The following is a 111,631-nucleotide window of genomic DNA, read 5'->3' on the forward strand; positions in this document are numbered from 1 at the left end:
GGATGCTGCTCTGGGCGCAGTTCACCGTGCTGTCGTTCCTCACGGGGCTCGTCGTGGCGATCTTCGTGACCCGCGTGTTCCGTCTGCCGACGGTCGCCCTCTCCGGCCGGATCAACATCTGGTACGCGGCGCTCTTCGTCGTGCAGTTCCTGTTCGCGGTGCTGCAGGGTGCGCTGTACGTGACCGTGCAGGTGTTCGACTTCCGCCGCCAGCCCGGCGCCGCGATCATCGCCGTGCCCCTGCGCTACGCCGATGACCTCGTCATGACGCACGTGGCCGTCACCTCGTCGCTGATCCCCGGGTCGCTCGTGGTCGAGGCCGACCGCGACCGTCGCATCCTGTACCTGCATGTGATCGGCGTGCGCACCACCGCCGACGTCGAGAAGCAACGCGAAGGCGTGCTGGTCTGGGAGCGTCGGATCGTGCGCGCACTCGGAAGTCCCGCGCAGTACCGTGCTCTCAGGGCCGGATCGACGAAGGGCGGTGTCCGATGAACGTGCTGCTGATCCTGATCATGATCGTGTTCGGTGTCGCCGCGATCCTCACACTCATCCGCATCGTGCGCGGTCCGTCGATCCTCGACCGTGCCGTCGCCTCAGACGTGCTGCTGACCGAGGTCATGTGCGTGATCGGCGCCGAGATGGCCATCAACGGACACACCCGCAGCATCCCGGTGCTGCTGATCATCGCCGCGATCGGGGTGTTCGGCTCGATCGCCGTCGCGCGCTTCGTCGCGAGAAGGGACAACACGACACCATGAACGTGCTCGGTCTGTTGATCCCCGACGCCGTGATCGACGTCGCGGTTCTCGTGCTCATCCTCCTCGGAGCCGTGTTGTGTTTGTCGGCCGCGGTCGGACTGCTCCACTTCCGCGACGTGCCCTCGCGCCTGCACGCGGCCACGAAGCCTCAGGTGCTCGGCCTCGTGTTGATCTGCCTCGCGGTCGCGCTGTCGCAGCGCAGCATCGGTGGCATCCTGCTCGGAATCGTGCTGGTCGCCCCTATCGTGCTGATGCAGTTCGCCACCGCGCCGCTCTCGGCACACATGGTCGGACGTCAGGCCTACCGCAACGGCACCATGGAGCAGCGCACCCTGGTCGTCGACGAGCTCGCGGACTCGAAGCAGACCCCTCCCGGCGCCGGGTAGGTCGGACGGCCGGTGGTCCGGCGCGGGCTTGGCTGGCGCGTTCATAACTCAGGATGAGCAGGGCCGTAGCGCACGCTGCATCCGCCGTGCTGCTGTCTCCTGACAGTGGTCGGCTTGAAGTCCTGAGTTGCGGATGGCGGGCCGAGGCGCATCTACTCCTGCACAAAGCGCGGATCGGCGCAGCCGTCCACAATCGCTGCGCCGCGTCTCCCGCCTACCGCCACGGACAATCATCCTGGCTCACATGGATTCTCCACCGCGCGACCGGGCGGGTCAGGTGTTCAAGCCTGTGCTCATCACCCGGAACGACCTGATTAGTCACGGCTTCACCGTCCAGCGCATCAGGAGGAGTCTGAGATCCGGAGCGCTCGTACGACTGCGCCGAGATCGCTACATGCGCCAGGGCGCCCCGGATGCTGTCGCGGCTGCGGGCAGCATCGGGGCGAGAGTTACGTGCCTGACGCTGCTGCAGATGCTGGGAATCTTCGTCCTGTCGGCGAAGGAATGGCACTTCGAGGTGACGCGGAACAGCTCGCGCTTCGCTCTGCCCCCGAAGGAGAAGGTGCACCTGCACTGGGCGGCCTCGTCGGAGCAGAGGTTCCTTCATGTCACAGGACTCCACGCGGCGATACGGCATGCTGTCCGGTGCCAGCAGCCTCGTGCTGCGCTGGCGACGCTCGACAGCCTGCTCCACCACGGGCTGGTCACCCGGGAACAGCTCGCGGCACTCTTCGCAGAGCTGCCGCGAAGGTTTCAGGCTCTACTCATGCTTGCGGACGGTTCCGCTGCGTCCGGGCCGGAGACCTTCGTCCGGCTCATGCTGCGTGCGCTCGGGGTGAGCTATGAGACTCAGGTGCACCTGGCGGGAGTCGGGTACGTCGACTTCGTCGTGGAAGGCTGGCTGATCATCGAGTGCGACAGCAAGGAGTTCCACGAAGGGTGGGAGAAGCAGATGGAGGATCGGCGGCGGGATCTGGCTGCCGCGCGCCTCGGATATGTGACGGTACGCCCCCTTGCCACGGACATCCTTCATGACTTCACGGCCGTGCAGCGGGAGCTGGCGGCGATCATCGCGGCCCTCGGGACCCGGTACGCGCCTCGACCGCGTCGATAGCTCAGGCGGAACCGGCGGCGCGCGACCCCGGTCGGCGCGCGGAGCGAGATTCAGCGCTGTCTTCCTGAGTTGGAGACGGGGACGGTCCGCGGGCAGGATGTGGTTCCGACCGCGGTCTGAGGCGAGAGCCACGGGGGACGCCCTCCGCAACTCAGGACGAATGGCGCGGTGGGATGCCGAAGCCGCAGGACCTAGGGGTGGAGCGGCCAGGATTCAGGCGCTGGTCCTGAGTTGTGAACGACGGTCACGTCAGAGGGCGTCGGCGAAGCGCTGGATCAGACGTGCGGCGGGCTCGGAGTCGCTGATCAGCGTGCCGTGACCGTGGTCGGGGATGACCTGGAGGTCGGCGCCGGGGATCGCGTCGATGATCTCCTGGCACCAGCTCATCGGCGCGAGCGGGTCGCTCTCACCGCGCAGCACGAGCACCGGCACGTCGATGCGCGCGAACGCCTTCTCGGGTTCGTGCACGATGGTCGCCTTCATCTTGCGCACCAGATGGGGGCCTCCGCGAAGGTATTCCCGCGCGCCGCGCCACAGCACCTCGGGTCGCTCGCCCATCAGGTCGCGCAGCAGGTAGGTCGCCTGGGCGCGGATGTTCCGGGCCGCCTTGTTCACCGTGGGGCCGGCGAGGATGACACCCTCGACGAGAGACGGATGCCGTGCCGCGAGCTCAGCCGCGATCTGGCTGCCCATCGAGTGGCCGATCACGATGACCTTTCCCGCGTCGAACTCACGAAGGTACGCGGCGACGAGGTCGGCATGACGCTCCATCGTGAACGTGCGGGAGGGTTCAGGCGCCTCCCCGAAGCCGGGCAGGTCGAACGCGATCATGCGACCCTTCAGCTTCTGCACGACGTCGAGATACACGCTGCGACCCATGCCGATTCCGTGCAGCAGGATGAACGTGTGCGCGCCCTCGCCGAAGGTCTCGGCGATGAGGCTCGCCCCGCTGCGCTCGAACTCGACCAGGGTCACGGGGACGCCCTTCGGGGCGAGCAGACTTTTCGGCACCCGTCAACGGTAGTCGACGCAGCAGGGAGGACCCTTCGACAGGCTCAGGGACCCAGGGCGGTGCGACGCAGGGACCCTTCGACAGGCTCAGGGACCCAGGGCGGCACGACGCAGGGACCCTTCGACAGGCGCAGGGACCCAGGGCGGTGCGACGCAGGCACGCAGGGAGCTCAGCCCTTCGGCGCCAGCACCAGGGTGTCGACGGCAGCCGCAGTCACCGCCTTCGCCGAGAACGCCCACGGCTTCTGCACGCCGACAGCCCAGTCGGCCGTCTGGTCGATGTAGTGCTCGTGATAGGCGTGGCCGGAGGCGCCGGTGAGGTGGTTCCAGCTCGAGGCGTCGAAGTCGGCGAGGTCGATGACCATCCGCATCGAGGGGACGGTCGTGGTCGCGTAGCTCTCGCCGAGTTCCCACCCGGTCGCGTTCACGACCGATGCGCCGCCGCTCACGGGGAACGGGCCCCGGTTGAAGAGTGCCTCGATCGGCGCGATGCCCGAGGACCCGAGGGTGTCGCTGGTGAGCGTGATCGCGTGCAGCGACCCCCAGTTCCAGCGCGCGACCACATCACCCTGCAGCCCGGCGAGCTCGTCGTAGGCCTGCTCGGCCGAGAGCGCGAGCATCTCCTCCATCCCGGCGACGTCGATCTCCTCGTTGACCCAGAGCGGATCGGCGGGGTTCTCGAGCATCTCCGAGACGACGGTGAACAGGCGGCTCTGGTGGCTGATCGGCAGCGGCTGGTCGCGCTTCTCGAAGATGTTCTGCACGAGATTCGACCACAGCACGTTCGCGTAGGCGGCACCGGCGGAGGATGCCGTGTTCTGGGCATCCCAGGCGCGCAACAGCTCGATCGCCTCCTTCGGCCCCTTCCCCGAGACGTCCACGTCGCCGAGTGCGGAAGCCAGCTGCTTGCCGATCCACATCTCGTTGTCCATCTGGATATCGCGCATGTCCTGCGCCGTGAGCGGGGCCACCGCCGCACGCCGCTCGATCAGGTGGGCGATGCGCGCCGCGCGGTAGCCGTAGTCCCAATCCTTCGAGAGGAAGTAGTCGAAGTCGTCTGTGACGATCGCGTTGTTCGCCGTGACGATGTAGCCCGAGCTCGGGTTGTACGAGACCGGCAGCTCCTCGAACGGGATGTAGCCGGTCCAGTCGTAGCTGCTGTCCCATCCCGGCTGGGGGAGCCAGCCGTCACCGGCGCCGCGGATCGGCAGGCGACCGGGCGTCTGGTAGCCGATGTTGCCTTCGGTGTCTGCGTAGATGAGGTTCTGTGCCGGCACGTCGAAGAGGGATGCCGCGTAGCGGAAGTCCTCGAAGTCCTGCGCGGTCGACAGCGCGAAGATGGCGGTCGCGGCGGTACCGGGATCGAGCGCGGTCCAGCGCAGGCTCACGGCGTACTCGGCGTCGGATGCTTCCGTCGCTGGAGTCGTCGGCGATGCGCCCCCGGCTGCGAGACCGGCGGACGGGTCTTCGGCGATCGCGGTGAAGTCGTCGGTCAGGCCCGAGATGATCGGGCCGTGCACGGTCGAGCGGATGGTCAACTCGATGTCGTCCCCACCGGCCACCTTGATGGTCTCGGTGCTCTCCTCGAGCGGCACGAGTACGCCGTCGCGCCAGTACTGGTCACCCTCGATCCGTTCGACGTAGAGATCCGTGACGTCGGTGGTGAGGTTCGTGAATCCCCAGGCGACGGTCTGGTTGTGGCCGATCACGATGCCGGGGAGTCCGGAGAACGAGAAGCCGCCGACGTCGAACGGGCACGCCTCGTTCACGGTCGAGCACTTCAGCTGCACCTGGTACCAGACCGAGGGGAGAGACGCGCCGAGGTGCGGGTCGTTGGCCAGCAACGGCAGTCCGGACTCGGTGAGCGCCCCTGACACGACCCACGAGTTCGACCCGATGCCCTCGCCGACATCGCCGACCAGGATGCTCGCCGCTTCGACCACGCTCGAGGTCTCTTCCCAGTCCAGGGTGGTGGCCGCCTGCTGCATCTCACCGTCGCCTGCGGGCTCGGTCGCGAACGCCGCCTCGGCGTCGGTGTCGAGCACGGGAACGGTCGAGATCTTGGGAACGATGACCGGGTTCTCGTCGAACGGGTAGGCGGGATACAGCTTCTCGAGCATCGCGGAGGTCTCGTCGGCGGCATCAGGATCCGCGGATCCGTCGGCGTTCAGCTGTGCGGCCAGCAGTGCGCGCTCGGACTCGTCCTCGACATTGCCGCGGAGGTCCCACGCCATCGCCTTCAACCACGCCACCGAGTCCGCAGGCTCCCAGGGCTCGGGGGTGTAGTCGGGGTTCTGCATGCCGATCACGGCATATTCGAGTGAGAGCTCGGCGCCGGACCGCGACGCGAGGTAGGCGTTGACACCGTCGGCGTAGGCCTCGTAGTAGCCGAGGGTCTTCTCGTCCATCGCTGCGACTTCGGCCTCGGCGACCTTGCGCCATCCGAGCGTGCGCAGGAACGCATCCGTCCCCGCCTGGGACTCGCCGAACATCTCGGCGACGCGGCCGGAGGTGACGTGGCGTCGGAAATCCATCTCGAAGAAGCGGTCCTGCGCATGCACGAAGCCCTCGGCGAAGAACAGGTCGTCCGTGGAATCGGCGGTGATGGTCGGGATGCCGCGATCGTCGCGCTGCACGGTGACCTCAGCGGCGAGCCCGTCGAGTGTGACGGTGCCCGCGGTCTGCGGGAACGAACGCTGGATGGTCCAGGTCACGAAGAACGCGGCGGCCACGGCGACCACGACGATGCCGGCGAGCACCAGGAACGCGATCCGTCCGATGCGCGGACCCCACGGGCGGCGCGCGGGTACGTCGATGGGCTGCGAGTCTGTCGTCATCGTCGAGAGCTCTTTCGGGTAGTACGAGGAGGAACTCAGTTCCACCGAGTCCGGGTACGCGTTTCGGGGACGCGCTCTCGCATCTTATACACACCGGTCCGCGTGCGGGGGGCGCGCCCCCGGCACGCGGCGGCTCACCCGATCAGACTCGGCTGCAGATCGCGCAGAGTACGGCGGTGCGTCATGCGGGTGACTCCGAGCATCGCGAACAGCAGCGCCCCGACGAGCCACATGCCCAGCACCGCGAGGTCCCAGCCCGCGCGGCCGAGGTTGCCGCCGTACATGAGTTGACGCATCGCATCGACCACGTACCCCAGCGGCAGCACGTGATGCAGCGCCGCGAGAGGTGCAGGCAGCGTCTGCCAGGGGAACGTCCCTCCCGCTGTCACGAGCTGCAGCACCATCAGCACGAGCCCGAGGAACTGCCCGACCGACCCGAGCCAGACGTTGAGCGCGAGGATGATCGCCGCGAATGTCGCGGAGGCGAAGATCATCACCCCGAGAGTGCCCAACGGATGGTTGAAGGTGAATCCGAGCGTGATCGCGAGGATGCCCATCAGCCCGACCATCTGCACTGCGCCGAGCATGGCGGGGGTCAGCCAGCCCGCCAGCGTGATCCGGATCGGCGAATGCAGTGCCGTGACGGCGCGGCGCGATACCGGCTTGACGATCAGGAACAGCGCGTAGATCCCGATCCAGGCCGAGAGGGCGGCGAAGAACGGCGCGAGCCCTGCGCCGTAATCCTCAGCCGAGGCGACCTTGTCGCTCGACACCGTGACCGGGTCGGCGATCGTGTCAGCCTGCAGGGTGCGCAGCTCGGGAGTGGATGCCGGGATCGCGTCGACCCCGTCGGAGAGCCCGTCGCGCAACTCGGCGGTGCCGGATGCGAGTGTGCTCAGACCGTCGCGCAGCTGCGCCGCGCCCTCGTTCGCGGCGGCGGCTCCGGTGGCGACGGTGTCCGCTCCCGCGGCGAGGTCTGAGGCGCCTGAGGCGAGGGATGCGGCACCGGCGGCGAGCTGGTCGACCTTGCCGACGGCAGCCTGCACCTTGCTGTTGCCGTCCTGTAGACGCGTGGCCAGCGGATCGAGCCGCGCGAGCACCTGGTCGATCTCTTCCTGGCTGAGGCCTTGCGCGGCCAGGGCATCGGCGATGTCGGTGCGCACCTGGGGCAGTGCATCAGCGGCCTGCTGCACGGCTGATCCTGCGCGATCGGCGACGTCGGCGAGTTGCCGGTTGCCCGCACTCACCTGCTGTGCGCCGGAGGCCAGGGTCTGCGCCCCTGAGGCGAGCTGAGCGGTGCCGGTGGCGAGCTGCGCCGTGCCGTCGGCGAGGGTGGAGCTTCCGGATGCGGCGGTGTTCGCGCCGTCCGTGAGCTTCGTGGCGCCGTCGGTGGCGGTGATCAGGCTGTCGCGCACGTCGCTCAGGCCGGTCAGCAGACGTTCAGCGGCCTCGCTGCCGACCATCTGGGCGACCGAGCTGCGGATCTTCTCGACGGCCTGGGTGCCCATGGAGGATGCCAGGTAGTTGTTCGCGTCGTTCGTCTCCAGGTCGATGCGTGCCTGGTGCGGGTCGTCGCCCGCGGCGGAGGTGAGCGCCGCGGAGAAGTCCGCCGGGATCGTCACGGTGAAGTCGACCGTGCCGTCGCGCAATGCCGTCGCGGCCTCGTCGGCCGACATCCGCTGCCAGTCGAAGGCGTTGCCCTCGATCAGGTTCTCGGCGACGTCTTCACCGTAGTTCACGGTGTCGCCGGTCGGAGCTTCGGTACCGGTCGTCGGTGAGGGGGCGCCGTCATCGGCGACCACGAGAGCGACCGGCACCTCGGGGAACTTCGCGTAAGGGTCCTGGTTCGCCCAGAGGTACAGGCCGCCGTAGAGGATCGGCACGCACACGAGTGCGATGAGCGCGATGATGCCCATCCTGCTCGCGGTGAGTCGCCGCAGCTCGGCGGCGATCATGGAGGGAACCTTCATCGTGCGGCTCCGTTCTCTGTCGGGTCTGTGCCGGTGTCGGATGCTTCGCCGCTGGAGGTGGGTCCCTGAGCTTGTCGAAGGGGCTCGGGCTCGTCGTCGAGAGGGGCGGGTTCGGATGCTTCGACAGGCTCAGCAACCCAGGGCTCGGGCTCAGCAACCCAGGGGTCGGGCTCAGCAACCCAGGGGTCGGGCTCAGCAACCCAGGGGTCGGGCTCAGCAACCCAGTCAGTGGGTCTCTGAGCCTGTCGAAGGGCCTCAGCATCCGCGGGGGCCTCGAGCGTCAGCGGCTGTACGGGTCCGGAGGCGTTGATGGCCTCGAGCTCCTGCATCCGTTCGAGGGCGACGGCGGCCGAGCCTCCGACGATCACGAGCATCGCGTACCCGCGATCGGCGAACTCGCCGGCGATGCGCCACCAGCCGTCGGGCCGTCCTCCGTGGCGGTCGGGGGCGACCAGCACGATGCCGTCGACCCCGTCCCGCAGCACGGCGAGCTCGCACAGGATGCGCACGCGCGCGGCGGGATCGACGTTGCCGATCGGAGTCGAGGACAGCTCGTTGTAGCCCAGCTGCGTGAGCCAGCGCCGCGCGTGCAGGGGTGATGCGCCGACACCGGCGAACATGAGCTCCTCGCCGACGACGCCCGCGAGGGTGATGTCGGGGTGCGGATCGCTCACGTCGGGGGCATCGACCAGTGCGATGCGGCGACGGAGCTCCTTCGTGTTCTCGGTGTCGTCGATTGTGACGCGGCCGGTGTCCGGGCGCATGCGTCCGCTCGCGATGAGGCCCAGTACTGTGGGGCGCTGTTCGGTCTCGGCGAGGGCGAAGCGCACGGCGCCGCTGTGGAACTCCAGGCTCATCGTGGGGAGCGCTTGTCCGGCGCGGCCTTTGCTCACCTCATGCAGTGCGATCTTCATGCGTGTGCCTCCGTGTTCGATGGTGCACCGATCTCGGGGTGGGTGGCGAGCAGTTCGTCTGCTTCGCGCCACGAGAGCCCGGCGATGCTCAGCACCGTGCGCACGGCGATGCTCGCGGCCTCGGCGTTGGCCGAGTCCGTGCGGGAGACGACCGTGCGGGCCATCTCCTCGATCAGGCGCGCGAGTGTGGGGGCGGTGAGGTCGGTGCGGAAACTGCCGTCGTCCTGGCCGCGGCGTACCAGGGCGGCCAGTGTGCGACGCAGCGGTGCGAGCGCGGCACCGGTGTGTTCGACGTGCGCCTCGTCGAGTGCGAGCGCGGCGGCGACCTGCACGTGCGCCGCCTCCTGCCAGAGCACGGCAGCGAGGCGAGCGAGGGCGAGGCGGGCATCGCCGTCGGTCACGGTCTCAGCGATCGCGTTGAAGCGTTGCGCTCCGTTCGCGATGAGCTCGCGGATCAGGGCGTCACGATCGTCGAAGTGGCCGTAGAGCGTGCGGCGCGAGAGGCCGGCGCTGCGGGCGATCACATCGATCGATGCGTGGGGGTCGACGGCGAGAGCGGTGCGGGCGGCGGACAGGATGCCGGCGCGGTTCTCGACGGCGTCGCGGCGGGGTGCGCGGGTGGTCATGACTTCATGCTACTTATGCTGCACAGCGGTGTGCAAGATAATACTGTGACTCACAGCATCCTCGTTGTTTCGGCGACATCTGCACGACGCGGTCACAGATGCACGACGGAACTGGCGGTTCGGGCGCGCGAATGTTGCCGCGTCGTGCAGATGGCAGATGGCAGATGGCAGATAACGAGACGCGGACGACAGAGGGGGCGGATGCCGCAGCATCCGCCCCCTCAGGACGTCGGTCCCTGCCCCTGTCGAAGGGTCAGTCGGTGCCGGAATCGAAGGCCGCGCCCTCGGATGCCGTGTCGACGGCATCCGCCAGGGTCTCGTCGATCTCCTCGACCGATCCGGTGATCTCGCCGGACTCGCCGGCGGTCACGCGTCCGACGAGCTCGCCGGTCGCGCCGCCCACGAGGCCGAGGCCCGCGTACTGCTCGAGGCGGGCACGCGAGTCCGCGATGTCGAGGTTGCGCATCGTGAGCTGGCCGATGCGGTCGACCGGGCCGAAGGCGGCATCGCCGACGCGCTCCATCGAGAGCTTGTCCGGACTGTACGACAGGTTCGGCGAGACGGTATCGAGGATCGTCCAGTCGTCACCGCGGCGCAGGCGGATGGTGACCGTGCCCGAGATCGTGAGGCCGACCCAGCGCTGGATCGACTCGCGCAGCATGAGCGACTGCGGCTCGAGCCAGCGGCCCTCGTACATCAGGCGGCCGAGGCGGCGACCCTGCTCGTGGTAGGTCGCGAGGGTGTCCTCGTTCAGGATGCCGTTCACGAGACGCTCGTAGGCGATGAACAGCAGCGCCATGGCCGGCGCCTCGTAGATGCCGCGCGACTTCGCCTCGATGATGCGGTTCTCGATCTGGTCGCTCATGCCGAGGCCGTGGCGTCCGCCGATCGTGTTGGCCTCCTGCACCAGCGCCACCGGGTCGGTGTACTCGACACCGTTGATCGCGACGGGACGCCCGGCCTCGAAGGTGACCGTGACGTCTTCGGTCTCGATCGCGACGGAGGGGTCCCAGAATTTCACGCCCATGATCGGGTCGACGGTCTCGAGTGAGACGTTCAGGTGCTCGAGGGTCTTGGCCTCGTGCGTCGCGCCCCAGATGTTGGCGTCGGTCGAGTACGCCTTCTCGGCGGAGTCGCGGTAGGGGAAGTCGCGTTCGACGAGCCAGTCGCTCATCTCCTTGCGGCCGCCGAGCTCGGTGACGAAGTCGGCGTCGAGCCACGGCTTGTAGATGCGCAGGCGCGGGTTGGCGAGCAGGCCGTAGCGGTAGAACCGCTCGATGTCGTTGCCCTTGTAGGTGGAACCGTCTCCCCAGATGTCGACGCCGTCTTCCTTCATGGCGCGCACCAGCAGGGTGCCGGTCACCGCGCGGCCGAGCGGCGTGGTGTTGAAGTACGTCTTGCCACCGGAGCGGATGTGGAAGGCGCCGCAGGAGAGGGCGACGAGGCCCTCTTCGACCAGGGCGGTCTTGCAGTCGACCAGGCGCGATGCCTCGGCGCCGTACTCCAGCGCGCGGCCGGGGATCGACTCGATGTCGTCCTCGTCGTACTGGCCGAGGTCGCCGGTGTAGGTGAAGGGCACGGCGCCCTTCTCGCGCATCCACGCGACGGCGACGGAGGTGTCGAGTCCTCCGGAGAAGGCGATGCCGACGCGCTCGCCGACGGGAAGGGACTGGAGGACCTTGGACATGCTTCCCAGTCTATCCGCGGCGTGTCGGGTGTTTCGGACGGTCGGGCGCGGTCAGTGTGCGACCGCGGTGTCGAGGTTCTCGGCCGCGGCGGTCGGTCGTGCAAGCTCGCGCCGCTGGTGCGCGGCATATCGACCGCCCCAGCTGGTCAGCGCCTCGACCAGCGGAATGGATCCTCGGCCGAGGTCGCTCAGGCGGTACTCGACCTTGGGGGGGACCTGCCGGTAGACCATCCGGATGACGAGCCCATCGTCTTCCAGCTCACGCAGCTGGCGGGTGAGCACGCGGGCGGTCGGCTCGCCGAGCAGTCTGCCGAGCTCACCGAACCGGAGCACCTCGTGCTCGTCGAGAAGGCTGAGGATGCTGGGCTTCCAGGCCCCACCGAGCACGGCGACCGAGATCTCCGCGTCACAGGCGTCGCCCCAGCTCCGGACGATGCGCTCCGTCTTCTCCCTCATCGGCTCCGCCTTCCGTCGCGCTCCATGGTATCCGAAGTGTCAGTATGTACCTCAAATGACCGTACTTGTCGGAAGCGTACCTCCCCCCGAGACTGAGTGGGTGACCTTCTCGACCTCCACGACAACCGCTCGACCTCGCACGACCCGCCACCCGTGGCTCGCCATGATTCCGCTGCTCCTCGGCATCCTGATCGGCGCGCTCGCGATCAGCAGCGTGTCCACCGCGCTGCCGGCCATCCGCGGAGACCTCCTCCTCAGCGACAGCGGCGCCCTCTGGCTCGTCGACGTCTACGCGCTGTCGCTCGCTGCGACCCTCATCGTCGCCGCCAGGATCGGCGACGCGTTCGGGCGCAAGCGGATCGTGATCCTCGGACTGGCAGGCTTCGCCGTGCTCAACGTCGTGGGCGGATTCGCGCAGGACGGGATGCTGCTGATCGTCGTGCGCGCGCTCCTCGGCGTCGCCGAGGCCTTCGTCGTGGCCGGGGTGGTCGCCACGATCGGCGCCCACTATCAAGCGCGGCAGCGCGTTCTGGCCTACGGCCTGTGGACCGCGACATTCGGTGCGGGCAGCGCCCTGGGACCCGTGCTCGGCGGGGTCGTCACCGAAGGCCCCGGATGGCGGTGGCTGCTCCTCGGGAGCGTGCCGCTCGCGGTGCTCGCCGGTGCGCTCGCGATCTGGCTCGTGCCAGACTCCCGCAGCTCTCGTCCGCCGTCGTGGGACGTGCTGAGCATCGTGTCGTCGATCGTGGCGCTCGGTGCCCTGGTCTTCGCGCTGCACGAGGTGCTCGCCGCTCCCCTCCCTGCCGCCGTCGCCGGAGCCGTCGCGGTCGCGACGCTCGTCTACTTCATCCGCCGCCAGCGCATCCTGCGTGAGCCCCTCATCGACATGCGGCTCTTCCAGGTGCCGGGGTTCAGTCCCGCCATCGTGCGCATCGTGGCGAGCGGCGGCGTCTCATCGGCGACCGTGCTCCTGGTGAGTCTGCACCTGCAAGACGCCAGGGGGCACAGCGCGGCGGAGGCGGGGCTGGCGATCCTTCCGCAGGCGGTCGCGATCGCGCTGGGCGGTGTGCTCGCTCCGCTGTTCCTGAGATGGCTGAGCTCGCCCACGCTGACGGTGCTCGCCCTCATCGTGCAGGGCGCGGGACTCGTCTGGCTGTCGACCGGCGTCGACCTCGTCGTGATGCCGCTGGTGCTGGTCGGCCTCGGGTTCGGCATCACGGCGACGCTCGCAGCGACGACACTCTTCGACGTCACGACCGAGGATGACGCCGGTCAGGTCGGGGCGATCCAGGAGGTCGGATTCGCGCTCGGCGGCGGCCTCGGCATCGCGGTGCTCGGAACGATCGCCTCGATCGTCGGGTCGGGCGGCTTCACCGTCGCTCTTCTCGTCGCGGCGGTCGCGGTCGTGGCCGCGGCCCTCGTGCCGCTGTGGCGACGCACATCGACGGATGTCATCCTCGACCCTCGCTGACGCCGCCTCGCTGACGCCGCCCCACTGATGTCGCCCCACCGATGAAAGGCCCACCCTTGTCGCACCCACGCGCCACCGTCCACTGGATCTACGCCCACCCTCAGAAGAGCTCGTTCAACGCGCGGCTGTTCCGTGACGGCGTCGAGGCGCTCTCGCGCGACCACGACGTCGAGACCACCGATCTCTACCGACAGCGGTTCGACCCCGTGCTCGCAGCCCCTGACCTGGGCGACCCGCAGGGGCGGGACGGGAATGTGGTCGAGCTGATGGGGGAGGTCTACGCGGGCGGACAGGTGCCGGCCGACGTGGTCGAGGAGCAGCGCAAGCTCCAGGCCGCCGACCTCGTCGTGATCCAGTTCCCGCTGTGGTGGTACGGACCTCCGGCGATCCTCAAGGGGTGGTTCGATCGCGTGCTCACCAACGGGTTCGCCTACGGCCAGGTCGACCCGGACACCGGTCTCCCCCTCCGGTACGGCGATGGCCCTCTGGCCGGGCGCCGCGCCCTCGTGATCGTGACGGCCGGTGAGGACGAGCGCTCCATCGGCAGGCGGGGTGTCAGCGGAGACCTCGACTCGCTGCTGTTCCCCCTCACCCACGGAACCCTCTGGTACACGGGGATCGAACCACTCGACCTGCACGTCGTCCACGACGCAGACGGCCTGGAGCGCACCGAGATCGAACGCGAGAGCGCACGCCTGGTCGAGCGGCTCTCGGGGATCGGCGACGAATCGCCGAGCAGCCCGTATCGCCGACTCCGAGACGGCGACTACCACGGCACCCGGGCGCTCCGAACGGATCTGCTCCCCGGTCGCACCGATCTCGCGATCCATCGAGTGCACAGCGACTGAGCAGCGCGGGGCCCGGCGGAGGGCGACGCGCAGGGGCGAGCCGGATGCATCTGCAGTTTCCGCCGGAGCGGTGGCAGAGTGGCCGTGAAGGAGGCGGCACATGGGTGGAGCGATTCTCTGGGGTGTGGTCGCGGCGGCGCCGCTGTTCATCGGCGCGGTGCTCGCGTTGCTCCGGAAATGGCCACCACGTTGGCTCGGCATCGTCCTCGGCTTCGGCGCCGGCGCCCTGATGGCATCCATCGCGTTCGAGCTCTGGCAAGAGGGGCTCGACCTCGCCGGTCCCATCCCCCTCGTGATCGGCGTCGCTGCCGGTGCGGTCAGCTACTACATCGCCGACCGCATCCTCGATGCACGAGCCGCGAAGACCAAGGCGAAGGCGGGCGGCGGCCAGCTCGCTGTCGGTGCCCTGCTCGACGGCATTCCCGAGCAGCTCGTGCTCGGCATCGGTCTCGCCTCCGGGGAGCCGGTCAGCATCGCGCTCGTGGTCGCCATCCTGGTCTCGAACCTGCCCGAGTCGATCGGGTCGGCGGCGGACCTCCTCGAGGGCGGGATGGCGAGATCGCGGGTGCTGCTGCTGTGGGCCGGCGTCGCCGTGATCTGCGCACTCGCGACCATCGCCGGGTTCGGACTGGCGAGCATCACCGGCGACGACTTCCGCTCGGCGGCGAGCGGTTTCGCGGCCGGTGCCCTGCTCGTGATGCTGGTCGACTCCATGATCCCCGAGGCGCAGTCCAAGGCGAAGGAGTCCACCGGACTCGCGACCGTGCTGGGCTTCGCGCTCGCCGCGGGTCTCGCCCTCGCGTCCTGACGAACCCGGGGATCACGGCGTCGGTCAGCGACCAGGCATCGCCGGGGGGAGGGTCAGTTCTTCCCGTGCGTCTGGTCGCGGCGCACGAGGCGACCAGTGATCTTCTCGACGCGGAAGGTCAGCGGAAGGTCGCGATCACTGTCGGCCCACGGACTCACGCGAGCCCTGGCGCCGGGGACCTTCTCCTCGGGCACCCGCGAGAGGGAGCCGTGCATCAGCACGCTCCAGGCGCTGCTGCCGAGGGGGTCGTGGTAGTCCACCTCGAAGGACACATCCGCCGGCTCTCGCGTCAGCTCACCCAGCAGGCCATCGGGAGCGGTGCGAAGCAGCAGGTCGTGACCGGAGACGACGAAGTTCACGGGGAAGATCTGCACCCGCCCCTCGTGGACGAAACCGACTCGGCCGATCGTGGTCGTGGTCAGCAACTCGTAGGACTGCTGCTCGTCGAGTGCTCGGATCATGGGCGTTCGCCTCCCTCGGCGCCAGTGTATCCAGCCGGGGACGGGACTTCGAGGGGTTCCTGCGAGATCGGAGCGAGGCGCCCCGCCACCCGGCGGCCTCCGACGCGCGGAACGGCCCCGCCTGGCGGGTTACGCTCGGGTGCGACCTCCGGGAGGCTGGCGGGACGCCGCCATGACCGCGGCCGAGAACAAAGGAGTTCTGATGACCGAAACGACCCTCCGCCCTCCGTTCGACCCTGAGCTGGAAGCGGCGCTGGCCCTGGTCGGCGACCAGCTGCCGTCGACTCTGACGGCCGAGATGATCCCGTTGCTCCGGCAGAATCCGGTGAGCGGCGAGGACGAGATCTTCACCGTGCTCGACGAGCGTGGCTTCACCCGACGCGACGTCACCATCGCCGGTCATGAGGGTGACGAGATCGTGGTCACCGTGATCGAGAAGGCCGGTCGCACCGGCACCGGTCCCGGCTTCTTCCACACGCACGGCGGCGGCATGATCATCGGCAACCGCTGGCTCGGGGTCGTCGGGTTCCTGGACTGGGCCGAGCGTTTCAACGGTGTCATCGTGACGGTGGAGTACCGGTTGGCGCCGGAGTTCCCCGACCCGTATCCGGTCGAGGACTGCTACGCCGGTCTGGTGTGGACGGCAGACAACGCGGCCGAGCTCGGCATCGATCCGAACCGCATCCTGATCGGCGGTGGCAGTGCTGGAGGAGGCCTCGCCGCCGGCACCACCCTGCTCGCCCGCGACCGGCGTGGTCCCGCACTGATCGGCCAGCTCCTCATCTACCCCATGCTCGACGACCGCGACGAGAGCGTGTCGACGCAGCAGATCGACGGCATCGGCGTGTGGGATCGCGGCTCCAACATCACCGGATGGACTGCCCTGCTCGGCGACCGCAAGGGTACGGACGACGTGTCGATCTACGCTGCTCCGGCCCGTGCGACCGACCTCGCGGGGCTCCCGCCGGCTTTCATCGACTGCGGCAGCGCTGAGGTGTTCCGCGATGAGGACGTCGCCTATGCCACCAGGCTCTGGGAGGCCGGAGTCCAGGCCGAGCTGCATGTCTGGGCCGGCGGCTTCCACGGCTTCGACATGTTCGCCCCGCATGCCGCCGTCGCGCAGGCCATGCTCGCCGCCCGCAACGACTGGGTGAACCGCCTGCTCGGCTGACTCCCGCGCCCTACGGGGTCGCCCGTCGACCCCGTAGGGTGGAATCCCCCGCGCGATGGAGCCCGACATGCAAGATCTGCTGGGGCGGCTCACCGCCCTCGACCCGGATGCGAGCGAGACCCTCAAGGTCGTCTCCTACTTCGACACCCTCGTCGCGCGTGCGGTCGGCGTCGAGAGCATGCTGCGGGGCGCAGCCGTGCTGAGCGGGGCGACCGTGGGGCAGCGTGATGCGCGTCAGATCATCCGGGTGCGGGCCGACGGCGTGCGTATCGACCCGGTCGATCCGGGGGACAGGTGGATGCTGCGCGACAGCGGTCCGGATGCCGTCGCCTGGATCGAACGCGAAGGCGAGCCGCACACGAATGACGCCATGATCCTGGAGCGGCTCACCCTCGCCCTCGGCATCCTCCGCGCCCGCCGAGCCGGGGATGCGGAGAGCGCGGTCGAGCTGGTGATCAGCTCGTTCGCGGGCGAGGGCGAGCGGGCGTCCGCGCTGTCACGGCTGCGTCTGGTCGCCGAGCCGATGCGGGTGATCGCCTCTCCGCCCGACCCCGCGCCGCTGCCCCGGCATCCGTCAGCGGTCGTGGCGACACGTCATGGGCTGACCAGGGCCACGATCGTTCCGTCGGGGGCTGCAGCGGATGACGTCTGGCCCGGGTCGAGCGAGCGACGCGTCGGCATCGGAACCGCGGGCCTCGGTGACCACCTTCCGAGCTCCTGGGCGGAGGCCCTGATCGCCGTGCGCCTGACGACCGCGACCGAGCCGATGGTCGCAGCCGACGACCTCGGTGCCTTCCTGCTGATCGCCGGAGCCGCGGATTCCGGCGAGCTGCATCCGGACGCCGCGTCACTCGGGCGCCTGGATGCGCGCAGCCGCGAACTCCTCGATGCGGTGGTCGACGAGCAGAGCGTGCGGGCCGCCGCCGTGCGTCTGGGACGGCACCACTCCAGCGTGCAGGACCGCCTGACCGCGCTGATCGAGCAGCTCGGCTACGACCCGCGCACGCCGCGGGGGCAGATGCGCTTCGTCACCGCCCGCATGCTGCTGCAGCTCGCCAGCTGACGGCGCGGCATCCGCCGAGCATCCGCCCGGCATCCGCCACAGCATCCGCCCGGCATCCGCCACCTGCAGGAGGATTCGCCGGATGCAGGACGGTTGTGCGGCGTTTCGTCCTGCACGTCGCGGATGGTCCTGCAGGTGGCGCGGACAAGGCAGGCCAGGAAAGGACGGACAGGCAGCCGCCGCGGATCCTCACTCGAACCCGGGGTACTCCTGGAGCTTCTGCTCGAACTCGGCGCGGTCGGCCTCGCTGAGCACGGCGCTCGCGATCACCATCAGGTGCAGGCCCTCGAGCGGCTCGCCCGTTCGGGCGTTCTGCGCTTCCCTGGCGATGCGGAAGTCACCGGTGGGATCGTTCGACAGGTCGTAGATGTTCGCGTAGAACCGCAGCGGATCCGGGTAGTTCTCGGTGTAGTACTCCCAGGTGTGCTGCGTGCGGGGGTCATCGCTCCCGTAGAGCTTCGTGATCATCGTCGGGTCGATGCCGGAGCCTGTCGGGTCGTTGAAGCTGTACAGGTTCCACAGGCCGTGATCGACCACGACCTGGTCGATGATCCGCATGACCTCGGCCTTGCGCTCCGGGTCCTGGATCGACTCGTTCGTCGACCATCCGACCGAGGTGTACTCGATGAGCATCGACTCCCCGCCGTAGCCGTTGCGTTCGGGGCGAAGATCTTCGTCGCCCACCTCGGTCCACGTGTAGCCGAAACGGTCGCTCAGGCGGGAGCGGATGTCGGCGAAGAGGCTGTCCGCGTCGGCGCGCACCTCTTCCAGCGACTGCTGGGCGAGCACGCCCTGCGAATCTGTGCCCTTGATTCCCGGGTACGCCTCCTCGTGCTTCTGCTCCTCGGACTTCACACCTTCGTAGTTGCCCGATGCGGATGTCTGGAGTGCGCTCATGCCGCCGACGGTCGCGACGTTGAAGATGATCGTGATGACCAGCGCGATGGCCCCCAGCATCCGTCCTCTGCGCGACACCAGCGCGGCCACGACCACCGCGACGATGATGAGTTGCAGGGTGAGCATCGTGACGCCGTAGAGGATATCGGTGCCTCCGGCGAACAGCGTGCCGAACAGGATCAGCACGAACAGGATGGCGGACAGCAGGGCGATCCAGCCGATCGCGTTCGCGGGTTGCTTCGCCTCGGCAGCGTCCGGGTCGGCGACGGGAACCGGCGGAACCCACGCGGCCGGTGCCTGCGGGCGACGGGCGTTCTTGTAGCCGCCGGGCGGCGGCACGGGAGGGGCACCCTCGGTGCCGGCGACGTAGCGTGCCCGCTGCTTCTCGTGATCCATCACCATGGCTTGTCCGTTCCCGAGCCGCCGGGGTCGTCACCGTTCTGCTGCTGGTCGCGTTCCTGGGTGCCCTGCTCCAGCTTGTCCTGCAGGTCCTGCAACTGGTCCTCTGACGGCTGCGGCTCCTGCTCCTGCGGCTGCTCCTCCTCCTCGGGGGGTGGGGGCTGCTGCTGTTCCTGCTGCTTCTGCTTCAGACGGTCTCTCGTGTCCTCGAGCGACTTCTCCATGTCGCGCTGCGGATCCGAGGACTGCTGCTGCGCTTCTTCGCTGTTGCACTCGTCCGGCGTCTCCACCGTGATGGTCAGCGCCTCGCCGTAGAGCTCGGCCGCGCCCGCGCCGTCGCCGTCCGCGCGGGCGGCATCGCCCTGCCGTTCGATCACCAGAGCGAGGTTGATGCGCACGCCGCAGACCTCGAGGCCGTGCGCGAGCTCGAGGGCCTCTTCGAGCTTCGCGCGGGCTTCGGGGAGCTGTTCGGCCGCACCCAGGGCGGTCCCGATGTTGAAGGGCGCCTTGTACGGCTCGAACCAGTTGAGGAACTCCTGGCCGCGCGCCGCGGACTCCGACCCGGAGTAGTCGTCGACCACATACGCCGTGATCGCCTGATGCGCGAAGGCGTACATGCTCAGCAGCTTGCCCACGAAGAGCAGCGCGGCGAGGGTGAGCGGAAGCGTGCCGATTGCGATCCACCGGCGGATGCGGCGGCGCCGGCGATTCGCCGCCAGCAGCGCGGCCGCGGGGCTCGAGGACTCGGCGGTCATCGTGCACCTCCCTCGGGGCGGGGCTCTGCAGGTCGCGGGGCGCGGAGCTGACGCAGTCGTGCGATCAACATCGTGGCCCTGGTCAGCTCGAAGCCGAGGAGCGCGAGGATCACGAGTGCGGCGACCCAGTAGAGCTCCGTGACGTTCCCGGTCGAGCCGGACTCCGCATAGCTGGTCGTCGTGGAGGGAGGCGCGGGCAACGTCGGCGCTGCATCCGCTGTGCGGTGCTGGTACTCGACGCCGAGCTGGTCGGCGACCGCCGTCAGATTGGCCTCGTCGATGGTGGACAGCGCGTCGGCGCCCTCGTACTCGATGTAGCCGGGGTCGTCGCCGGAGAGCCCGCCGCTGGTGATGCGCATGGGCCCGCCCTCGGCGGTGCCGTAGCCGAACACGGCGCCCGCATCGGTGTACTTGGCGCTCGCGCTGAACGACTCCGGCGGCGTGTCCACCGTCTGCTCTCCGTCGCCGAAGTAGAACACCATGCGCGAACGGTCGGGCGAGGACTCGGCGGCCCCCTTCAAGGTCTCGGCGAGCAGCGGGGCGGCGATCCCGATCGAGCTGCCGCGCGACAGGCTCGTCACCTCGGGCCGCAGTACATCGAGAGATCCCACGAGCGCCGTGGTGTCGGTGGTCAACGGCATGCGCAGTTCCGCTGCGGCGTCGAAGGTGAGCAGGGCGAAGCGCGCACCCGGGTACTCCTGGATGATCGCCCTCACGTCTTCCCGCACGCCGTCGAGGCGCGGCTGGTCGCCCTCCCAGTCCTCGGCGACGATGCTCGCGGTGGTGTCGACGACCAGCACGATGTCGGTGTCGGTCGCGAGGGTCTGCGTCGCGCCACCGGGGATGCCGGGCCGCAGCACCAGGAAGAAGCACGCCAGCACCAGCACGAGTCGCAGTGCCCACAGGGCGCGGTGTGAAGCGGCGGCACCGGCGTTCTCAGCCTTCGACCCTGCTGCCTTCCCCTGGGTCTCTGCTGCCTTCCCCTGGGTCCCTGCTGCCTTCCCCTGGGTCTCTGCTGCCTTCCCCTGGGTCCCTGAGCCTGTCGAAGGGCGAGGCGCACGGATCAGCACCCACACGACGAGGGCCGTCAGCGGGAGGAACAGCAGCACCAGCAGCAGTGGGTGCAGGACGGGCTGGAAGATCACAGTCGCACCCTCCACACCACGATGATGAACGACAGCACCGCGACCATCAGCACCGCGATCCAGAGGTTCGGGCTGTCGGTCCACACGATCTGCGCCTCTCCGCGCAGCGCCGTGGCCTCCTGCTCCTGCACCTGGGTGACGATGTCGGAGACGGTGGTCGTGTCACGCAGGCCGAAGGCGGCTCCGCCGGTCGCCTCGGCGGCGGCGGCCAGCTCGGCGCTGACGTCGGCATCCTTGCCCTGCACCGGGTTCAGTGCGAACACCCGCACGTCCTTCGACGCGGCATACGCGGCTGCCTCTTGCAGGGTCACGATCGAGGCGCCGTTCACCTCGTTGTCGGTGGCGAAGATCACCGAACGGGAGCGCTCGTCGTCCGGCCGGTCGAAGCCCATCGTGCACGCGGCGAGCCCGTCGCCGATCAGCGATGCGCCGTTGCCGTTGAGGGTTCCGACCCAGTGCTCCGGAATCTCGTCGACATAGTCGAAGCTGCTCTTGATGCTCTCCAGGTGGCGGCGGATGAACTCGTAGTCGTCGGTCAACGGGAAGATCTGCACCGGGGAGCTGTTGAAGATCGTCAGTCCGATGCGCTCGCCCTCGAAGTCGTCGAGCAGTTCCTCGAACACGCTGAGCACTTCGACGTCGACCTCGGTCATCGACCCCGACACGTCGAGGCACAGCATGATGTCGCGGCTCGTGTTGACGGGCTGGATGGTCTGCGATGACATCGGGCGTGCGGCCACGACGCCGGCGGTGATCACCGCGACGGCCCCGAGCGCGAGGATGCCGGTGAGCGCGAGCACTCGGCGCAGCAACGCCTCACGGAAGCTCGGCAGCTGACGGAGCCGTTCGGCGCGCGAGATGCGTGCCGTCTCGGCGGCGTGGGAGTGGCCGCGGCGGCGCAGGCCCAGGAAGAGACCGATACCGACCGCCGCGACCACCACCGCGATCGCGACGATGATCATCCAGAAGTTCGCTAGTGCCATGTGCGCACCACCGTCCGCGCCGCCTCGGCGCCGGCGACCGGATCGATCGCGGGGCCCTGGCGGAAGATGCTCGGGTAGTAGTGCCGACCCAGGGCGTCGATCAGCGCGGGGTGCACGCCGCGGGCCTTCAGATCATCGAGAGCGAGCACCGGGGCCTCCAGCCCGCTGTACTCGTTGACGAACGTGCGCACGACACGGCTGAGCTCGAGGTTGGCGTTGCGCGGGGTCAGTCGGCGCTCGCGGTAGTCGGTCTCGATCTGCTGGATGCGGTCGAGATACTCCGTGCGCAGCTGTGAGAGCACGTCGGCGGTCGCCGGCAGCGGACCCTGCGGCTCCGTGACGGCGGCAGCGCGGCGCGGACGCGTCAGGAGGATCACCAGCCAGGCCGCGGCGACCAGCAGCAGCAGGATGCCGATGGCGAGCAGCATCCACCCCCAGCCGTACTGGGCGGGAGGGTAGAGCTCATCAGAACCGGGCATTCGACCTCCGGTTCAGCAGATGCAGCAGCTGAGCGACGGCGTCGTCCTGTCCGTCGAGCACGGCGTGACTGATCTCCATGCGCGTGAGCGTCTCGGCCAGTCGGGCGGCATCCGCCTGGGTCTGCGCAGTCAGCTCCTGCACGATGCCGAGGTCGCCCTGCACGAAGTCGGGTACCTCCCAGAGGCTGTCGACGTCGCTGCGGGTGCGTCCGGTGGCATGATCGAGCACCGGTTCGGCGTCGCGCACCGTGAGCCAGAGCACATCGTGCTGCACGCGGAGTCGGCGCAGCATCCGCTCGGTCTCGTCGGTGATGGGCGCCTCGTCTGTGACGATCGCGACGATCATGCGGCGGGAGATCGTGCGGGTGACGAACGACAGCAGGGCGTCGCGATCGCTTGGCGCCGAGCTCGTGCTGATCGCCCGGTCGATCGTGCGCAGGGTGTGCTCGAGTGCCCCCTCGCTGCGACCGGGAGCGACGCGGCGCACCTTCGCGGCATCGCCGTAGACGGCCGTGAAGTCGTCGCCGTGGCGGAGCGTGAGCACCCCGAGCGCTCCGGTCGCGAGGATCGCCAGGTCGCGCTTGGGCTGCTCGTCGGCGGCGAGGGCAGCCATCGACCGGCCGGTGTCGACCACGAACAGCACGGTGTGCATGCGCGTCGCCCGGGAGCGCTTGACCAGCGGTGTTCCCAGACGTGCGGTCGCCCGCCAGTCGATGTCGCGCACCTGATCGCCGTACTCGTACTTGCGCAGGTCCTCGAAGTCCAGACTGCGCCCGTGCAGCAGCGAGGCGTACGCGCCGTCGAGGGCGTGCATCGACTTGCGCGACGAGTGGATGAAGAGCTTGCTCTTCACCTGGGCGATCAGACTGGCCATGGGGAGATTCCTGGGTCCCTGCGTCGGTTCCCTGAGAGTGTCGGGGGTCAGGGGGTGGGCACGGAGGCGAAGATCTGGTCGATGATCTCCTCGCTGCGAATGCCCTCGGCGTCGGCCTCGAACGTCAGCAGCACCCGGTGGCGGAGGACGAGGTGGCGCAGCGCGCGGATGTCCTCGGGGAGAACGTGCGAGCGGCCGCTCAGCAGCGCGAGCGCACGCGAGGCCTGCAGGAACGCGATGCTCGCACGCGGGCTCGCGCCGTACTTGATGAAGCGCGCGCGGTCCTCGCCGATGTACGGCGCCGGGTTCCGCGTGACGTAGGCGATCGAGACGATGTAGTTGCGAATGGCGGGGTCGACGTAGATGCGGCTCGCCACATCCTGCAGCAGGCGCACGTCGTCGAGCGAGATGGAACTGCTCACGTGCCGGTCGGGATCGAGCACGCCGGAGTCGATGCGGCTGAGGATCTCGAACTCCTCGGCAGGGCTCGGGTACTCGACGATCTCCTTGAGCAGGAAGCGGTCCATCTGCGCCTCGGGCAGCTCGTATGTGCCCTCCTGCTCGATCGGGTTCTGCGTGGCGATCACCAGGAACGGCTTGGGCAGATGGTGCACCTCTCCGCCGATCGTGGTCTGGTGCTCCTGCATCGCCTCGAGCATCGCGCTCTGGGTCTTGGCGCTCGAGCGGTTGATCTCGTCGAGCAGCACGAAGTTCGCATGCACGGGGCCGAGCACGGTGCGGAAGGTTCCGGTGGCGGCGTCGTAGATCTGGTTGCCGGTGATGTCGCTGGGCAGCAGGTCGGGCGTGCACTGGATGCGCTTGAACTGTGCCTTCACGGTGTCGGCGAGAGTGCTCGCGGCCGTCGTCTTCGCGAGTCCGGGCACGCTCTCGAGCAGGATGTGGCCGCCGGCGACCAGCGACACGAGCAGGCTCGTGCGCAGCCGCTCCTGGCCGACCATCTTCGCCGAGTACGACGCGGAGACGATCGACAGCACCTCGGCGGCACGGGCCATCTCGGCTTCGGTCGGGGCGCCGGTGTTCGGTGTGGCCGCTGCCGGGGCGGTGACGGTCGGGCGCGAGGCTGCCGCGGGGGCGGGCGGAGGCGGCGGGGCCTGCGAGGACTGCGGGTCCGGCGCGTAGGGCTCGGTCATCTGGTGGCTCCCTCGATCTTCGGGGGCGCACGTCACGTCCGACCCCCGGAAACAGCGTAACCGCATCGCCCGAGGGCGGCGGCCGCCCGCATCCGCTCGCTGGCGCCGCGACGTGGCATCCGCTCACTGGCATCCGCTCGCTGGCGCCGCGACGTGGCATCCGCTCGCTGGCATCCGCTCGCTGGGGCCGCGACATGCAGGACCGATGGCCGGATGCAGGATGAATCACCGGCATCCGATCCTGCACGTCGCGGATGCTCCTGCAGATGGCACGGCAGGAGGGATGCAGTCGGGCGCCGGAGAGCCCGAGGTGTCGGCCACCGGCAAGGTCGACCAGGCCACCCCGGCGCCACCGGTCGACCCTGCTAACGTCGAAGAGCAGCCGCTTTCCGGGCAGGTCGAGCTATTTCGCTCCCACCAGGACAGAACTGTTCCTCGCTCGGATGCGGCCGTGCCGATACATGACTGAAGAGTATGAGGACAATACGTGACGAGTAGAGAACGAGTAGCGATCATCGGCGCCGGCCCCTCGGGCATGGCGCAGTTGCGGGCCTTCGAGTCCGCAGCCCGCGCGGGGGCGGAGATCCCCGACCTGGTCTGTTTCGAGAAGCAGGCCGACTGGGGCGGACAGTGGAACTTCACCTGGCGCACCGGATTGGACGAGTTCGGAGAGCCGGTGCACTCCAGCATGTACCGCAACCTGTGGTCGAACGGCCCGAAGGAGGCTCTGGAGTTCGCGGACTACAGCTTCGACGAGCACTTCGGCCGTCCCATCTCCTCGTACCCGCCGCGCCCGGTGCTGTGGGATTACATCGCCGGTCGGCTGGAGAAGAGCGACGTGCGCGATCTGATCCGCTTCCAGACCGTGGTGCGTTGGATCGAGTTCGACAGCGAACGCGAGGTCTTCACCCTCACCAGCGAGCATCTCCCCACCGGTCGGTCGATCGTGGAGGAGTTCGACCGCGTGATCGTCGCCAGCGGACACTTCTCCTTCCCGAACGTGCCGGACTTCCCCGGCATCGAGACATTCCCCGGCTACCTCAGCCACGCCCACGACTTCCGCGGCGCCGAGGCGTTCGCCGACAAGGACGTGCTCGTGATCGGGGCGAGCTACTCGGCCGAGGACATCGGCAGCCAGGCGTTCAAGATGGGCGCCCGCTCGGTGACGGCGAGCTTCCGTTCGGCGCCGATGGGCTATGACTGGCCGGAGGGCATCACGGAGCGGCCGGTCGTCGAGCGCTTCGAGGGCAGCATCGCCCACTTCGCGGACGGCACGTCGAAGCACGTCGATGCGGTCATCCTGTGCACCGGGTATCTGCACAAGTACCCGTTCCTCCCCCAGGACCTCGCCCTCTCGTCGCCGAACAACGTCTACCCCGACGGCCTGTACCGAGGGGTCGTCTGGCAGGACAACCCGCGTCTGACGTACCTCGGCGCGCAGGACCAGTGGTTCACGTTCAACATGTTCGACGCGCAGGCCTGGTACGTGCGCGACCTCATCCTCGGGCGCCTGGCTCTGCCGGACGAGCAGGAGCGCGCGGCATCCATCGCCGAATGGCGCACCCGGTTCGGGCAGATCGATTCGGCCGCCGCGGAGATCCGCTTCCAGGCCGACTACATCCGCGATCTGCTCCGGCTCACCGACTACCCGGAGTTCGACATTGACAAGGTTGTCGAGATCTTCCTCGCGTGGAAGCGCGACAAGAAGGACGACATCATGGGCTACCGTGATCGCATCTACGAGTCGGTCATGACCGGCACCCTCGCGATCGTGCACCATACGCCGTGGCTCGAGGAGCTCGACGATTCGCTCGAGCGCTACCTCGATGTGGATCCGGATGCCGTCGAACCGGCGCGCAGCATCGGCGACCTGCCGCGCGACGACGACCGTGAGGTCCTCGCCACTGCCTGACATCCGCCACTCCGCCCTCCGCCCCTCCGCCCCTCCGCCCCTCCGCCCGTTCCGGGGGCGAGGGGCGGGGTCCGCGCCACGTGCAGGACCGATGGCGGGATGCAGGACGACTCGCCGGCATCCGGTCCTGCAGGTCGCGGATGCTCCTGCACGTCGCGGGTGCGGAGCGCGGGTCCGGGTGCGGGCGCGGATGCGGGCGCGGATGCGGATGCGGATCGCGTCAGACCGGGGGAGTCCCGCGGCGTCGGCCGACCCAGACCACGCCGGCGGCGACCCCGATCACCGCCGCCGCGATGCCGAGGATGTAGGCCGAGACGCCGAGGTAACCGCCCGGCACGAGGTGCGGATCGAGGAACGGATACGGGTACCACCAGGGCTTGCCGGTCGCCGGGGCGATGATGAGGTTCGCACGGACGAGCGTGTAGACGGCCCAGACGATCGGGAAGATCGCCGTGATGAAGATCGCGTTCCAGCCGAGCGCCCGGCGTCGCGGAGCGACGAGCACGTCGGCGAGCAGGAACAGCGGGATCACCACGTGAAGCACCTCGTTGGACCAGGGGACCGTGACCCCCTGCGGCAGTTCGACGCCGCGCAGCAGTGTGTTGTAGACGATGCCGGTGACGATCATGTAGGTGCTCACGCACACCAGCAGTACGGCGAGCCAGCGCGGCTCGGCATCCGTCGTCGAGCGGTGGCGCAGCGCCCAGATCGCACCGATCAGCAGCACGACCGCGGAGAGGAAGTTGGACTCGATCGTGAAGAAGCTCAGGAAGTTCGCGGCGACCGTCGGCAGGTGCGCGCCCCACTCTGTGGTCGCGTCGAGAGCGTTCTGCACTGACCGCGTCAGCTGCGCGGCGATCGCCGCCAGGGCGAGCAGGGATGCCGCGATGCGGGCGTAAGGCCACCAGGTTGTCATTTCGCCTCCGTGCGTCACTGTAGTGGCCGTGGCTCGCGGTCTTCCACGACGCGCAATATATCGGTATACCTGAGGCGGGACTCGGGGCGATGACGGTCATCAGGGTCGTCATCGCGAGGGTCGATATCATCGGAGGCTGCGCGCTCTGGGGGCGCCGGAGGAGGTGGGGATCATGGTCGATGCGTCGTTCCAGGAGAGCCTCGGTCCGTTGGCCGAGGGCGCCGTGCTCAGTGATCGTGTGTTCGAGACCGTCAGTGACGCGATCGTCTCCGGTCGGATCGCCGGAGGGCAGCACGTCAGCGACAAGAGCATCGCCGAGGCGCTCGGTATCTCACGCACGCCGGTCCGTGAGGCACTGCAGCGGCTCACCTGGCTCGGGCTGGTCGAGGTCTCGCCGAACCGCTACACGCGCGTCACCGAGGTCACCGAGGAGATGATCGCCAGCACCCTCGAGTACACCGGGATGCAGGCGGGCATGGCACTGCAGCTGGCCATGCGGCGGATGGACGACAGCGCGATGCAGGAGGCCGTCGCGCTGCTGGACCGCATGATCGAGGCATCCGATGCGGACGCCGCCGATGACCTCATGCTCGCCTCGCGGATGTTCGTCGGCTTCCTGACGAGGGAGTCCGGCAACCGTCTCTTCGCGACGGTCATGCACGAGGCCAGCCTGCTGGTGGCGCGCAACCTCCGACAGTCGGAGACACTGATCGGTACTGCGGAGTTCCGTGGCGAGTGCTACCGGCGCATGCGCGTGGCGATGATCGCGGGAGACGCGGATGCCGCCGAGCTGTGGTTCCGCCGTCAGCACGGGGTCGGGGTGGGCTCGCTCCCCGTGTGACGACGAGGCCTGCTCGCAGCGGTCAGGCCCGGCGCCCCCAGCGCAGCCGCGTGACGAGCACCCCGAGCAGGCACAGTGCGCCCCCGAGGAACATCAACGGCGTCGGCACCTCGCCGAGGATCGCCCACGACATCAGGATCGCGACGGCGGGGACCACGTAGGTCGTGGCTGACGTCTGCCCGGCCGAGCTGCGCTGCAGCACATACGCCCAGGTCGTGAAGGCGATCGCCGTGGGGAAGATCCCGAGGTAGATGACCCAGAGCGTCGCATCCAGCGGCGCGGTCTGCAGGGCGCCGATGAGGCTCCCCGTCCACGGCAGCAGAGCGAGGGTCCCGGCCAGCGCCCCGAACCAGGTGAGCGTCGTGGCGTCGGTTCCGGCGCTCAGCAGATGCTTCTGCACGAGCGTGCATCCGGCGTACATCACCGCGGCGAGCAGAGCGAGCAGCAGGCCCGTGATGTCGGGGCCCGCGCTGGTGGACGAGTTCATGCCGATGAGCACGACACCGAGGAAGGCGATCGGCGCCCCGATCACCAGCGGCTTCGGGAAACCCTCGCGCAGGAACAGTCCGCTGAAGATCACGACCATGAGCGGCGCGAGGTTCACGACCATCGCGGCCGTGCCCGCGTCGAGCGTGCGCTCTGCGGCGTTGAGCGCCAGGTTGTAGACGCAGAACCAGCCGACGCCCCAGACGATGATGAGCCACCAGTGCCGCTTCGCCGGAAGACGGATGCCGTGGCGCAGCGCGATGATCGCGAGGGCCACGCTGCCGACCGCCATACGCAGCAGCGCCAGGGCGCCGGGGTCGAAATGCGGACCCGCCCCGCGGATGCCGATGAACGCCGATGCCCACAGCACGACCGTCACCAGGGCGGCGATGAGGACGAGTGGTCCCTGCGTCTTCGGTGCACCCGTGTCGGTGCGCACGCCGGGTTCGTCGGAGGTGGCTTCTGGCATCCATCGATCCTGGCAGGCACCTCCGACATCGGTCGACCCGTCGAAGCGACATCCCTCGTCGTATTTCGGACGACCCCCCCGGTCGCGATGTGTCACCGCAAAACGTCGTCGGAGCTGGCATATCGCGACCGGAGGGGCCTCGGGGAACGCTTCGATAGGATGGGACCGCCCGAAGAGGGCCAGCTCATCGGCCGGTGCAAACCCGGCGAAAGCAGGGGGGACACCCATGCCAGGAATCGTAATCGTCGGCGTGCAATGGGGCGACGAAGGAAAAGGCAAGGCCACCGATCTGCTCGGTGAGCGCACTGACTGGGTGGTGAAGTTCAACGGCGGTAACAACGCCGGGCACACCGTCGTCGTCGGCGACGAGAAGTACGCCCTGCACCTGCTGCCCTCCGGCATCCTCTCTCCCGGTGTGACGCCGGTCATCGGCAACGGTGTGGTCGTCGACCTCGAAGTGCTGTTCTTCGAGCTCGAGGCCCTCGCCGCCCGCGGCATCGACGTCTCGCGCCTGAAGGTCAGCGCCAACGCGCACATCATCACGCAGTACCACCGCACGCTCGACAAGGTCACAGAGCGCTTCCTCGGCAAGCGCATGATCGGCACGACCGGTCGGGGCATCGGCCCGGCCTACGCCGACAAGATCAACCGTGTCGGCATCCGCGTGCAGGACATCTTCGACGAGAACATCCTGCGCCAGAAGGTCGAGGGTGCCCTCGACCAGAAGAACCACCTGCTGGTGAAGATCTTCAACCGTCGCGCCATCACCGCCGACGAGATCGTCGAAGACCTGCTGTCATACGCCGACCGGCTGCGGCCGATGGTCGCCGACACCGGCTACCTGATCGCACAGGCCCTGGACCGTGGCGAGGTCGTGGTGTTCGAGGGGGGCCAGGCGACGATGCTCGACATCGACCACGGCACCTACCCGTTCGTTACCTCGTCGTCGGCGACCGCCGGAGGCGCCGCGACCGGTGCCGGTGTCGGTCCCGGAGCGCTCGACCGCATCGTCGGCATCGTCAAGGCGTACACGACCCGCGTGGGCTCCGGTCCGTTCCCGACCGAGCTCTTCGACGAGCAGGGCGAGTGGCTGCGCAAGCAGGGCTTCGAGTTCGGCACCACGACCGGCCGGCCGCGCCGCGTCGGCTGGTACGACGCCCCCATCACGCGCTACGCGACGCGCATCAACGGCATCACCGACCTGGTGCTCACCAAGCTCGACATCCTCACCGGGCTCGAGCAGATCCCGGTGTGCGTGGCCTACGACGTCGACGGCGAACGCTTCGACGAGGTTCCCGTCAACCAGACCGACTTCCACCACGCGAAGCCCATCCTGGAGTACTTCCCCGGGTGGAACGAGGACATCTCGGTCGCGCGCACCTTCGACGACCTGCCGAAGAACGCGCAGGACTACGTGCTGGCACTCGAGAAGATGAGCAACACGCGCATCTCGGTGATCGGCGTCGGCCCCGAGCGCGACCAGGTCATCGTGCGCCACGACCTGCTCGACTGACACGCAACTCGATCGACGTATCGACCAGTCGGCACCGGTGCCGGTGAGAGGGAGAACATGACGCGGTTCTGGCTCGGCGGCTACGGCTCCGGCATGGATGGTTCGGCAGACGGCATCGGGCTGCTCGCCGGCGACTCGGGGCGGGAGGCCACCACCCTCGCGTACCGCGGTGCGGTGACCGACACACCGTCGTCTCCCACCTGGCTCGCGCGCCACCCCTCGCTCGACGTCGTGTACGCCGCGCTGGAAGGTGCCGCCGTCGTGCAGGCGTTCGTCCGCACGGGTGACGCGTCTCTCACGCCGCTCGGCGAACCGGTCGAAGCCGGAGAGTCGGTGTGCCACGTCGCGGTCGCGCCGAACGGCACCTCCCTGATCGCGAGCTGCTACGGCGACGGCCGGGTCGTGCGCATCGGCCTCGACGCCGCGGGACGCCCCGTCGCCGACCGCGACAACGACGCCGCCGCGCTCCGGGCCGCCCTGCTCGGCGAGGAGCAGCCGGAGACGGTGCCGGCGGGTGTCGGTGCCGCGGCATCCGACCCGCACGCCGCAGGAGGAGACCGCGTCTCGCGGGCTCACGCCGCGGTGTTCCTGCCCGACGGCCGCATCGCCACCACCGACCTCGGCTTCGACATGGTGCGCTTCTGGCGGCCGACCGCCACCGGGCTCGCGCTCGATCACGAGGTCACCTTGCCGCTGGGCACGGGCCCGCGCCACATGGTCGTGCACCCCAGCGGGCACCTGCACGTCGTGACCGAGTACTCGTGCGAGGTCTTCACGCTCGCGGCAGGCCCCGACGGCACCTGGGGCATCGTCTCGTCGGTGCTCTCGAGCCCGATCGCCCAGGTCGGCACCGACTTCCCGGCCGAGCTCGCCCGCACGCGCGACGGGGCGTTCCTGTACACCGCTCTGCGCGGCAGCAACACGATCGCGGCGCTGCGGGTGCGCGGCGGCGGAGAGTCGCTGGAATCGGTCGCGCTCGCCGACTCGGGAGTGAACTGGCCGCGCCATCACCTCGTCTACGAGGGCAAGCTCCTCGTCGCCGGGCAGCTGTCCGACACGATCACGCTGCTCGACCTCGATGAGCGCACGGGCGCACCGCTCGGCATCCGGCACGAGGCGGCGGCCCCTTCACCGACCTGCTTCCTGCCGGTCGACTGAGGCATCCCGGGCCCCGGCTCGCCCGGCTCGCGTTCACAACTCCTCAAAGAACCGCGCCAGCGGTCGACCACCCGGCTGAGTCGGCGAAAACGCGGGGCTGCCGCCGAGGTGCAGCACAGTTCTTGAGGAGTTGTGAACACCGCCGCTTGACCTCAACCTTTGTTGAGGTTCTACGTTCGAACTTATGACGACAGAAACGGGCGAGATGCGCGCCACGACGGTGAAAGAACCGGGCATCCTGAGTGGCGCGTACCTCTGGATCACGATCGGCGCCTGTGCGCTGGTGTTCCTCGGGGCGTTCGAGTCGCTGGCCGTGACCACGGTGATGCCCGCGGTGAGCGCCGACCTCGACGGCGAGCGGCTGTACGCGCTCGCGTTCGCCGGTCCGCTCGCCACCGGCGTGATCGGTATGGTCGCTGCGGGCAACTGGGCGGACCGCCGGGGTCCCGTGGAGCCGCTGTACACCTCGGTCGGCATCTTCGTGATCGGCCTGCTCGTCGCCGGCTTCGCCCCCACCATGGAGGTGCTGGTGGCGGGCCGCTTCGCCCAGGGCCTCGGCAGCGGAGCGCTCACCGTCGCCCTCTATGTCGTGGTCGCCCGGGTGTATCCGCGCGAACTCCACCCCGCGATCTTCGCCGGGTTCGCAGCCGCGTGGGTGGTGCCTTCGCTGATCGGCCCCACCGTGGCCGGGGCCGTGACCGAGCTCTGGAGCTGGCACTGGGTGTTCCTCGGCGTCGTCGTGCTCGTGCTGGTGGCGCTGCTCATGGTCGTGCCGGCGCTGCGCGGACTGTCGCACGACGATGGCGACGCCTCGACCCCGTGGGCGTTCGGGCGCCTCGGGTGGTCGGTGCTGGCCGCGGTCGCCGTGCTCGGACTCAATCTTCTCGGCGATGTGCCGGGTGTCGGGCCGGTGCTCGCGGTCGTCGCGGTGATCGTGGCCCTGGTCGCGGTGCGTCCGCTGCTGCCGCGAGGCACCCTGCGTGCGGCACGTGGTCTGCCCTCCGTCATCCTCGTGCGCGGTCTTGCGGCAGCGGCGTTCTTCGGGGCGCAGGTGTACATCCCTTACCTGCTCACCGATCGCTACGCGGTCTCGCCGACCCTCGCCGGGCTCTCTCTCACCGGCGGTGCGCTGGCGTGGTCGGTCGCCGCGACGGTGCAGGGGCGCATGGGTGCCCGACTGTCGAGTGTCGTCGCCGTGCGGATCGGTACGGCGCTGGTGCTCATCGGGATCGTTCTCGCCCTGGCGACGGCGGCCCTCCGTGCGGATGCCGCCCTCATCATCGCGGCCTGGATCGTCGCTGGCACGGGCATGGGGCTCATGAGCCCCCGCACCAGTGCGCTCACCCTCGCCCTGTCGACGCCCGAGACGCAGGGCTTCAACAGCTCCGCCATGACGGTCGCGGATTCGTTCGGAAGCGCGCTGGCCCTCGCCATCACCGGCGTGCTGTTCGCGAGTCTGGCGTCGGTCGCCGACCCGTTCACGGCCGTGTTCACGCTCGCCGCGGTCATCGGCGTCGCCGCGGTGGTGCTCGCGCCCCGGCTCGGGATGCGGCAGCCTCAGCCCGTCGAGGGGTGACCCCGGAAGCGCGGAATTCGGCGCGCCGGGGAACATCCGCCCCCGGATCCGACGTTGGTCTTGAACATGACGACCGGCGACGAGAGGCTTGGGTCATGAGCGCTGACAACACACGGACCGACGAATACGACCTGATCGTGCTGGGCGGAGGGCCGGTCGGCGAGAACGTCGCCGACCGCGCCGTGCAGGGAGGGCTCACCGCGATCATCGTCGAGAGCGAACTCGTCGGAGGCGAGTGCTCGTACTGGGCGTGCATGCCGTCGAAGGCGCTGCTCCGCTCGGCACAGGCGCTCAGGGCCGCGCAGCACGTGGCCGGTGCTGCCGAGGCGGTGACCGGAAAGCTCGACGTGCGCGCCGTGTTCGACCGCCGCGACTCGTTCACCAGCAACTGGTCGGATGACGGCCAGGTGAAGTGGCTCGACTCGGCCGGCATCGACCTGGCCCGCGGGCACGGACGGCTCACGGGCGAGCGCGAGGTGACCGTGACGGATGCCGACGGCGGCACGCGCGTGCTCCACGCCCGTCACGCGGTCGCGATCAGCACGGGGTCGGATGCCGTCATCCCACCGATCGACGGACTCCGAGAGGCGTCGCCGTGGACGAGCCGTGAGGCGACCAGCGCCGAGGAGCTGCCGGAGTCGCTCGCCGTGATCGGCGGCGGTGTGGTCGCGGTGGAGATGGCGACCGCGTATGCGGCGCTCGGGTCGACCGTGACGCTCATCGCACGGGGAGAGCTGCTGGCGTCGATGGAGCCGTTCGCCGGCGAGCGGGTGGCCGCGGGACTGCGCGAGCTCGGGGTCGATGTGCGCACCGGCACGGGCACCACCTCGGTGCACCGCGCCGACGACGGCGTGACCGTGACGCTCAACGACGGCTCCACCGTCGTGGCGACCGAGGTGCTGGCGGCGACGGGACGCTCACCGCGCAGCGGAGACATCGGCCTCGAGGCCGCCGGCCTCGAGCCCGGTCGCTGGATCGACACGGATGACACGCTGCGGGTTCCCGGATCCGACTGGTTGTACGCGGTCGGCGACGTCAACGGACGCGTGCTGCTGACCCACCAGGGCAAGTACCAGGCGCGCGCGGCCGGAGACGTGATCGTCGCCAGGGCGAAGGGCGAGACCGTGGACGACGGACCGTGGGGCCGTCACGTCGCGACGGCCGACCACGGCGCCGTGCCGCAGGTGACGTTCTCGTTCCCGGAGGTGGCGTCGGTCGGACTCACGGAGAAGGGGGCGCGCGATGCCGGTCGCGCGGTGCAGGTGGTCGACTACGACCTGGGCCGGGTCGCCGGCGCGAGCCTGTACGAGGACGGCTTCGAGGGGCAGGCGCGCCTCGTGATCGACACGGACCGCGACGTCGTGATCGGTGCGACGTTCGTGGGACCCGAGGTGGCCGAGCTCGTACAGGCCGCGACGGTCGCGATCGTGGGAGAGGTGCCGATCGCCCGCCTCTGGCACGCGGTGCCGTCGTACCCGACCGTGAGCGAGGTGTGGCTGCGGCTGCTCGAGGGCTACGGGCGGCAGTCGGCGTGATCCTCGCGGACGCCGCGGGAAGTCGGATGCCGCGCTGCGCCATCCGTTCCAGCGTGCGCTCCGAACAGTCCGTGAGGCATCTCGACGCTCGTGCGCGCCCGCGCGCAGAGGGGGTTTGTGTCTCACATTGACGGCGTCGCGCGCAACCCTGGCGCGGATGTCGCAGACCTCTTATACGCTCGAACCCGAATCCGAGGAGGCAGGACCATGAAGGCTGTACTCGCAGGAACCGTCATCGCCGAAGCAGATGAGGGAGACCTCGTCCGCATCGAAGGGAACTGGTACTTCCCGCCCGCATCGATCACATCCGGTGCGCTCGTCGAGAGCCCGACCGCGTACACGTGTCCGTGGAAGGGTGCGGCCCAGTACTTCTCGATCCAGGTCGACGACACGCTCCACAAGGATCTCGCCTGGTCGTACCCGACCCCGTACCCCTCTGCGTTCGACCGCGTCGGCACGGACTTCTCCGGCTACGTCGCCTTCGACCCGAGTGTCGAGATCTCGCAATGACATCCGTCTGCCGGCGTCGTGGCGCCGACGCACGCCTCGTCGATCGAACCACTGGAGACCAGCCGTGATCGAATTCCGCAACGTCACAAAGCAGTTCCCCGACGGCACCGTCGCCGTGAACGACTTCAGCCTGGTACTGCCGTCGCGCAAGACCACGGTGTTCGTCGGCTCATCCGGCTGCGGCAAGACCACTCTGCTGCGCATGATCAACCGCATGGTCGAGCCCACCTCCGGTGACATCGAGATCGACGGCGAGAACGTGCTGGTGGGCGACCCGGTGCAGCTGCGACGCCGCATCGGGTACGTGATGCAGAACTCCGGCCTCATGCCCCACTTCACGGTGATCGACAACGTGGCCACCGTGCTGCGGCTGACCGGGGTGAAGAAGGCGGCAGCCCACGAGCGCGCGCGAACGCTGCTCGACACCGTGGGGCTCGACCAGGCGCTCGCCGACCGCTACCCCAGTCAGCTCTCGGGCGGCCAGCAGCAGCGCGTCGGTGTGGCCCGTGGTCTCGCCGCCGATCCCAACATCCTGCTGATGGACGAGCCGTTCGGTGCGGTGGACCCGATCGTGCGCGCCGACCTGCAGCAGGAGACGCTGCGTCTGCAGCACGAGCTCGACAAGACGGTCGTGTTCGTCACGCACGACATCGACGAGGCGTTCCTGCTCGGCGACCAGGTCGTCATCCTCGACAAGGGCGCGCGCATCGTGCAGGTGGGCAGCCCGAGCGAGATCATCGAGAACCCGGCAGACGACTTCGTCTCCGCGTTCATCGGCGCCGACCGCGGACGCCGCGCGCTGCACCTGAAGCAGACGCCGCATGGCACCGTCGTCGTCGACTCCGAGGGACGCACGCAGGGTGCGATCGTGGCCGCACCGGAAGGTCAGACCGCGGGGATGAACGAGGCGGCCACGTGAACTGGGTCGTCGACAACCTCGGGTTGATCTTCGATCTGACTCTGGTGCATCTGCGCCAGAGCATCATTCCGATCGTGCTCGGGTTCGTGCTCTCGTTGCCCCTGGGGTGGGTGGCGTGGCGCTACCGCCTCGTGCGCGGACCGATCATCGTGCTCACCGGGCTGCTCTACACGATCCCCTCGCTCGCGCTGTTGATCCTGCTGCCGGCCACACTCGGATACTCCGCGATCAGCGAGGCCAACCTCGTGATCGCACTGACGATCTACGCCGTCGCGATCCTGGTGCGGGCGGTCGCCGACGGCCTCGACTCTGTCGACGATGGCGTCCGTCAGGCCGCGACCGCCACCGGCTTCGCGCCGTTTCGACGCTTCTGGGCGGTCGAGTTCCCGCTCGCCGGCCCCGTGATCCTCGCCGGCCTCCGCGTCGCGGCAGTCAGCACGATCTCCCTCGCCACCGTCGGCATTCTGATCGGCGTCACCAACCTCGGCTACCTGTTCACGAACGGGCTCGAGCGCCGTATCATCGCCGAAGTGTTCGCCGGCGTCGTCGCTGTGGTGATCATCGCGCTCGTGATCGACCTGATCCTGCTGCTGATCGGACGAGCGCTGATGCCATGGACGACAGCAGCCAGTCGGGTCGCCGCGAGCCGTGCCGTTCCGGTGAGGGCAGCCGCATGAACCTCTTCACCGATGCCATCGCCTGGATCCTCGCCCCCGAACAGTGGGCCGGGAACTATGCGTTGCCCAAACTCCTCGGTGAGCATCTCGCCCTCACCGCGATCTCGGTGCTGATCGCCGCGGCCATCGCACTGCCGCTCGGTTGGCTGATCGGACACACCGGCCGTGGGCGTGAGATCGCCGTCGCCGTGTCGGGTGCTGCCAGGGCGATCCCCGCCTTCGGCCTCATGATTCTGCTGGTGCTGCTGCTCGGGGTGCTCCGGGTCCCTGAGGCCGCCATCATCACATTCGTGCTCCTCGCGATCCCCTCGCTCCTCGCCGGGGCGTATACGGGGCTGGAGGCGATCGACCGTCGAGTGCTCGACGCGGCGCGCGCCATGGGGATGACCGAGTGGCAGGTGTTCTGGAAGGTCGAGGTGCGCCTCGGTCTGCCGTTGCTGGTCGGAGGCATCCGCTCCGCGCTGCTGCAGGTCATCGCGACGGTGACGATCGCCGCCTACGTCAATCTCGGCGGACTCGGATGGCCGATCATCCAGGGCATCCCCCTGCGTCGCTTCGACCAGGTGCTCGGTGGCGCGCTCATCGTCGCCGTCCTGGCGCTGCTCGTCGACCTGCTGCTTGCCATCGCGCAGCACGCGGCCGTCCCGCGCGGCCTGCGCACCGGTCGTCCGGCACGTCGCCGTGCGCGTCCGCTCACCCCTGCGCCCACAGCCGCGGCATCCCCCGCCTGATCTTTCCATTCCCGTACTCACAGCATCTGAAGAAGTCCCAGAGAAGAGGAAGTCCATGTTCACAGCACGAGGCAAGCGCTCCATCCTCGCCGTCGGCCTGGTGGCCGCGGCGACACTCGCCCTGTCCGCCTGCGGCGGCAACCCGCTAGAGGAACCATCCAGCGATGCCGGATCGGGGTCGGGCAGCTCCGACACGATCGTCGTCGGTTCGCAGGGGTACTACTCCAACGAGATCATCGCCGAGATCTACGCCCAGGCGCTCGAGGGCGCAGGGTTCACGGTCGAGAAGAAGCTCAACATCGGTCAGCGCGACGCGTACATGCCCGAGGTCGAGTCCGGTGAGATCAACGTCTTCCCCGAGTACACGGGCAGCCTGCTCGAGTACCTTTCGACGGACGGCGTCGACGTCACCAGCCCCGACGACGTCTACAAGGCATTGCAGGAGACTCTGCCCGACGGGCTCACCGCGCTCGACTATGCCGAGGCCTCCGACCAGGACACCTACACGGTGCTCAAGAGCTTCGCCGAGGAGAACGACCTCAAGACGATCGGCGACCTCGCCAAGGTGACCACACCGCTCACCATCGGCGCGGCCCCCGAGTTCGAACAGCGTCCGTACAGCCCGGCCAAGGCCAAGGAGGTCTACGGCGTCGACCTGGCGTTCTCGGCGACAGGCCAGACCACGCTCGAGTCGCTGCTGGCCGGCCAGATCCAGGTGGCCGACATCTACACGGCAGACCCTGCTTTCGAAACCGAAGACATCGTCGCTCTGGAAGACCCGGAGAACCTGATCATCTCGTCGAACGTCGTGCCGATCGTCTCGAGCGACATCGCCGATGACGTGTCCGATGTGCTCAACGCGATCAGCGCCAAGCTGACGGCTGAGGAGCTCGTCTCCCTCAACGTCCTGAGCACGGTCGACCAGAAGTCCTCGGCCGACATCGCGAAGCAGTGGCTGACCGATAACGACCTGCTCTGAGTCGTCATCACACGAAGTGCCCGGGCCCGTGGGTCCGGGCACTTCTGTGTGTGGGCCCCTCTGTGCGTCGAGACCCACCGGGGGCGTCGAGACCCACCGGGGGCGTCGAGACCCACCGGTAGATCTGTTGCGCGGGGTGGGCCTCGGCGCGCGCGATGGGTCTCGAGGGAAGGGAGGGGGAAGCGGCGGCGCGGGCTAGACCCGGGAGTCCTGCCGCGGCACCCAGACCTGCTTGATGATGATGAGGATGGATGCCGCCACCGGCACGGCCACGAGGGCGCCGAGCAGACCGAGCAGCGTGCCGCCGGCGAGGGCACCGATCACGACGAGTGAACCGGGGATCGAGATCGCCTTGTTCATGACACGCGGCGTGATGACGTACGCCTCGACCTGCATGTACACGAGGTACACGAGCGCGAAGATCAGTGCTCCGAGCGGGTTGGTGAACAGGGCGAGCGTCGTGCCGATGATCCAGAACATCACCGACCCGACGAGCGGGATCAGAGTGATGCAGAACGCCACCGTCGCCATCAGCGGCGGGAACGGAAGGCCGAGGAAGAAATAGAGCAGGAACGCGAGCACCGCGTTGAAGAACGCCAGCACCACCATGCCCATCACGTAGCCGCCCACCGAGTCGGTGATCTGGTCGGTGATGTCGCTGGTGCGGGCGCGGTCACGGGCGGGAATCAGGCGCAGCATGCTGTGCTTCATACCGGGCAGCGACGCGACGAAGTAGAGGGTGAGCACCAGCACCACGATCGCGCCCGAGATGCCGGTCGCGATCGAGGCGCCGACCTTCAAAGCGCCCCCACCGATGGTGGCGATGTTGCCCGGGTTGGTGAGGAACTTCTGCACGTCGGCGACGAGGTCTTCGAACTGATCGCCGAATTGCTTCTCAAGGGTCGCGTAGACGTCGCTGCGCTGGAAGTCCGCGATCATTCCCGGCACCGACCGTACGAAGCTGGCGATCTGCTCGATCACGATCGGCAGGATCATCCAGAGGATCAGTGCGACCACGACGATCAGACTCAGGATGACGATGAGTACCGAGATCGTGCGCTTGAGCCCCCGACGTTCGAGGAAGCGTACGGCCGGATCGAGTCCGAGCGCGGCGAACAGCGCGAGGGCGATGTAGATGAGGACGGTCGCAAGGTTGCTGAGCGCGAGGCCGAGCAGGATCGCGCCGAGTGCCCCGAGGGTCACCAGGAAGCCGAACACGAAGGGGCGGTCGATCCGTGTCCAGAACGAGCGGCTCGGTGTCATCGGTTCCACGGCGATCCGGTGCACCGGTGATGCGGCAGCGGTGTCGGGAACGGATGCCGCCGTTGTCTGGGCACTGAGGTCGGAGGCGCCGTCCGCGACCTTCTCGCTGGGGGCGGATGCGGGCGACTCGTCGTTGCTCATGTGCATCACGATAGCGGTGCCGACGAACGGATCCCGGCTGCGCGCGGCCCTAGAGTAGGGGCATGACCGCTGCCCCGGACCCGAAGGCCGAACTGCTCCGACTTCGCGCCAGCATCGACAACATCGACGCCGCGCTCATCTTCATGCTCGCAGAGCGGTTCCGCGCCACGCAGCAGGTCGGGCATCTGAAGGCCGAGTATGAGATGCCGGCGTCCGACCCCGGCCGTGAGGAGCAGCAGGTCGCGCGTCTGCGCGCGCTCGCTGAGGACGCGCACCTCGACCCCGAGTTCGCCGAGAAGTGGTTCAACTTCGTGGTCGCCGAGGTCATCCGTCACCACACCGAGGCTGCCGAAGGGCGCTGAGCCGCGGCGCGGGGTCTGCCGCCGACGGATCACGGAGGCCGTGACGGATCGCGGAGGGGCTCGTGCAGGTTTCTCCGGGATCTGTCATCCGCTCCGTGATCCGTCGTTCGGGATGACGGGATGTCGGGATGTCGGGATGTCGGGGACGACGGGAATGACGGAGGGCACGGAACGGATGATGTGCAGGGGTGGCCGTTCTGTTCACGACCTCGCCGCCACGGTCGCCGTACGGTGAGACCATGACACTGAAACTGGGCTTCATCGGCATCGTGACCGGCGACATGGCAGCATCGCTGGCGTTCTATCGGGCACTGGGAGTGCCCATCGACGCGGGCCAGGACGACGCACCTCATGTCGATGCGAAGCTCGACGACGGCGTGAACCTCGCGTGGGACACCATCGAGACGATCAGGGGGTTCGACCCGAGCTACGTCCCCGCAAGCGGCGGGCACCGCATCGCGCTGGCGTTCGACAAGGGCACTCCGGCCGAGGTCGACTCCGCATTCGCCGCGCTGGTCGCGGCGGGCTACCCCGCGCACGTCGAGCCGTGGGATGCGCACTGGGGCCAGCGCTACGCGACGCTGCTCGACCCCGATGGCAACTCCGTCGACCTCTACGCGGAGCTGGACGCGAACTGACCAGGGGTCGCGCCGACCAGCCGCCGGAACTCTCGCGAGAGATGCGGCTGGTCAGCGAAGCCGGCATGGGCGGCCGCCTCGCTGAGAGGCACGCCGCGTCGGAGCAGGTTCTGTGCACGGCGCGCTCGCTCGATGCGCACGAGCGTCGCGTAGCCGTAGCCGAAAGTCGCGAGCATCGTTCGGCGGAACGTGCGCTCGGAATCGCCGAACTCCGATGCGACCAACGTCGCGGGCGCTGCGGCGATGGCGCGGGAATGCACCGCGGTCGCCCACTCGCTCGAGCCCGACGCCGGCGCCACGGTCGACGTGATCTCGCCGATCCCCGACGCCCCTTCCCGGTATCGCATCATCGCCTGGCGCAGATGCCTCCAGGGCTCGCCATGCACGATCGCGTCGAGCGGAAGCAACTGATCGGCGATCTCGGAGAGCTCAGTGCGCAGCATCCGTCCGGCCCGTCCAGGAGCGAGCCGCAGCCCCACGCTGCCGCTCTCGCCGTCGCTCTCGGTGGCGATCCATCGGGTCGACGGCCCTGCCACGAACACCCGGTCGTCTCGGAGGATCAGGTCGACACACCCGTCGGCGGGGATCACCGCGCCGTCACTGCCGAGCGACCGCCACAGGGCAGCCCCGTCGGGAAGCGGCGTCTCGGAGTACATCCCACCATCCTCTCGCGCCCGATGCGTCTCGACGCCGACGCCGATGCCGACGGATCGCGGAGATCATGACGGATCACGGACAGATTCGTGCGGCTTCTTCCGCGATCCGTCATTCTCTCCGTGATCCGTCGCCCGGATGACGGCCGGGATGACGGCCGGGATGACGGGCCGGATGACGGCCGGGATGACGGCCCGGGATGACGGCCGGGATGACGGAGAGTGCCGGTCAGACCGGCAGGATGCGCCCGGTGATGACGCCCTCGACGGCGCGCACGTAGGCCGTGCCGACCTCTTCGTCGGTGACCGGGCGGTGTCCGGGGAATGAGGCGTGGTAGCCGGGGGAGTTCTCGAGCACGTCGGGCGAGACCGCATTGATGCGGATGCTGCGCGGCGCCTCGGCGGCGGCCGTGATCACGAACGACTCCAGCGCACCGTTCGCCATCGCGGCGGCGGCTCCGGTGGCGATGGGCTCGCGGGCCAGCACTCCGCTGGTCACCGTGATCGATCCGCCGTCGTTGAGGTGCGTGAGCGCCTGCCGCACGACCTCGATCTGCGCGAGCGTCTTTCCGGTGAACCCGGCGAGGTAGTCGTCGCGGTCGAGCTCGGCGAGCGGCTTGAAGGGCACGGAACCCACGGCCACCACGACGGCATCCACATCCGTCACGCGCGTGAACAGCTCCGTGATCGACGCCGGATCGGTGACGTCGACGGAGGTCTCTCCGCTGCGTGATGCCCACACGACCTCGTGGCCTCGGGATTCGAGCGTTGTCGCCACGACGTTGCCGATGCTGCCGGTCGCTCCGATGACGAGTGCCTTCATGGGGTGTCCTCTCCGTCTGCCGCGGCATCCGCTTCGGACGCCCCTTCGAGTCTTTCACCCCGGGCGACGGGTCGGGTCGGCGGGGTGTCAGCGGGCGCTGAACTCCTGCGCCACGACCCGCGCGGCAGCGCCCTGCAGCACCGCGTCGTCGAGTGCGCTGCGGCGCACCGCGGGACCGAGCGACGGATGCGAGGCCGCCTGCACGGCGGCGGCGGTCGCAGCGATGAGGTCGTCTCCCACGATCGAGGCGGGTCCGCTCAGCACGATGGTCGGCAGGTCGACGGCGGCTGCGATGACCGACAGTGAGGTCCCCAGGCGGGAACCGGCGGCTGCGAGCACCGCAGCCTGATCGGCGGTCACCGCTGCACCGAGTCGCCGTGACAGGGCGGGAACGGATGCCCAGGCGTGCACGCAGCCGATGCGTCCGCAGGGGCAGGTGTCTCCGGGGTCACCGCCGGCGACGACGTGCGCGAGTTCTCTGGCCCCGGTCGATCGCTCGACGGGGGCGCCGTCGTCGTCGAAGGCGCGGATGGCTGTGCCGATGCGCGCGCCCAGGCGCACCAGGAGGAAGTCGGAGTCGCCGTCGCCGAAGCGCAGCTCGGCATCCGCTGCGAGGTCGGCGTCGTCGAACAGGTGCACGGGGGCGTCGATCGTCTGGGCGAGGAGTGCGCTCAGGCCCAGGAGCGCGGAGGAGCCGCTCGGCGCGCCGATCCCGACTCCGAGCGGGGGGTGGGAGGCGAGTCGGGAGAGCTCGCCGATCAGCGCTGCCGCCGCCGCGACCTGGTAGCCATCGTTCGGGCGCACGAGGCGGTGCGCGAGGCGTCCGTCCGGAGTGGCGAGGGCGCCGGCGATATGGTCCGGCGCGCTCAGGTCGAGCGCGATCACCTGAACGGCGCGCTGGTCGAACTCGAGCATCACCGCGGGCTTGCCCGGCCGCGCATCCTGGCTCTGGCCGCTCTCGCGCAGTACGCCGTCGTCGAGCAGATCTTTGACGAGCTCGGAGATCGTCGGCCGTGCCAGTCCTGTCAGCCGTGCGAGGTCGGCGCGGCTGACGACCGAGTGCTGCATGAGGGTGCGCAGCACCAGACCGCGATTGCGATGGCGGATGCCCTGGGCGTGGGTGTTCACGCTCGGGGTGCGCGGCGTCGTGCCCGGTGTCTTCAGGGGTGTCGCAGGAGGAAGGAGGGTGCTCATGCGGGAGTGTCCGTTCGTGCATGACTGCGCGCGGTAGCGACCAGGACCGTGGCGGCCGGGCGTCCTAAGATCTGGGAGTAGTGCACGATGCTCCTTCGCAGGCGGCGGACACTGTGGCAGAGTCAGCCTCCGTCACTAAGTTTAGTAAATAAACTAACTGTGCCGAGCGTACGGAGTGGCGTGTGATCTGTCAATCGTGCTCCCCGGCGCGCAGACGAACGGAAAACCCATGCTGAACAGCGACGATGCTCTCGACACGCAGGCATCCGTCCGGCGTGCGAACCTCCGCCGCGCGCTGCAGCTGGTGTTCCGCAGTTCGGGCACGCAGACGCGTGCCGGCATCGCGCGAGCGACGGGACTGACCGCGGCCACCGCATCCTCCCTGGTCGCCGAGCTCATCGAGAGCAGCCTCATCGTCGACGGCGAGCAGGCCGCGAGCACGGGGGGCAAGCGCGCGACCACCCTGAGCATCGACGCCAGCCACCACCTGATCCTCGTCCTCGTGATCCAGCCAACGAGCGCCCGCATCGCCCTCGTCGCACTCGACGGCACCGAGATCGACACGCGTCGGCTCGCGTACACCGCCGACACGCGCGACGCCGCACTGGACGAGGCGATCGTCGCGATCGCGGCGGAGTACGGGTCTCGGGTGATCGCCGCCGGCGTGCAGCTGCCGGGCACGACCGACGGCCGCTCGGTGCTCGAGAGCGTGCAGCTCGCCTGGCAGGACGTGCCTCTGGCCGAGCGCTTCGAGGCGCTCCTCGGAGCACCGGTGCTGCTGGTCAACGACGTCGATGCGGAAGCGATCGCAGAGGCCGGGATGGAGGAGTCACCCTCCGGATACCGGCTCTTCATCCACCTCGGCGGTGGCGTGGGCGCGGCGATCACCCTCGACGGCGACCTCGCTCCCGGCCCGCGCGTTCGTGCGGGCGAGATCGGTCACGTGCAGGTCGAGTTCGGCGACGCGGCGCGCGAGTGCCGGTGCGGTCGGTACGGCTGCCTCGAGTCGTCGGCGTCCCTGTCGGCGCTGCTCGGCGAGGAGTTCACCGATGCGATGGAGGCGGATGCCGTCGCGGCGCTCGCCGCCACGGCGGACGATGCCGCCCTCGGGGCCGGGGCGCGAGCGCTCGCCAGGGCGATCAAGCTCATCAGTGCGCTGCTCGATCCGACAGAGGTCGTGATCGGCGGACCCGCGACCCTGCTCGGAGACCGGTTCCTCGCGCTGCTGCAGCAGGAGACGGACTATCACGCCCGCGGCACGGCCACGGTGCCGGTGCGCTACGCCGACACGCGCGCGACGGAGTGGGCCGGAGCAGCGCAGGCCGCGCTGACCGCGGTACTCGGTGTGCGCTGGAGTCCTGCGCAGCTGATCGCTGCGTCGCGCCCTTCGCGCTGACATCCGTCACCGGTTCGGGAGGAGAACTCCCCTGGGGGAGGAGCCGTTGCCGGCATCCGCTCCTCCCGAAGACGAGTTCTCCTCCCGAAACCCGTCCTACTTGACGCTGCCCGCCGTCAGGCCGCCGACCAGGCGCTTCTCGATGAGCATGAACAGGATGACGACGGGCAGGATCGCGACGATCGATACGCCGAACACGTACTGCCAGCTCGTCTCATACTGACCCACGAACTTGGTCAGGGCGACCGAGAGCGGCTGGTTCTTGTCGGTGGAGAGGATGACGAGCGACGCCGCGAACTCGTTCCAGCAGGCCACGAACGTGAACACGATCGCGGTCACGATGCCGGGCCACACGAGCGGCAGGTTGATCTTGAACAGCACCGTGAAGCGACCGGCGCCGTCGATCTGCGCCGCTTCGTCGATCTCCTTGGGGATGCCGGCGAAGAAGGAGTGCATGATCCACACCGCGAACGACAGGTTGAACGCCGCGTTGATGAAGATCATCGCCGCCCAGGTGTCTCCGAGGCCCAGAGTCGTGAACTGGCGGAACAGGCCGGACGTGAGCACGGCCGGCTGCAGCATCTGCGTCACGATCACCAGGAACAGGAAGACCATGCGTCCGGGGAACTTGAAGCGGGCCGTGTAGTACGCCGCGGGGAGTGAGACCGCGAGCACGAGCAGTGTCGCGAAGACCGCGATGATAATGGTCGAGATCAGGTTGTACGGCAGCGGCGTCTCGGGGGTCGACCACATCGTGAAGTAGTTCTCCCAGTGCCACTCGGTCGGGAGATAGGTCGGGTCGACCGAGCGGATCTGCGCCTTCGTCTTCACGGAGCCGAAGAACATGATCACGTAGGGCAGCACGAAGATCGCGAGTACGAGGAATCCGGCGGCGGTACGCAGGATGACCCGCGGCAGCGAAACCTGATCGGCGGTGTAGCGCCTTTTGCGTCCGGGCAGGGGTGGGATGCTGCGGCCGCCGCGGCCTGCGGTGGTGACGAGCTCTGTCTCGGTGACGGTCACGATCAGACCTCCTTCATGGGCTTGACGATCTTCACGTAGGCCGCGACGATCACGATCACGATCAGGAAGGCGATCACCGACAGGGCGCTCGCGACATCGACCTTCTTCTGCAGCTCGATGTACTTGAAGATCATCGTCATGATCGTGTCGGCGCCGTATCCGGGGATCGACCCGGTCATCACCTTCAGGATCGGCAGCGAGTTGAAGACGTTGATGATGTTGATGAGGATCGCGACGGCCAGCGCGCTGCGCAGCTGGGGCAGCACGATCGACCAGTAGGTGCGGGTGGCTCCGGCGCCGTCCATCTTCGCGGCCTCGAGCGCGTCGGCGGGCACCGCCTGGAGTCCGGCCAGGATCGTGTAGGTCGTGAAGGGCAGCGACACGAAGATCGCGATCACGATCGACCAGATGAACGCGGTCGTCGGGTTCTTGGTCCAGCCGTAGCCGACCGAGTCGGACGAGAGTCCGATGTCGTACAGGAACTTGTTGAAGACCCCGAAGTACGGCTCGAGGCTGTAGTAGAAGACCATGGTCGTCATCACGACGGATGCCGCCCAGGGCACGATCACGGCCATGCGCACGATCTGTCGCCCGGGGAAGGCCTTGTTCAGGATCTGTGCGAGTCCGAGTGAGATCACGACCGTGAACAGCACGACCGAGACGACCCACACGATGGTGCGGAAGAAGATCGGCCAGAACTCGGCGAAAGCGAAGACCGTGGCGAAGTTGTCGAAGCCCACGGAACCTTTGTCGAGCCCCGAGAGGGAGATGTCCCGCGTGGAGTTGTAGAACATGACGCCGGCGGGGAACAGCACGACGCCGATGATGAGCACCAGCGCCGGTGCGATCCAGGGCAGCGCCTGGAGGAGGTCCTTCCCTCGCGACCTCCCCCGCGGGGTGTCGGGGGTGCGGGGGCGACCAGTGGTCGCCCCCGCCAGGTTCGAGGACTGTGTCGTCTGGCTCATTCGTGTACCCGAACCTTCCCGATCGGCAGGCCTCAGCCTGCGTCGACCTGCGCCTGGATCTGCTTCAGCACGTCAGCAGCAGGCTGATCCTGCAGCTGGCCGAACAGGGACTTGAACGCACCGTCTGCGGCGGACCACTTGGCGTTCGTCGACGGGTAGAACTGCGCGTCGGGCAGCACGTCGAGGAAGGGCTTGAGGGCCTCCTCGCCGGAGAGCTGCTCGGCACCGGACTTGGTGACGGGGAGGAAGCCTTCGGCCTGCACCCACGGCACGTACACGTCGGCCGAGTAGTAGTAGTCGAAGAAGGCGGTGATGGCTTCCTTCTTGTCGTCATCGTTCTGGAACGCCATCAGCTGATCCATGACGCCGAGCGTGAACGGCGAGCCGTCCTTGGTCGGGATCGGCACGATGGAGTAGTCCAGGTCGGGGTTGCCCTCGGCGATCTGTCCGACCGTCGGCGGCAGACCCACCTGCATGCCGATCTTGCCCTGGATGAAGATGTCCATCAGCGGCGACCGCTGCGTCGATCCGGGGTCGGCCTGCGTCGCGCCGGCGTCGATCATCTTCTTGATCTGCTCGGCGCCCACGAGGTTCTCGGGGGTGTCGATCGTGATCTCGGATGCGTCGCCGAACGATCCGCCGCCGCCCCACAGCCACACGGCAGCCTCGGCCTGGGCCTCTTCGGAGCCGAGCGGCATGCCGTATCCGGCGACTCCGCCGCCGAGCGCCGACACCTTGGTGGCGGCATCCAGCAGCTCGTCCCAGTTGGTCGGGGCTTCGACGCCGGCCTGGTCGAGCAGCGCGTTGTTGACGAACAGTGCACGAGCCGACGCGATCAGCGGCAGCGCGTAGGCCGTGCCGTCGACCTCGGCGTTCTTGAGGAACGACTCCTGGAAGTCGGAGTAGACGTCATCCGAGACGACGTCCTTCACCGGGTACAGGAGCTCGTCGCCGACGAATCCGGCGAACGGTCCGCCGTTGTAGATGTCGGGCGCCTCGCCGGCCTGGATCTTGGTGGAGACGACCTTCTCGAGGTTGTCCCAGGACTGCACCTCGAGCTTGACCTTGATGTCGGGGTTGGCCTTCTCGAACCCCTTGATGACGGTCTCCCAGTTCGCCTTGGTGCCGTCGGAGTAGCTGGGGACCAGCAGGTCGAGTGTGGTCGACCCTCCGGCGTCGCCGCTGTCGCCGGTCGAACCGCCGAAGCCGCACGAAGCGAGCGTGAGTGTGGCGGTTGCCGCAAGAGCGACAGCGCCGAATCGCAGTGACTTCTTCATGTGTGTTGCATTCCTCACTGTGTGTGTGGGTTGCCGCTCCGTCGGACGGGTGCCGCTCGGGTGAGGAGTGACTCCGCCGTTCGGTGGAGGGGGCGCGGTGCACAGTCGCAGAGCACTTCACGCGACGGTGCGTGGTGATCGGTTCCGCCGGGTGGCGGTCGTGATCGTTCAAGTCGGTTCGACTCGAGTCCTCGACGTCGATGGGGCGTGGCGTCGAGGCGGTGGAACTTGTTCGATTATTTGTCAGGCGAATAAACAAATCAAGAAAATCCTCTAGCGGATCTCCATGAGCGCCATACTATGATCGACTGAAGGCTTAAACAATCACAATCACGCAAAGATTCTTGAGAAAGGCACTCCGATGACTGGATCGTCGCCCGGCGCACACATGCATGAAGAGCTCACCTCGCAGCCCGAGACCTGGGCCGCGGCCGCGGATCTCCGCGACGCTCAGGCCCTCCTCCCGGCTTCCGGAGCCCGCATCGCGGTCGTCGGATGCGGCACCTCCTGGTTCATGGCGCAGTCCTACGCAGCGCTGCGTGAGACCGCCGGCCTGGGCGAGACCGATGCGTTCGCGGCATCCGAAGCGTTCGTCGACCGCGGATACGACGCCGTCGTCGCGCTCACCCGCTCGGGCACCACCACCGAGGTTCTCGAACTGGTCGAGCGCGTCAAGGGACGCATCCCCACCATCGGCGTGATCGGCGACCCGGAGTCGCCCCTCGTCTCACTGGTGGACGAGGCCGTGCTGCTGCCGTTCGCCGACGAGAAGTCGGTCGTGCAGACACGCTTCGCCACCACCGCGCTCGCGCTGTTCCGCGCCTCGCTCGGAGAGGACCTCACCGCCGCGATCGCCGATGCTTCGGCCGTGCTCGCCGCTCCGGCGGACGACGAGCTGCGCGACGCCGACCAGTACACGTTCCTCGGCCGCGGGTGGACCACCGGTCTCGCCCATGAGGCGGCGCTGAAGATGCGCGAGTCCTCGCAGTCGTGGACCGAGTCGTACTCCTCGATGGAGTACCGTCACGGTCCCATCGCGATCGCGGCGCCCGGTCGTGTGACCTGGCAGTTCGGCGCGGCTCCCGAGGGACTCCGGGCGCAGGTCGAGGCGACGGGGGCGCGATTCGTCGAGCACCCCATCGACCCGCTGGCCGAACTCGTGCGCGTGCACCGGGTCGCCCTCGACCGCGCTCTCGCGCGCGGACTGGACCCGGATCAGCCCCGCAACCTCACGCGATCCGTCATCCTGGACGCATGACGCCGACGCACGACCGGAGCCGATGATGACCAGGTCTGACCCCGCCGCCTCCGTGCCCGACGCCGTGCGCGACGCCTCGGGCGAGGTGCTTGCGGCGGTTCGCGGGTTGGGTGCCGGCGTGCCGGTGCTGGCGTTCGATGTGGGAGGTACCGACATCAAGTCGGCGCTGTTCGATGCCGACGGCACCGCGCTCGGCCTCCGCCGCACTCCGACGCCGGTCGTCGACGGGGATCGCACCGAGGTGATCATCGAACGTCTCGGCGTGCTCGCGGCGGAACTGCGTGCGGCGCATCCCGACGTCGTGCCTCAGGCCGTCGGTCTCGTCGTGCCCGGCATCGTCGACGCGGAGGCCGGTCTCGGGGTGTTCGCCAGCAACCTCGGCTGGCACGATTCGCCGCTGCGCGAACTCGCGAGCGCGCGACTGGGTCTGCCGGTGGCTTTCGATCACGACGTGCGCGCGGCGAGCTGGGCCGAGCGCCTGCTCGGAGGGGCACGCGACTATGAGAATGCGGTGGTGCTTGTGATCGGCACCGGCATCGCAGGAGCGCTGCTCGTGGGCGGCGTGCCGTATACCGCGGGTGGATATGCGGGCGAGATCGGGCACTCGCCCGTCGCCGAAGGACCGATCTGCCCGTGCGGTGCGCGGGGCTGTCTGGAGGCCGTCGCCTCGGCCGGCGCCATCGCGCGCCGCTACCACGAGGCCACCGGGGTCGCCCCGAACGGCGCGAAAGACGTGATCGCCCGTGCGGCGGCCGGTGACCAGCCGGCGGCGGACATCTGGAACTCGGCGCTCGACGCGCTGGCGCTCTCGCTCGCGCAGCTGACGGCCGTGATCGCCCCCGAGGCCGTGGTGATCGGCGGAGGTCTGTCGCGCGCCGGTGGCGCGTTGTTCGACGAACTCCGCGAGCGCCTCGCCGCGCGACTGAGCTTCCACCGCCTGCCGGTGCTCGTCCCGGCGGAGCTCTCCGGCAACGCGGGTCTGCTCGGGGCGGCGCTGCGGGCGCGGGAGGTCGCATGATCCTCACCGTCACCCCGAACCCGGCCCTCGATCTCACCTGGCACGTCTCGCGTCTCACGATCGGCGAGACGCATCGCGCCGACGCCGGTGCCGTGCGGGCCGGGGGTAAGGGGCTCAACGTGGCACGGGTCGCGCATGCCGAGGGGGCGGCGGTGCGGGCGATCACGACCGCCGGCGGGCGCAGCGGCGCGGAGTTCGCGGAGGAGCTCGTGCGCAGCGGGGTGCCACACGCGCTGGTGCCGGTCGCGCAGGACACCCGTCGCAGCATCGCGATCGTCGACGAAGCCCTCGGCGACACCACGATCATCAACGAGCGCGGCCTCAACCCGAGCGACCAGGAGTGGGCCGACCTGCTCGCCGCCGTGGTCGACGCCCTCCCGAGCGCGCGCGTGCTCGTGATCTCTGGCAGCCTCCCACCCGGCGCTCCGGACGGCTTCCTGCCGCTGCTGATCGCGGTGGCGAAGGATGCCGGAGTGCCGGTGATCGTCGACACCTCCGGGCCCGCCCTGCTGCAGGCGGCGGACGCCGGGGCATCCGTCCTGAAGCCGAATCGCGCCGAGCTCGCGGAGGCCACCGGGATCACCGACCCCATCGACGGTGCACACGCGTTGCTCGCCCGAGGCGCAGAGCTCGTGCTGCTCTCGCTCGGTGCCTCCGGGATGCTGGCGGTCACGGCATCCGACCTCGTGCGCGCCCGCCTCGACGAGCCTCTCGCCGGCAACCCGACCGGTGCCGGCGATGCCGCGGTGGCCGCCTGTGCGGTGCTGTACGCCGAGGGTGAGCGCGACCCCGAACTGATCCTGCGCCGTGCGGCCGCCTGGTCGGCGGCGGCCGTGCTGATGCCCCTCGCCGGCGACATCTCTCCGCAGTGGCCGGCGCTCGCCGCGCAGCTGCGCGTCTCGCATCCCGACCCCGACGCCGTCCGGAAGGACCTCTCGTGACCCTCGTCTCCGCCCGTGAACTCGTCGCCGCCGCATCCGCGGCCGGCCGGGGGATCGGGGCCTTCAACGTGATCCACCTCGAGACCGCCGAGGGACTCGTGCGGGCTGCCGAGCTCGCGCAGCTGCCGGTGATCCTGCAGATCTCCCAGAACTGCGCCGACTACCACGGCGGCCTGGAGCCGATCGCGCTCGCGACGCTCGCCGTGGCCCGCCGCGCGCAGATGCCGGTCGCAGTGCACCTCGACCACGCCGAGCGGCCGGAGCTGGTCGATGAGGCGATCGCCCTCGGGTTCGGATCTGTGATGTTCGACGGTGGCGCGTTGCCCTATGACGACAACGTCGCGCTCACCGCCGCGGTGGCGGCGCGTGCCCACGCTGCGGGCGTCTACATCGAGGGTGAACTCGGCGAGGTCGGCGGCAAGGACGGTGCGCACGCGCCAGGAGTGCGCACGGATCCGGACGAGGCGCGGGCTTTCGTCGCCGCGACCGGTGTCGACGCGCTCGCCGTGGCCGTCGGCTCTTCGCACGCCATGATCGACCGCACCGCCTCCCTCGACCTCGACCTGATCGCCCGACTCCGCGCGGCGCTGCCGGTGCCACTCGTGCTGCACGGCTCGTCTGGTGTGGCCGACGATGTGATCGGCCAGGCCGTGCGCGCCGGCATGGCCAAGATCAACGTGTCGACGCATCTGAACGGACACTTCACGCGCGCCGTCCGTGCAGTGCTCGCCGAGGACGAGCGACTGGTCGACTCCCGCAAGTACCTCGCCCCGGCGCGTGAGGCTCTGGCGCTGGAGGCCGCACGGCTGTTGCGGCTGTTCGCCGGCGCCGAGGGCGATACGGTGGCGGGATGACACCCCTCGCGCACACGGCACCCGCCAGGGGGCGGCGATGAAGCGCGCCGCACGCCTGAACGCGATCCTCGATCTGCTGGCCGACGCCGGCGAGGTGACGGTCGAGGATCTGGTCGAGCAGTTCGGCGCCTCGGCCGCGACGACGCGTCGTGACCTCGACTCGCTCGCGGAGCAGCGGCTGCTCACCCGCACGCACGGGGGCGCGGTCGCGCAGGCGGTCGCCTACGAGCTGCCCATCCGCTACAAGAGCCATCTGCGCACGCACGAGAAGGCGGGCATCGCCCAGGCCGCAGCCGACCTGGTTGCCCCGGGCATGGTCGTCGGACTCTCCGGAGGCACCACGACCACCGCGATCGCCGCGGCCCTCGCCGCTCGCGACGACCTCGCCTCCGGCGCCGGGATCACGGTGGTCACGAACGCCGTGAACATCGCCGCCCAGCTGGCGACCCGCCCCGACATCAAGGTCGTCGTCACCGGCGGCGTCATCCACTCCCGCAGCTACGAGCTCGTCGGCCCCTTCGTCGAGCAGCTGCTGCGCGGCGTGCGCCTCGACATCGCCTTCATCGGTGTCAACGGTATGGATGCCGAGTCCGGCGCGACCACGCACGACGAGCGCGAGGCGGCCGTGAACCGCATGATGGCCGAGCGCGCCCGCCGCGCCGTGGTGGTCACCGACAGCAGCAAGCTCGGTGTCGTGGCTTTCGCCGCGGTCGGCGGCGTCGACCTGTTCCCGACCGTGCTGACGGATGCCGGAGCGGATCCCGATGCGGTGGCCGCGCTGCGGGACGCCGGGCACGAGGTACTGCTCGCCGGGTGAGGTGCTGAGGGCGGTCTCGAGTTCGGGGTGCCTGCCGGGTGGTCGCTCGCTCGGTATGAAGGAGATCTCGCGCTATGCAGGAGCGGATGCCGTGTCGGCACCTTCATTTCGCGCGATCTCCTTCTGGTCGTGCGCGCGTCCATCGGAATCGGTCGATGGGCGGTCCGCCTCAGAGCTGAGTTGCCCTGGAGTGCGCACCAGGCCGCAGAATCGGAAGCGGGAACTGATCCTGCAACAGAACGGGCTCCTCATGTCAGGCACACTCACTCCGCAGGCGACCGCCGAACGCGCAGGCGTCACGCTCGACACGCTCCGCTACTACGAGAGAGAGGGATTGATCGGGCCGATCGCACGCACGGCCGGCGGGCATCGGGCGTACGACGACGACGATCTGTTCTGGATCGGACTGGTGACGTGCCTGCGGGACGCCGGACTGGGGATCTCCGAGTTGCGGGAGTTCACCTCCCTCCTCCGCAGTGAGGGGAGCGCCAGGGATCGCGTCGCGTTCCTCCAGGAGCATCGGCGGGAGCTGCAGGAGCGGAAGAGGCGCATCGACCTCGCGCTCGGCGTGCTGGACGACAAGATCGCGCACTACCGGGAGCAGTCGACCAACGCGAACCCCGGATGAGCGCGGGCTTGACCTGGAGCGCGCTCCAGCATCCAGCATCGAAGCATGAAAGCACAGATGAACGCCCCCCAGATCATTCTCGGGACCATGGACCACGGCACTCGCGTGGACGAATCCACTGCATTCCGGCTTCTCGACCGCTTCGTCGAAGCCGGAGGGCACTGGCTCGACACCGCCAACTGCTACTCGTTCTGGAGTGACCCGAGCGGTCTGGGCGGTGCCAGCGAGCGGGTGCTCGGCGCCTGGATGCGGGCGAACCCCGGTGTGCGTTCTGCCATCGGCCTCGCCACCAAGGTCCGGCAGGACCCGCTGGTCGCTCACTCCTGGCCGGAGAGCGCGGAGGGACTCTCGGCGGACGCCATCAGGGCGGGACTCGACGGCAGCCTCGAGCGTCTCGGCGTCGATCATGTCGACCTGTTGTGGGCGCACGCGGAGGACCGGTCCGTCGATCTCGCCGAGACCGTCGCCGGCTTCGGAGAGGCAGTGGCCGAGGGCCGCGCCACCCGTATCGGCGCGGCCAACCACGCGTCCTGGCGGGTGCAGCAGGCGCGGGAACTCGCTCGCCGGCAGGGAATGGCCGAGTGGTCGGCGCTGCAGCTCCGGCACTCCCTCGTGCAGCCCCGTCCGGGCGCGACGGTCCCCGAAGCGGGCCACAAGCTCCTCCAGCCGGATGACCTCGACTTCGCGCGCGCAGAGGGGCTCCCGCTGTGGTGCTACACGCCCTTGCTGATGGGCGGATACACCCGAGCGGATCGCCCGTTCTCCGACGGCTACGCCCATCCGGGAACCGAGCGGGTGCTCCTGGTCCTCGACGAGGTCGCGCGCGAGACCGGAGCGACGCCGAACCAGGTCGTGCTCGCCTGGCTGATGAGTCAGGGGATCTCCCCGCTCGTCGGGGCGAGCAGGGTGGAGCAGATCGACGAGGCGATGGGAGCGCGAGAGGTCACACTGTCCGCGCACCAGCTGCGGCGATTCGCGGATGCCCGTTGAGCAAGGACCTGGTCGGGGCGGCGCGGTAGGCGAATGGTGTCCACACACAACGAAGGCCTCGGCGTCCCCACAACGCCGAGGCCTCGCGAGCGCGTCACGGCTGCATACCGCTGCACACTCTGAGTAGTTGGTGTCCGCGTCGTCTCGCACTCCCCAGTGCGCGAGACTCCGCGTTGACTGCGCCTCCCTTGCGCCTCGACCCTCCGAGGCCCTCCGCATGACACCTTCCGAAGAACAGGAGCGCTTCCCCTCTCCGGTGATACACCGAATGGAGAAAAAGTTCAGAATCCACTGCCGTGGCACTGGAACGGCGCGCGATGGCCGGTCGAGACGGATGCCGCAGCCAGCGCTGCCGCGGGGGTCGCACCGCCGGCGAGCTCGACATGCACCGCGCCGAGCAGTTCGCACGCCACGTCATCCGGCACCACCACCGGCGCCGCGATCACGCACCGCGTTCCTGCGTGCAGCCACACCCGCGTCATGCCGAGTGCCTCCTCGCCCCAGCGCACCGAGGAGCGCCCGAGCTCGCACGCCGAGAGGATCACGGTGTCTGGCACGGTCGGGATCAGATCGACGTCGTACCCGAACAGGGTGCCGTCGGCGAGCTCGAATCCCGAGAACAGCGGATTGTCGACCGCATGACGCCCGTGGGCGGCGATGTGCAGCAGGTCGGTCGTGCCGGCGAGGGTCGTGACGGCCGAGACGGTCGCCTCCGGTCCGTGCAGCTGCACTGCGGGTACGCCCCACGCCGCGGCCGCCTGCCGGATCTCCTCACCGGCGCGCGGAACACGAGGGCCCGCGGCGAACCCGATGCGGGCACCCCTCTCGCCGGGATGCCGACGATCGGCACTCCACCGAGAGACCGAGGTCGCGAGCGTGAACGGGGTGCCGTGCATGCCGGGCAGCATCGCCCACGGCACCCCGGCGAGGATGCCGGGCGAGGTCACCACCAGTTGCCGCGCCGATCCGCGCACGGGGGAGAGCAGCTCGGCGTCGAGCAGGGCCAGGCGCGCGTCGAGCGAGCGGGCGATCACCTCGGCCATGGGTCCACCGCGTGTGAGGGCGGCGACGTCGAGATCAGCGCGCAGTCCGTCGAGCGCCGACTGCACGCGCGACAACGACAGATCGACGATGCGCGCAGCGGATGCCGTCACCACGACGCAGTGCAGCGCAACGCCCGTGAACACGTAGGCGAGCACGGCGGTGTCGGCATCGAGCAGCGCCGTGGTCTCTGCGAGGTCCACGCGTTCGCGGGTGCCCCCGGAGCCGGTCGAGGACCATTGCCGTTCCCGCACCCGATCGCGCAGCACGCGCACGCGGTCATAGGTCGTCCAGTCCTGACCGGCGAGGTCGGCGCGCAGCATCCGCAGTTCGGCGAGATCCGTCGCGAGCGCCTCGTCGTGCGGAGGGCGCAGCGGCGCGACCTGCTGGCTGAGATGCCGGGCTCGCTCGGACCAGGCGAACAGCGTCTCCGGATCGCGGGTGCGCGCGGCGGCGGTCAGCCCGGCGAAGACGAGTTCGCTCCCCTGCATCGCGACCGACGCCTGCAGGTCGAGGGCGCCGAACGACTGCTGCCATCCCGCGAGCAGGTCGAGGCCGTCGGCCGCGGCGCGCAGGGCATCGCGGGGGCGTCCGGCTGCGGCGGCCCGCGCTGCCTGCACTTCGTGCACGCGCAGCCGCAACGGCGCGGGGGCATCGTCGGCGACCATCGGCAGACGTCCACCACCGTCGCGTCGGGCGCTGAGCCGCAGGGCCGTCGCCTCGGTGCGAAGACCGGTGCGATCGAGCGCGGTCGCCGTGCGCCTCAGCTCGTCTTCGCCGGGGCGCCGCCGTGAGCCGCCGCTCAGCCCGGCCTCGAGTCGCACGGCGTCGGCGCGCGCCTCCCAACCGGCACTGCCCAGGGCCGCGAACCGGCGGGCCGCGGTGCGTGCTGTGCGTTCGGCGGCGGTCGCGTCGTGGCGCAGCAGCGAACGAGCGAGGTGCAGCTCGGCCTCGCCTCTGGCCTGCCGCATCCGCTGCGCCCCGAACTGCACAGCCACCTGGCCGAGCAGGGTCTCGGCCTCGGTCGTGAGCCCGGCGTCGCGCAACACCTCGGCGCGGTCGAGGTCGCTGATCGCCGCGGCCAGATCGCTGGTCGCCGCGAGGGTCGGCCGCGAACGGGTCATGAGGGCGAGCGCGGTGACCAGGTCGCCCCCGAGCAGTGCCGCATAGCCGAGGTTGTGACGTGCCTCCGCGAGAGGTTCCTCGTCGCCGTTCGCCTCGTACACGGCCACCGCGCGCTGCAGGTCGGCGGTGCAGGCCTCGAGCTGGTGCTGCTGCATCCGCAGCATCGACCGGTTCATGAGGCAGTTCGCGAGCTCGGTCGTCTCGGCGCTCATCGCCTCGATGGAACGCGTGAGCATCCGCTCTGCTTCGTCGAGCCGTCCGGAGTGCATCAGCAGTGTGCCGAGCTGCCCGCTGAGCACCGCGACCGTCTCGTCGCGCAGCCCGTCACGGTCGAGGGCACCCCGGCACAGGCGCTCGGCCTCCGCCGGCTCTCCGGTCTGCGCGAGCACGTAGGCCCTGGTGCCGTCGATGCGGGCGCGCAGGTCCGGGTCGTCCGTACGAGCGGATGCCGTCGTCAGCGCACGCCGGGCCGCCGCGAACCGTCGGGAGTTGGCCGCTTCGACCCCGCGCCGGTGCAGCTCTTGTGCAGACAGGGGCATCGTCCCAGAATGCCGTGCCCCGCCCCCGGGCGGAAGAGCCGGTGGTGTCGACATCCGCCCCCGCCTCCCGGCCCTGCCTCCGTGTCGGGCTACGTGGCGGCATCCGCGCCTGCCTCCCGCCCCTGTATCCCGCCCCTGTATCCCGCCCCTGTATCCCGGCTCCTGCCCACCGCCCCTTGCCCACCGCTCCTTGCCCACCGCTCCTTGCCCACGGCCCCCTGCCCACCTGCAGGAGGAATGGCGGGATGCAGGAGGACTTGCCGTGGATTCCTCCTGCATCCCGCGGAATCTCCTGCAGGTCGCGGGAGGGTGGTGCGGGTGGCGCGCCCGGTGCAGGCCGCGCGGGTGAGCGAGTGGTGCGGCAGGGGCGCCGGGTTCAGTCCACCGGGGAGGGCAGCGTCGCCACGACGGCCTTGACGGCGGATGCCGCGTCCACGCGCCCGACCCCGATCATGCCGAGGTGCGCGGCGATGAGCCCTGCGACGTAGGGGGCGGCGAACGAGGTGCCGCTCCACACGGCGAAGCCGCCGCGGTAGTCGTCCGGGTCGATCGTCTCGCGGTGCAGTCCTTGGATGTCGGCCCTGGTCGTCGCCTGGGCTCCGCCGACGAATGCCGGTGAGGTGCTGACTACGGCCGCGCCGGGCGCGTACACCCGCACCCAGGGGCCGACGTTCGAGAACAGGGCGACCGATCGCGCCGACGGGTTCAGTGCGCCGACCGACACGTGCGGGGCGCCGCGGTCCGGTCCGATGCCATTGTCTGCGCCGGGCCAGGGCCACAGCGATGCCGGGAACGAGGGGCGGTCGATCGCGTCGTTACCCGCCGAGCACACCACCACGCATCCCAGTTCGCGCGCCTTGGCGAGCAGTGCGTAGAGGGTGCGGCTGAACTGACCGTCGACCGGGGTCTCGTGGTAGTAGCCGAGCGACAGGTTGAGCACGTCGATCGGATGCCCGGTCTTCGGATCCTCCCGGTACCGGCGCAGCAGCTCGATGACCTGCGCCAGGCTCTCGAGCAGGGCGCTCTCGTCCACGACCCCGAGCGCTCCTGCCACCCGGACCGACACGATGTCGGCATCCGGCGCGGTCTGTCGGATGATGCCCGCGATGAACGTGCCGTGCCCGGCGACGGCATCGATCTCGCCGTCGAGTTGCCCGTACAGGTCGGGGTAGCGCTCCGGATCGGCGTCATCCGTGAGGCCGATGGGTACGCCGTCGATCTCCAGGTGTCGGGTCACGATGTCATCCGGCAGCCAGTCGTGCACCCCGCAGCCGGTGTCGAGCACTGCGACGACCGGTCGACGACCGCGCTTCGGGGCAGGTCCGCGCAGCGGTGCGGGTCCGAGCCAGGTCACCGGCTGGCGCGCTCCTCTGCCCGGCTCGAGGTAGTCGTCGCTGCCGGCGCCTCGTCCTTCCACCGGGTTGGTGCGACTGAACGGGTTCGTGCGGCTGAACGGGTTCGTGCGGCTGAACGGATTGAGCCCGACCGGGTCGATCGACAGCACGTGCTCGAGGCCGGTGCGCGGCATCACCGAGCGCGACATGCGGCGTGCCCGCTGCAGCACCCGCCACGCATCAGGCGCGACCGGGGACTCCCCTCGGCCGGGTTCGTCTGGCGTGGTCAGGTGTGCGCGCAGGAACCCGGGAACCCCGGGGACGAGCTCGCGCGAGACCCCGGTGCCCTGCTCGATCTCGAGCAGCCATCCGAAACTGTCCGCGGCGTCGCGCAGCGTGCGGATCTCGCGGTCGTACGCCTCGTTGTCCTCGAGATCCTGGGTGATCAGCAGCCGATCGGGCAGATACGCGGTGGGGAAGGCGCGGATGCCGTCCACGGGCTCCAGGCTCGGATCGAGCGCCGTGCCCCGCCGGATCGATCCTTCCGCGCGGTCCTGCCAGGTCCACCCTCTGGGCTGCTCCATCGGTCATCCTCTCCGTGCGGGTGGTCCCGCCCCTGCGCCCGAAGGCGGTCTACAACTCGAACTGCGGCGTCGACAGCGTGCGGGGTTCCCCGTCCACGCCGGTCGTCGTCAGATGCACCCGCGTGAGTCCGGGTGGTACCTCGTCGAAGGAGAAGCGTCCGGTCTCGGCCGGTTCCGTCGTCCGCGGCTTCTCGCCCTGGACGAGCGTGATCTCGGCGGCCGCGGTGTCGACCCACCCGTCGACGCGTCGGCGCTGCGATGCCGTGTTCGTCACATGCAGCAGGATGCTGGTGACCCCGTCGCTGAACTGGAGGGTCAGTGCATCGGCGTCTCCCCGCACCGCACCCAGCTCGTTGTCGACCAGCGTCAACAGGGCGTACTCCTGGCTCAGTCCGTCGGAGGCGACCGCGGCGATCATGCGGTCGATCAGCGTCGCAGGCACAGGGTCGACCTCGCGCCAGAGCGCGCGCAGCTGGGCGAAGAGCTCGGCATCCTCCTGATCGCTCATGCGAAACCTCCTGCGCTCGGTGCGGTCGGAGCGTCCAACAGGGCGCGGAGTTTGGCGAGGCAGCGCTGGCGGGTCGGACCGATGCTCCCGATCGGCATCGCGAGGTCGGCGGCGAGCCGGGTGTAGTCGGGGCGGTCGTCGAAGGCGATGACGCGCAGCAGCCGCTGGCAGCGCTCGGCCAGGCACTTCACCGCCGACCAGAGCCGCCGCTTCTCGTCGCTGAGCGTCGCGTGCTCCTCGGCCGATTGCTGCTCAGGGAGCAGGATGTCGAGGTCATCCGTGTCGGTGGTGTCCACGCGACCCTGCGCCTTGCCCACCCGCCAGGCCTCCCGGCGAGCCGTCGTGGTCAACCAAGCGGCGACGGCGCGGGAGTCGGCGATCGACGCCTGGCCGCGGACCAGCTGCAACCACGTGGTCTGCACGACGTCCTCCGCGAGGGTGCGCTCGAGCCCGTACGCGCGCACCACGTGCCAGAGCACGGGCGTCATCAGACGCACCAACTCGTCCATCGCGCGACCATCGCCCTCGCGCCATACGTCGAAGAGATCTGCCGCCCGCTGCCACCGCGCGGGCCCGTTTTCCGATGCAGGATCGAGAGCGGCGCCGGGTGCACCGTCGATCATGAAGCCCATTGTGATCACACCTACCAGGAGCACGGCAAGGGTTTTCTGATACATCGGGGGTCTCGGCGGTCGCCTGGGCAACCTTCCGCAGGGCGTGCCGTGCCGTTTGCAGGAGAGAGCGCGGAATGCAGGACCGTTTCGCGGCGAGTCATCCTGCAGGCGGAACATCCTCCTGCAGACCGCGCGGATGACGGCGCATGAGCGCGGATGACGGCGCAGAACCCGCGGATGGCCGAGCCGATAGCGTGGAGGGGTGATCCCCCTCGCCATCGTGCTCTTGCTCAACGCCGCCTTCAACGCCGTGGTCTGGCCGCAGTTCTACAAGCGGGTCGCGAAGGATCCGCGGGCGCGCGACGAGAACGGCAAGGCGACCCCGTTCCTCACCGTGCACGTGGTGTTGATCTCGATCGCTCTCGTGCTCGCGCTGGTCTCTGCGCTCCTCGGCATCGCCGCGTTCACCGGCGCGTTGTAACCGGCGTCGGGGCGCTCAGCCCTGAGGGGCGGCGGATGCTCGGAGCGCTCCCGCTGACGGGTCCGGTCAGTGCTGTTGCGTCTCGCGCTCTGCCAGCGTGCGGCGCAGCGCGGGCCCGAACAGATGGATGAGTGCAGCCACGAGCGCCCAGAGCACGAGCGCCGTCAGCACGACATCCCCGACGAGCGCGAGCCAGTCCACGCTCGTCGCCACCGGATCGACCCGGTCGCCCACGACCTCGACCGTGGTGGGATAGTCGGCGGGCTGGTAGCGGCTGAGGTCTTGGTGGTACCAGGGGATCGGCCATCCGAAGGCCACGTCGCGCAACTGCGAGGGCGAGTGCACCGACACGGGGATCAGGTGCGCGATCGTCCAGGTGGTGGCGAGGGCGGCGACGAGGAGTCCGGCCGTCTGCACGACGATCGCCGGCCATCGTCGTCCCTGCATCGCTCCTCCTCGGGGCCTGGTCGTCCACACGCCACCCTAGGGGAGCGGTGAGGGGACGCGGGAGGCGACGCCTCACCGCACCTCGAACTGCTGCGCATGCTCGGCCCACTTCGACTCGACCGGCAGCGCGCGCAGGGCCCGATTGCCGACGGCCAGCGCGACGGCGATCAGGCACAGCGCCGCGCACACGAGGATGGTCCACTGCCGCCCGAGCATCGTCAGACCGAAGCCCGCGATCAGCGGCGCGATCGGCATCGCTCCCATGCCCAGCACACCGGCCGCGCTGTTGGCGCGTCCGAGCAGCTGCGTCGGAGTCGCGACCATGAAGTAGCCCATCATGCTGGCGTTGAGCGACGGCAGCAGCAGCACGGCAGTGCCGAGTACCGCGATGATCGCCCACGGCGTGGTCACCGTCGAGAGCACGATCACGGCGATGCTGGCGACTGTGAGTCCGGCGATCGTCAGGACGCCGGCACCGATGCGCGGCACGAGCAGCGGCGCCACGATCGCGCCGGCGAGCATCGCGATCCCGATCCCGGCCGAGATCGTGCCGATCAGGAGCTCCGGATAGCCGTCCTGCTGCAGCGCGTAGATCATGGTCGTGATGGCGGCGTTGAAGCCCAGGTTGATGATCGTGATGATGAGCAGCACGCCACCCAGGTCGGGGCGCGAGAACAGCCAGGTGAAGCCCTCGCGCATCTCCCGCCAGGCGTTCGGCTTCGCGGCGGGGGTGGTGTCGAAACCGGGATCATCCGGCGCGCCGGTGGCGGGTCGCGGCCGGACGCGCCGGGGCTCGTCGGCATCGTCTCCGTTTTTGCTCGAGCGTCCCCGCCCCAGCATCCAGGCCGTCAGTGCGGCGACCAGGTGGCAGAGCGTCATGACGACGCCGACGAGCCATCCGCCCACACCGAGCAGCAGGCCGCCGAGCGGTCCTCCGGCGAGCTGCAGCGCGGCATCGCGTCCCTGGTTCGCTGCCTGCGCGCGCCCCATGCTGTCATCGGGCACGATCTCCTTGATCGCGCTCTCGCCTGCGACGTCGAACAGTCCGCTGCGGGCGGCGAGCAGCACGTCGATCACGAGCAGCGTGGTGAAGGTGAGCGAGCCGCTGAGGGCGAGGGCCGTGAATGCCCCCGCCAGCACGATGCCGATCAGCGATCCCCACAGCATGAGTCCGATGCGCGGATGACGGTCGGCGAGGATGCCGCCGGCCAGGGTGGTGAGCAGGCGGGCGATCATCGCCGCGGCACCGATGATGCCGGCCTGGGCGGGGTCGTTCGTGATGATCAGGGCGAGCAGGGGGATCGCGAATCCGAACAGCGCTGCCGCGAGTCCCTTGCTCGTGTCGCTCACGAGCCAGGTCAGATAGCGGGTGTTGCGCCACAGGCGGTGGGGTGCGGTCACGGTGGTCATGGGTCGAGAGTAAATGCGCAAGAAGAATTGCGCAAGTCTTATTGCGCAATTTCGGGTGCGGATAGACTCTCGACATGAGCGAGGAGCAGAAGCGACCCGATCCGGTGTGGATGACGTCGGCGATGCTCAAGGCCTACACCCATCCGCTCCGCCGGCAGATGCTGCACCTGTTCCGACAGCGCGAGTACCTCCGGGCCGCCGACATCGCCGAGGCGCTGGATGTCGCGGCCAACAGCGCGAGCTTCCACCTGCGCGTGCTCGCCGACGCGGGGCTGATCGAGGAGGCCCCAGAGCGTGCCCGCGACCGCCGTGACCGTGTGTGGGTCGCGCGCAGACAGTCGCTGAGCGTCGGAGGCCCCGAGAACCCGGTCGCCGACGAGGTGCTCGGCGGAGTCATGATCAACGCGGTCGCCGAGGAGCACAGCGAGATGTTGCGCCGCGTGCTCGCCTGGACACCCGAATACATCAGCGGACGCACGACAGAGACGCACGCGGCGCTCTCGCAGCGCGCGGTGCGGTTGACCGGCGCCGAGTTCGACGCGTTGATGGAGCGTATCGAAGACGTGATGTCGGAGGCTGTCGAGGCGCATGACCCCGCCGACCCGGACAGCCGTCCGTGGCAGATCGACCTGCTGGCCGCCGACGACCAGATCTGACCCGACCTCTCCCGGAGGGATGACGCGCCTGGAACGACGGATGCCGCGCCGCACGGGTGAGTGCGGGCGCGGCATCCGGCATCCGATACGGGTGAGCGGAGCTCAGGGGATCGCCCTTCGGAAGGCCAGGAACGAGACTCCACTGAGCACGGCGACCGCGAGCAGTCCCCACAGCGCGAGGCCGAGGATGCCGAGAGTGCCGATCGTGCGCCAGACATCGACCCACAGCTCGAGCCGCGTCGCGAGGAACACCAGTCCGACCACCACCAGCGCCAAGGCGACGCCGACGATCGTGAGCACCGTCGGGCCCCAGCTCTTGTAGATCGTGGCGCCGGTGAATCCGAGCACGAACAGCAGCAGGGCGAGCGTGAAGTAGGCCATGAAGGCACCGAAGGTGCCGGCCTCCCACAGCCACGGCAGGTAGAACATGTAGCCGTTCAGGCCGTAACCGTTCGTGGCCATCTCGATGCCGGCGCCGATCAGGAAGATCATGCCGAGGAACACGCTGCCGAGGACGGCGGTGAGCAGGGTGCCGGTGAAGAACTCCCGCCGGGTGATGCTCATGGCCTGCGAGAACGGGAAGGTGAGCGTCATCGCCGAGATGCCGATCGCGAAGAAGTACCAGAGCGGTGCCTGGCCTGCCCCGATGTACTTCGGCCCGTCGCCCGGGATCATCGCGTAGATCAGCACCCCCAGGACGGTGACGCTGCCGAGGATGAGCAGCGGCACCCAGATGAAGGTCTGCCGGTTGATCAACTGCAGGCGGATGACATTGAGCGTGCGTCGCATCAGCGGACCTCCTCTTTCGCGGCGGACTGTGCGTCCGCCTTCTGGGTGAGACGAACGATGAGCTGCTGCAGCGAGACCGGAGCCAGGTCGAGTCCGAGTGCGGTGACCTCGGCGCGTTCCGCGGGCGACAGTGCGCCCAGGACGGTGACCGAGGCGACGCGTCCGAGCGACTCCCGGTGGAGCACTTCGCGGGCGCCGACCCACGCGTCGACCGTGGCGGCGTCGCCGACGACCGTGACAGCGCGGTCGCGCACGGCATCCGTGTCTTCGTTGAGCAGGATCGTGCCGTTGTCGATCACGATGACCTTCTCGATGAGATTGGAGACCTCGTCGATCAGGTGCGACGAGAGGATGACGGTGCGCGGATGCTCGGCATAGTCCTCGAGGAGCCGGTCGTAGAAGATCTGTCGCGCGACGGCGTCGAGTCCGAGGTAGGGCTCGTCGAAGAAGGTGAGGTCGGCACGGGACGCGAGTCCGATGATCACGCCGACCGCCGACAGCTGACCGCGCGAGAGCTTCTTGATGGTCTGCTTCATCGGGAGCTGGAACGCGTCGATCAGTTCGTCGGCGAGACCCTGGTTCCAGTTCGGGAAGAACAGGCTCGCGGCCTTGAACGCATGCTTCGGATAGGCGTCGTCCGGGTACTTCTGGCTCTCGCGCACGAAGCAGATCCGGCTGAGGACACGGGTGTTCTCGTAGGGGTGCTCGCCGAAGACGCGCACCGTGCCGGAGGTCTCGAAGTTCTGCGCCGTGAGGATCGACATCAGCGTCGTCTTGCCGGCGCCGTTGCGACCGAGCAGGCCGTAGATCGCGCCCGCTTCGAGCGAGAGCGAGACGTTGTCGAGCGCGCGGGTGTCCTTGTAGGTCTTGGTGAGGTTCTGCACCTCGATGACGGCGGTCATGCGGGGTTCTTCCCTTCTGTGGTGGTGGGGTGCGCGGCGCGCTGCCGGAGCAGGTCCGCGAGGTCGTCGGCGCCGAGCCCGAGCGTGCGGGCCTCGGCGAGGAGCGGGTCGATGAAACGGTCGGCGAAGGCTGCGCGCCGTTCGCCCAGAAGCAGCTCCTTGGCGCCGTCGGCGACGAACATGCCGATGCCGCGGCGCTTGTACAGCACTCCCTTGTCGGTGAGCATGGCGACTCCCTTCGCTGCGGTGGCCGGGTTGATGCGGTAGAACGCCGCGAGCTCGTTCGTGGAAGGAGCCTGTGACTCTTCGGCGAGAGAGCCGCCCAGGATCGAGTCCTCGATCTGCTCGGCGATCTGGAGGAAGAGCGGCTTGCCTTCTTCGATCACGAGTCCTCCGGTCGGTTAGTGGGTTAGTTACTCGACTAAGTAACCATGTAACCGGTGTTCTGTCAAGAGGGCGCGGGGCAGGTGGAGCGACCGGCGCCGAGGGGCTGTGCGGGCGCCGCGTACAGTGGGCTGGTGCCGGACTTCCCTTACAGCCGCCTGCGTCGGTGGCCCGACGTCGAGGCGGATAACCTCCAGGCCCATGACGCGACCGATCAGCTGCTCGTCGAGAGGGCGCTCGAGGCCATCGCCGTCCGGGGCCTGGACGGCTCGGAAGTCGCCGTGATCGGTGATGAGTACGGGGCGATCACCCTGGCCCTGACGGATGCCGGAGTGCGCGGCATCCGCGTGCATCAGGACCTTGCGACCGGACGCCGTGCCCTCGCCCGCAACGCGCAGGAGCTCGGACTCGACGGCTTCCGCTCGCACGAGCTCGACGCGGAACTGCTCGACGGCGCGCGGCTCGTGCTGCTGCAGTTGCCGAAGGCGCTGGCCGAGCTCGAGCAGATCGCGGATGCCGTCGCCCGGTGGGCCGCGTCTGACGCCGTGCTCATCGCCGGAGGTCGCGTCAAGCACATGACCCTCACGCAGAACGAGGTGCTGGGGCGGAGCTTCGCTCAGGTGCATGCCGAGCGCGCGGCGCGCAAGTCGCGGCTGCTGGTCGCGGAGGGGCCGCGTGAGGTGCCCGAGACGCCGCCGTTCCCTGTCACCGCGGCGCATGACGGCTTCAGCCTCGTGGCCTTCGGGGGTGCGTTCGCCGGCGCCCGGATCGACATCGGCACGCGGGTGCTGCTCGACGTGCTCGGGTCTGGTCGTTCACAACTCCTCAAAACCGGGGCCGATCACGCCGATTCGGGGTCGATTCGGCCCGAAACCGCCCGTTCTTCCGGAGTTATGAACGACCAGGCCGTCGCACCGACCGTGGTTGACCTCGGCTGCGGCACCGGTGCCCTCGCGATCGCCTACGCCCTCGCGCACCCCGACGCGCGGGTCATCGCCACCGATCGCTCGGCTGCGGCCGTCGCCTCCGCCCGTGCGAGTGTCGCGGCGAACGGGCTCGCCGACCGGATCACCGTGACGCACGACGATGCGGCGTCCGAGCTCCCGGACGCCGGCGCTGACGTCGTGCTGCTGAATCCGCCGTTCCACCTCGGCAACAGCATCCACGTGGGTGCGGCCACGCGATTGTTCGAGGCCGCCGCGCGTGTGCTGAAGCCGGGTGGACACCTGCTCACGGTCTTCAACTCCTCGCTCTCGTATCGACCGGAATTGACCCGTTTGATCGGCCCGACCGAGCAGCTGCAGCGCACCGCCAAGTTCACGGTCACGCGCAGCATCCGACGCAGCTGATCGCACGCGTGAGGGGTCAAGACACGCCCCGTCCGGACCTCGGGTCGCGGCGTGTTCTGACCCCTCACCGGGTGCGCGAACCCGCTGCGCGGGAAACTGACAGAACCCTATGCAATCCCCGGTCAGGCGGTGAAACGCGGGCACCCTGCGCGGGCGGGATTTGCCCCTGACCGGCCATTTCGTTACGTTGGAATGCGGGCCTGACGGTCCGAAGACCAGTCCGCGGTCACGTCCTTCTTTCGATGAGCTGTGCTGCGAAGAGGCGTGGGCGTACGGTCGATGCTCTATCGCGGTGGATCCGAAATCCGCCGTCCGCGCCGCCACAGCACCTTTCTCGAAACGGCCGGGAGGATCACCCGGGCGTAACCGAAGCAGGCTCAGCCACCCGAAGGCGAGCCGCAGGGGAAACGTGTCCGAAATCGCTCTTGAAGCGCGCAATCTGTACAAGGTGTTCGGGAAGAATCCGAGTGCCGCCGTCCGTCGACTGAAGGCCGGTGAGAGCAGAGCAGAAGTCACCGATTCCGGAACCGCCGCCGTCATCGATGCCAGCTTCACCGTGAACCGTGGAGAGATCTTCGTGATCATGGGGCTCTCCGGCTCCGGCAAGTCGACCATCATCCGCATGCTCAACGGCCTGCACGAGACCACCGACGGCTCCGTCATCGTGAACGGCGACGCCATCACCGGCATCCCGAGCTCGCGGCTGCGCGAGATCCGCCGCGACCGCATCTCGATGGTGTTCCAGCACTTCGCCCTGCTGCCGCACCGCACCGTGGCCGCGAACGTGGCCTACCCGCTTGAGCTCAAGGGTGTCGGCAAGGCCGAGCGCCTCGCGAAGGCCGAGGAGATCCTCGGACTCGTGGGCCTCGACGGGCAGGCCGAGAAGCTGCCGTCCGAACTCTCCGGAGGTATGCAGCAGCGTGTGGGTATCGCCCGGGCGCTCGCTGCCGACAGCGACATCCTGCTCATGGACGAGGCGTTCAGCGCGCTCGACCCGCTCATCCGCCGTGAGATGCAGGAGCAGCTGCTCGAACTGCAGGAGAAGCTGCAGAAGACGATCGTCTTCATCACGCACGACCTCAACGAGGCGATGTTCCTCGGAGACCGGATCGCCGTGATGCGCGACGGTCGCATCGTGCAGATCGGCACGCCGGAGGACATCCTCACCGACCCCGCGAACGACTACGTCGAGCAGTTCGTGCAGGACGTCGACCGCGCCCGCGTGCTCACCGCCGCGAACGTCATGGAGCGGGCGCGCCCCGTCGTCCCCGACACCGCCGGTCCGCGCACGGCCCTGCGCCAGATGCGCGACGCCTACATGTCGGCCACCTACGTCACCGGCCGCGACCGCAAGCTGCTGGGCATCGTGACCGACCGCGACGCCGTGAAGCTCGTGCGCAACGGCACGTCGACGCTGCGCGATGTCATCAAGCCCGTGCCGCAGAGCGTGAGCGAGGACGAGGTGCTGATGAACCTGTTCGTGCCCTCGGTCGAGTCCCCGCTCCCGCTCGCGGTGACGGATGCCGAAGGCCGACTGGTCGGCGTCATCCCGCGCGTGACTCTGCTCGCCGCATTGGGCCCCGGCCCTGGGGCGACCGGCGAGCTGACGCTCCCGCTGCTGCCGATGCCCCAGGCCGAGATCGACGCCGTGCTGGATGACGGCTGGACGGCGGATCCGCCCCCTTCGACAAGCTCAGGGGCCCAGGGCGGCTCAGGGGTCCAGGGCGGCTCAGGGGCCAAGGGCAGTACCGACAACATGATCGGGGAGGTGCGCTGATGGATGGTTTCCGCATTCCCATCGGAACCTGGGTCGCGACCGGTGTCGACTGGATCAAGGCCAACCTCGACGGTCTGCTCGACGTCGTCTCGTTCGTCGTGAACTTCCTCGTCGACTCGCTCACCCGCGCGCTGCTGAGCCCGCACTTCGTGGTCATCATCGTGGTCGCCGCCCTCATCGCCTGGGTCGTGCGGTCGTGGCAGCTCGCGATCGGCACGGTCGTGTCGTTCGGACTGATCGTCGCCATGAACCTCTGGGTTCCGGCGATGCAGACGCTCGCCCTGGTGCTGGTCGCCGCCGTGGTCGCCGTGCTGATCGCCGTGCCCCTGGGCATCTGGTCGGCGCGCAACTCCTCGGTGCGCGCGGTGCTCAAGCCCGTGCTCGACTTCATGCAGACCATGCCGGCGTTCGTGTACCTGATCCCCGCGATCGTGTTCTTCGGCATCGGCGTGGTCCCCGGACTCGTCGCGACGGTCATCTTCGCGCTGCCCCCGGGCGTGCGACTGACCGAGCTCGGCATCCGCGGTGTCGATTCCGAGACCGTCGAGGCCGGACAGGCCTTCGGCGCGAAGCCGGGGCAGATCCTGCGCGGCATCCAGCTTCCGCTCGCGATGCCGACCATCATGGCTGGCGTCAACCAGGTCATCATGCTCGCCCTGTCGATGGCGGTCATCGCCGGAATGGCGGGCGCCGACGGTCTGGGGAAGATGGTCGTCGAGGCGATCTCGACCATCAACATCCCCAAGGGTGTCGAAGCCGGTCTCGGTGTCGTACTGATCGCGGTCTTCCTCGACCGCGTCACGGCCGCCCTGGGATCCGCCGGGCAGAACCCGTCGTCCCTGCTCGGGGTGCTCGCACGCCGCCGCACGAAGCAGCGCGCGGATGCGGCATCCGCTGCGTCGCACGAGGAGCAGCCGGCCGACGAACGCACCCCCGCGCTCACGCACTGACCCCCGATGCGGGGTCGATCTCGCATCCCCGGCGCGCCCGGCAGATGCGGAATCGACCCCGCAGAGCACCACCCTGCAACACCGCACACACAGACGTACGAATATCCATACGGAACCAGGAGACAGATCAGCATGAAGAAGAAGATCCTCAGCATCGCGGCGCTCGGCGTCGCGACATCCCTCACCCTCGCCGGTTGCAGTGGCGACGGCATGGGCGGCACCGGCGGCGGCTCCGGCAGCAGCGACAGCGGCTCCGGTGACAAGGGCACGATCACGCTGGGCTTCCTGCCCTCGTGGACCGACGGACTCAGCACGGCGTACCTGCTGCAGAACCAGCTCGAGAAGATCGGCTACACGGTCGAGATGAAGACGCTCACCGAAGCGGGCCCGCTCTACACCGGCCTCGCGCAGGGCGACGTCGACATGTACCCGTCGGCATGGCCCGAGCTGACGCATGCGTCTTACATGGAGCAGTACGGCGACGACATCGAGGATCTCGGCACGTACTACGACAATGCCAAGCTCACCATCGCGGTGCCGGAGTACTCCGAGCTCACCTCGATCGAGGACCTCAAGGGCAAGGGTGCCGACTTCGACGGCAAGATCATTGGCATCGAGCCGGGTGCGGGTCTGACCGCCCAGACCGAGAAGATGATCCCGGCGTATGGCCTCGAGGGCGAGTACCAGCTGGTCACCTCGTCGACGGCGGCGATGCTCACCGAGCTGAAGACCGCGACCGACAAGCAGGAGGACCTCGTCGTCACGCTGTGGCGTCCGTTCTGGGCCAACGACTCCTTCGGCATGAAGGACCTCGAAGACCCCATGGGCGCCATGGGCGAGGCTGAGGGTCTGCACTTCCTCGGCACGAAGGGCTTCGCGGACGAGTTCCCCGAGGCAGCAGAGCTGATCGAGAAGATCAAGCTCGACGACGCGCAGTACGGTTCGCTCGAGGACCTGGTCGTCAACGAGTACGGCGAGGGCAAGGAAGCGGATGCCGTGGACGAGTGGCTGAAGCAGTACGGCGACCAGTTCGACTGGGTCGTCACCAGCTGATCTGAGCACTCCGTCCGCACGGACGTAGGAGAAAACCCCGAGGTAGGGCGGATGCTGTCATCCGCTCCTACCCCGGGGTTTTCTCCTACGCTGCAGGGCAGGGCAGGGCCGCTGCGGTGTGCTCAGAGCGGCAGGACGATCGCGGCGATCAGGCCGCCGCCCTTCCGGGCACGAAGGCGCACCTCGCCGCCGTGCGTCTTGGCGATGCTCTGCACGATGGCGAGCCCCAGTCCGGTGCCATCGGGGCCGGCAGAGGTGCGACTCGCGTCTCCGCGGTAGAACGGCTCGGTGAGCAGCTCCACGGTGGCCGGCGTGAGCGGGGCGCCGGTGTTCTCGACCTCGATGAGGGCGCGTCCGCGTTCACGACGGCAGCGCACCCACAGTTCGCCGTCCGGCACATTGTGACGGATGCCGTTCTCGAGCAGGTTGCGCACTGCTCTGGCCAGCAGCACCGTGTCGCCTTCGACCGTGAGGTCGCGGAGGTCGGTGTGCACCTCGATCTCCTGGGCGTCGAGGTCTTCCACCTGGCCCTCGACGAGCTCACGGAGCTCGACCGGCTCGACCTCGTCCAGCCCGGTGCGCGCGCGGGCGAGGGAGAGCAGCGCGGTGATGAGGCGCTCACTCTGCTCGGTGGCCCGCAGGGCGCGTTGCATGTTGGCCTGCAGATCCGCCGGCACGGCACCCTGTTCGAGGGGGATCTCCAGGGCCGTCCTGGTCGTGGTCAGCGGGGTGCGCAGCTCGTGCGAGGCGTTCGCCACGAAGCGGTCCTGAGCGGTGAAGGCGGACTGCAGGCGGTCGAGCATTCCGTCGATCGTGTCGCCCAGCTCCTTGATCTCGTCGTCGGGGCCCGGCAGGTCGAGCCGACGTCCGAGGTCGCGCTCCGAGATGTCGCGCGCGGCGGCGGTGACCTCCCCGATGCGGTCGAGGGAGCGTCGCGCGAGCCAGAACGCGATCGCGGCGGCGACTCCGGTGAAGGCCACGAGCACCACGATCGACCAGAGCAGCAGGCCGCCGCCGACCTCATCCGCGAGGAACGTCGACTGTTGCAGCACCGCTCCTTCGACAGCGTCCAGTGACAGGGTCTGCATCTGCGTGGTGATCTGGAGATCGGCGACGTCGGCGGTCTCGGCGAAATAGGCGCATCCGGTGGTGGCTCCGTAGAGAAAGCCGCTGCTGTCGGTGAGGGGTGAGACACCCGTCATGTCGGTCCCCTCGGTGGGGCTCGTCACCGGTGAGGGCTGCGCGACCGACATCGACGGCACACAGCTCGCAGCCGTCGTGTCGATCGCCGTGGCGAACAACTGCTGCACCACCAGGTACTGCACCGTGAGCAGTGCGGCACCCGCGGCGATGAACACTCCGGCGATGATCAGCACCAACCGGGTGCGGAAGCTCATGCGTCTCATGTCGTCCCCACTCGATAGCCGTGACCAGCCGCCGACTGGACGACCTCGGGTGACCCGAGCTTGCGCCGCAGCGTGTGGACCACGATCTTGACCACGCCGCGGGTGCGTTCCTGCGGTTCGTCCCACACCTCGTCGAGCAGATCGTCGGCGCTGACGTATCCGCCCTCGGCAGCGAGCAGTGTCTCGAGAACGCCGAACTCCTTGAGCGTGAGCCGGATCGGCGTGCCGTCGCGTTCCACGATGCGCCGGCCGACGTCGAGGCGCACTCCGGCGAACTCCAGGACGGCACTCGCCCGTGCGGATTGCCCGCGGCGACCGAGTGCGCGCAGGCGGGCGAGCAGCTCGACGTACGCGAACGGCTTGGCGAGGTAGTCGTCGGCACCGAGGTCGAGACCTTCGACGCGGTCGTTGAGGGTGCCGGCCGCCGTGAGCATCAGGATGCGGGCCGGATACTCCTGCGCCACGAGAGTGCGGCACACGGCGTCGCCGCTCAGCACGGGCAGGTCGCGGTCGAGCACGATCACGTCGACATCGGCGGATGCGGCCGCGGTCAGGGCGCTGGCACCGTCGCGCGCGACATCCACGAGGTAGCCCTCCCGGCGCAGACCGTCGGCCAGGGTGTCGGCCAGGTCGGCCTCGTCTTCCACCAGCAGCAGTCGCATGGCACCTCCCGTCTCCGAGAGTGCGCTCTGCGCGGTTAGTTTCCGGTTAGGCGGCGTCATACCCCCAGCAAACCAGCGCATCCGTAGAACTGACTGCACGTCGTGGATGAGCTGCGACCGCGAGAAAGGGAAAGTCATGTTCGACTCGAAAGCACGCCGTTCACTGGTGGTGATGCCTGCTGTCTTCGCGCTCTTCGCGCTCTCCGCGTGCAGCGCCCCGGCCGGGGACGACAAAGCGGACGATGCCGCGAACGATGCCGCCGCCGCTCGGTTCGTGACCTGTCTCACCGAAGAGGGTCAGACGGCGAAGATCGTCGAGGGCGGGCAGGTGGGCCTGCTGATGCCGGAAGTCGGGGGCGACGGGGGCATGGGCACGCTCAGCGACAGCAGCGTCTCGGTCAGTGTCGGCGAGGGTGAGGGCGAGGAGATGGCGATGTCGATGATCTTCTCGGACGACGACGGCACGTGGCTCGCATCGACGGCCGCGTCCGGTTATCCCGAAGACGGCGGCCAGCGAGCCGCCTGGGAGAAGTGCGAGGAGGAGGTTCCCGAGTTCACGCAACCCGAGCCCGACATCTCGATGCAGGAGGGCACGCAGATGTTCTCGCCGGAGGAGTTCATGCAGTCGGGACTCGACTTCGCCGCGTGCGCCAGGGAGAACGGCTTCACGGACTTCGCCGATCCCGACGCCGACGCCATGCTGGAGCTGCCGGCGGGCATCACCGAGGATGAGGCGCGCACTCTCCTCGACGCGTGCGCGGACACCGCAGGCGACATGCCGCCCATGTTCACGCAGGCGAGCATCGAGGCGGTCGACTTCGACTGGTTCGCGGTGATGGCCGAGTACTTCGACGGCGCCTTCTCCGCGGCTACCGTGCTGCCATCCGGAGGCGACGAATGAGCCGTCGATTGACGAAGGTGCTGCTGCCGGTCGGGGTGCTGCTCGTGGCTGCGGCGGTGGCCCTCGCGGTGCTGCAGCCGTGGAGCTCGGTCGCCGAGACTCCCGATGACGGCAAGGAGCCGGTCACCGCGAATGCCGAGCTCACCACTCTCACGTCGGATCTGCGGCTGAACGGCACGCTGAGCTACGGCGCATCGATCGCTCTGCCGGGTCGTGGCGGCACCATCACCCGCCTGCCGACCGCGGGTGACGTGATCGGCGTCGGGCAGGCGATCTACGAGGTCGACGGCAAGCCGGTGATCGCGATGCGCGGTGACCGCCCGTTCTGGCGCGATCTCGGTATCGGCGTCGAGAACGGACCGGACGTGCGTCAACTGGAACAGGCTCTCGCCGACCTCGGCTTCGGCAAGGACATGACGGTGGACGACGAGTTCACGGCGGTCACGGAAGCCAACGTCAAGGCCTGGCAGAAGTCGCTCGGTGTGACGAAGGACGGCGTCGTGAAGCTGGGCGATGTCGTGGCGATCACCGCGGCATCCGTGCGTGTCGAGTCGGTCACGGCGAAGCTGGGCGATCCGGCGGGGACGAGCCCGCTGAAGTACACCAGTACCGCTCTGCGTGTGGTGGCCAAGCTCACCGACGCGCAGGCGCGGGAGATCCTGCCGGGAACGCCCGTGACGGTCGTGCTGCCGGACGGTGCAGAGGTGCCGGCGACCGTGACGGCCGTCGACCCCGGCGGACAGCCGACCGAGAAGGAGGGCGAGACCACGCCTCCAACCGGGAACGTGGAGTTCGATGACCCCGCTGTCGCGGAGGGCATCGGGCTGCGCGCCGTGAAGGTCGTGTTCGCGGCGTCCGAGGTGAAGGACGCGCTGGTCGTGCCGGTGACGGCGCTCGTGGCGACCACCGATGGCGGCTACGCGGTCGATGTGCTCCGCAAGAAGGGCACGGTCGAGCGCGTGGCGGTCGAGGTCGGCCTGATCGCTGACACGCGCGTGCAGATCGTCGGCGGCGACCTCGCCGAGGGCGATGCCGTGGTGGTGGCACGATGACGTCGGACACGGTGGTCGAGCTGGTCGACGTGGTCAAGGAGTACCCGGGCAGTCCGCCGCTGCGGGTGCTGCACGGCATGAGCCTCGCGATCGGGAGCGGCGAGCTGGTGGCGGTCGTCGGAGCATCCGGATCGGGCAAGAGCACGATGCTCTCGATCATGGGCACCCTCGACGACCCCACCAGCGGCACGGTGCTGATCGACGGGACGGATGCCGCGGCGCTCGCCGAACGCGAGCGCGCCGTGTTGCGCGCTCGCCGCATCGGGTTCGTGTTCCAGCAGTTCTTCCTGCTGCCGGCGCTCAGCGCGGTCGACAACGTCGCGCTCGGGCTCCTCTATTCGGGGGTGCCGGCGGCGGAGCGGTCGGCGCGGGCGGCGGCTGCCCTGGAACGGGTCGGTCTCGCCGCTCGGATGAAGCACCGACCGGGTCAGCTCTCCGGTGGCGAGCAGCAGCGGGTGGCGATCGCGCGGGCGATCGTCGGTGCCCCGTCGGTGCTGTTCGCCGATGAACCGACGGGGGCGCTCGACTCGACGACGGGCGAGCGCATCCTCGAACTGCTCACCTCGATCGCCGATGCGGGCACCGCGGTCGTGATCATCACGCATGACCCGCACATCGCGGAGCGCACGCAGCGGCAGGTCAGCATCCATGACGGACGCATCGTGAGCGACACCGGTTCGTGCGAGAGGGAAGAGGTCGCGGCATGAGACGCAGAGGAGAGCGGCTGCCGCGGCTCACGGTCGCTGACAGCATCCGCACCGCGCTGATCGGACCGCGCAGTCGCAAGATGCGCACGGCGCTGTCGGCACTCGGTGTCGCGGTGGGCATCGCTGCGCTCACGGCCATCACCGGTATCGCCGCCTCCAACCAGGCGGAGCTGCTGGCGAAGCTCGACGCGCTCGGAGCGAACATGATCGTCGTGCAACCCGGATACGGGCCCGACAACAAACCGGTCGCCCTGCCAGAGACGGCCGCGGGGATGATCGAGCGCGTGGCGGGAGTGGAACAGGTCGGCGTGCTCGAGAAGGTGCCGGACGGCATCGGCGTGTACCGCAACGACCTCATGCCGAAGAGCCAGGGCAACGGGCTGACCGCGTATGCGGCGAGTCCCGACTTCCTGTCGTCGGTCGAAGGGTCGGTCGCGCAGGGTTCCTGGTTCGACGAGACCGACCGCTCGCTGCCGGTGACCGTGCTCGGTTCCGCCGCCGCCGCGCGGATGGGCATCACGGAACCGGGCGTGCGGGTGTGGATCGGCGAGCAGTGGTACACGGTGATCGGCATCCTCGATTCGGCCGGCCTCGCCGAGTCGATCGACGCGAGTGCGTTCCTCGGCGACCGCTGGGCGGCGGAGCACGTGTCGGCGCAGGACGATGACACGATCGCCTCGATCTACGTGCGAATGTCCGACGGCGGCACGGGCGAGAAGGTGCGCGACGCGATCGCCCGTGCGGCGAACCCGTCGTCGCCGTACGTGCAGGTGACCGGACTCGGCGACCTCGCCGGTGCGCGGGACACCGCGGACGACTCACTGTCCGGCCTCGCGGTCGGTCTCGCGGCGATCGCTCTGCTGGTCGGAGGGATCGGCATCGCGAACACCATGGTGGTGGCGGTGCTGGAGCGGCGCGGTGAGATCGGACTCCGGAGGGCGCTCGGTGCGCGTTCGGGACAGATCGCCGGTCAGTTCGTGGCGGAGGCGATCGTGCTCGGTGGGCTGGGGGGCATCGCCGGGGTGATCTGCGGGGCGCTCGGCGTCGTCGCCTACGCCTCGATCCAGGGGCAGGCGGTGACGATCCCGGTGGTGGTGCTCGTCGGCGGCCCGGTCGTGGCACTGGTCGTCGGTGTGATCGCCGGGCTGTATCCCGCGATCAGTGCGGCGCGGCTCTCTCCGACGGCGGCACTGCGGACGGTCTGACCCGTTTGGTGCGCGGAGAATCCGATATGACGGATGCCGCGGCATCCGTCATGAAGGAGATCTCGCGGAATGACGGAGCCTCTCGCGCGGAACGTCCTTCATTCCGCGAGATCTCCGCCGTTCCGTGCGACGCATCCGTTCCGTGCGACGCGCCCGTTCCGTGCGACGCACCCGTTCCGTGCGACGCGCCGCCGCAAGGGTCAGTGGCCGAGCGCGGCGAAACGCCCTGGCCGGGGAGAGCATCCCCGGTCAGAGCGTTCCGTCTCGCTGGGCGCGGTCATCTGACCTTCTTCCGGTAGGCGATGATCGCGAACACGTAGGCGACCATGAGGATGCCGACACACCAGGCCAGTGCGACCCAGATCTCGGTGCCGACCGGCTTGCCGGCGAAGAGCGCCTGGATCGTGTCGACGATCGATGTCACCGGCTGGTTCTCCGCGAACCAGCGCACCGGACCGGGCATCGTGTCGGTGGGCACGAACGCCGAGCTGATGAACGGCAGGAAGATGAGCGGGTAGGAGAACGCGGTCGCGCCGTCGATCGTCTTCGCGCTGAGACCGGCGATGATCGCCAGCCAGGTGAGGGCGAGGGTGAACAGCAGCAGGATGCCGATCACACCGAGCCAGGCCAGGGGGCTCGCGCCGGTGCGGAATCCCATCAGGAACCCGACGCCGAAGATGATCGCGAGCGTGATGCCGTTCGCCGTCAACGACGTGAGCACGTGAGCCCACAGCACGCTCGATCGCGCGATCGGCATGGAGTGGAAGCGCTCGAACAGGCCGCTCTGCAGATCGTTGAACAACCGGAACGCCGTGTAGGCGATGCCGGATGCCACAGCGATCAGCAGGATGCCCGGCAGCAGGTAGTTCACGTAGTTCTCGGTGCCGGCGCTCTGCTGGAGGGCACCGCCGAAGACGTACACGAACAGCAGCATCAGCGCGATCGGGGTGACCGCCGTGGTGATGATGGTGTCGGGGCTGCGGAAGATGTGCCGCATGGAGCGGCCGGTGAGCGTCGCGGTATCGGCGACGAAGTGCGTGCTCATGCTGCTGTTCCTTTCTGGTTCTGGGCCTGGGGCGCTTCGACAGGCTCAGCGACCCAGCCCTGGTTCCCTGAGCCTGCCGAAGGGCCTGCGGCCTTGGTACCGACGAGGGTGAGGAAGATCTCCTCGAGTGTCGGCTGCTTCTCGACGTACTCGACCTTGGCGGCGGGCAGCAGCTTCTTGAGCTCGGCGAGCGTGCCGTTGGCGATGATGCGTCCCTCGTGCAGGATCGCGATGCGGTCGGCCAGGTGCTCCGCCTCGTCGAGATACTGCGTGGTGAGGAGCACCGTGGTGCCGGTGTTCGCGAGCTCCTTCACGACCTGCCACACCTCGAGGCGGGCCTCGGGGTCGAGGCCCGTGGTCGGCTCGTCGAGGTAGATGACCTCGGGGTGTCCGACCAGGCTCATCGCGATGTCGAGCCGACGCCGCATGCCTCCGGAGTAGGTGCCGACCTTGCGTGATCCGGCATCCGTGAGGCGGAACGTCGCCAGCAGGTCGTCGGCGATCGCGCCGGGGTCGGCGAGGTGGCGGAGCCGGGCGACCAGCACCAGGTTCTCGCGTCCGGTGAGGATCTCGTCGACCGCGGCGAACTGCCCGGTGAGGCTGATCCGCTCCCGCACCCCGAGGGGGTCGGCGGCCACATCGACGCCCTGCACGGTCGCCGTGCCGGCATCCGCTTTCAGGAGCGTCGACAGGATGCGCACGACCGTGGTCTTGCCGGCGCCGTTGGAGCCGAGCAGGGCGAAGATGCTGCCCGGCGCGACCTCGAAGTCGACGCCGCGGAGCACGTGCAGATCCTTGTAGGACTTCTCGACGCCCCGCACGGTGATGGCTGCGGTCATGATTCCTTCTCCGTCTTCGTGGCCTCGTCGACAGCCTTGATGAGGCGTGCGCGCTCCTTGTCGATCCACTGCTTTCCGCTGTACGCCCTGGCGAAGTTCTCGGCGAACTCGACGGGGTCGTCTCCGACGATCGCGCTGATCGGGGTGCCGTCGATCGCGGCGCGCTCCCACAGGTCGGCGTAGTCGACGATCATCTGCACAAGGGTGTCGCCCTCGGTGATGCCTCCGTAGTACATGAAGTACCGGTGGAAGGCATCCGCCGTCGCGCGGTACGGCTCGGGCAGAGCGTCGAGGCGGGCCTTGGCCTGCTTGTACTGCTTCTTCTGCTCGAGTGATCCGGTGACGGCTTCGATCCATTTCGCGGCCATGGTCAGTTCTCCTTCTGGGCGGTGTGTGTGGTGTTCAGTTCTTCGATGCGCTGCGCGAGGACGTTCCAGGTCTTCCAGAACTCCGCGAGCTCGTGGGTGCCCTGCGCGTTGAGGGTGTACACCTTGCGGGGCGGGCCCTTCTCGCTCGGCACCTTCTCGACGTCGACGAGACCGCGCTGCTCGATCCGCACCAGCAGGGCGTAGACCGTGCCTTCGGCGGTGTCGGTGAAGCCGTGGTCGCGCAGGCGTGCGGTGATGTCGTATCCGTAGGCCGGCTGCTCGGCGAGGAGGGCGAGGACGATGCCCTCCAGCGTGCCTTTGAGCATCTCGGTCATCTGCTTGCCCATGGATGCTCCTCTCATTCGATATTCGGTACTCAGTGATGCTGGGTACCGGTACAAAGTAACACTAGGTACCGGTACTTAGCAACACCGAATACTGAAGTCTCTCGAGGGTGCCTGCGGGCACGGGAACGGGAGGGGCGGATGTCGGATGCGGAGGGCATGAGTGGTGGCGCGCGGCCGCCGGACGAGCCAGAGTGATGGCATGGCGTCTGCAGTCGCGTGGTCATGGAGGAACGCCCTGCACGGGGTGGCCCTCGCCGCCCCCGCGGGCATCGCCTCGTTCAGCGACCCGTCGGCCGGACTGGCTCTCGCCGTCGGCGTGCTCCCCGCCGCCGCGCTCGGTCTGGCGAGCAGCCGTCGGCAGCGGGCGATGGCGCTGGTGGTCGGTGCCATCGCGGCCGCGGCCGTGCTGCTCGGCGCCGTGGTCTCCGGCATCCCCGTGCTCGCCGTGGCGGTGATCTTCGTGCTGTGCATCGGGGTCGCCGCGCTCGCCGCCGATCACTCCCGACGTCTCGCCGCACCGGTGATGCTGCTCGGGCTCCCGCTCATCGGAGTGGGCCTCTCGTTCCCCTCGGTGTCGGCGGCGCTCGCCGCAGCGGCACTGCTCCTGGCCGGTTCGCTCTACGGCTTCGTGGTCTCATTGCTCTGGCCGGACGGGGTCGCGCTCGCGCGTCCGGCCCGCCCCGACACCACACGCTCGGCGATGCTTGTCTACGGCATCCAGATCGGACTGGCCGGTGCGGTCGCGGCCGCCGTCGGCTTCGCGCTCGGCGTGGATCACCCCGGCTGGGCGTGCGCTGCCGCACTCCTTGTCAGCCGTCCGCAGCACCTCGCGCTCGTCAGCCGTGGGTGGGGGCGCGCGCTCTCGGTGATCGTGGGAGCGCTGGTCGCGTGCGGTATCGCCGCGATCGCTCCGGGAACCGCTGTTCTCGCGCTGCTGCTGATCGTCGTCCTGGCCGTCGGCACCGGCACCGCAGGCAGTCGCTGGTACGTCTTCCCGTTCTTCTCGACCTTCATCGTGCTCTCGATGCTGCTCCTCGAGGACACCGCGACGCCCGCGCACTGGTTCGTGGAGCGCGTCGGGATGACGCTGCTCGGAGTCGCCCTCGCGCTCGCTGCGGCGGCGATCGTGCCGTGGCTCGCGCGGCCGCTCCTCGCGCCGGGACAGGGCGGTGGGTCGGGGTCGGGTCCGGGATGACGGACGGGCCTAACGTCGACGCCAGGGCAGCAGGCGCTCCCACACGCCGGGAGCCCGGGCGACCACGGTCGGCGCAGCCACCGCGAACTGCACGATCTCCTCGGCGCCGTGGTGCACCACGCGATACAGAGCCGTGCCGATGAGCACCCCCAACGCAATCGACATGACCGACACGAGTGCGGTCATGAAGTCGGCGAGACCGCTGTCGGTGGCCACCGCCTCGGTGAGTCCGACCAGGCCCGCAGCGCCCAGTACGAGCAGCCAGAATGCGGGCAGGAACGTGATCTGCGCGGGCACGCCGTGTCGCAGCGAGGCGATCCAGAAGACGGCCAGGGTCATCGCGACCGCGCCGATGAAGCCGCCCATCGTTGGACCGAGCAGCACCGCGCCGGCCCACTGGCCGGCATACGCGACGATCAGCGCGAGCAGCACCCACCCGAACGTCGACGACGGCGCGGAGAAATGCAGATAGTTCCCCAGTGCGAACACCAGGATGCCGATGAGTGCCACCCACCACGGGAGGAAGGATGCGGTGGCCAGCGGTTCGTACGAGCGCGACTCCACCCCCACCACGCTGCCGGCGGCGAGGATGCCGAATGCCAGCAGCGCGAGCTGCACGAAGCCGTAGACCAGGCGAGAGGCTCCCGAGATCATCTGTCCGGCCGCGAGTTCGACGGTCGCGGTCGTCAGCACGCCGCCGGGAAGGAAGGTCACCAGCGGGGCGATGAGCAGCCTGATGGGGTCGCCGATCTCGATCACCTCTGCGAGCAGGAAGACCGCTGACGCGCACACGAAGGCCGCGGCGATCGGCATCACGAGCTGCAGGGTGGGCGAGCGCACCAGCTTGAGCACTCCGATGCCCGCGCCGAGCACGAACGCGACGATCGCTCCCTGCCAGGTGGGAGTGAGCAGCCGGTCGTGAGCACGGCGTGCCCGAGGGTGCGGGTGGCCCATCCGAGCCGCGGGCGCATCGCCCCGATCTCGTTCAGCCGGGCGATGCCGTCGAGCGGCGGGACCGACCCGGTGCGCGCCTGCGCGATGAGCTCGTACAGCGCCGCGATCTGGTCGAAGCGGAACGATGCGTTGGTCGCGGAACGGATGGCGACCCGCGACTCCTCGTCGTCGCCGGTCTCGACCAGGATGATGGTCGGCAGCACCACGAAGTCGGTGTCGTCGCCGCCGTAGGCCCCGGCGACCTCGGCCATGGTGTCGCGGATGCGGTCGACCGACTCGGCCGACGCGTTCATCCCCTGCGCCAGTCCGAGCAGGAACTGGCGCAGGGCCGAGCGGGCCACGGCATCCGGCATGTCAGCGGGCCGTCCTGTCAGGAGCGGTCATGTCAGGAGAACAGGAACGAGAGCGTCACTCCGACGATGATCGCCACACCCACGTAGACGAGGTTCGGCAACTGGAACGAGTGGTCGAAGACGAACTTGCCCATCTTCGTCGTCCCGGTCTGGTCGAAGGCGACGGTCGCGACCTGACTGCCGTTGGCGGGCAGCGTGTATATGCCCATGGTCGACGGCCACAGACCGACGAGGAGCGGTGCGGGCAGACCGATCGTGATGCCGATCGGCACAATCGCGTTGGTCGCGCTCGATTGGCTGGTCGTGAGCATCGCGACGGCGAACAGGGCGAGCGCGAACAGCAGTGCGCCGAGGAACGCCGAGGATCCGGAGACCACCGAGCCGAGGCCGTCGACGATCAGGGTCTGGTTCGCCGCGACGAAGGTGTTCGCGAGCCAGGCGATACCGAACAGGGCGATGGCACCGACGAGTCCGGCGGGGAACGTCGGCTGCTTCGGCACGTCGGCGGCCTTGACCTTGCAGAACACGAAGATCAGGGCCGCGATCACACCCATGACCACCTCGATGATCACGGTGACGCTGAGGCGCACGGGGTCGCCGGCGTCATCCGTCCCGATGACCGGGCGCAGTCCCTGGAAGAGGCCGAACAGCACGATGACGCCGACGCCGATCAGGAACAGCGCGGCCGAGAGCACCGCGGTGCGAGGGAGCTTGGTCTCGTGCGCATCCACGACCGGTGGCTGGATCTGCTTGTCGGCCAGGCGGCGCTGGAACTCGGGGTCGTCCTCGAGGTCCTTGCCGTGCCGCATCATGACGAGCGCGGCGACGAAGAGCCCAGCGATGGATGCCGGCCACATGATCAGCAGCAGTCCGCCGAGGTCGACGCCCTGCGGTGCGAGCAATACGACCATCGAGGCCGTGGCCGCCGACACCGGAGAGCACAGGATGCCGACCTGCGAGGCGACGGCCGAGACCGACAGCGCTCGCTCCGGACGGATCTTCTGCTGGTACGAGACGTCGTAGATGACGGGGAGCAGCGGATAGAAGATGTTGCCCGTGCCGGCACCGACCGTGAAGAGGAACGACATCGCGGGGGCGAGGAACACGACGGACTTCGGCTTGCGTCTGATGACCTTGGCCGCGACCGAGACCATCCAGTCGATGCCGCCGGCGGCCTGCATGGTCGATGCCGCGGTGATGACGGTGATGACGATGAAGACCGTATCCACCGGAGCATTGCCCGGCGCCTCGCCGAACACGAAGATGAGGACGGCGACACCGACGAGTCCCCAGACGCCCAGCCCGATCCCGCTGGTGCGGGTGCCCATGTAGATCGCGAGGATGACGACGATCAGCTGGGCGATCAGGATCCACACGTTGTCGTTCACGACGACGGCCCCTTCGTGATCGGGGCCGACCCGACGAGGATCTCGGTGGCGAGCTCGGTCTCGACGATCCGGCCGCCGATGGCCTCGACCCGCAGTGCCAGAGGATTCTCGACCGGACTGATCGCGGTCACGAACTCGGAGTTCTCGAAATGCAGCGACTGCAGATTGCCGACCGCGTAGCCCGTGGCGAGCTCGCCCTTCAGGAGCGAGTCGTGGAACAGAGGGCGCCGCTGGTCCTCCGCGTCGTAGTGCGGGCAGAAGCTGCCGTGCAGGAAACCCAGTCCTTCGGGGAGCACCTGAAGGGTCGGACCGTAGCTGTCGGTGGTGCCGCCCTCGAACCAGCAGATACCGCCGGCGCTGCCGCCCGTGAAGACGACGTTCGAGGCCGGGTCCTCCCACATCTCGCGCATGATCTCGTCGAGACCCTGTCGCTTCCACACGTCGAGCATGTTGGCGGTGTTGCCGCCGCCGACGTGGATCACGTCGAAGCCCTTCACGAACCCGGCGAGGTCGTCGACCGCGCGGTGGAACAGCGGCAGATGGTGTGGTGCGCATCGGTCGGAGTCGTACGTGGAGTAGAAGCTCACGATGTACGCGGCGTCGTCTCCGGTCGCGGTTCCGACGAAGAGGACTCGAGGTCTCTTCTTCCTCGTGAGTCCGAGGATGTAGTCGTGCGTCGGATCGTTCCGACGCTCCATCATCGCCTTGCCTGCTCCGGTTGCCACCACATGAGACATGAGCCACCCCGCTCTCGACTGCAGATGCGGCCAACATATCGGTGCGGTGGTGGGTCGTCTAGACCATCTTCGAGTCGACCGGGAGGGGGGGTGCCGGTCCCGGATCTCAGGACGCGACGGGCGTCAGGTGCAGCAGCAGCGCGTTGCCGGGGTTCAGCACCGGAAGCGGGAGTCCCTGCGCGAGCACCGCGCCCGTGACGGTGAGGTCGCCCGACATCCAGGCCGGATCTGCGACCTGATGCCGGCCGGCGGCGCCGATCTCCTCGCGCACCCGCACGCGGTAGGTGGCCCCGGGCTCGAGCCCGGGGATCGGGATACGCGGGGTGTTCGCGGTGCCGCTGGTCTCGGTGCGCACCCACGCGAACACGGCTTCGCGGCGGTCGTGGCTCACGACTCCGTGCAGCAGAGCGCCGGAGTTCACATCATCCGCGCGCACCGTGACGCCCGAGTGCAGCAGGCCCCGCAGCTCGCGGTACAGCGAGGTCCACGCGGCGATCCCCGCCCGTTCCTCGGCGCTCGCCGCGGTCAGATCCCACTCCAGGCCGGCGTGACCGAACAGGGCGGTCGCGGCGCGGAACGAGAACGAGGCATGCCGGCCTGTGGTGTGCGACACCGTCGGTCCGACGTGCGCGCCGAGCAGCTCCGGGGGGAGCAGCGTCTGCGTCCCACGTTGGATTTGCTGGCGCTCGACCGGATCGTTGCAGTCCGAGGTCCAGACCCGGTCGGTGCGGGCGAGGATCCCCAGATCCGCGCGCCCGCCGCCGCTCGCGCACGATTCGATCTCGAGCAGCGGATGCCGACGTCGGAGCTCGTCGAGCACCCGATACACGCCGCGGGTGTGGGCCCGCACGTGCCGGTCGGCCTGCGCTCCGAGTGAGGCGTGCAGATCGCGGTTGTGGTCCCACTTCACGAAGTCGACGGCGGCCGTGGTGATCACGTCGTCGAGGCGTTCGAGGATGTACGCCTCGACCTCGGGGCGCGAGAAGTCCAGCACGAACTGGTGGCGAGAGGCGAGCAACGGGTTCTCGCCCAACAGCCACTCCGGATGCTGTCGCGCGAGGTCGGAGTCCGGGTTCACCATCTCGGGCTCGAACCAGAGGCCGAACTGCATCCCGAGTCCGTGCACGCGCTCGGACAGGGGGAGGATGCCCTCGGGCCAGACCGTCCGGTCGACGAACCAGTCGCCGAGGCCAGCGCTGTCATCACGGCGCCCGCGGAACCACCCGTCGTCGAGCACGAAACGCTCGACACCCAGTTCGGCCGCGGTCGTGGCCAGGGTGGTGAGGGTCTCGAGGTCGTGGTCGAAGTACACCGCCTCCCACGTGTTCAGCAGCAGCGGTCGCGGGGTGCGGGGGTGACCCGGGCGGGAGCGGATCGAGGTGTGCAGGCGGGCGGTGACGCCGTCGATGCCCTGGTCGCTCCACGCGAAGAGCGACTCCGGAGAGAGGTACGTCTCGCCGGGCTGAAGCCGCAGCTCGCCCGCATCCACGATCTCGCCGCCGCCCAGCACCGCCGCGTGCACGCCGGCGCCCTCCGGTAGCCGCTCGACGCGCATCTCCTGGTTGCCGCTCCAGGCGAGGTGAGCCGCCCAGACCTCACCGGTGCGGAAGCGGAAGCCGCGGGTGCCGGTGAGTGTGAGGAACGAGGAGTCATGGCCCGGCCGGCCACGGCGCGACGACCGCAGCCAGGTGCCGTCGTGGATCTGCGCCCGCTGCGGCTGGCGTTCGTGGGTCCAGCGACCGGTGAAGTCGACGATCTCGGCGGCACGCGCGGGGAGCGGGAGCAGGGCGCGCGCCGCGGTGATGTCGATGTGGCGGTCAGCGGTGATGTTCGCGAGCGCGATGGTGGCGTGCAGCAGCCCGGCATCATCCAGGAGGTAGTGGAACGTGGCCTCGACCGCGGCGCCGGCGTCCCGTAGCACGAAGCGCACCTCGGCGCCGTCGTGGATGGTGCCGTCGTGGGTGGCGCCGTCGTGTGCGGTCTCGACCAGCGAGAAGCCGTCGATCACGGCATCCCCCGCGCTCGCCTCGATGGCCGGGGTGCCGGACCACCCGTGCGCGCGCCCTGCGGTGATCGAGAACGACCGCGGGATGTCGAGGGAGCTGTTCATCACGGCGGGGGTGGTGGTGGCGAGCAGCCCGGGGATGTCGGCGTCTTCCAGCGCGGCGCCCCAGTGCGCGACTGCGGGGACGCCGAAGACGTCGGGAGCGAACACCACGCTGACGCCGCCGTTGCGGAGGTGCGTCGTGTCGGCAGCCGGCCGCGTCGCGGGGGAGTTACTTGACGTCATGAATTAATCATGCGTACTGTCGGGGATGACTGCAACCCGAGCGCATACGCGCGTCCTGCCTGTGCTGTCGGAAGGACTCTCCCCGTGAATCGGATCCCGGTCACCTCGCCTGCCTCGGTCGCGGTGTTCCGTCGCATCCTCACCCACGGGCCACTCGCCAGGGTCGACATCTCCCGTGACACCGGGCTCTCCGCAGCCGCCGTCACGAAGGCGGTGACGCCGTTGCTCGCCGCCGGGTTCGTGATCGAGTCGCCGGATCCGCGCGCGACCTCGACGGTCGGGAGGCCGGTCAGCCCGCTTGCCGTCGCCCCTGATCGCGCGCACGTCATCGGGATCAAGGTCACCGCGGATCGGACCTACGGCGTGCGGACGGACCTCGGGGCGACGGTGCGGGCGCGGGCCGACGAGGAGAACGCCGGGTCGTCGGTGGGCGCAGTGCTCGCCGCCGTCGTGCGCGTGGTCGATCGCCTGCGGGCGGGCGCCGAAGACGCGGTCAGCGGCATCGGCGTCGCACTCTCCGGAGATGTCGATCGCGCGGGCGGCCAGGTGCGGGAATCCGCCCTGCTCGGCTGGCAAGGGGTGCCCTTCGCGCAACTCGTGCAGGAGGCCACCGGCATCCCGGCTCTGCTCGACAACGACGTGCGCGCACTCACCACCACCGAGCTGCTGTTCGGGGCCGGTCGGGATGCGGAGTCGTTCGCGGTCGTGACCATCGGCACCGGTACCGGGTGCGGGCTGTACCTGAACGGCCGGGTCGTGCAGGGGGCGTTCGGGGTGGCCGGCGAGATCGGGCACCTGCCCTTCGCCCCGACGCATCTGCGCTGCCGCTGCGGACGTCACGGATGCGTGGAAGCGGCGGCCTCGACCGCCGCGATGCTCTCCCTGGTGCGCGAGGGACGGGCCCAGCCCGACCTCTCGATCGGGGATGTCTTCGCGCTCGCGCATGCCGGCGACCCGGTGGCGCGGGGGGTGTTCGCGCAGGCCGGCAGGGTGATCGGCACAGCGCTCGCCGCCGTGGTGAATCTCACAGGACCGGAGCTCGTCGTGTTCGCGGGTGAGAACGTCACCGAGTACGGGCTGTACGAGGAGCACCTGCGCGCGGCCTTCGCCGAGTATACGTTCGGAGCGGCAGGGGACTGCCCGATCGTGCTGCGCCCGCACACGTTCGAGGACTGGGCGCTGGGCGCCGCCGCGTGCGTGATCGAGGACATCGCGAGCGGGGTCGCTGCGGGCGGATGATCCGGGCCGCGGCAGTAGTCACCGCTTCGGGAGGAGAACTCGGGCTCGGGAGGAGCCTGAGCCGAGGATCCTCCTCCCGAGGAGGAGAACTCCTCCCGAACTCCTGCCGAACGCGCGTCAGCCCAGGGCGCCCGCGGCCGCGACCTGGCCCTCGAGCAGTCCGAGGGTGCGCGAGTGCAGCGGGTCGGGGCGGATGCCGAGGGCCTTCGCGAGCTCGATGGCGAGGGCGGCATGACCGGTGGCGTTGGGGTGGAAGGGGTCGTTCATCAGGCCCCAGGGCACTCCACCGCCACCGAGCTCGGTGAAGCGGGCGAGCTGGTCGACCAGGATCACGTCGTCACTCGCGGCCACCGCGCGCACGGCAGCGGCGAACTCCGCGACGCGGGCGCGCTCGGGAGCGTTCAGGTCGTCGATCGACGGCGGGGTCTGCAGCACAGGGATGGCGCCGAGCGCTCGTACCCGCGACACGAACTCGTGCAGCGACGCCGCGTAGTCGTCGGCCGAGATGATCGGCCACACGCCTCCCGTCGACATGTCGTTGGTGCCGATCATGAGGGTCACCACGTCGGGTCGCCACGACGAGACCCGGCGGTCCCAGTCGCCCAGGATGTCGACGATGCGGTGGCCGCTGATGGCCGAGTTGATGACGATGTCGCGCACACGCTCGAGCTCCCCGCGGATCAGCTCGTGCAGGTGCTCCGGATAGCTGCGCCCACCCTGCGTGTGCACGAGGCCGTGCGTGATCGAGTCGCCGGTGATGACCCAGTTGAGCGGCTCCGCGCTCACGAGGGCATCGGAGAGACGGCGGAGGTCGGAGGCGGCGGAGGCGGGGGAATCGGCGTTCGGCACGAGGTCGAGCCTATCGGCCGCCCCACGCCGGCCCCGGATGCGAAAGACTGTTCTCATGACCTCGCCTGTGCTCGACGCCCTTCTCGCCCGCATCGTCGAGAGCGGCCTGCTCGACGAACCCGTGGCCGAGAACGATCTGGTCTACGGCCGGGCGAGTATCGACGCCGCGGGCACCGTGGTGACGGTCAACGTCGACCCCGAGCTCGAGGACCACGGCGATGACGTCGACATCGACGCACTGCTCGAGGCGATGTCGCGCATCCTCTCGGTGAACGAGACCACCTGGCGTGCCGTGATCGATGAGGTCGTCGCCGACATCGAGGACGCGGTCGACGACGAGCCGGTGATCGAGCAGGTCGAGCTGCGTGACGATCTGGAGGCGACCTCGGTCGTCGTCTTCGCGGATGCCGTGCTGCTGGCCTTCGACGCCCCGCGCCAGTTCCCCGACTCCCGGATCCTGGTGCAGCTCGATGAGGACCTCGAGGTCTCCGGCATCGAGGTCAGGGACCGCGACGGCGTGGAGACCGTCGAGTTCGATTCACTCGACGATCTCCTCGACCACATCAGCGGCCCCGACCAGGACTGACGCCGCCGGTCACAACCACTTCTTGTACTTGAAGACCCCGTAGAGGGCGACGGCGAAGGCCGCCATGGCTCCGAGCGCGAGCGGGTAGCCGGCGGCCCAGTGCAGCTCCGGCATGACGTCGAAGTTCATGCCGTAGACGGTGCCGACCAGGGTCGGGGCGAAGATGATCGCCGCCCAGGAGGAGATCTTCTTGATCTCGTCGTTCTGGGCGAGGCTCACCTCGGACTGGCGCCGCGCGACCAGTGCGGACTGCACGGTGAGGGCGTTGTCGAGGATCGCGCGGAACGAGTCCACGCGCTCGTTCACCCGGATGGTGTGGTCGAGCACGTCGCGCAGCGAGCGCTGCAGCTCCTCGTCGATGCGGTACTTGTCGGAGCCCCGACGCAGCCACTCCAGCATCCCGGTGAGCGGATGCACCGCCCGCTGGAAGTTGATCACCTCACGTGACAACTCGTAGATGCGGCGCGAGAGCGCGTCGTCATCGCTGTCGCCGAAGAGCTCGTCCTCGATCTCGTCGATGTCGTTGAGGAGTCCGGCCACGATCGGCTCGTAGCCGTCGACCACCTCGTCGAGGATCGCGTAGAGCACCGCCTCCGGCCCCATCGCGAGCAGCTCGGGGTTGGCTTCCATGCGCTGGCGCACCGCGACCAGGTTGGGGGATTCCGCGTGCCGGATCGTCACCACGAAGTCGGGGCCGATGAACAGGTGCAGCTCGCCGAACTCCACCGACTCCTGCTCGTCGCGGTAGCGGGCGGGCCGCAGCACCGCGAACAGGGTGTCGCCGTAGCGCTCCACCTTCGAGCGCTGGTGGCCCGAGAGCGCATCCTCGACGGCGAGCGGATGCAGGTCGAACTCGCGCGCGACCGATTCGACTTCCTGCGGGCTGGGTCGGTACAGGCCGATCCACGCGGTGCCGCCGACCGAATCCATGATGCGGTAGGTGTCGTCGAGGTTCTTCGGGGTCTCCACGCGACGTCCGTGGACGTACACGCCGTTGTCGATGAGGGCCATGATCAGGCTCCGTTCTCGCGCGCGCACGCCCGATGAGGGCCGTGCGCAGAATTCGTCAGGGGGCGGATGACGCCGCCGACGGCTGCGGAGAAGGACGTGCGATCGCGGAGCGGATGCTCAACGGGCGATCACAGGGAGTCGCGACGCAGCGGTGGCGGCGTCGTAACTATCATCGGACATCGCCATCACCGCCTTCCGGACTCTCCTCGGGGTCAGATGACCCAACACTTCAGCATACGCCTTGATGCTGAGCGTCTGCGCGTGCTCCTGGGTCTGCGGGTTCCCTCACTACTGGGGAGTGCGTACCTTTACTCGTCTTACTACGCTTTATTAGAAACAAATAAAGCCATCTAAACCTCCTAAGGAGGATTCGTGGACAGCATCCTGAATCCCTACACGCCGAACGCCGGTGCTTCACCGGAGATCATCGTGGGGAGGGAGGAGCAGACCCGAGGCTTTCGCACGTTGCTCGCCCGTCTCTCGGCAGGCCGGACGCATCAATCGATGGTGATCGTGGGATTGCGCGGGGTGGGGAAGACAGTCCTCCTCAACGAGTTCCGAGAGATCGCCTACGCGGCAAAGTGGGAGGTCATCGAGTTGGAAGCCAGCAAGCACGACGACGCGCGGTTCCGCCAGACGATTGCGACGCTATTGAAGGCTTCTCTGTTGCGGATCTCGCCACGAGCTCGATGGAGCGATGTGGGACGGAGAGCGGCCGAGGTTATCACCGCCTTCTCGGTGACCGTCGATCAACAGGGAAGCTGGCCGATCGGCTGGGATGTCGACGCGGCCGAGGGGCTGGCTGATCATGGCGAACTGGCAATGGATCTCAGCGATGCACTCGTGGCCGTAGGAGAGGCGGCGAAGGAGAAGGGCCGCGGCGTCGCGATCTTGATCGATGAGGTCCAATTCCTCACCCAACGGCAACTCGAGGCCCTCATCCAGGCGATCCACAAGACCGTTCAGCGGAAGCTGCCGATCACGTTCGTGGGAGCCGGACTTCCCCAGATCGCTGAACTCGCCGGTGATGCGAAATCCTACGCAGAGCGACTCTTCCAGTTCCCTCGCATCGACTCCTTGGCTGCCGCGGATGCGCAGAAGGCGATCACTGAACCCGCGGAGGCCGAGGGGGTTGGCTACGAAGCGGATGCCGTCGATCTCGCTTTCCAGATCACGCAGGGGTACCCGTACTTCATCCAAGAACTCGGGTTCCAGGTCTGGGAGATCGCCGAACAGAATCCGATCACTCGCAGCGACGTCGAACTGGCACGGGAAGCGTATGAGGACAAGCTCGACAGCTCGTTCTTCCGGGTTCGTCTGGATAGGGCCACGCCTCTCCAGACCGCGTACATGCGTGCGATGGCTGAACTGGGTCCGGAACCTCAGAAGGCGGATGCCGTTGCCCGTCTGATGGGCCGAGAATCAACTCAGGTCGGCCCCACCCGTGCAGAACTCATCGACATGGGGTTGCTGTTCACTCCGGAACACGGCTATGCCGCCTTCACGGTGCCCGACTTCGACAAGTTCATGCTCCGAGCAGTGCCGACGCTCGTGGTCCCCGAGATCAAGAAGCGCGCACGGAAGAAGCCCGCTCCCTGATCGCCGACCGAGTCCCCGGGTCGCGGAGCCTGTCGAAGCATCCGAAGACCCTTCGACAGGCTCAGGGACCCAGAGGCGACAGGCTCAGGGACCCAGAGGTGGCAGGCTCAGGGACCCAGAGGTGGCAGGCTCGAGGGAGCCGCGGGATCAGAGAGCGACGACCTCGCCACCACGCGCAGCGGACGCCTGTGCTGCCTTCACGATCTCGACGGTGCGGATGCCGACGCCGGCGTCGGGCTGCGGCTGACGGCCCTCGCGCACGGCCGCGACGAACTCCTCCAGCAGCAGCGCGTCGAGATCGGCGCCGACCGGGTCCCAGGTCTCGCCGTGCGCATCGTGGCCGGCGACGCCCTTGGCGAAGGGGCTCACGGTGACGGTGCCGCGTTCCGCGACGATCTGCAGCGTGAGGCCGCCCCAGGTCGGAGAGCTGAGCGGCCAGCTCCACGAGCAGTCGATCGTCGCGATGACTCCGCTCGGGTACTGGATCGTGACGAGGCCGCCGGTCTCGACGGCGAGGTCGCGCTGCGCGTGCAGGATGTCGTTCGACACGGCGCGCACGGACTGCGCCCGCTCGCCCAGCAGCTCGTCCAGCAGGTCCGCGCAGTGCACGACGTGATCGACGAGCGCTCCGCCGCCTGCCAGTTCCGGATCGGTGAACCAGGCGCGGTCCTGGGGGAGCGTGCCGTTGTTGATGCCGGTGACACCGAGGATGCGTCCGAGGCGTCCGCTGCGCAGCTCGCCGATGGCGTCGCGCACGGCCGGGGCGAAGCGCACCGGATACGCGACCATGAGGATCACGCCCGCCCGCTCGCAGGCGGCGCGCATGGCCTCGGCATCTTCCACAGTGGTGGCCAGCGGCTTCTCGCACAGCACGTGCACGCCGGCGGCGGCCGCGCGCTCGACCAGAGCGCGGTGCCGCGAGTTCTCGGCGGCGATCACGACCGCGTCGGGCTGCCAGGCGAAGGCCTTGTCGTAGCTGTCGACGTACTCGACGCCGAGCTGGGCCGCGAGGTCGGCGCCACGGGGTGCATCGTCTGGCGCACTCGCACCGTCGGGGTCGGCGGCGATGAGCTCCACTCCCGGCATGCTCTTCAGGGCGTGGACGTAGCTGAGCGCGTGCGTGTGCGCGAACGACAGGACGGCGATGCGCAGCGGGGTGGCGGCGTTCATCGGGTGGCCTCCTCGGCCTCGAAGGCGGGCAGGGAGACCGCGGCGCCCGCGGCGATGGACGCATAGGCGGCTTCGGCGACGGCGACGGCCTCGATTCCGTCGGCCGGGGTGACCAGGGCATCGCGTCCCTCGCGGATCGCCGCGAGGAAGTCCACGATCTCGGCGTAGTACGGGCTCTCCTCCGGCGACATCGGCGGCAGGTAGTCGGCGGCGGCACTGTCGAGCACGGCATCCGTGCGCAGCGTGTGGTCCTCGGCGCTGTCGTACCGCAGGCGCCCATCGGAGCCGGCGACCTCGACGCTGGTGCGGAACGGCATCCCGGGCGCGACCCAGCTGCCGTGGATGTGGCTGATCACGCCGCTGCGGTGCGTGAGCACGACGTGCGAGGTGACGGGAGCGGGCACCCGGTCGTCGACGGTCGGCGGGTTCTGCACGGCGTAGACCGCGGCGACGGGCCCTGCGAACCAGATCGCCTGGTCGATGTCGTGGATCATCAGGTCGCGGATGAGTCCGCCGCCCGTGCTCTCGGAGAAGAACCAGGGGGTCTGCGGCGCGGAACCTGAGCGGCTGAAGCGCTGCACCGCGACCGTGCCGATGCGCCCGGACTCGATGCCCTGCTTGATGCGCCGGTACTCGCCCATGTAGCGCACCACGTGGGCGGGAAAGAGGCGCGCACCGGCGTCGGCGGCGGCCCGCGCGACGGTCGCCGCGATATCGGCGGTGGCCGCGAGCGGCTTCTCGCAGATCACATCGCGGCCGCGGGCGATCGCGCGCAGGGCGAAGTCGGCGTGGGTGCTGCTGGGGGTCACGATGTCGACGATGTCGACCAGCTCGATCAGCTCGTCGACATCGGCGACGACCGTGAATCCGTACTCCTCGGCGATCTCCTCGGCGCCGACCAGGGAGGTCACGTAACCGGCGGCGCCCAGTGCGCGCCAGGCATCAGCATGCACACGGGAGATCCCGCCGGCGCCGATGAGTCCGACCGTCAGGGTGCTCACTTGTTCTCCTCGGGGGAATCGGGCGACTCGGCGGTGGCCGCAGAGCCGTGGGGATGTTCGTCGTTGGGCAGAGGGGTGATCGGCGGTACGGGCATGTCGTCGATCCGGTAGATCTGGCCGGAGTGCCGCTGGAAGGCGTGGACGAGTGCGCCATGCGCCGCCGCGTCGGCACCCAGGCGGGCCTCGGCGAGCGGCACCTGGAAGGGAAGGCCGAGGTGGTGGGGCAGCGCGGCGCGGAGTGGATCGAGCAGTTGCTCGTGCGCGGCCGAGAGACCACCGCCGATCACGATCATGGCGGGGTCGACCGTCATGATCAGGGTCGCGATGCCGTGCGCGAGCTCGTCGATGAAGGCGTCGAGCTCCTGCTGCGCCTCCGGGTCGCCCGCGCGCGCGGCTTCGAACACCTCGGCAGCGGTGGGTGCCGTGCGCCAGGTGATCTGGCCGGTCTCGGTGTCGAGACCGCGGAAGGCCAGGCGTCCGATGTCGCCGGCCGCGTTGTGGATGCCGCGGCGGGGGCGACCGCCGAGGATCAGGCCCATCGCGATGCGGTTGCCGACCGAGAGGTAGATCACGTCATCCACCAGCTGGGCGACGCCGAGGTGATGCTCGGCCACGGCGGCCAGACGCACGCCGTTGTCGACCGCCACGGGGCATCCGAACGCCTGGCGCAGCTGCGCGCCGATGTCGACTCCCGACCATTCGGGGATCACGACCGAGGTCGTCACGCGCCCCGAGTCGTCGACGATCCCGGGCAGCGAGACGCCGATCGCCCGCACGTGCGAGGCCGGGATCGATGAGGCGGAGAGCGAGCGGCGCACGTCGTCGATCACGGCGGCGAGTTTCGCTGCACCGTCATCGTGCGCGGCGACCCCGGGGTAGCTGTGCTGGGCGACCACGCGACCGGCGAGATCGGCGAGCACGACCCGCACGCTGGCGACGCCGATGTCGAGGCCGACGACCGTGCCGGCGGCGGAGTGGAAGGAGTAGCGACGTGCGGGGCGGCCGGCGCCGACACCCGCGCGCACGGGGGTGTCGATGATCGTACCGGCGTCGCTCAGGGCGGTCACGGCGGTCTCGACCGAGGTGCGGGAGACTTCGAGGGACCGCGACAGCTCGTTCACGGTCGCCGGCCCGACATCGCGAAGGTGCAGTGCCGATCGGGTCACGATCGACAGCGGGTTCAGCACGACCATGTGCGGTCCTTCCTTCTTCGCCGTCTCCGGGTGCGATCAAAATAGCACACCGCATTTTTGAATCAACAGGTGCTGTTCTCGACGCGGAAACACAACCGTAACAACCGCATGCAAATCTGCACTTGACCAATTATCCCACGCTGGTGTCATAATAGGACGACCCAGCACGGCATTAGCAAAGGAGCACCATGCGCGTCAGCAAGTTCACCGGCGTCGCCGCAGGCATCGCGGCCGCCACGTTGTTGGCCGGATGTTCGGCCGGCGGCGGCAGCGCCCCGTCGGGAGAGCAGGACATCACCGTCTGGCTGTACCCCGTGATCGCCGATGAGGCGGTGCACAAGGACTTCTGGGACACGACGATCGCCGCGTTCGAGAAGGACAACAAGGACGTCAACGTGAAGTACGAGATCTTCCCGTGGGCGAATCGCGACGAGTCCCTGCAGACGGCGATCGCGGCAGGCAAGGGTCCCGACCTCGTCTACCTCGTGCCCGACCAGCTCGCGGCGTACCAGAAGTCGATCCTCCCCCTCAACGATCTGCTGAGCGAGGAGCGTCAGAGCGACCTGCTGCCGAACGTCAAGACCTCTGTCACGATCGACGGCGACATCCTCGGCGCCCCCGTGCTCACCAGCGCTCAGCCCCTCATCTGCAACGCTGCGGCGTTCGAGGCGGCCGGCGTCACCGAGTACCCGGAGACCTGGGACGACGTCATCGAGATGGCGCCGAAGTTCACCGAGAAGGGGATGTACGCGCTGAACTACCCCGCCTCGGCCGAGAACACCCTCAACCTCACCTACTACCCGCTGCTGTGGCAGGCCGGTGGCGAGGTCTTCACGAAGGACGGCGATGTCGGCTTCGACAGCAAGGCCGGCAAGCAGGCACTCACCTTCATCACCGACCTGGCCGAGTCCGGCGCCCTCGACCCCGAGGCCCTGACCACCAACGTCCCGCTCGAGCAGACCGCGATCGCCCAGGGCAAGGTCGCCTGCACGTGGAACAACGGCGTCACCGAAGTGGCACCGTTCTGGGGCGAGGAGAACGTCAAGGTCCTCGCGCCGCTGACCGACAAGGAGACCGTCGCGTACGGCACCGTCGGCTCGCTCTCGGTGCTCAAGGGCTCCAAGGCCCCCGAGGCCGCCGCGGCCTTCGCCGAGTACGCGACCAGCGCCGATGTGATCGAGCCCTACCTCACGGCGGCAGGCTACTTCTCCGCGCTCAGCACCACCGAGCCGCTCTACGCGGATGACCCGCTGCTGGGCGAGGTCGAGAAGTACGTGCCCGACACGACGGTCGGCGAGCTCAACGCGAGCTCGCGTGCCCTCATGGGTGTGCTCGCCCCGGAGATCCAGGCGGCCCTGCTCGGCCAGAAGGCCCCGGCGGATGCCCTCAAGGATGCTGCGGCCGCCGCGGCACCGCTGCTGAAGAAGTAAGCATGACCGGGGGCGTGCGGGAACCCGCCGCACGCCCCCTCCTCCTTCTCTCCTGAGAGGTATCGACTGATGACGACCGCAACCACGGTGAAGAGGCCCGCAGGCCGAGTGACCAGGGTGCTCGCCCGACGCGAAGCGCGCGTGGCGTTCCTGTTCGTGCTCCCTGCCTTCCTCCTGTTCATCGCCTTCCGCTTCGGACCGAGCATCGTCGGCGTCGCGCTGAGCCTGTTCGACTACGACATCACCGGCGAGATCGCCTGGCGCGGGCTCGACCACTTCCAGCGGCTCGTCGCCGATCCGCTGTTCTGGCGGGCGATGGGCACCACGGTGATCTACACGGTCTTCGCCGTGCCGATCTCGCTCGTGCTCTCCACGGTGATGGCCCTGGGGGTGCGCCGCGCCTTCCGCGGAGCCCGGTTCTTCCGCTCGATCTTCTTCCTCCCCGTCATCACCTCGCTGGTGCTCGCCGGGTCGATCTTCATCTGGATCTTCTCCGCGAACGGCCCCTGGTCGGCGCTGATGTCACCGCTCGGGCTGGGCGGATCGTGGCTGGGCAGCACGGTCCTCGTCATCCCCGCCATCATCGTCGTCGGTGTCTGGTCGCGATTCGGCTACGGCATGATGATCATGATCGCGGCCCTGCAGGACGTGCCGCGCGAGCTCGAGGAGGCCGCGCTGGTCGACGGCGCGAACGCCTGGCAGCGCTTCCGCTGGATCGTGCTCCCGTACCTGCGCCCGACCATCTTCTTCCTCGCGGTCATCGAGACGACCGCGGCCTTCCAGGTCTTCGACGTGATCTACGTGATGACCCAGGGCGGACCGGCCAACGCCAGCTACTCGCTCGTCTACCTGCTGTACGACCAGGGCTTCCGCTACTTCGACTACGGCTACGCGGCCGCCGTCGGTGTCGCGCTGTTCATCATGACCCTGGTCGTCGCCCTCATCCAGCGCCTCGTGATCGGAAAGCAGAAATGACCGCTCTCCTGCAGCCGCCGTCCGCGACGAAGACTCCAGACGCTCCGTCGCCCTCGTCGAAGAAGCGCCGCTCGTTCCGTGCTCTGGAACCCACCGGCTGGGGCGTGGTGGTGCGCTGGATCTGGCTGAGCCTGGCCGGCATCCTCAGCTTCTTCCCCTTCTACGCCATGGTCGTGCTGAGTCTGAAGCCCGGCAAGGTCGTCGAGCTCCCCGGATCGCTCCTGCCCTGGACCGACATCTCCTTCGATGCCTACGAGCAGGTGCTGGCGGGGCAGAACATCCTCGGATGGCTCGGCAACACCCTCATCTACTCGCTCGTCTCGGTCGTCGCCGTCCTCTTCCTCTCGGCGCTCGCCGGCTACGCCTTCGCCAAGAAGCGCTTCCGCGGCAAGGAGGTGATGTTCTGGTCGTTCCTGGCGATGGTCATGGTGCCGTTCCACGTCACCCTCATCCCGACGTTCATCCTGATGGCGAACCTCGGCGGCGTCGACACCTACTGGGGGCTGATCCTGCCCTCGCTCGCGAACGCGCAGGCGGTGTTCCTGATGCGGCAGTTCATCCAGGGCCTTCCCGACGAGTTGTTCGAGGCTGCACGCATCGACGGCGCCGGGGAGTTCCGCATCTTCCTGCGGATCGTGCTGCCGCTGTGCAAGCCGATCCTCGCGACTCTCGGGATCTTCGTGTTCCTGTGGCACTGGAACGACTTCCTGTGGCCGCTCATCATCGCGAAGTCCAACTCGATGTTCACACTCACCGTCGGCATCTCGTCGCTGCAGCAGCAGAACGTCCCGCTGAGCACCATGCTCGCCGGGTCCGTCGTCGCGCTGCTGCCGATCTTCCTCGCGTACCTCATCGCTCAGAGGTACGTGCAGGAAGGCGTCGCCGGTACCGGGATCAAGGGCTGAGAAGAAGGGAAGCACGACATGACTCAGCACAGTTTCAGCACTCCGCACGACTTCGCGTCCGAAGCGGAACTCGAAGAGGCTCTCGCCACCCCGAGCCCCGGGCTGGTCGCTGACCTCGCCCGCGGAGCGGGCGACCTCGTGATCCTCGGCGCCGGCGGCAAGATGGGCCCGACGCTGGCGATGCTCGCCCGCCGCGGACTGGACGCCGCAGGCCGTCAGAGCGACACCGTCTACGCCGTCTCGCGTTTCGGAGACGCCGCGATCCGTGCGCGCCTGGAGGCCGCGGGGGTGAAGGTCGTCTCGTTCGACCTGATCGAGAACGACGACTTCTCGTCGCTGCCGGATGCCCCGAACGTCGTGTTCATGGTCGGCGCGAAGTTCGGAGCCGCCACCAACGCCTCGTGGGCGTGGGAGGTCAACGCCGCGCTGCCCGACCGAGTCGCCCGCCGCTACCGCGACAGTGCGATCTCGGTGCTCTCGACCGGCAACATCTACCCGTTCGTGCCCGCCTCCTCGGGTGGAGCATCCGAAGAGGTCGCCCCCGCTCCCATCGGCGAGTACGCGCAGTCCTGCCTCGGACGCGAGCGCGTCTTCGAGTTCGGCGCCCAGGAGCGCGGCACCAAGGTCGCGATCATCCGCCTGAACTATGCGGTCGACCTGCGCTACGGCGTGCTCGCCGATATCGGCAGCGCGGTGCACGCAGGGGAGCCCGTCTCGGTCGCGACCGCGAACGTCAACGTGATCTGGCAGGGCTACGCGAACGAGGTCGTGCTGCGCAGCCTGGTGCACGCGTCGACCGAGCCGTTCACGATCAACCTCACCGGACCCGAGCTGCTGAGCGTCGAGTCGATCGCCCGCCGCTTCGGCACGCTGTTCGACCGCGAGGTCACGCTGGTCGACGAGCCGCTCCCGACCGCTCTGCTCAGCGACGCGCGCCGGTGCATGGCGCTGTTCGGCTACCCGGCTGTGCCCGCCGAGTCGCTCATCCGCATGCAGGCCGACTGGATCACGGGCGGTCTGCCGATGACGGCCAAGCCCACCAAGTGGGCCGTGCGGGACGGGAAGTTCTGATGCCCGTACCGACCCTGCGCCCTGAGGCTGCGGCGACCCTCGCGCGCGGCACGGTGATCCCGGCGCATCCGCTCGCACTCACTGCCGACCGTCGCCTCGACGAGCGTCGGCAGCGCGCCCTCACGCGGTACTACCTCGACGCGGGCGCCGGCGGCATCGCGGTCGGGGTGCACACGACGCAGTTCGAGATCAGAGATCCGGAGCACGCACTGTTCGAACCGGTCCTCGCGCTCGCCGCGGAGGAGATGGATGCCCGCGCGAGCGCCGACGTCGTGCGCATCGCCGGCGTCACCGGAGACACGGCGCAGGCGGTGGCCGAGGCGGAGCTCGCTCGTGATCTCGGCTATGACGCGGTGCTCGTGAGCCCGCGGGTGGCCGGCGCCGATGAGCGTGCGCTGCTCGACCGCGCCCGCGCGGTGGGCGAGGTGCTCCCGGTGGTCGGCTTCTATCTGCAGACCGCGATCGGCGGCCCCGTGCTCGACCGCGAGTTCTGGCGCGAGTTCGCCTCGATTCCGGCCGTGGTCGCCGTGAAGGCCGCGCCGTTCGACCGCTACCGCACCCTCGAGCTGGTGCGCGGTGTCGCCGCCTCCGGCCGTGCCGACGAGATCGCCCTGTACACGGGCAACGACGACGCGATCGTCGCCGATCTGCTCTCGGAGTTCCACGTGGACTCCCCGTCCGGACCGCGCACGCTGCGCTTCGTCGGCGGGCTCCTCGGGCAGTGGGCGGTCGGCACCCGCGCCGCCGTCGCTCTGCTCGAACGTGCGCGCAGGTCGATGGAGGGTGACGCCGACGCCTACCGCGAGCTCGGACTCCTCGCCTCCGACATGGTCGACGTGAACCAGGCGGTGTTCGACCCGGGCAACGACTTCAACGGGGTGATCGCCGGAGTGCACGAGATGCTCCGGCAGCAGGGGCTGCTCGAGGGCGTCTGGTGCCTCGACCCGGGAGAGGGGCTGTCGCCGGGGCAGGCCGAAGAGATCGCGCGCGTGCGTCAGGCCTACCCGGCGTTGAACGACGACGCCTTCATCGCCGAGAACATCGACGCCTGGCTGCGCTGACCTGAACCGAGAGGGATGACATGAGTGCACCGCGCATCGTCGCCGTGGTCTCCGCGGAGCTCTTCACGGAGTTCTTCTCGGATGCCGACACCGAGCGGCTCCACGCCCTCGCCGCGCTGGCGGGCGGATCGTTCGTGCGCGTCGACCGCCTGGCCGACGCCGCGCTCGACGAGGCCCGCATCGTCATCACCAGCTGGGGCATCGCACCGTTCGACGCGGTCACGCTGTCGACTCTGCCGCAGTTGCAGCTCGTGGCGCACACCGGCGCATCGCTCAAGGCCTTCGTGACCGAGGAGCTGTTCGACCGGGGCGTCGTCGTGACCCAGGCGGGCGCGGCGATGGCGCGCCCGGTGGCCGAGGTGTCGCTGACGTTCACGCTCGCGCTGCTGCACCGCGTGCCCGAGATGCACAACGCGCTGCGCGAGGGCGAAGGCTGGTACGACGCCGAGGGTGCGGGCGTGCAGCACGAGATCTTGGGCGCGCCGATCGCCGTGATCGGAGCCTCCCGCACCGGACGCGCCTACCTCGCGCTGATCCGCGCGCTCGGCGCCGAACCGCTGCTGGTCGACCCCACGCTCGACCCGGCGGCGGCCGCCGAGCTCGGTGCCGAACTGGTCCCGCTCGATGAGGCGCTGCGCCGCGCGCAGATCGTCGCGGTGCATGCGCCGACCCTGCCGGAGACGCACCACCTGATCGGTCTCCGCGAGTTGGCGCTGATGCGCGACGGCGCGGGTCTGGTCAACACGGCGCGGTCGTGGCTGGTCGACGAGCAGGCGCTGATCGAGGAACTCCGCACGGGGCGCCTGAGCGCAGCGATCGACGTGTTCGACGAGGAGCCGTTCGCCGCCGACCACCCCTTCCGTTCCCTTCCCGGCGTGCTGCTCACCCCGCACCGCGCGGCAGGCACGGCGGAGGGCCGGCGTCGACAGGGGCATATCGTGGCCGACGAGGTCGCCGCCTTCATCGAGGGCCGCCCGCTCGTGCACGCGATCGATCGCGACCAGCTGTCCTCCATGGCATGATCGGCTCAGGGCTGCGCGTCGCATTCGCGGGGCTCGCGCACTCGCATCCCTCGACGGATGCCGCCAACGTGCGCGCCCTCGGAGCCGAGGTCGTGGCCGTGCACGACACGGATGCGCACGCGAGCGCCGAGTTCGCGCTGCGCTTCGGCGGGGCCGCTGTGGGGTCGATGCAGGAGCTGCGTGCATTGCGCCCCGACCTCCTGATCGCGACGCCCCGGACGCAGGAGGTCGTGTCGCTCCTGGAGGCGCTCTCGGCCGATGCCGCCGATGCGCCGGTGTTCGTCAACAAGGTGATCGCCGCGACCGCCGGTCAGCTCGCCGCGTGCGACCGCGCGATCGCTGCGGGCCGAAGCGCCGTCGGCACGAGCTCGCCCCTGCGGTTCGCCCCGGCGCTCACGGCCTTCGCCGCGCAGGTCGCTGCGGCCGAGGTGCTGAGCATCCGCGTGCGCGCGCAGCACGACAACGCGGCGTTCCAGCTGCCGGGGCGGCGCTGGCAGGACGACCCTCGTCTCGGCGGAGGGACCCTGGTGACGGTCGGGGTGCACGCCTGGGAGATGCTCGACGTCGTGCTCCCCGGAGCGGAGTTGCACGCCGCACGCGGGTGGACCCGTCGAAGCGCCGGATCGACCACGCGCTCGGAAGACGTTGCGGGGGTCAGCGGGGCGCTGCGCGTCGCAGGGCGGGCGGATGACGTGCCGGTGGAGGTTCTGGTGAGCGGGGTGCCCGGCCCTGACGCCTACTCCGTCGAGGTGGTCACGGCCGCCGGCATCCGCTCGGTCGTGCTGCCGACGGAGGACCCGAACGAATCGCTCGGTTTCCACGGCCTCGTCGGTGCGCTGCTCGGTGCCGCCGCGCAGGGAGAGGTCGTGGCGCCGTGGGCGCGGGCGCGCACGGTGGTGGCGAACACGATCCGCGCGGCCGAAGCGGCGCGCGCTCAGGCCTCCTGGGTCTCTGAGCCTGTGGCCTCCTGGGTCCCTGAGCCTGTCGAAGGGCCGCCCCGCCCCTGGGTCCCTGAGCCTGTCGAAGGGCCGCCCCGCCCCTGGGTCCCTGAGCCTGTCGAAGGGCCGCCCCGCCCCTGGGTCCCTGAGCCTGTCGAAGGGCCGCCCTGACTTCGCCGCGACCGCAAGGAACGAGCGTCCGAGCATCCGCTCGGAGACAGAACTGGGGATCTGGGGACTGACCGGACAACGCGTCCCGACCGGAAGGGCGGGCGCACGACCGCGGCGACGATGCCGCAAGGAGGATCACCATGACGTATCAGGAGAACACCGACACCGCGGCGCTTCGCAGCCGTCGGATGCTGCTCGCCGGATTCGGTGCCGCGGCGCTGGGCGGAGTCGCTGCGGTCGCCACGACCGCGCCCGCACAGGCGGCCGGACCCCGCGTGCCGCAGAGCTCTGCGGGCTCGAAGGCGGTCGCACGAGCAGGCACGGCGTCCGACCTCGCGACGCTCAAGGGCAAGGCCGGCGACCTCGTGCGCACGGCCGGCTATGCGACCGCCGGTGACGGCGGCGACGGGCTGTACCGCTTCGTCAAGAAGGATGCGCCGGCCGTGAACGGTGGAACCGTGCTCGCCGCCCGCAAGGAGGGTGTGTGGGTGCTCGTGCATGCGGGAGTCGTGGACTTCCGGCAGTTCGGCATCGCCGACGCCTCGACGCCGGCCGATGACGCCCTCGACGCCATGGTGGGCGATGCCACGATCCATCGGATCGAGGCGCACACCGACCTGAACTTCGTGCGCCGCCACCGTTTCACGCGCTCGAACCTCGCGTTCGACTTCGGCAACCACCTCATGACGACCGAGGGGATCGAGAACGCGCCGAAGGACGATCCCTTCGCGGCGGTCATGTTCTTCCGCGGCGAGGTGACCGATGACGTGCAGGAGGCGCGTCTCGGTGAGAACGTGCCCGATCTGGCCGACATCTTCCCAGTCGCGGACTCCTCGTTCTTCTCGGTGGGCACCTGGTACGCCGCCGAGGTCAACGGGCTGTCGGGCCGCTGGGAGCGCGAGCTGCAGCGCCTGGTGCAGGTGACGCAGATCGTCGACGGCACGCACATCCGCGTCAACTACAAGAACGGCTGGCCGCTCGGCAAGGACCGCACCATCACGTGGCGCCGGGTGGTGCCGGTGCAGGACATCACGGTGTCGAACCTGAAGTTCCTCGGCACGGGGACCGATGAGTACACCGGGTCCCACCCGCTGGCCTTCGAGTACGCGGTGCGCTGCGACGTCGACCACATCGACGGCACCGGCACGTTCTGGCCGCTCATCCAGCGCCGGTGGAACACCTACTACTCGACCGTGAGCTGCACGCTGAAGAACCCGACCTCGGTCACCTGGGGCGGTGCTGGCTACCTGACGCAGCAGATCTACTGCCTCTACGGCTACGTCGCCAACTGCCACACCGCGAATGCGCGGCACCTGAACGACTTCACCGCGAGCGCCTACTGCCTGGTCGAGAACTGCCACGGCGACGGTGACGACCAGGGGCCGTTCGTAACGCACGGACAGTACGAGCACGACCTCACCTACACGGGCAACTCCGGGCTCATGACGTTCGCGAACTCCGGCGCCGCCTGGGGCTCGGCGGCCAAGCGCATCACGGTGCGCAAGCACGTGTGCTCGTGGTTCGTGGCACGCGTGCGCATCACCGACCTGACCCTCGAGGACGTGCAGGTGATCGGCAAGCCCTCGCTCGCAGGTTCCGGGATGCTGTGGATCAACGCCGACGGTGCGCAGCTGCGCGGATGCACGGCATCCGACACGCTCATCATCACGCAGGCATCCGACAACTCGGCGCGGCCGACCGTGATCGCCGACTCGCACTTCACGTTCGTCGCGCCGGGGGAGCTCACAAACGCCACCGTGAAGACGCCGGTGACCTTCGTGGACACGGTGCTGAGCGGGGTCGGCGGCATGAAGATCGCGGGTGCGGGAGCGGTCACCTTCCGCGGCTCGACCCTGACCGCAGCAGAGGATGCCGGACCTGTGGTGTCGTCGTCGGAGCGGCTGCGGTTCGAGGGCTCCACGCTGCGGAACACCCGGATCGCGGCGGCGCGCGGCGAGACGCAGGCGGTCGAGATCGCGGGCTCGGATGTCGCGATCAAGGGCGGCACCGGGATCTCGCGCACCGGGAGCGGGGCGCTGCACCTGACGCTGTCCGACAGCACCTTCCGCGCGGAGGGCGCGGCCACCCACGTCGCGGTGAAGACCGGCGTCACGCACTACCGTGCCGTGGGCAACCGCTTCGAGGGCGGGGCGGTCGAGCTCGCCGACGGTGCGTTCGGAGCGGAGTCCACCCTGCTGCACACCGGCAACGTCGAGTCCGGCGTCACCCGCACCGCGTTCCCCGCCGAAGGCGACCGCGTGGTCGACACCGCGAACCTCGTGGTCTGAGCCGCGCTGCCCCTGCCCCGACACTCGCCTCGCACGTTCCGACGGAGAACTCCCGTTCTGCAGGACCATATGCCGATTCGGCACCTGCAGAACGGGAGTTCTCCGTCGATTCGTGAGCGGGGAAGTGGGTGGCTAGATGTATTGACCTCGACCGTTGTTGATTCGGTCGATGGGGGTTTTGCCGTCGATGCCGAGGTGGGCTCTGTCTAGGTTGTAGTAGTCGAGCCAGATGGGCAAGGCAGCTGTGCGTTCGGCGTTCGAGGTATAGGCGCGGGCGTAGGCCCATTCGGTGGCGAGGGTGCGGTTGAGTCTTTCGACTTTCCCATTGGTCCAGGGGCAGTGCGGTTTGATGAACTTCTGGGTGATGCCGTGGGCGTCGAGGACCGCGCGGAACGCGGCCGAGTGCCGGTAGGCGAAGGCGTTGTCGCTGATGACCCGCTCGACGGTGACGCCGAGGGCGGCATAGAACGCAATTGCGCGTTCGAGGACTCCGGCTGCGGTGGTGCCCTTCTCGTCGTCGTGGATCTCGGCGTAAGCGAGGCGGGAGTGGTCATCGATCACGGCATGGATGTAGTCGTAGCCGATCCCACGGCTGCGGACTTTCTCGCTGCGGCCGTGCGCGCGCCATCCGCCTCCGTCTGGGATGCGTCCGAGCTTCTTCACGTCAATATGGATCAACGAGCCGGGATGGTCGTGCTCGTAACGGCGGGCGGAACGCCGCACTGCGCGGATCACGGTCCCGGTGACCGGGTCCGTCTCTCGCAACAGCGGGGTGTGGTGTCGGACCAATACCCGTCCGACGGTCGAGGAATGCATCCCCAGCTTCGCCGCGATGAACACCGGACCGCGACGGGTGAGATGTCGCATGATCCGCACCCGTGTCTCCCGACACGGGCCCGTCCGAGCGGGATGCGACCTGGCGACACTGGACCGGTCAATCAGACCCGCCCGCCCTTCCTCCCGGAACCTGCGCCACCACCGCCACGCGGTCGTGCGGGAGACCCCCATCTCCGCCGCCACATGCGCGACCGCACGCCCGGACTGGATGCGCTGGACCATGATCAATCTGCCGGCCGGAGCCAACCGGGCATTAGCGTGGGACATGAGAGACCTTCGTGTGATCGAACCGGAACCTAGACAGCTCCCACTCGACACCGAAGGTCTCTCCTACGTCAACAATGATCCGGGTCAGTACAGCTAGAGCCCTACGAGCTCCGCGCTGCGCTGCCACAGCGCTTCGGCGAGGGCGGGGTCATCGACCTGCGGATTCACGCGGGTGCTCAGGGTGCGCTCGTCGTAGTAGGCGCCCGAGAACCAGGTCTCGTCCGGTGTCCCGTCGATGAACCAGCGCAGATTCTCCCCGCCTTTCTCCGCGCTGATGAGCAGGAGACGCTTCAACGGGGTGCGGTACACGAGCCGCATGATGCTGGATGACTCGGAGGCGAAGTTCGTGCTCACGGTCCCGGGGTGGAAGGCGACCGGGCGCAGGCCCTCGGCGTGGAACTTCGTGTGCAGGCTCTTCGTGAACAGCACGTTCGCGAGTTTCGCGTCGCCGTAGGCCTTGTTGGCGCTGAACTTCGTGCGGTTGTCGAGGTCGTCGATGTCGAGGTGCCCGAAGAGGCGGTGCGCCACGCTCGAGGTGTTGATGACCGCCGCATCCGACCGCAGCAGCTGCGGGAGCAACAGGTTCGTGAGCAGGAAGGGGGCCAGGTGATTCACCTGCAGCGTCTTCTCGAACCCGTCGACGGTGGGCGTCTGGTCGCCGAAGATGCCGCCCGCGTTGTTCGCGAGCACATCGATGCCGCCTTCGCCGACCTCGGCTGCGATCTGCGCCGCGAGCTCGCGCACCTCGTCGAGCCGCGCGAAGTCGGCGGTGAAATGCGTGGCCCCGGTCTCGACGGCGACGGCCCTGGTCTTCTCAGGGGAGCGGCCGACGAGGATGAGCCGGTGGTCGGCATCGGCCAGCTGCCGGGCGGCCGCCGCGCCGATCCCGTCGGATGCTCCGGTGATGACGATCGTCTTCGACCGCGCGGGAGCGTTCACTCGGCAGACGGGGTGATGCGTTCGACGGCCCTGGTCACGTGCTCGGCGATCACGGCGCGCGCCTGCTCGGGATCACCGCTCGCGATCGCGTCGACGATCTGCTGGTGGCTGCGCACGTGCTCCTTCTGCTCTGCGGGGTCGAGCGCCGCGTTCGCGGCGTGGAGGAAGCCGGTGATGCGTCCGCGCAGTTGCGCGCTCAACTCGTCGAGGAAGCGGTGCTCCGCCAGATCGGCGAGCGTCTCGTGGAACAGGCGGTCCTGCCGCAGCACCTCGGCGATGTCGCCGGGCGCGGCATCCGACATGTCCTGAATGATCGTGCCGAGCCGCGCGGCCGATTCCTCGCTCCACCGCTCCTGCACGCGGATGGCCATGAACTGCTCCAGCACGATCCGCAGGCTCGAGATCTCCTCGAGGTCCTGGGCGCTGAGCTTGGCGACTCTGGCCCCCCGGCGGGGCTCGCGCGTGATCAGCCGTTCCTCGGCGAGGCGGGTGAGGGCTTCGCGCACGGGGATGTGGCTGACGCCGAGCCGATCGGCGAGCTTGCGTTCGACGAGTCGCTCACCGGGGGCGAGCTCGCCGGACTGGATCGCGGCGCGCAACTCGTCGGCGACCTGTTCGGCGATGTTCTGATCTGACACGCTTCGCACGGTGGCTCTCCTGTCTGTGCCGCGAGCCGAGATGCTCCGGGCAAGTCCCTGCATCGACCGATGCTATGGCAGATTTGAGCCGGTGGCGGGATGACCGTCCGGCGAGCGTAACGAGAACGTAACCGCATCCGCCCGATTCGCACTAGACGAAGCGTTCGATTTGCTACATGCTATAGCGAAACCCTTCACTACCCGAAGCACCATCTACCCCTTGGAGGCACCATGTCTCGTCGCCGTGTTCGGCTGGGCGGAGCAGCGTTGCTCACCGTCGCCCTCATGACTGCCGGCTGCAGCAGCACGCCCTCGACCCCCGATGGCCAGGCGCAGGAGGGCGGCACCCTGACCGTCGCCGCCGCGCAGGGCATCCCGCAGCTCAACCCCGCGATCCGCACCTTCGCCTGGGAGGAGGTGCTGTTCCCTCTGCTGTGGAACGGTCTGACCAAGACCGACGAGTCCGGCGAGATCGTCGGCGACCTCGCCGAGAAGTGGGAGACCTCCGAAGACCAGAAGACCTGGACCTTCACTCTGCGTGACGGCGTCACGTTCTCGAACGGCGACCCGTTCACGGCAGAGGACGCCGTCGCGTCGTTCGAGTACTACCTCGACCCCGAGACCGCGACCCAGGAGAAGAACAAGATCTCGATGGTCACCGATGTCACGGCATCCGATGAGAAGACCGTCGTGATCACCCTCTCCGAGCCGATCGCCACGTTCGCGGCCGGCATCGTGTGGGTCAAGATGCTCGACGTCGACGCGCTCGACACGATCGACAAGGAGCCGATCGGCACCGGCCCGTACGTCGTCGACAAGTTCACCCCGGATGACAGCCTGACGCTGGTGCCCAACGCAGAGTACTTCGGTGAGGCGCCGGCACTCGACGAGATCACGATCGTCAAGGCGGCGGAGTCCACGGCCGCCGTCACCGGTCTGCGCTCCGGCGACCTCGACGTGCTGTGGTCCGTACCGCAGGGCGACGTCGCCGGACTCGAAGGTGGCGGCGACATCGCTCTCGTCACACCCGACAACCCCAGCCAGTGGCCCTCGTGGGAGGTCGACACCCAGTCGGCGCCCTTCGACGATGTGCGGGCACGCCAGGCTCTCGCCTACGCGACCGACCGCGAGGCCATCCTCGAGGCCGCGTACTACGGGCAGGGCACGGTGTCGCCCACGAACAACGCGCTCGGCGAGGTCAACCCCTGGTTCGGCGGCGATCTGACCGACTACTCCTACGACCTCGACAAGGCCAAGGAACTGTTCGCCGAAGCGGGCGTCACCGAGGGCAGCACCCTCACATGGTGGGGCATCGCGGGTCAGTACCCGGAGTGGAACACGAGCGGTGAGATCCTGCAGGCGAGCCTGAAGGAGATCGGCATCACGCTCAAGATCGACAACAACGACATCGGCACCTGGGTCGACTCGTTCTACCCGGCGGGCAAGAGCTTCCCCGGGTACATCGTGCCGAACTTCCAGTCCACGCCGCCCGAGCCCGCGTACTCGCTGAACTTCTACCTCGAGGGTCGCTGCGAGTGCAACTGGGTCGACCCGGACTTCCAGCAGGCGTTCGCGGATGCGGTCGCCGAGCCCGACGAGGCCGTCCGCGCCGAGAAGTGGGGCACCGTGCAGACGATCATCAACCAGCAGGTCCCGCTGATCGTGCCGCTGCAGTCCACCGTGGTCACGGCGACCACCACCAAGGTCGACGGCGTCTGGGTCGAGGGCGGCGGACAGCTGCACCTCGAGAACGCGCAACTGAAGGGCTGACGTGGCTCTGTCCATCCTTCGGCGGGTGGCGATCAGCATCGCGATGCTGATCGCCACCTCGCTTCTCGTCTTCGTGGTGCTCCGGCTGCTGCCGGGCGACCCCGTCATCACCCGGCTCGGTTCGACACCGGGCGTCGACGCCGAGATGCTGCAGCGCCTCCGCGAGGAGGCCGGTCTCGACGCCCCCATCATCGAGCAGTACCTGCGCTGGATCGGCGGGGTCTTCACCGGCGACTTCGGACAGTCGTACTTCAACCAGTACTCGGTGTCCGAACTCATCGCGCAGCGCTTCCCCGCCACGATCGAGCTCACCCTCATCGGCATCCTGCTGGCCGTGCTGATCGCGACACCGGCCGCCGTGATCGCGTCGCTGCGTCCGCTCGGCGTCGTCGACCGCATCCTCACCGCGATCTCGACCGCGGGCATGGCGCTGCCGCAGTTCCTGATCGGCATCGTGCTGATCGTGGTGTTCGCGGTGCAGCTCAAGGTGCTGCCCGCGCGCGGCTACACGCCGTTCAGCGAGGACCCGGGCGACAACCTCGTGCGCATGATCCTGCCCGCCCTCACACTCGCATTCGCTGCGGCGCCGCTCCTCATGCGCTTCCTGCGGGCATCCATGGTCGAGGTGCTCGATGCCTCCTACATCCGCACCGCGAAGGGCAAGGGGCAGTCCGCGAGCGGCGTCGTGATCGGTCACGCGCTGCGCAACGCTCTGATCCCCGGACTCACGATGCTCGGCCTGATCGTCGGCTACACGCTCGGCGGCGTCGTGATCGTCGAGTACGTGTTCGGAGTGCCGGGGCTGGGGTCGCTCGCGATCGATGCCGTCTTCAAACGCGACTATGCGGTGCTGCAGTCCGTGGTGCTGCTGATCTCGGCGATGTTCATCCTCACCACGCTCATCGTCGACCTCCTCTACGGAGTGCTCGACCCGCGTCTTCGTGCAAGGAGCAGCCGTGGCTGACACCCTCACTCTCGCGCTGCGGTCGACGCGGCCGCGCCGCCGGATCGCACTCGCCTCGTGGATCCCGCTCGGCCTGCTGGCTCTCATCGTGCTGGCGTGCGTGCTGGCGCCGATCATCGCGCCGTTCGATCCTTCCGCCCAGTCGTCCGACCGGTTCGCCGGCCCATCGGCGGTGCACCTGTTCGGCACGGATGAGCTCGGGCGCGACCTGTTCAGCCGCGTGCTCTACGGCGGGCAGCTGACGATCTTCATCGCCGGCGGTGCGACGCTGGTCGCGATGGTGCTCGGCATCGCCTGGGGAATGGCCGCTGCCTTCGCCCGCGGGCTCTGGGACGAGATCCTGATGCGCCTCGCCGACACCGTGATGGCGATCCCGCAGATCCTGTTCGCGCTGGTGTTCATCTCGGCGTTCGGTGCCGATCCGGTCAAGCTGGCCGTGATCATCGGCATCCTGCTCACCCCGACGACCGCGCGACTGGTGCGATCCTCGGTGCTCAGCGAGCTGCAGGAGGACTACTTCACGGCGGCGATCGCCTTCGGATCGAAGCGCAGCCGACTGCTGTTCGCGGAAGTGCTCCCGAACGCACGAGGACCGATCGTGGTGCAGGCCGCCATCAACGCCGCCAATGCGATCCTGCTCGAGGCTTCGATGAGCTTCGTCGGTCTGGGAATCGCTCCGCCTGAGGCGACGTGGGGAACCCTCGTGCAGCAGGGCTACCAGAAGATGTACCAGTCGATCGGGTATGTGCTGTTCCCCGCGCTCTTCATCTTCGTGACCATCTGGCTGCTCAACGTGCTCGCCGACCAGTTCGGCGGCGATCGGAAGGGGAAGGGACGATGACCGATGTCTCGCCCGTCCTGCAGGTGCAGGACCTCACCGTCTCCTACGGCGACGCGATGCCGGTCAAGGGCATCAGCTTCTCGGTGCGCCCGGGAGAGCGGATCGGCCTGGTCGGCGAGTCTGGCTCGGGCAAGTCGCTCACGGCGCTGTCGATCATGCGGCTCAATGACGGCGCGACGCTCGGCGGCAGCATCCGTCTGCGCGATCGGGAGCTGCTCACGCTCAGCAAGCGGGAGATGACGCGCGTGCGCGGCGGCGAGATCGCGATGGTCTATCAGGACCCGATGTCGTCGCTCAACCCGGTGCGCACGATCGGGCACCAGCTCGTCGAGGCGATCCGGCTGCACGACCGGGTCTCGAAGGAGGCGGCTCGGGCCAGGGCGGTCGAACTTCTCACAGAGGTCGGCGTACCGCTGCCCGAGGAGCGCCTGGCGCAGTACCCCCACGAGTTCTCCGGTGGCATGCGGCAGCGGGTGATGATCGCGATGGCCATGTCGTCGCGCCCTGCCGTGCTGATCGCCGATGAACCGACCACGGCGCTGGATGTGACGACCCAGTCGCGCATCATCGACCTGCTCGACAAGCTGGCGGATGAGCACGGCACCGCGGTGATCCTGATCACGCACGACCTGGGTGTGGCGGCAGGCTTCTGTGAGCGCATCCACGTGATGCGCCACGGACGCGTGATCGAGGAGGCGCCGGTCGACACGCTCTATGCCGAGCCGGAGCATCCGTACACGAAGGC

107 protein-coding genes and 1 pseudogene (2 of these 108 only partly in view) are annotated in these 111,631 nt (G+C 68.9%); 57 read left to right on the forward strand and 51 right to left on the reverse strand.

Going from position 1 to position 111,631, the window contains the following annotated elements:
* The 4 genes from MRBLWO12_RS16165 to MRBLWO12_RS16180 form a co-directional block, all read left to right on the forward strand.
* Positions 1–494: the 3' portion of a Na+/H+ antiporter subunit E gene (locus MRBLWO12_RS16165; protein WP_363557282.1), read on the forward strand. The gene continues 79 nt to the left of window position 1, outside the view; only the last 494 of its 573 coding nucleotides appear in the window; its start codon lies off the left edge, out of view; the stop codon is at positions 492–494.
* The gene (locus MRBLWO12_RS16170) at positions 491–760 is read left to right on the forward strand and encodes a monovalent cation/H+ antiporter complex subunit F (RefSeq protein ID WP_363557284.1); all 270 of its coding nucleotides are present in this window, start codon (positions 491–493) and stop codon (positions 758–760) included. The genes MRBLWO12_RS16165 and MRBLWO12_RS16170 overlap by 4 nt, the downstream gene beginning before the upstream one ends.
* Positions 757–1,146 (forward strand): monovalent cation/H(+) antiporter subunit G, encoded by a 390-nt coding sequence (mnhG, locus tag MRBLWO12_RS16175; RefSeq protein ID WP_363557286.1) that lies wholly within the window; start codon positions 757–759, stop codon positions 1,144–1,146. The genes MRBLWO12_RS16170 and mnhG overlap by 4 nt, the downstream gene beginning before the upstream one ends.
* A 244-nt stretch (positions 1,147–1,390) precedes the next feature.
* On the forward strand, positions 1,391–2,260 hold the full coding sequence (locus MRBLWO12_RS16180; RefSeq protein WP_363557288.1) for an endonuclease domain-containing protein: 870 nt from the start codon (positions 1,391–1,393) through the stop codon (positions 2,258–2,260).
* A gap of 249 nt (positions 2,261–2,509) precedes the next feature.
* On the opposite strand, the gene MRBLWO12_RS16185 is transcribed toward MRBLWO12_RS16180, so the two are convergent.
* The 7 genes from MRBLWO12_RS16185 to MRBLWO12_RS16215 form a co-directional block, all read right to left on the reverse strand.
* A complete protein-coding gene (locus MRBLWO12_RS16185) occupies positions 2,510–3,271 on the reverse strand; it encodes an alpha/beta fold hydrolase (protein WP_363557290.1) in 762 nt (253 codons plus the stop codon).
* A gap of 170 nt (positions 3,272–3,441) precedes the next feature.
* A complete protein-coding gene (locus MRBLWO12_RS16190; RefSeq protein ID WP_363558620.1) occupies positions 3,442–6,108 on the reverse strand; it encodes a penicillin acylase family protein in 2,667 nt (888 codons plus the stop codon).
* A 134-nt stretch (positions 6,109–6,242) separates the two neighbouring features.
* On the reverse strand, positions 6,243–8,078 hold the full coding sequence (locus MRBLWO12_RS16195) for a YhgE/Pip family protein (RefSeq protein WP_363557292.1): 1,836 nt from the start codon (positions 8,076–8,078) through the stop codon (positions 6,243–6,245).
* Entirely contained in the window at positions 8,075–8,992 is a 918-nt protein-coding gene (locus MRBLWO12_RS16200; protein ID WP_363557294.1) for a hypothetical protein, read from the reverse strand. The genes MRBLWO12_RS16195 and MRBLWO12_RS16200 overlap by 4 nt, the downstream gene beginning before the upstream one ends.
* Positions 8,989–9,618, reverse strand: a complete 630-nt coding sequence (locus tag MRBLWO12_RS16205; protein WP_363557296.1) for a TetR/AcrR family transcriptional regulator — start codon at positions 9,616–9,618, stop codon at positions 8,989–8,991. Before MRBLWO12_RS16205 ends, MRBLWO12_RS16200 begins: the two co-directional genes overlap by 4 nt.
* Positions 9,619–9,871: 253 nt before the next feature.
* Positions 9,872–11,305 carry an argininosuccinate synthase gene (argG, locus tag MRBLWO12_RS16210; RefSeq protein WP_363557298.1) on the reverse strand — a complete coding sequence of 478 codons (1,434 nt, stop codon included), beginning with the start codon at positions 11,303–11,305 and terminating at the stop codon, positions 9,872–9,874.
* Positions 11,306–11,356: 51 nt separating this feature from the next.
* Entirely contained in the window at positions 11,357–11,761 is a 405-nt protein-coding gene (locus MRBLWO12_RS16215; protein WP_363557300.1) for a winged helix-turn-helix transcriptional regulator, read from the reverse strand.
* Positions 11,762–11,861: 100 nt separating this feature from the next.
* On the opposite strand from MRBLWO12_RS16215, the gene MRBLWO12_RS16220 reads away from it, so the two are divergent.
* From MRBLWO12_RS16220 to MRBLWO12_RS16230, 3 genes are all read left to right on the forward strand, one after another.
* Entirely contained in the window at positions 11,862–13,232 is a 1,371-nt protein-coding gene (locus MRBLWO12_RS16220; protein ID WP_363557302.1) for an MFS transporter, read from the forward strand.
* A 56-nt stretch (positions 13,233–13,288) separates the two neighbouring features.
* Entirely contained in the window at positions 13,289–14,080 is a 792-nt protein-coding gene (locus MRBLWO12_RS16225; RefSeq protein ID WP_363557304.1) for an NAD(P)H-dependent oxidoreductase, read from the forward strand.
* 100 nt (positions 14,081–14,180) lie between these two features.
* On the forward strand, positions 14,181–14,888 hold the full coding sequence (locus tag MRBLWO12_RS16230) for a ZIP family metal transporter (protein WP_363557306.1): 708 nt from the start codon (positions 14,181–14,183) through the stop codon (positions 14,886–14,888).
* Between the two features lie 53 nt (positions 14,889–14,941).
* Here MRBLWO12_RS16230 and MRBLWO12_RS16235 read toward each other — a convergent pair whose 3' ends face one another.
* Entirely contained in the window at positions 14,942–15,349 is a 408-nt protein-coding gene (locus MRBLWO12_RS16235) for a pyridoxamine 5'-phosphate oxidase family protein (protein WP_363557308.1), read from the reverse strand.
* A 202-nt stretch (positions 15,350–15,551) separates the two neighbouring features.
* On the opposite strand from MRBLWO12_RS16235, the gene MRBLWO12_RS16240 reads away from it, so the two are divergent.
* Together MRBLWO12_RS16240 and MRBLWO12_RS16245 are read left to right on the forward strand one after the other, a co-directional pair.
* Entirely contained in the window at positions 15,552–16,520 is a 969-nt protein-coding gene (locus MRBLWO12_RS16240; protein ID WP_363557310.1) for an alpha/beta hydrolase, read from the forward strand.
* Positions 16,521–16,587: 67 nt separating this feature from the next.
* Positions 16,588–17,583: a hypothetical protein gene (locus MRBLWO12_RS16245; RefSeq protein WP_363557312.1), complete on the forward strand. Its 996-nt coding sequence runs from the start codon at positions 16,588–16,590 to the stop codon at positions 17,581–17,583.
* A 189-nt stretch (positions 17,584–17,772) separates the two neighbouring features.
* On the opposite strand, the gene MRBLWO12_RS16250 is transcribed toward MRBLWO12_RS16245, so the two are convergent.
* Genes MRBLWO12_RS16250 through MRBLWO12_RS16280 form a run of 7 tightly spaced genes read right to left on the reverse strand, consistent with a single transcriptional unit; the run spans position 17,773 to position 24,266 of the window.
* Positions 17,773–18,882 carry a hypothetical protein gene (locus MRBLWO12_RS16250; protein ID WP_363557314.1) on the reverse strand — a complete coding sequence of 370 codons (1,110 nt, stop codon included), beginning with the start codon at positions 18,880–18,882 and terminating at the stop codon, positions 17,773–17,775.
* On the reverse strand, positions 18,876–19,634 hold the full coding sequence (locus MRBLWO12_RS16255) for a hypothetical protein (protein WP_363557316.1): 759 nt from the start codon (positions 19,632–19,634) through the stop codon (positions 18,876–18,878). Before MRBLWO12_RS16255 ends, MRBLWO12_RS16250 begins: the two co-directional genes overlap by 7 nt.
* Entirely contained in the window at positions 19,631–20,794 is a 1,164-nt protein-coding gene (locus MRBLWO12_RS16260; RefSeq protein ID WP_363557318.1) for a vWA domain-containing protein, read from the reverse strand. The genes MRBLWO12_RS16255 and MRBLWO12_RS16260 overlap by 4 nt, the downstream gene beginning before the upstream one ends.
* Positions 20,776–21,762 carry a VWA domain-containing protein gene (locus MRBLWO12_RS16265; RefSeq protein ID WP_363557320.1) on the reverse strand — a complete coding sequence of 329 codons (987 nt, stop codon included), beginning with the start codon at positions 21,760–21,762 and terminating at the stop codon, positions 20,776–20,778. Before MRBLWO12_RS16265 ends, MRBLWO12_RS16260 begins: the two co-directional genes overlap by 19 nt.
* Positions 21,753–22,241: a hypothetical protein gene (locus MRBLWO12_RS16270; RefSeq protein ID WP_363557322.1), complete on the reverse strand. Its 489-nt coding sequence runs from the start codon at positions 22,239–22,241 to the stop codon at positions 21,753–21,755. The genes MRBLWO12_RS16265 and MRBLWO12_RS16270 overlap by 10 nt, the downstream gene beginning before the upstream one ends.
* Positions 22,228–23,115 carry a DUF58 domain-containing protein gene (locus tag MRBLWO12_RS16275; protein ID WP_363557324.1) on the reverse strand — a complete coding sequence of 296 codons (888 nt, stop codon included), beginning with the start codon at positions 23,113–23,115 and terminating at the stop codon, positions 22,228–22,230. Before MRBLWO12_RS16275 ends, MRBLWO12_RS16270 begins: the two co-directional genes overlap by 14 nt.
* 47 nt (positions 23,116–23,162) lie before the next feature.
* Entirely contained in the window at positions 23,163–24,266 is a 1,104-nt protein-coding gene (locus MRBLWO12_RS16280; RefSeq protein ID WP_414685489.1) for an AAA family ATPase, read from the reverse strand.
* Positions 24,267–24,486: 220 nt separating this feature from the next.
* Here MRBLWO12_RS16280 and MRBLWO12_RS16285 point away from each other — a divergent pair, with 220 nt between their 5' ends.
* Together MRBLWO12_RS16285 and MRBLWO12_RS16290 are read left to right on the forward strand one after the other, a co-directional pair.
* Positions 24,487–24,735: a hypothetical protein gene (locus tag MRBLWO12_RS16285; RefSeq protein ID WP_363557326.1), complete on the forward strand. Its 249-nt coding sequence runs from the start codon at positions 24,487–24,489 to the stop codon at positions 24,733–24,735.
* Positions 24,736–24,753: 18 nt separating this feature from the next.
* A complete protein-coding gene (locus tag MRBLWO12_RS16290; protein ID WP_363557328.1) occupies positions 24,754–26,178 on the forward strand; it encodes an NAD(P)/FAD-dependent oxidoreductase in 1,425 nt (474 codons plus the stop codon).
* Positions 26,179–26,398: 220 nt separating this feature from the next.
* Here MRBLWO12_RS16290 and MRBLWO12_RS16295 read toward each other — a convergent pair whose 3' ends face one another.
* A complete protein-coding gene (locus tag MRBLWO12_RS16295; RefSeq protein WP_363557330.1) occupies positions 26,399–27,094 on the reverse strand; it encodes a Pr6Pr family membrane protein in 696 nt (231 codons plus the stop codon).
* Between the two features lie 172 nt (positions 27,095–27,266).
* Here MRBLWO12_RS16295 and MRBLWO12_RS16300 point away from each other — a divergent pair, with 172 nt between their 5' ends.
* Entirely contained in the window at positions 27,267–27,935 is a 669-nt protein-coding gene (locus tag MRBLWO12_RS16300; RefSeq protein WP_363557332.1) for a GntR family transcriptional regulator, read from the forward strand.
* Between the two features lie 22 nt (positions 27,936–27,957).
* Here the strand turns inward: MRBLWO12_RS16300 and MRBLWO12_RS16305 are convergent, their stop codons facing one another.
* Positions 27,958–28,890, reverse strand: coding sequence for a DMT family transporter (locus tag MRBLWO12_RS16305; RefSeq protein ID WP_363557334.1), 933 nt, complete (start codon positions 28,888–28,890; stop codon positions 27,958–27,960).
* Between the two features lie 226 nt (positions 28,891–29,116).
* Between MRBLWO12_RS16305 and MRBLWO12_RS16310 the strand changes: the two genes are divergently transcribed.
* From MRBLWO12_RS16310 to MRBLWO12_RS16350, 9 genes are all read left to right on the forward strand, one after another.
* The gene (locus MRBLWO12_RS16310) at positions 29,117–30,403 is read left to right on the forward strand and encodes an adenylosuccinate synthase (protein WP_363557336.1); all 1,287 of its coding nucleotides are present in this window, start codon (positions 29,117–29,119) and stop codon (positions 30,401–30,403) included.
* Positions 30,404–30,460: 57 nt separating this feature from the next.
* The gene (locus MRBLWO12_RS16315) at positions 30,461–31,561 is read left to right on the forward strand and encodes a lactonase family protein (protein ID WP_363557338.1); all 1,101 of its coding nucleotides are present in this window, start codon (positions 30,461–30,463) and stop codon (positions 31,559–31,561) included.
* Positions 31,562–31,745: 184 nt separating this feature from the next.
* Positions 31,746–33,137 (forward strand): MFS transporter, encoded by a 1,392-nt coding sequence (locus MRBLWO12_RS16320; RefSeq protein WP_414685490.1) that lies wholly within the window; start codon positions 31,746–31,748, stop codon positions 33,135–33,137.
* A gap of 95 nt (positions 33,138–33,232) precedes the next feature.
* Complete coding sequence (locus MRBLWO12_RS16325; protein WP_363557340.1) at positions 33,233–34,672, forward strand: dihydrolipoyl dehydrogenase family protein; 1,440 nt, start codon at positions 33,233–33,235, stop codon at positions 34,670–34,672.
* Positions 34,673–34,879: 207 nt separating this feature from the next.
* Positions 34,880–35,182, forward strand: coding sequence for a DUF427 domain-containing protein (locus MRBLWO12_RS16330; protein WP_363557342.1), 303 nt, complete (start codon positions 34,880–34,882; stop codon positions 35,180–35,182).
* 64 nt (positions 35,183–35,246) lie between these two features.
* A complete protein-coding gene (locus MRBLWO12_RS16335; protein ID WP_363557344.1) occupies positions 35,247–36,101 on the forward strand; it encodes an ABC transporter ATP-binding protein in 855 nt (284 codons plus the stop codon).
* On the forward strand, positions 36,098–36,778 hold the full coding sequence (locus MRBLWO12_RS16340) for an ABC transporter permease (protein ID WP_363557346.1): 681 nt from the start codon (positions 36,098–36,100) through the stop codon (positions 36,776–36,778). Before MRBLWO12_RS16335 ends, MRBLWO12_RS16340 begins: the two co-directional genes overlap by 4 nt.
* Complete coding sequence (locus MRBLWO12_RS16345; protein ID WP_363557348.1) at positions 36,775–37,509, forward strand: ABC transporter permease; 735 nt, start codon at positions 36,775–36,777, stop codon at positions 37,507–37,509. The genes MRBLWO12_RS16340 and MRBLWO12_RS16345 overlap by 4 nt, the downstream gene beginning before the upstream one ends.
* Before the next feature lie 55 nt (positions 37,510–37,564).
* The gene (locus tag MRBLWO12_RS16350) at positions 37,565–38,488 is read left to right on the forward strand and encodes an ABC transporter substrate-binding protein (RefSeq protein WP_363557350.1); all 924 of its coding nucleotides are present in this window, start codon (positions 37,565–37,567) and stop codon (positions 38,486–38,488) included.
* A 195-nt stretch (positions 38,489–38,683) separates the two neighbouring features.
* Here MRBLWO12_RS16350 and MRBLWO12_RS16355 read toward each other — a convergent pair whose 3' ends face one another.
* Positions 38,684–39,892 carry an AI-2E family transporter gene (locus MRBLWO12_RS16355; protein WP_363557352.1) on the reverse strand — a complete coding sequence of 403 codons (1,209 nt, stop codon included), beginning with the start codon at positions 39,890–39,892 and terminating at the stop codon, positions 38,684–38,686.
* A 62-nt stretch (positions 39,893–39,954) separates the two neighbouring features.
* Here MRBLWO12_RS16355 and MRBLWO12_RS16360 point away from each other — a divergent pair, with 62 nt between their 5' ends.
* Both MRBLWO12_RS16360 and MRBLWO12_RS16365 read left to right on the forward strand, forming a co-directional pair.
* On the forward strand, positions 39,955–40,254 hold the full coding sequence (locus MRBLWO12_RS16360; protein WP_363557354.1) for a chorismate mutase: 300 nt from the start codon (positions 39,955–39,957) through the stop codon (positions 40,252–40,254).
* Between the two features lie 239 nt (positions 40,255–40,493).
* Complete coding sequence (locus MRBLWO12_RS16365; protein ID WP_363557356.1) at positions 40,494–40,892, forward strand: VOC family protein; 399 nt, start codon at positions 40,494–40,496, stop codon at positions 40,890–40,892.
* Here the strand turns inward: MRBLWO12_RS16365 and MRBLWO12_RS16370 are convergent.
* The 3 genes from MRBLWO12_RS16370 to MRBLWO12_RS16380 form a co-directional block, all read right to left on the reverse strand.
* Entirely contained in the window at positions 40,868–41,548 is a 681-nt protein-coding gene (locus MRBLWO12_RS16370) for a helix-turn-helix transcriptional regulator (protein WP_363557358.1), read from the reverse strand. The genes MRBLWO12_RS16365 and MRBLWO12_RS16370 overlap by 25 nt on opposite strands.
* A 226-nt stretch (positions 41,549–41,774) precedes the next feature.
* Positions 41,775–42,368: a short chain dehydrogenase gene (locus MRBLWO12_RS16375; protein WP_363557360.1), complete on the reverse strand. Its 594-nt coding sequence runs from the start codon at positions 42,366–42,368 to the stop codon at positions 41,775–41,777.
* 87 nt (positions 42,369–42,455) lie between these two features.
* On the reverse strand, positions 42,456–43,562 hold the full coding sequence (locus MRBLWO12_RS16380; protein ID WP_363557362.1) for an ROK family transcriptional regulator: 1,107 nt from the start codon (positions 43,560–43,562) through the stop codon (positions 42,456–42,458).
* A gap of 229 nt (positions 43,563–43,791) precedes the next feature.
* Between MRBLWO12_RS16380 and MRBLWO12_RS16385 the strand changes: the two genes are divergently transcribed.
* Entirely contained in the window at positions 43,792–44,958 is a 1,167-nt protein-coding gene (locus tag MRBLWO12_RS16385; RefSeq protein ID WP_363557364.1) for an ROK family protein, read from the forward strand.
* Between the two features lie 96 nt (positions 44,959–45,054).
* Here the strand turns inward: MRBLWO12_RS16385 and MRBLWO12_RS16390 are convergent, their stop codons facing one another.
* From MRBLWO12_RS16390 to MRBLWO12_RS16400, 3 genes are read right to left on the reverse strand one after another with little or no spacing between them, the layout of a single operon-like run.
* Positions 45,055–45,981 (reverse strand): carbohydrate ABC transporter permease, encoded by a 927-nt coding sequence (locus MRBLWO12_RS16390; RefSeq protein ID WP_363557366.1) that lies wholly within the window; start codon positions 45,979–45,981, stop codon positions 45,055–45,057.
* A gap of 2 nt (positions 45,982–45,983) precedes the next feature.
* Positions 45,984–46,946, reverse strand: a complete 963-nt coding sequence (locus tag MRBLWO12_RS16395; protein WP_363557368.1) for a carbohydrate ABC transporter permease — start codon at positions 46,944–46,946, stop codon at positions 45,984–45,986.
* Positions 46,947–46,978: 32 nt separating this feature from the next.
* Positions 46,979–48,223, reverse strand: coding sequence for an extracellular solute-binding protein (locus MRBLWO12_RS16400; RefSeq protein ID WP_363557370.1), 1,245 nt, complete (start codon positions 48,221–48,223; stop codon positions 46,979–46,981).
* A 361-nt stretch (positions 48,224–48,584) separates the two neighbouring features.
* Here MRBLWO12_RS16400 and MRBLWO12_RS16405 point away from each other — a divergent pair, with 361 nt between their 5' ends.
* The 7 genes from MRBLWO12_RS16405 to MRBLWO12_RS16435 all read left to right on the forward strand — a co-directional run bounded on the left by MRBLWO12_RS16405 (position 48,585) and on the right by MRBLWO12_RS16435 (position 54,729).
* The gene (locus MRBLWO12_RS16405) at positions 48,585–49,481 is read left to right on the forward strand and encodes an SIS domain-containing protein (protein WP_363557372.1); all 897 of its coding nucleotides are present in this window, start codon (positions 48,585–48,587) and stop codon (positions 49,479–49,481) included.
* Positions 49,482–49,506: 25 nt separating this feature from the next.
* The gene (locus MRBLWO12_RS16410) at positions 49,507–50,499 is read left to right on the forward strand and encodes an ROK family protein (protein ID WP_363557374.1); all 993 of its coding nucleotides are present in this window, start codon (positions 49,507–49,509) and stop codon (positions 50,497–50,499) included.
* Positions 50,496–51,440 carry a 1-phosphofructokinase family hexose kinase gene (locus MRBLWO12_RS16415; RefSeq protein ID WP_363557376.1) on the forward strand — a complete coding sequence of 315 codons (945 nt, stop codon included), beginning with the start codon at positions 50,496–50,498 and terminating at the stop codon, positions 51,438–51,440. The genes MRBLWO12_RS16410 and MRBLWO12_RS16415 overlap by 4 nt, the downstream gene beginning before the upstream one ends.
* Positions 51,437–52,294, forward strand: coding sequence for a class II fructose-bisphosphate aldolase (locus MRBLWO12_RS16420; RefSeq protein ID WP_363557378.1), 858 nt, complete (start codon positions 51,437–51,439; stop codon positions 52,292–52,294). Before MRBLWO12_RS16415 ends, MRBLWO12_RS16420 begins: the two co-directional genes overlap by 4 nt.
* Positions 52,295–52,331: 37 nt before the next feature.
* A complete protein-coding gene (locus MRBLWO12_RS16425) occupies positions 52,332–53,111 on the forward strand; it encodes a DeoR/GlpR family DNA-binding transcription regulator (RefSeq protein WP_363557380.1) in 780 nt (259 codons plus the stop codon).
* 250 nt (positions 53,112–53,361) lie between these two features.
* Positions 53,362–53,739, forward strand: a complete 378-nt coding sequence (locus MRBLWO12_RS16430; RefSeq protein WP_363557382.1) for a MerR family transcriptional regulator — start codon at positions 53,362–53,364, stop codon at positions 53,737–53,739.
* Between the two features lie 45 nt (positions 53,740–53,784).
* Entirely contained in the window at positions 53,785–54,729 is a 945-nt protein-coding gene (locus tag MRBLWO12_RS16435) for an aldo/keto reductase (protein ID WP_363557385.1), read from the forward strand.
* A 281-nt stretch (positions 54,730–55,010) separates the two neighbouring features.
* Here MRBLWO12_RS16435 and MRBLWO12_RS16440 read toward each other — a convergent pair whose 3' ends face one another.
* The 4 genes from MRBLWO12_RS16440 to MRBLWO12_RS16455 form a co-directional block, all read right to left on the reverse strand.
* Positions 55,011–57,434 carry a CHAT domain-containing protein gene (locus tag MRBLWO12_RS16440; protein ID WP_363557387.1) on the reverse strand — a complete coding sequence of 808 codons (2,424 nt, stop codon included), beginning with the start codon at positions 57,432–57,434 and terminating at the stop codon, positions 55,011–55,013.
* Between the two features lie 376 nt (positions 57,435–57,810).
* Positions 57,811–59,352, reverse strand: a complete 1,542-nt coding sequence (locus tag MRBLWO12_RS16445; protein ID WP_363557389.1) for a S8 family peptidase — start codon at positions 59,350–59,352, stop codon at positions 57,811–57,813.
* Positions 59,353–59,401: 49 nt separating this feature from the next.
* Complete coding sequence (locus MRBLWO12_RS16450; protein ID WP_363557391.1) at positions 59,402–59,860, reverse strand: hypothetical protein; 459 nt, start codon at positions 59,858–59,860, stop codon at positions 59,402–59,404.
* Positions 59,857–60,483, reverse strand: coding sequence for an RNA polymerase sigma factor (locus tag MRBLWO12_RS16455; protein WP_363557393.1), 627 nt, complete (start codon positions 60,481–60,483; stop codon positions 59,857–59,859). Before MRBLWO12_RS16455 ends, MRBLWO12_RS16450 begins: the two co-directional genes overlap by 4 nt.
* 253 nt (positions 60,484–60,736) lie before the next feature.
* On the opposite strand from MRBLWO12_RS16455, the gene MRBLWO12_RS16460 reads away from it, so the two are divergent.
* On the forward strand, positions 60,737–60,955 hold the full coding sequence (locus MRBLWO12_RS16460) for an SCO4848 family membrane protein (protein WP_363557395.1): 219 nt from the start codon (positions 60,737–60,739) through the stop codon (positions 60,953–60,955).
* 66 nt (positions 60,956–61,021) lie between these two features.
* Here the strand turns inward: MRBLWO12_RS16460 and MRBLWO12_RS16465 are convergent, their stop codons facing one another.
* The gene (locus MRBLWO12_RS16465; protein WP_363557397.1) at positions 61,022–61,402 is read right to left on the reverse strand and encodes a hypothetical protein; all 381 of its coding nucleotides are present in this window, start codon (positions 61,400–61,402) and stop codon (positions 61,022–61,024) included.
* A 72-nt stretch (positions 61,403–61,474) separates the two neighbouring features.
* Positions 61,475–62,812, reverse strand: a complete 1,338-nt coding sequence (locus MRBLWO12_RS16470) for an MFS transporter (protein WP_363557399.1) — start codon at positions 62,810–62,812, stop codon at positions 61,475–61,477.
* Positions 62,813–62,886: 74 nt separating this feature from the next.
* Between MRBLWO12_RS16470 and MRBLWO12_RS16475 the strand changes: the two genes are divergently transcribed.
* A complete protein-coding gene (locus MRBLWO12_RS16475) occupies positions 62,887–63,468 on the forward strand; it encodes a helix-turn-helix domain-containing protein (RefSeq protein ID WP_363557401.1) in 582 nt (193 codons plus the stop codon).
* Positions 63,469–63,570: 102 nt separating this feature from the next.
* Here the strand turns inward: MRBLWO12_RS16475 and MRBLWO12_RS16480 are convergent, their stop codons facing one another.
* The 3 genes from MRBLWO12_RS16480 to MRBLWO12_RS16490 are packed head-to-tail and all read right to left on the reverse strand — an operon-like array spanning position 63,571 to position 65,545.
* The gene (locus MRBLWO12_RS16480; protein ID WP_363557403.1) at positions 63,571–64,257 is read right to left on the reverse strand and encodes a hypothetical protein; all 687 of its coding nucleotides are present in this window, start codon (positions 64,255–64,257) and stop codon (positions 63,571–63,573) included.
* A complete protein-coding gene (locus MRBLWO12_RS16485; RefSeq protein WP_363557405.1) occupies positions 64,257–65,159 on the reverse strand; it encodes an ABC transporter ATP-binding protein in 903 nt (300 codons plus the stop codon). The genes MRBLWO12_RS16480 and MRBLWO12_RS16485 overlap by 1 nt, the downstream gene beginning before the upstream one ends.
* Positions 65,156–65,545: a GntR family transcriptional regulator gene (locus MRBLWO12_RS16490; RefSeq protein ID WP_363557407.1), complete on the reverse strand. Its 390-nt coding sequence runs from the start codon at positions 65,543–65,545 to the stop codon at positions 65,156–65,158. The genes MRBLWO12_RS16485 and MRBLWO12_RS16490 overlap by 4 nt, the downstream gene beginning before the upstream one ends.
* 132 nt (positions 65,546–65,677) lie before the next feature.
* On the opposite strand from MRBLWO12_RS16490, the gene MRBLWO12_RS16495 reads away from it, so the two are divergent.
* The 4 genes from MRBLWO12_RS16495 to MRBLWO12_RS16510 all read left to right on the forward strand — a co-directional run bounded on the left by MRBLWO12_RS16495 (position 65,678) and on the right by MRBLWO12_RS16510 (position 70,672).
* Entirely contained in the window at positions 65,678–66,892 is a 1,215-nt protein-coding gene (locus MRBLWO12_RS16495; protein WP_363557409.1) for a class I SAM-dependent methyltransferase, read from the forward strand.
* Positions 66,893–67,301: 409 nt separating this feature from the next.
* A complete protein-coding gene (locus MRBLWO12_RS16500) occupies positions 67,302–68,669 on the forward strand; it encodes a quaternary amine ABC transporter ATP-binding protein (protein ID WP_363557411.1) in 1,368 nt (455 codons plus the stop codon).
* Positions 68,669–69,619, forward strand: coding sequence for an ABC transporter permease (locus MRBLWO12_RS16505; protein WP_363557413.1), 951 nt, complete (start codon positions 68,669–68,671; stop codon positions 69,617–69,619). Before MRBLWO12_RS16500 ends, MRBLWO12_RS16505 begins: the two co-directional genes overlap by 1 nt.
* A gap of 132 nt (positions 69,620–69,751) precedes the next feature.
* Complete coding sequence (locus tag MRBLWO12_RS16510; RefSeq protein ID WP_363557415.1) at positions 69,752–70,672, forward strand: glycine betaine ABC transporter substrate-binding protein; 921 nt, start codon at positions 69,752–69,754, stop codon at positions 70,670–70,672.
* A gap of 122 nt (positions 70,673–70,794) precedes the next feature.
* Here the strand turns inward: MRBLWO12_RS16510 and MRBLWO12_RS16515 are convergent, their stop codons facing one another.
* Both MRBLWO12_RS16515 and MRBLWO12_RS16520 read right to left on the reverse strand, forming a co-directional pair.
* The gene (locus MRBLWO12_RS16515) at positions 70,795–72,069 is read right to left on the reverse strand and encodes a sensor histidine kinase (RefSeq protein ID WP_363557417.1); all 1,275 of its coding nucleotides are present in this window, start codon (positions 72,067–72,069) and stop codon (positions 70,795–70,797) included.
* A gap of 5 nt (positions 72,070–72,074) precedes the next feature.
* Positions 72,075–72,740 carry a response regulator transcription factor gene (locus MRBLWO12_RS16520; protein WP_363557419.1) on the reverse strand — a complete coding sequence of 222 codons (666 nt, stop codon included), beginning with the start codon at positions 72,738–72,740 and terminating at the stop codon, positions 72,075–72,077.
* Positions 72,741–72,876: 136 nt separating this feature from the next.
* Between MRBLWO12_RS16520 and MRBLWO12_RS16525 the strand changes: the two genes are divergently transcribed.
* From MRBLWO12_RS16525 to MRBLWO12_RS16540, 4 genes are read left to right on the forward strand one after another with little or no spacing between them, the layout of a single operon-like run.
* A complete protein-coding gene (locus MRBLWO12_RS16525) occupies positions 72,877–73,641 on the forward strand; it encodes a hypothetical protein (protein WP_363557421.1) in 765 nt (254 codons plus the stop codon).
* Positions 73,638–74,693, forward strand: a complete 1,056-nt coding sequence (locus tag MRBLWO12_RS16530) for a peptidoglycan-binding protein (RefSeq protein ID WP_363557423.1) — start codon at positions 73,638–73,640, stop codon at positions 74,691–74,693. The genes MRBLWO12_RS16525 and MRBLWO12_RS16530 overlap by 4 nt, the downstream gene beginning before the upstream one ends.
* On the forward strand, positions 74,690–75,400 hold the full coding sequence (locus tag MRBLWO12_RS16535) for an ABC transporter ATP-binding protein (protein WP_363557425.1): 711 nt from the start codon (positions 74,690–74,692) through the stop codon (positions 75,398–75,400). Before MRBLWO12_RS16530 ends, MRBLWO12_RS16535 begins: the two co-directional genes overlap by 4 nt.
* The gene (locus MRBLWO12_RS16540) at positions 75,397–76,605 is read left to right on the forward strand and encodes an ABC transporter permease (protein ID WP_363557427.1); all 1,209 of its coding nucleotides are present in this window, start codon (positions 75,397–75,399) and stop codon (positions 76,603–76,605) included. Before MRBLWO12_RS16535 ends, MRBLWO12_RS16540 begins: the two co-directional genes overlap by 4 nt.
* 277 nt (positions 76,606–76,882) lie before the next feature.
* On the opposite strand, the gene MRBLWO12_RS16545 is transcribed toward MRBLWO12_RS16540, so the two are convergent.
* The 4 genes from MRBLWO12_RS16545 to MRBLWO12_RS16560 are packed head-to-tail and all read right to left on the reverse strand — an operon-like array spanning position 76,883 to position 79,204.
* Positions 76,883–77,650, reverse strand: a complete 768-nt coding sequence (locus MRBLWO12_RS16545; protein WP_363557429.1) for an ABC transporter permease — start codon at positions 77,648–77,650, stop codon at positions 76,883–76,885.
* Positions 77,647–78,489, reverse strand: a complete 843-nt coding sequence (locus MRBLWO12_RS16550; protein WP_414685492.1) for an ABC transporter ATP-binding protein — start codon at positions 78,487–78,489, stop codon at positions 77,647–77,649. The genes MRBLWO12_RS16545 and MRBLWO12_RS16550 overlap by 4 nt, the downstream gene beginning before the upstream one ends.
* Complete coding sequence (locus MRBLWO12_RS16555; RefSeq protein ID WP_363557431.1) at positions 78,486–78,857, reverse strand: DUF1048 domain-containing protein; 372 nt, start codon at positions 78,855–78,857, stop codon at positions 78,486–78,488. Before MRBLWO12_RS16555 ends, MRBLWO12_RS16550 begins: the two co-directional genes overlap by 4 nt.
* Before the next feature lie 2 nt (positions 78,858–78,859).
* Positions 78,860–79,204 (reverse strand): PadR family transcriptional regulator, encoded by a 345-nt coding sequence (locus tag MRBLWO12_RS16560; RefSeq protein WP_363557433.1) that lies wholly within the window; start codon positions 79,202–79,204, stop codon positions 78,860–78,862.
* A gap of 199 nt (positions 79,205–79,403) precedes the next feature.
* Between MRBLWO12_RS16560 and MRBLWO12_RS16565 the strand changes: the two genes are divergently transcribed.
* Complete coding sequence (locus MRBLWO12_RS16565; protein ID WP_363557435.1) at positions 79,404–80,399, forward strand: FUSC family protein; 996 nt, start codon at positions 79,404–79,406, stop codon at positions 80,397–80,399.
* Between the two features lie 9 nt (positions 80,400–80,408).
* On the opposite strand, the pseudogene MRBLWO12_RS16570 reads toward MRBLWO12_RS16565, so the two are convergent.
* From MRBLWO12_RS16570 to MRBLWO12_RS16585, 4 genes and pseudogenes are all read right to left on the reverse strand, one after another.
* Positions 80,409–81,706 (reverse strand): annotated as a pseudogene (locus tag MRBLWO12_RS16570) (threonine/serine ThrE exporter family protein).
* Positions 81,707–81,738: 32 nt separating this feature from the next.
* Positions 81,739–83,094 (reverse strand): anaerobic C4-dicarboxylate transporter family protein, encoded by a 1,356-nt coding sequence (locus MRBLWO12_RS16575; RefSeq protein ID WP_363557437.1) that lies wholly within the window; start codon positions 83,092–83,094, stop codon positions 81,739–81,741.
* Positions 83,091–83,831, reverse strand: coding sequence for a peptidase E (locus MRBLWO12_RS16580; RefSeq protein WP_363557439.1), 741 nt, complete (start codon positions 83,829–83,831; stop codon positions 83,091–83,093). Before MRBLWO12_RS16580 ends, MRBLWO12_RS16575 begins: the two co-directional genes overlap by 4 nt.
* 106 nt (positions 83,832–83,937) lie before the next feature.
* Positions 83,938–86,121: an alpha-galactosidase gene (locus tag MRBLWO12_RS16585; protein ID WP_363557441.1), complete on the reverse strand. Its 2,184-nt coding sequence runs from the start codon at positions 86,119–86,121 to the stop codon at positions 83,938–83,940.
* An 84-nt stretch (positions 86,122–86,205) separates the two neighbouring features.
* Between MRBLWO12_RS16585 and MRBLWO12_RS16590 the strand changes: the two genes are divergently transcribed.
* Positions 86,206–87,360, forward strand: coding sequence for an ROK family transcriptional regulator (locus MRBLWO12_RS16590; protein ID WP_363557443.1), 1,155 nt, complete (start codon positions 86,206–86,208; stop codon positions 87,358–87,360).
* Between the two features lie 117 nt (positions 87,361–87,477).
* Here MRBLWO12_RS16590 and MRBLWO12_RS16595 read toward each other — a convergent pair whose 3' ends face one another.
* A complete protein-coding gene (locus tag MRBLWO12_RS16595; protein ID WP_363557445.1) occupies positions 87,478–88,209 on the reverse strand; it encodes an SGNH/GDSL hydrolase family protein in 732 nt (243 codons plus the stop codon).
* A 55-nt stretch (positions 88,210–88,264) separates the two neighbouring features.
* Here MRBLWO12_RS16595 and MRBLWO12_RS16600 point away from each other — a divergent pair, with 55 nt between their 5' ends.
* On the forward strand, positions 88,265–88,795 hold the full coding sequence (locus MRBLWO12_RS16600) for a cytochrome C5 (protein ID WP_363557447.1): 531 nt from the start codon (positions 88,265–88,267) through the stop codon (positions 88,793–88,795).
* A gap of 9 nt (positions 88,796–88,804) precedes the next feature.
* Here the strand turns inward: MRBLWO12_RS16600 and MRBLWO12_RS16605 are convergent, their stop codons facing one another.
* Entirely contained in the window at positions 88,805–89,806 is a 1,002-nt protein-coding gene (locus tag MRBLWO12_RS16605; RefSeq protein WP_247628644.1) for a magnesium and cobalt transport protein CorA, read from the reverse strand.
* Between the two features lie 372 nt (positions 89,807–90,178).
* On the opposite strand from MRBLWO12_RS16605, the gene MRBLWO12_RS16610 reads away from it, so the two are divergent.
* Positions 90,179–91,405 (forward strand): ATP-binding protein, encoded by a 1,227-nt coding sequence (locus tag MRBLWO12_RS16610; RefSeq protein ID WP_363557449.1) that lies wholly within the window; start codon positions 90,179–90,181, stop codon positions 91,403–91,405.
* Positions 91,406–91,552: 147 nt separating this feature from the next.
* Here the strand turns inward: MRBLWO12_RS16610 and MRBLWO12_RS16615 are convergent, their stop codons facing one another.
* The 3 genes from MRBLWO12_RS16615 to MRBLWO12_RS16625 are packed head-to-tail and all read right to left on the reverse strand — an operon-like array spanning position 91,553 to position 94,769.
* On the reverse strand, positions 91,553–92,575 hold the full coding sequence (locus MRBLWO12_RS16615) for a Gfo/Idh/MocA family protein (RefSeq protein ID WP_363557451.1): 1,023 nt from the start codon (positions 92,573–92,575) through the stop codon (positions 91,553–91,555).
* On the reverse strand, positions 92,572–93,576 hold the full coding sequence (locus MRBLWO12_RS16620) for a Gfo/Idh/MocA family protein (protein ID WP_363557453.1): 1,005 nt from the start codon (positions 93,574–93,576) through the stop codon (positions 92,572–92,574). The genes MRBLWO12_RS16615 and MRBLWO12_RS16620 overlap by 4 nt, the downstream gene beginning before the upstream one ends.
* The gene (locus MRBLWO12_RS16625) at positions 93,573–94,769 is read right to left on the reverse strand and encodes an ROK family transcriptional regulator (protein WP_363557455.1); all 1,197 of its coding nucleotides are present in this window, start codon (positions 94,767–94,769) and stop codon (positions 93,573–93,575) included. The genes MRBLWO12_RS16620 and MRBLWO12_RS16625 overlap by 4 nt, the downstream gene beginning before the upstream one ends.
* 188 nt (positions 94,770–94,957) lie before the next feature.
* Here MRBLWO12_RS16625 and MRBLWO12_RS16630 point away from each other — a divergent pair, with 188 nt between their 5' ends.
* The 8 genes from MRBLWO12_RS16630 to MRBLWO12_RS16665 all read left to right on the forward strand — a co-directional run bounded on the left by MRBLWO12_RS16630 (position 94,958) and on the right by MRBLWO12_RS16665 (position 104,630).
* A complete protein-coding gene (locus MRBLWO12_RS16630; RefSeq protein ID WP_363557457.1) occupies positions 94,958–96,199 on the forward strand; it encodes an ABC transporter substrate-binding protein in 1,242 nt (413 codons plus the stop codon).
* Between the two features lie 69 nt (positions 96,200–96,268).
* Positions 96,269–97,174: a carbohydrate ABC transporter permease gene (locus tag MRBLWO12_RS16635; protein ID WP_363557459.1), complete on the forward strand. Its 906-nt coding sequence runs from the start codon at positions 96,269–96,271 to the stop codon at positions 97,172–97,174.
* Complete coding sequence (locus MRBLWO12_RS16640) at positions 97,171–98,079, forward strand: carbohydrate ABC transporter permease (RefSeq protein WP_363557461.1); 909 nt, start codon at positions 97,171–97,173, stop codon at positions 98,077–98,079. Before MRBLWO12_RS16635 ends, MRBLWO12_RS16640 begins: the two co-directional genes overlap by 4 nt.
* Before the next feature lie 18 nt (positions 98,080–98,097).
* Positions 98,098–99,150 carry an NAD-dependent epimerase/dehydratase family protein gene (locus MRBLWO12_RS16645; RefSeq protein ID WP_363557463.1) on the forward strand — a complete coding sequence of 351 codons (1,053 nt, stop codon included), beginning with the start codon at positions 98,098–98,100 and terminating at the stop codon, positions 99,148–99,150.
* Positions 99,150–100,211, forward strand: a complete 1,062-nt coding sequence (locus MRBLWO12_RS16650; protein ID WP_363557465.1) for a dihydrodipicolinate synthase family protein — start codon at positions 99,150–99,152, stop codon at positions 100,209–100,211. Before MRBLWO12_RS16645 ends, MRBLWO12_RS16650 begins: the two co-directional genes overlap by 1 nt.
* 20 nt (positions 100,212–100,231) lie before the next feature.
* Positions 100,232–101,233: a hydroxyacid dehydrogenase gene (locus MRBLWO12_RS16655; RefSeq protein ID WP_363557467.1), complete on the forward strand. Its 1,002-nt coding sequence runs from the start codon at positions 100,232–100,234 to the stop codon at positions 101,231–101,233.
* Positions 101,230–102,342: a hypothetical protein gene (locus MRBLWO12_RS16660; RefSeq protein WP_363557469.1), complete on the forward strand. Its 1,113-nt coding sequence runs from the start codon at positions 101,230–101,232 to the stop codon at positions 102,340–102,342. The genes MRBLWO12_RS16655 and MRBLWO12_RS16660 overlap by 4 nt, the downstream gene beginning before the upstream one ends.
* 140 nt (positions 102,343–102,482) lie before the next feature.
* Positions 102,483–104,630, forward strand: coding sequence for a peptidase C14 (locus MRBLWO12_RS16665; protein WP_363557471.1), 2,148 nt, complete (start codon positions 102,483–102,485; stop codon positions 104,628–104,630).
* A gap of 132 nt (positions 104,631–104,762) precedes the next feature.
* Here MRBLWO12_RS16665 and MRBLWO12_RS16670 read toward each other — a convergent pair whose 3' ends face one another.
* The 3 genes from MRBLWO12_RS16670 to MRBLWO12_RS16680 form a co-directional block, all read right to left on the reverse strand.
* The gene (locus tag MRBLWO12_RS16670) at positions 104,763–105,734 is read right to left on the reverse strand and encodes an IS481 family transposase (RefSeq protein WP_363557473.1); all 972 of its coding nucleotides are present in this window, start codon (positions 105,732–105,734) and stop codon (positions 104,763–104,765) included.
* 93 nt (positions 105,735–105,827) lie between these two features.
* On the reverse strand, positions 105,828–106,673 hold the full coding sequence (locus MRBLWO12_RS16675) for an SDR family NAD(P)-dependent oxidoreductase (RefSeq protein ID WP_363557475.1): 846 nt from the start codon (positions 106,671–106,673) through the stop codon (positions 105,828–105,830).
* Positions 106,670–107,311: a GntR family transcriptional regulator gene (locus tag MRBLWO12_RS16680; protein WP_363557477.1), complete on the reverse strand. Its 642-nt coding sequence runs from the start codon at positions 107,309–107,311 to the stop codon at positions 106,670–106,672. Before MRBLWO12_RS16680 ends, MRBLWO12_RS16675 begins: the two co-directional genes overlap by 4 nt.
* A gap of 231 nt (positions 107,312–107,542) precedes the next feature.
* Here MRBLWO12_RS16680 and MRBLWO12_RS16685 point away from each other — a divergent pair, with 231 nt between their 5' ends.
* The 4 genes in view from MRBLWO12_RS16685 to MRBLWO12_RS16700 are tightly spaced (at most 25 nt apart) and all read left to right on the forward strand, a layout consistent with a single transcriptional unit that may run on beyond the window.
* Entirely contained in the window at positions 107,543–109,081 is a 1,539-nt protein-coding gene (locus MRBLWO12_RS16685; protein ID WP_363557479.1) for an ABC transporter substrate-binding protein, read from the forward strand.
* Between the two features lie 25 nt (positions 109,082–109,106).
* A complete protein-coding gene (locus MRBLWO12_RS16690; RefSeq protein ID WP_363557481.1) occupies positions 109,107–110,045 on the forward strand; it encodes an ABC transporter permease in 939 nt (312 codons plus the stop codon).
* Entirely contained in the window at positions 110,038–110,886 is an 849-nt protein-coding gene (locus MRBLWO12_RS16695) for an ABC transporter permease (RefSeq protein WP_363557483.1), read from the forward strand. Before MRBLWO12_RS16690 ends, MRBLWO12_RS16695 begins: the two co-directional genes overlap by 8 nt.
* Positions 110,883–111,631 carry the beginning of an ABC transporter ATP-binding protein gene (locus MRBLWO12_RS16700; RefSeq protein ID WP_363557485.1) on the forward strand. 1,006 nt of this gene lie beyond the right edge of the window, so only the first 749 of its 1,755 coding nucleotides appear in the window; its start codon is at positions 110,883–110,885; its stop codon lies beyond the right edge, outside the window. Before MRBLWO12_RS16695 ends, MRBLWO12_RS16700 begins: the two co-directional genes overlap by 4 nt.

The sequence above is a fragment of the Microbacterium sp. LWO12-1.2 genome (genome assembly GCF_040675875.1).
Lineage (GTDB): Bacteria > Actinomycetota > Actinomycetes > Actinomycetales > Microbacteriaceae > Microbacterium.

Coding starts and splice junctions, on each gene's coding strand:
- MRBLWO12_RS16525 (WP_363557421.1), top strand. CDS start 72,877: ATGTTCGACTCGAAAGCACGCCGTTCACTGGTGGTGATGCCTGCTGTC.
- MRBLWO12_RS16450 (WP_363557391.1), bottom strand. CDS start 59,860: ATGAGCGATCAGGAGGATGCCGAGCTCTTCGCCCAGCTGCGCGCGCTC.
- MRBLWO12_RS16255 (WP_363557316.1), bottom strand. CDS start 19,634: ATGACCGCCGAGTCCTCGAGCCCCGCGGCCGCGCTGCTGGCGGCGAAT.
- MRBLWO12_RS16445 (WP_363557389.1), bottom strand. CDS start 59,352: ATGGAGCAGCCCAGAGGGTGGACCTGGCAGGACCGCGCGGAAGGATCG.
- MRBLWO12_RS16410 (WP_363557374.1), top strand. CDS start 49,507: ATGACCAGGTCTGACCCCGCCGCCTCCGTGCCCGACGCCGTGCGCGAC.
- MRBLWO12_RS16565 (WP_363557435.1), top strand. CDS start 79,404: ATGGCGTCTGCAGTCGCGTGGTCATGGAGGAACGCCCTGCACGGGGTG.
- MRBLWO12_RS16360 (WP_363557354.1), top strand. CDS start 39,955: ATGACCGCTGCCCCGGACCCGAAGGCCGAACTGCTCCGACTTCGCGCC.
- MRBLWO12_RS16400 (WP_363557370.1), bottom strand. CDS start 48,223: ATGAAGAAGTCACTGCGATTCGGCGCTGTCGCTCTTGCGGCAACCGCC.
- MRBLWO12_RS16530 (WP_363557423.1), top strand. CDS start 73,638: ATGAGCCGTCGATTGACGAAGGTGCTGCTGCCGGTCGGGGTGCTGCTC.
- MRBLWO12_RS16190 (WP_363558620.1), bottom strand. CDS start 6,108: ATGACGACAGACTCGCAGCCCATCGACGTACCCGCGCGCCGCCCGTGG.
- MRBLWO12_RS16310 (WP_363557336.1), top strand. CDS start 29,117: ATGCCAGGAATCGTAATCGTCGGCGTGCAATGGGGCGACGAAGGAAAA.
- MRBLWO12_RS16625 (WP_363557455.1), bottom strand. CDS start 94,769: ATGGTCGTGCTGAACCCGCTGTCGATCGTGACCCGATCGGCACTGCAC.
- MRBLWO12_RS16330 (WP_363557342.1), top strand. CDS start 34,880: ATGAAGGCTGTACTCGCAGGAACCGTCATCGCCGAAGCAGATGAGGGA.
- MRBLWO12_RS16480 (WP_363557403.1), bottom strand. CDS start 64,257: ATGCGACGCACGCTCAATGTCATCCGCCTGCAGTTGATCAACCGGCAG.
- MRBLWO12_RS16395 (WP_363557368.1), bottom strand. CDS start 46,946: ATGAGCCAGACGACACAGTCCTCGAACCTGGCGGGGGCGACCACTGGT.
- MRBLWO12_RS16605 (WP_247628644.1), bottom strand. CDS start 89,806: ATGGCCCTCATCGACAACGGCGTGTACGTCCACGGACGTCGCGTGGAG.
- MRBLWO12_RS16385 (WP_363557364.1), top strand. CDS start 43,792: ATGCTGAACAGCGACGATGCTCTCGACACGCAGGCATCCGTCCGGCGT.
- MRBLWO12_RS16555 (WP_363557431.1), bottom strand. CDS start 78,857: ATGGCCGCGAAATGGATCGAAGCCGTCACCGGATCACTCGAGCAGAAG.
- MRBLWO12_RS16665 (WP_363557471.1), top strand. CDS start 102,483: ATGACGTATCAGGAGAACACCGACACCGCGGCGCTTCGCAGCCGTCGG.
- MRBLWO12_RS16465 (WP_363557397.1), bottom strand. CDS start 61,402: ATGCAGGGACGACGATGGCCGGCGATCGTCGTGCAGACGGCCGGACTC.
- MRBLWO12_RS16520 (WP_363557419.1), bottom strand. CDS start 72,740: ATGCGACTGCTGCTGGTGGAAGACGAGGCCGACCTGGCCGACACCCTG.
- MRBLWO12_RS16405 (WP_363557372.1), top strand. CDS start 48,585: ATGACTGGATCGTCGCCCGGCGCACACATGCATGAAGAGCTCACCTCG.
- MRBLWO12_RS16435 (WP_363557385.1), top strand. CDS start 53,785: ATGAAAGCACAGATGAACGCCCCCCAGATCATTCTCGGGACCATGGAC.
- MRBLWO12_RS16280 (WP_414685489.1), bottom strand. CDS start 24,266: ATGACCGAGCCCTACGCGCCGGACCCGCAGTCCTCGCAGGCCCCGCCG.
- MRBLWO12_RS16230 (WP_363557306.1), top strand. CDS start 14,181: ATGGGTGGAGCGATTCTCTGGGGTGTGGTCGCGGCGGCGCCGCTGTTC.
- MRBLWO12_RS16560 (WP_363557433.1), bottom strand. CDS start 79,204: ATGGGCAAGCAGATGACCGAGATGCTCAAAGGCACGCTGGAGGGCATC.
- MRBLWO12_RS16180 (WP_363557288.1), top strand. CDS start 1,391: ATGGATTCTCCACCGCGCGACCGGGCGGGTCAGGTGTTCAAGCCTGTG.
- MRBLWO12_RS16285 (WP_363557326.1), top strand. CDS start 24,487: ATGAATCACCGGCATCCGATCCTGCACGTCGCGGATGCTCCTGCAGAT.
- argG (WP_363557298.1), bottom strand. CDS start 11,305: ATGTCCAAGGTCCTCCAGTCCCTTCCCGTCGGCGAGCGCGTCGGCATC.
- MRBLWO12_RS16585 (WP_363557441.1), bottom strand. CDS start 86,121: ATGACGTCAAGTAACTCCCCCGCGACGCGGCCGGCTGCCGACACGACG.
- MRBLWO12_RS16475 (WP_363557401.1), top strand. CDS start 62,887: ATGAGCGAGGAGCAGAAGCGACCCGATCCGGTGTGGATGACGTCGGCG.
- MRBLWO12_RS16645 (WP_363557463.1), top strand. CDS start 98,098: ATGACTCAGCACAGTTTCAGCACTCCGCACGACTTCGCGTCCGAAGCG.
- MRBLWO12_RS16235 (WP_363557308.1), bottom strand. CDS start 15,349: ATGATCCGAGCACTCGACGAGCAGCAGTCCTACGAGTTGCTGACCACG.
- MRBLWO12_RS16305 (WP_363557334.1), bottom strand. CDS start 28,890: ATGCCAGAAGCCACCTCCGACGAACCCGGCGTGCGCACCGACACGGGT.
- MRBLWO12_RS16535 (WP_363557425.1), top strand. CDS start 74,690: ATGACGTCGGACACGGTGGTCGAGCTGGTCGACGTGGTCAAGGAGTAC.
- MRBLWO12_RS16270 (WP_363557322.1), bottom strand. CDS start 22,241: ATGCCCGGTTCTGATGAGCTCTACCCTCCCGCCCAGTACGGCTGGGGG.
- MRBLWO12_RS16425 (WP_363557380.1), top strand. CDS start 52,332: ATGAAGCGCGCCGCACGCCTGAACGCGATCCTCGATCTGCTGGCCGAC.
- MRBLWO12_RS16320 (WP_414685490.1), top strand. CDS start 31,746: ATGACGACAGAAACGGGCGAGATGCGCGCCACGACGGTGAAAGAACCG.
- MRBLWO12_RS16215 (WP_363557300.1), bottom strand. CDS start 11,761: ATGAGGGAGAAGACGGAGCGCATCGTCCGGAGCTGGGGCGACGCCTGT.
- MRBLWO12_RS16265 (WP_363557320.1), bottom strand. CDS start 21,762: ATGGCACTAGCGAACTTCTGGATGATCATCGTCGCGATCGCGGTGGTG.
- MRBLWO12_RS16510 (WP_363557415.1), top strand. CDS start 69,752: ATGAAGAAGAAGATCCTCAGCATCGCGGCGCTCGGCGTCGCGACATCC.
- MRBLWO12_RS16250 (WP_363557314.1), bottom strand. CDS start 18,882: ATGGTGATGGATCACGAGAAGCAGCGGGCACGCTACGTCGCCGGCACC.
- MRBLWO12_RS16545 (WP_363557429.1), bottom strand. CDS start 77,650: ATGAGCACGCACTTCGTCGCCGATACCGCGACGCTCACCGGCCGCTCC.
- mnhG (WP_363557286.1), top strand. CDS start 757: ATGAACGTGCTCGGTCTGTTGATCCCCGACGCCGTGATCGACGTCGCG.
- MRBLWO12_RS16470 (WP_363557399.1), bottom strand. CDS start 62,812: ATGACCACCGTGACCGCACCCCACCGCCTGTGGCGCAACACCCGCTAT.
- MRBLWO12_RS16515 (WP_363557417.1), bottom strand. CDS start 72,069: ATGAGCTTCCGCACCCGGTTGGTGCTGATCATCGCCGGAGTGTTCATC.
- MRBLWO12_RS16325 (WP_363557340.1), top strand. CDS start 33,233: ATGAGCGCTGACAACACACGGACCGACGAATACGACCTGATCGTGCTG.
- MRBLWO12_RS16240 (WP_363557310.1), top strand. CDS start 15,552: ATGACCGAAACGACCCTCCGCCCTCCGTTCGACCCTGAGCTGGAAGCG.
- MRBLWO12_RS16365 (WP_363557356.1), top strand. CDS start 40,494: ATGACACTGAAACTGGGCTTCATCGGCATCGTGACCGGCGACATGGCA.
- MRBLWO12_RS16455 (WP_363557393.1), bottom strand. CDS start 60,483: ATGATCGACGGTGCACCCGGCGCCGCTCTCGATCCTGCATCGGAAAAC.
- MRBLWO12_RS16300 (WP_363557332.1), top strand. CDS start 27,267: ATGGTCGATGCGTCGTTCCAGGAGAGCCTCGGTCCGTTGGCCGAGGGC.
- MRBLWO12_RS16640 (WP_363557461.1), top strand. CDS start 97,171: ATGACCGCTCTCCTGCAGCCGCCGTCCGCGACGAAGACTCCAGACGCT.
- MRBLWO12_RS16200 (WP_363557294.1), bottom strand. CDS start 8,992: ATGAAGATCGCACTGCATGAGGTGAGCAAAGGCCGCGCCGGACAAGCG.
- MRBLWO12_RS16615 (WP_363557451.1), bottom strand. CDS start 92,575: ATGAACGCCGCCACCCCGCTGCGCATCGCCGTCCTGTCGTTCGCGCAC.
- MRBLWO12_RS16655 (WP_363557467.1), top strand. CDS start 100,232: ATGAGTGCACCGCGCATCGTCGCCGTGGTCTCCGCGGAGCTCTTCACG.
- MRBLWO12_RS16415 (WP_363557376.1), top strand. CDS start 50,496: ATGATCCTCACCGTCACCCCGAACCCGGCCCTCGATCTCACCTGGCAC.
- MRBLWO12_RS16345 (WP_363557348.1), top strand. CDS start 36,775: ATGAACCTCTTCACCGATGCCATCGCCTGGATCCTCGCCCCCGAACAG.
- MRBLWO12_RS16295 (WP_363557330.1), bottom strand. CDS start 27,094: ATGACAACCTGGTGGCCTTACGCCCGCATCGCGGCATCCCTGCTCGCC.
- MRBLWO12_RS16350 (WP_363557350.1), top strand. CDS start 37,565: ATGTTCACAGCACGAGGCAAGCGCTCCATCCTCGCCGTCGGCCTGGTG.
- MRBLWO12_RS16195 (WP_363557292.1), bottom strand. CDS start 8,078: ATGAAGGTTCCCTCCATGATCGCCGCCGAGCTGCGGCGACTCACCGCG.
- MRBLWO12_RS16685 (WP_363557479.1), top strand. CDS start 107,543: ATGTCTCGTCGCCGTGTTCGGCTGGGCGGAGCAGCGTTGCTCACCGTC.
- MRBLWO12_RS16370 (WP_363557358.1), bottom strand. CDS start 41,548: ATGTACTCCGAGACGCCGCTTCCCGACGGGGCTGCCCTGTGGCGGTCG.
- MRBLWO12_RS16375 (WP_363557360.1), bottom strand. CDS start 42,368: ATGAAGGCACTCGTCATCGGAGCGACCGGCAGCATCGGCAACGTCGTG.
- MRBLWO12_RS16245 (WP_363557312.1), top strand. CDS start 16,588: ATGCAAGATCTGCTGGGGCGGCTCACCGCCCTCGACCCGGATGCGAGC.
- MRBLWO12_RS16630 (WP_363557457.1), top strand. CDS start 94,958: ATGCGCGTCAGCAAGTTCACCGGCGTCGCCGCAGGCATCGCGGCCGCC.
- MRBLWO12_RS16275 (WP_363557324.1), bottom strand. CDS start 23,115: ATGGCCAGTCTGATCGCCCAGGTGAAGAGCAAGCTCTTCATCCACTCG.
- MRBLWO12_RS16505 (WP_363557413.1), top strand. CDS start 68,669: ATGGATGGTTTCCGCATTCCCATCGGAACCTGGGTCGCGACCGGTGTC.
- MRBLWO12_RS16660 (WP_363557469.1), top strand. CDS start 101,230: ATGATCGGCTCAGGGCTGCGCGTCGCATTCGCGGGGCTCGCGCACTCG.
- MRBLWO12_RS16485 (WP_363557405.1), bottom strand. CDS start 65,159: ATGACCGCCGTCATCGAGGTGCAGAACCTCACCAAGACCTACAAGGAC.
- MRBLWO12_RS16380 (WP_363557362.1), bottom strand. CDS start 43,562: ATGAGCACCCTCCTTCCTCCTGCGACACCCCTGAAGACACCGGGCACG.
- MRBLWO12_RS16650 (WP_363557465.1), top strand. CDS start 99,150: ATGCCCGTACCGACCCTGCGCCCTGAGGCTGCGGCGACCCTCGCGCGC.
- MRBLWO12_RS16170 (WP_363557284.1), top strand. CDS start 491: ATGAACGTGCTGCTGATCCTGATCATGATCGTGTTCGGTGTCGCCGCG.
- MRBLWO12_RS16540 (WP_363557427.1), top strand. CDS start 75,397: ATGAGACGCAGAGGAGAGCGGCTGCCGCGGCTCACGGTCGCTGACAGC.
- MRBLWO12_RS16580 (WP_363557439.1), bottom strand. CDS start 83,831: ATGTCTCATGTGGTGGCAACCGGAGCAGGCAAGGCGATGATGGAGCGT.
- MRBLWO12_RS16600 (WP_363557447.1), top strand. CDS start 88,265: ATGACCTCGCCTGTGCTCGACGCCCTTCTCGCCCGCATCGTCGAGAGC.
- MRBLWO12_RS16355 (WP_363557352.1), bottom strand. CDS start 39,892: ATGAGCAACGACGAGTCGCCCGCATCCGCCCCCAGCGAGAAGGTCGCG.
- MRBLWO12_RS16550 (WP_414685492.1), bottom strand. CDS start 78,489: ATGACCGCAGCCATCACCGTGCGGGGCGTCGAGAAGTCCTACAAGGAT.
- MRBLWO12_RS16205 (WP_363557296.1), bottom strand. CDS start 9,618: ATGACCACCCGCGCACCCCGCCGCGACGCCGTCGAGAACCGCGCCGGC.
- MRBLWO12_RS16440 (WP_363557387.1), bottom strand. CDS start 57,434: ATGCCCCTGTCTGCACAAGAGCTGCACCGGCGCGGGGTCGAAGCGGCC.
- MRBLWO12_RS16315 (WP_363557338.1), top strand. CDS start 30,461: ATGACGCGGTTCTGGCTCGGCGGCTACGGCTCCGGCATGGATGGTTCG.
- MRBLWO12_RS16430 (WP_363557382.1), top strand. CDS start 53,362: ATGTCAGGCACACTCACTCCGCAGGCGACCGCCGAACGCGCAGGCGTC.
- MRBLWO12_RS16635 (WP_363557459.1), top strand. CDS start 96,269: ATGACGACCGCAACCACGGTGAAGAGGCCCGCAGGCCGAGTGACCAGG.
- MRBLWO12_RS16670 (WP_363557473.1), bottom strand. CDS start 105,734: ATGTCCCACGCTAATGCCCGGTTGGCTCCGGCCGGCAGATTGATCATG.